Origin of the sequence: Bradyrhizobium sp. AZCC 1578 (assembly GCF_036924675.1) — a bacterium.
Lineage (GTDB): Bacteria > Pseudomonadota > Alphaproteobacteria > Rhizobiales > Xanthobacteraceae > Bradyrhizobium.
Map to the genome: position 1 here is coordinate 1,006,507 of NZ_JAZHRZ010000001.1, position 112,717 is coordinate 1,119,223.

The 112,717-nt window shown below is 62.1% G+C and carries 108 protein-coding genes, 4 tRNA genes and 2 pseudogenes (2 of these 114 running past the window's edge); 50 read left to right on the forward strand and 64 right to left on the reverse strand.

Features of this window, described 5'->3' with window-relative positions; genetic code table 11:
• From V1290_RS05290 to rplJ, 8 genes are all read right to left on the reverse strand, one after another.
• Positions 1–1,675: the 5' portion of an ABC transporter ATP-binding protein gene (locus tag V1290_RS05290; RefSeq protein WP_334363365.1), read on the reverse strand. The gene continues 350 nt to the left of window position 1, outside the view; the window shows 1,675 of its 2,025 coding nt (coding positions 1–1,675); its start codon is at positions 1,673–1,675; its stop codon lies beyond the left edge, outside the window.
• A gap of 156 nt (positions 1,676–1,831) precedes the next feature.
• Positions 1,832–3,886, reverse strand: coding sequence for an FAD-dependent oxidoreductase (locus V1290_RS05295; RefSeq protein WP_334363366.1), 2,055 nt, complete (start codon positions 3,884–3,886; stop codon positions 1,832–1,834).
• 236 nt (positions 3,887–4,122) lie between these two features.
• A complete protein-coding gene (locus V1290_RS05300) occupies positions 4,123–5,037 on the reverse strand; it encodes a helix-turn-helix transcriptional regulator (protein WP_334363367.1) in 915 nt (304 codons plus the stop codon).
• A 7-nt stretch (positions 5,038–5,044) separates the two neighbouring features.
• Positions 5,045–5,221, reverse strand: a complete 177-nt coding sequence (locus tag V1290_RS05305) for a hypothetical protein (RefSeq protein WP_334363368.1) — start codon at positions 5,219–5,221, stop codon at positions 5,045–5,047.
• A 147-nt stretch (positions 5,222–5,368) separates the two neighbouring features.
• Complete coding sequence (gene rpoC, locus V1290_RS05310; protein ID WP_334363369.1) at positions 5,369–9,568, reverse strand: DNA-directed RNA polymerase subunit beta'; 4,200 nt, start codon at positions 9,566–9,568, stop codon at positions 5,369–5,371.
• 152 nt (positions 9,569–9,720) lie between these two features.
• A complete protein-coding gene (gene rpoB / locus V1290_RS05315) occupies positions 9,721–13,839 on the reverse strand; it encodes a DNA-directed RNA polymerase subunit beta (RefSeq protein WP_334363371.1) in 4,119 nt (1,372 codons plus the stop codon).
• A 370-nt stretch (positions 13,840–14,209) separates the two neighbouring features.
• Entirely contained in the window at positions 14,210–14,587 is a 378-nt protein-coding gene (rplL, locus tag V1290_RS05320) for a 50S ribosomal protein L7/L12 (protein WP_065748157.1), read from the reverse strand.
• A gap of 50 nt (positions 14,588–14,637) precedes the next feature.
• On the reverse strand, positions 14,638–15,156 hold the full coding sequence (gene rplJ, locus V1290_RS05325) for a 50S ribosomal protein L10 (protein ID WP_057843567.1): 519 nt from the start codon (positions 15,154–15,156) through the stop codon (positions 14,638–14,640).
• A 612-nt stretch (positions 15,157–15,768) separates the two neighbouring features.
• Between rplJ and V1290_RS05330 the strand changes: the two genes are divergently transcribed.
• The 3 genes from V1290_RS05330 to sigJ are packed head-to-tail and all read left to right on the forward strand — an operon-like array spanning position 15,769 to position 17,543.
• Positions 15,769–16,146, forward strand: a complete 378-nt coding sequence (locus V1290_RS05330; protein WP_334363374.1) for a hypothetical protein — start codon at positions 15,769–15,771, stop codon at positions 16,144–16,146.
• On the forward strand, positions 16,139–16,684 hold the full coding sequence (locus V1290_RS05335; RefSeq protein ID WP_334363375.1) for a hypothetical protein: 546 nt from the start codon (positions 16,139–16,141) through the stop codon (positions 16,682–16,684). The genes V1290_RS05330 and V1290_RS05335 overlap by 8 nt, the downstream gene beginning before the upstream one ends.
• Positions 16,656–17,543 (forward strand): RNA polymerase sigma factor SigJ, encoded by an 888-nt coding sequence (gene sigJ, locus V1290_RS05340; RefSeq protein ID WP_334363376.1) that lies wholly within the window; start codon positions 16,656–16,658, stop codon positions 17,541–17,543. Before V1290_RS05335 ends, sigJ begins: the two co-directional genes overlap by 29 nt.
• An 11-nt stretch (positions 17,544–17,554) precedes the next feature.
• Here sigJ and V1290_RS05345 read toward each other — a convergent pair whose 3' ends face one another.
• Positions 17,555–18,226 (reverse strand): O-methyltransferase, encoded by a 672-nt coding sequence (locus V1290_RS05345; protein WP_334363377.1) that lies wholly within the window; start codon positions 18,224–18,226, stop codon positions 17,555–17,557.
• Between the two features lie 92 nt (positions 18,227–18,318).
• Between V1290_RS05345 and V1290_RS05350 the strand changes: the two genes are divergently transcribed.
• Positions 18,319–18,984, forward strand: coding sequence for a TetR family transcriptional regulator (locus V1290_RS05350; protein WP_334363378.1), 666 nt, complete (start codon positions 18,319–18,321; stop codon positions 18,982–18,984).
• On the opposite strand, the gene V1290_RS05355 is transcribed toward V1290_RS05350, so the two are convergent.
• From V1290_RS05355 to secE, 5 genes are all read right to left on the reverse strand, one after another.
• On the reverse strand, positions 18,957–19,916 hold the full coding sequence (locus tag V1290_RS05355) for a 2-hydroxyacid dehydrogenase (protein WP_334363380.1): 960 nt from the start codon (positions 19,914–19,916) through the stop codon (positions 18,957–18,959). The two genes, V1290_RS05350 and V1290_RS05355, sit on opposite strands and share 28 nt — an antisense overlap.
• A gap of 128 nt (positions 19,917–20,044) precedes the next feature.
• Complete coding sequence (gene rplA / locus V1290_RS05360) at positions 20,045–20,737, reverse strand: 50S ribosomal protein L1 (protein WP_057843562.1); 693 nt, start codon at positions 20,735–20,737, stop codon at positions 20,045–20,047.
• A 6-nt stretch (positions 20,738–20,743) separates the two neighbouring features.
• A complete protein-coding gene (gene rplK / locus V1290_RS05365; RefSeq protein WP_028349072.1) occupies positions 20,744–21,172 on the reverse strand; it encodes a 50S ribosomal protein L11 in 429 nt (142 codons plus the stop codon).
• A gap of 130 nt (positions 21,173–21,302) precedes the next feature.
• Positions 21,303–21,833, reverse strand: a complete 531-nt coding sequence (gene nusG, locus V1290_RS05370) for a transcription termination/antitermination protein NusG (RefSeq protein WP_028349073.1) — start codon at positions 21,831–21,833, stop codon at positions 21,303–21,305.
• A gap of 20 nt (positions 21,834–21,853) precedes the next feature.
• Positions 21,854–22,045 carry a preprotein translocase subunit SecE gene (gene secE, locus V1290_RS05375; protein ID WP_028349074.1) on the reverse strand — a complete coding sequence of 64 codons (192 nt, stop codon included), beginning with the start codon at positions 22,043–22,045 and terminating at the stop codon, positions 21,854–21,856.
• A 358-nt stretch (positions 22,046–22,403) separates the two neighbouring features.
• On the opposite strand from secE, the gene V1290_RS05380 reads away from it, so the two are divergent.
• Positions 22,404–22,589, forward strand: a complete 186-nt coding sequence (locus tag V1290_RS05380; RefSeq protein ID WP_213286265.1) for a hypothetical protein — start codon at positions 22,404–22,406, stop codon at positions 22,587–22,589.
• A 92-nt stretch (positions 22,590–22,681) separates the two neighbouring features.
• Here V1290_RS05380 and V1290_RS05385 read toward each other — a convergent pair.
• Positions 22,682–22,757: transfer RNA gene (locus V1290_RS05385), tRNA-Trp, on the reverse strand.
• A 148-nt stretch (positions 22,758–22,905) separates the two neighbouring features.
• On the opposite strand from V1290_RS05385, the gene V1290_RS05390 reads away from it, so the two are divergent.
• The gene (locus tag V1290_RS05390; RefSeq protein ID WP_334363383.1) at positions 22,906–24,129 is read left to right on the forward strand and encodes a serine hydrolase domain-containing protein; all 1,224 of its coding nucleotides are present in this window, start codon (positions 22,906–22,908) and stop codon (positions 24,127–24,129) included.
• Positions 24,130–24,248: 119 nt separating this feature from the next.
• On the opposite strand, the gene V1290_RS05395 is transcribed toward V1290_RS05390, so the two are convergent.
• Both V1290_RS05395 and V1290_RS05400 read right to left on the reverse strand, forming a co-directional pair.
• Positions 24,249–25,016, reverse strand: a complete 768-nt coding sequence (locus V1290_RS05395) for an SDR family NAD(P)-dependent oxidoreductase (RefSeq protein WP_334363384.1) — start codon at positions 25,014–25,016, stop codon at positions 24,249–24,251.
• 89 nt (positions 25,017–25,105) lie between these two features.
• A complete protein-coding gene (locus tag V1290_RS05400; RefSeq protein WP_334363385.1) occupies positions 25,106–25,816 on the reverse strand; it encodes a histidine phosphatase family protein in 711 nt (236 codons plus the stop codon).
• Between the two features lie 138 nt (positions 25,817–25,954).
• Here V1290_RS05400 and V1290_RS05405 point away from each other — a divergent pair, with 138 nt between their 5' ends.
• Positions 25,955–26,740: an SDR family NAD(P)-dependent oxidoreductase gene (locus tag V1290_RS05405; protein WP_334363386.1), complete on the forward strand. Its 786-nt coding sequence runs from the start codon at positions 25,955–25,957 to the stop codon at positions 26,738–26,740.
• A 17-nt stretch (positions 26,741–26,757) separates the two neighbouring features.
• Here V1290_RS05405 and V1290_RS05410 read toward each other — a convergent pair whose 3' ends face one another.
• The 3 genes from V1290_RS05410 to V1290_RS05420 are packed head-to-tail and all read right to left on the reverse strand — an operon-like array spanning position 26,758 to position 30,023.
• Complete coding sequence (locus V1290_RS05410; protein WP_334363387.1) at positions 26,758–27,669, reverse strand: DMT family transporter; 912 nt, start codon at positions 27,667–27,669, stop codon at positions 26,758–26,760.
• Positions 27,670–27,674: 5 nt separating this feature from the next.
• On the reverse strand, positions 27,675–28,733 hold the full coding sequence (locus V1290_RS05415) for a phosphotransferase family protein (protein WP_334363388.1): 1,059 nt from the start codon (positions 28,731–28,733) through the stop codon (positions 27,675–27,677).
• A gap of 57 nt (positions 28,734–28,790) precedes the next feature.
• On the reverse strand, positions 28,791–30,023 hold the full coding sequence (locus V1290_RS05420) for an acyl-CoA dehydrogenase family protein (protein WP_334363389.1): 1,233 nt from the start codon (positions 30,021–30,023) through the stop codon (positions 28,791–28,793).
• 207 nt (positions 30,024–30,230) lie between these two features.
• On the opposite strand from V1290_RS05420, the gene V1290_RS05425 reads away from it, so the two are divergent.
• The 3 genes and pseudogenes from V1290_RS05425 (at position 30,231) to V1290_RS05435 (ending at position 31,707) form a co-directional block, all read left to right on the forward strand.
• Positions 30,231–30,923 (forward strand): TetR/AcrR family transcriptional regulator, encoded by a 693-nt coding sequence (locus tag V1290_RS05425; protein ID WP_334363390.1) that lies wholly within the window; start codon positions 30,231–30,233, stop codon positions 30,921–30,923.
• A 7-nt stretch (positions 30,924–30,930) separates the two neighbouring features.
• Positions 30,931–31,140 (forward strand): annotated as a pseudogene (locus tag V1290_RS05430) (IS481 family transposase); the annotation flags it as partial.
• A 240-nt stretch (positions 31,141–31,380) separates the two neighbouring features.
• A complete protein-coding gene (locus V1290_RS05435) occupies positions 31,381–31,707 on the forward strand; it encodes a hypothetical protein (protein ID WP_334363391.1) in 327 nt (108 codons plus the stop codon).
• Positions 31,708–31,717: 10 nt separating this feature from the next.
• On the opposite strand, the gene V1290_RS05440 is transcribed toward V1290_RS05435, so the two are convergent.
• The gene (locus V1290_RS05440) at positions 31,718–32,110 is read right to left on the reverse strand and encodes a RidA family protein (RefSeq protein ID WP_334363392.1); all 393 of its coding nucleotides are present in this window, start codon (positions 32,108–32,110) and stop codon (positions 31,718–31,720) included.
• A gap of 94 nt (positions 32,111–32,204) precedes the next feature.
• Positions 32,205–33,431: a CaiB/BaiF CoA transferase family protein gene (locus V1290_RS05445; RefSeq protein ID WP_334363394.1), complete on the reverse strand. Its 1,227-nt coding sequence runs from the start codon at positions 33,429–33,431 to the stop codon at positions 32,205–32,207.
• A gap of 237 nt (positions 33,432–33,668) precedes the next feature.
• Between V1290_RS05445 and V1290_RS05450 the strand changes: the two genes are divergently transcribed.
• Both V1290_RS05450 and V1290_RS05455 read left to right on the forward strand, forming a co-directional pair.
• A complete protein-coding gene (locus V1290_RS05450) occupies positions 33,669–33,926 on the forward strand; it encodes a type II toxin-antitoxin system Phd/YefM family antitoxin (RefSeq protein WP_334363395.1) in 258 nt (85 codons plus the stop codon).
• Positions 33,923–34,306 carry a type II toxin-antitoxin system VapC family toxin gene (locus V1290_RS05455; protein ID WP_334363396.1) on the forward strand — a complete coding sequence of 128 codons (384 nt, stop codon included), beginning with the start codon at positions 33,923–33,925 and terminating at the stop codon, positions 34,304–34,306. Before V1290_RS05450 ends, V1290_RS05455 begins: the two co-directional genes overlap by 4 nt.
• A gap of 100 nt (positions 34,307–34,406) precedes the next feature.
• On the opposite strand, the gene V1290_RS05460 is transcribed toward V1290_RS05455, so the two are convergent.
• The 3 genes from V1290_RS05460 to V1290_RS05470 form a co-directional block, all read right to left on the reverse strand.
• Positions 34,407–36,779: an ABC transporter substrate-binding protein gene (locus tag V1290_RS05460; RefSeq protein WP_334363397.1), complete on the reverse strand. Its 2,373-nt coding sequence runs from the start codon at positions 36,777–36,779 to the stop codon at positions 34,407–34,409.
• A gap of 317 nt (positions 36,780–37,096) precedes the next feature.
• Complete coding sequence (locus V1290_RS05465) at positions 37,097–37,471, reverse strand: YbaN family protein (protein WP_334363399.1); 375 nt, start codon at positions 37,469–37,471, stop codon at positions 37,097–37,099.
• A gap of 149 nt (positions 37,472–37,620) precedes the next feature.
• Positions 37,621–37,694 (reverse strand) — tRNA-Gly (locus V1290_RS05470).
• 372 nt (positions 37,695–38,066) lie between these two features.
• Here V1290_RS05470 and V1290_RS05475 point away from each other — a divergent pair.
• Together V1290_RS05475 and V1290_RS05480 are read left to right on the forward strand one after the other, a co-directional pair.
• The gene (locus V1290_RS05475; protein ID WP_334363400.1) at positions 38,067–38,462 is read left to right on the forward strand and encodes a YciI family protein; all 396 of its coding nucleotides are present in this window, start codon (positions 38,067–38,069) and stop codon (positions 38,460–38,462) included.
• A gap of 217 nt (positions 38,463–38,679) precedes the next feature.
• Entirely contained in the window at positions 38,680–39,414 is a 735-nt protein-coding gene (locus V1290_RS05480) for a Crp/Fnr family transcriptional regulator (RefSeq protein ID WP_334363401.1), read from the forward strand.
• Positions 39,415–39,448: 34 nt separating this feature from the next.
• Here the strand turns inward: V1290_RS05480 and V1290_RS05485 are convergent, their stop codons facing one another.
• A complete protein-coding gene (locus V1290_RS05485; protein WP_334363402.1) occupies positions 39,449–39,691 on the reverse strand; it encodes a GIY-YIG nuclease family protein in 243 nt (80 codons plus the stop codon).
• A 95-nt stretch (positions 39,692–39,786) separates the two neighbouring features.
• Positions 39,787–39,872: transfer RNA gene (locus V1290_RS05490), tRNA-Tyr, on the reverse strand.
• A 206-nt stretch (positions 39,873–40,078) separates the two neighbouring features.
• Between V1290_RS05490 and rlmB the strand changes: the two genes are divergently transcribed.
• The gene (gene rlmB, locus V1290_RS05495; protein ID WP_334363403.1) at positions 40,079–40,906 is read left to right on the forward strand and encodes a 23S rRNA (guanosine(2251)-2'-O)-methyltransferase RlmB; all 828 of its coding nucleotides are present in this window, start codon (positions 40,079–40,081) and stop codon (positions 40,904–40,906) included.
• A gap of 56 nt (positions 40,907–40,962) precedes the next feature.
• Here the strand turns inward: rlmB and V1290_RS05500 are convergent, their stop codons facing one another.
• Positions 40,963–41,337 carry a hypothetical protein gene (locus V1290_RS05500; protein ID WP_334363404.1) on the reverse strand — a complete coding sequence of 125 codons (375 nt, stop codon included), beginning with the start codon at positions 41,335–41,337 and terminating at the stop codon, positions 40,963–40,965.
• A gap of 32 nt (positions 41,338–41,369) precedes the next feature.
• Positions 41,370–41,816, reverse strand: a complete 447-nt coding sequence (locus V1290_RS05505) for a hypothetical protein (RefSeq protein WP_334363405.1) — start codon at positions 41,814–41,816, stop codon at positions 41,370–41,372.
• Between the two features lie 258 nt (positions 41,817–42,074).
• Here V1290_RS05505 and V1290_RS05510 point away from each other — a divergent pair, with 258 nt between their 5' ends.
• The gene (locus V1290_RS05510) at positions 42,075–43,715 is read left to right on the forward strand and encodes an alkaline phosphatase family protein (protein ID WP_334363406.1); all 1,641 of its coding nucleotides are present in this window, start codon (positions 42,075–42,077) and stop codon (positions 43,713–43,715) included.
• Positions 43,716–43,837: 122 nt separating this feature from the next.
• Here the strand turns inward: V1290_RS05510 and V1290_RS05515 are convergent, their stop codons facing one another.
• Positions 43,838–45,031, reverse strand: coding sequence for an alpha/beta fold hydrolase (locus V1290_RS05515; protein WP_334363407.1), 1,194 nt, complete (start codon positions 45,029–45,031; stop codon positions 43,838–43,840).
• Between the two features lie 208 nt (positions 45,032–45,239).
• Here V1290_RS05515 and V1290_RS05520 point away from each other — a divergent pair, with 208 nt between their 5' ends.
• The 3 genes from V1290_RS05520 to V1290_RS05530 all read left to right on the forward strand — a co-directional run bounded on the left by V1290_RS05520 (position 45,240) and on the right by V1290_RS05530 (position 46,956).
• Positions 45,240–46,220, forward strand: a complete 981-nt coding sequence (locus V1290_RS05520) for a Bug family tripartite tricarboxylate transporter substrate binding protein (protein WP_334363409.1) — start codon at positions 45,240–45,242, stop codon at positions 46,218–46,220.
• Between the two features lie 92 nt (positions 46,221–46,312).
• Entirely contained in the window at positions 46,313–46,525 is a 213-nt protein-coding gene (locus V1290_RS05525) for a hypothetical protein (RefSeq protein ID WP_334363410.1), read from the forward strand.
• A gap of 155 nt (positions 46,526–46,680) precedes the next feature.
• Complete coding sequence (locus tag V1290_RS05530; protein WP_334363411.1) at positions 46,681–46,956, forward strand: hypothetical protein; 276 nt, start codon at positions 46,681–46,683, stop codon at positions 46,954–46,956.
• A 62-nt stretch (positions 46,957–47,018) separates the two neighbouring features.
• Here the strand turns inward: V1290_RS05530 and V1290_RS05535 are convergent, their stop codons facing one another.
• On the reverse strand, positions 47,019–47,243 hold the full coding sequence (locus V1290_RS05535; protein ID WP_334363412.1) for a hypothetical protein: 225 nt from the start codon (positions 47,241–47,243) through the stop codon (positions 47,019–47,021).
• A 365-nt stretch (positions 47,244–47,608) separates the two neighbouring features.
• On the opposite strand from V1290_RS05535, the gene V1290_RS05540 reads away from it, so the two are divergent.
• Positions 47,609–48,358 carry a hypothetical protein gene (locus tag V1290_RS05540; protein WP_334363413.1) on the forward strand — a complete coding sequence of 250 codons (750 nt, stop codon included), beginning with the start codon at positions 47,609–47,611 and terminating at the stop codon, positions 48,356–48,358.
• A gap of 174 nt (positions 48,359–48,532) precedes the next feature.
• Positions 48,533–49,462, forward strand: coding sequence for an alpha/beta fold hydrolase (locus V1290_RS05545; protein WP_334363414.1), 930 nt, complete (start codon positions 48,533–48,535; stop codon positions 49,460–49,462).
• Between the two features lie 13 nt (positions 49,463–49,475).
• Here V1290_RS05545 and V1290_RS05550 read toward each other — a convergent pair whose 3' ends face one another.
• From V1290_RS05550 to V1290_RS05565, 4 genes are all read right to left on the reverse strand, one after another.
• Positions 49,476–50,102 (reverse strand): methyltransferase family protein, encoded by a 627-nt coding sequence (locus V1290_RS05550; RefSeq protein ID WP_334363415.1) that lies wholly within the window; start codon positions 50,100–50,102, stop codon positions 49,476–49,478.
• 13 nt (positions 50,103–50,115) lie between these two features.
• Complete coding sequence (locus V1290_RS05555) at positions 50,116–51,168, reverse strand: NAD-dependent epimerase/dehydratase family protein (protein WP_334368939.1); 1,053 nt, start codon at positions 51,166–51,168, stop codon at positions 50,116–50,118.
• A 33-nt stretch (positions 51,169–51,201) separates the two neighbouring features.
• The gene (locus V1290_RS05560) at positions 51,202–51,714 is read right to left on the reverse strand and encodes an Mpo1 family 2-hydroxy fatty acid dioxygenase (protein WP_334363416.1); all 513 of its coding nucleotides are present in this window, start codon (positions 51,712–51,714) and stop codon (positions 51,202–51,204) included.
• A gap of 333 nt (positions 51,715–52,047) precedes the next feature.
• A complete protein-coding gene (locus V1290_RS05565; protein WP_334363417.1) occupies positions 52,048–53,025 on the reverse strand; it encodes an AraC family transcriptional regulator in 978 nt (325 codons plus the stop codon).
• A 151-nt stretch (positions 53,026–53,176) separates the two neighbouring features.
• On the opposite strand from V1290_RS05565, the gene V1290_RS05570 reads away from it, so the two are divergent.
• Positions 53,177–54,250 carry a class I SAM-dependent methyltransferase gene (locus V1290_RS05570; protein ID WP_334363419.1) on the forward strand — a complete coding sequence of 358 codons (1,074 nt, stop codon included), beginning with the start codon at positions 53,177–53,179 and terminating at the stop codon, positions 54,248–54,250.
• Between the two features lie 251 nt (positions 54,251–54,501).
• Here the strand turns inward: V1290_RS05570 and V1290_RS05575 are convergent, their stop codons facing one another.
• The 4 genes from V1290_RS05575 to V1290_RS05590 all read right to left on the reverse strand — a co-directional run bounded on the left by V1290_RS05575 (position 54,502) and on the right by V1290_RS05590 (position 58,548).
• Positions 54,502–55,650 carry a CapA family protein gene (locus V1290_RS05575; protein WP_334363420.1) on the reverse strand — a complete coding sequence of 383 codons (1,149 nt, stop codon included), beginning with the start codon at positions 55,648–55,650 and terminating at the stop codon, positions 54,502–54,504.
• A gap of 11 nt (positions 55,651–55,661) precedes the next feature.
• Positions 55,662–56,681: a ribonuclease Z gene (locus V1290_RS05580; RefSeq protein WP_334363421.1), complete on the reverse strand. Its 1,020-nt coding sequence runs from the start codon at positions 56,679–56,681 to the stop codon at positions 55,662–55,664.
• A gap of 135 nt (positions 56,682–56,816) precedes the next feature.
• A complete protein-coding gene (locus V1290_RS05585; protein WP_334363422.1) occupies positions 56,817–57,791 on the reverse strand; it encodes a Bug family tripartite tricarboxylate transporter substrate binding protein in 975 nt (324 codons plus the stop codon).
• Between the two features lie 61 nt (positions 57,792–57,852).
• On the reverse strand, positions 57,853–58,548 hold the full coding sequence (locus V1290_RS05590) for a HoxN/HupN/NixA family nickel/cobalt transporter (protein ID WP_334363424.1): 696 nt from the start codon (positions 58,546–58,548) through the stop codon (positions 57,853–57,855).
• A gap of 370 nt (positions 58,549–58,918) precedes the next feature.
• Between V1290_RS05590 and V1290_RS05595 the strand changes: the two genes are divergently transcribed.
• Positions 58,919–58,993, forward strand: a tRNA-Thr gene (locus tag V1290_RS05595).
• A 48-nt stretch (positions 58,994–59,041) separates the two neighbouring features.
• On the opposite strand, the gene V1290_RS05600 is transcribed toward V1290_RS05595, so the two are convergent.
• Both V1290_RS05600 and V1290_RS05605 read right to left on the reverse strand, forming a co-directional pair.
• Positions 59,042–59,746, reverse strand: coding sequence for an addiction module antidote protein (locus V1290_RS05600; RefSeq protein ID WP_334363425.1), 705 nt, complete (start codon positions 59,744–59,746; stop codon positions 59,042–59,044).
• A gap of 532 nt (positions 59,747–60,278) precedes the next feature.
• Entirely contained in the window at positions 60,279–61,895 is a 1,617-nt protein-coding gene (locus V1290_RS05605) for a porin (RefSeq protein WP_334363426.1), read from the reverse strand.
• 384 nt (positions 61,896–62,279) lie between these two features.
• On the opposite strand from V1290_RS05605, the gene V1290_RS05610 reads away from it, so the two are divergent.
• Positions 62,280–62,819, forward strand: a complete 540-nt coding sequence (locus V1290_RS05610; RefSeq protein WP_334363427.1) for a MarR family winged helix-turn-helix transcriptional regulator — start codon at positions 62,280–62,282, stop codon at positions 62,817–62,819.
• A 19-nt stretch (positions 62,820–62,838) separates the two neighbouring features.
• Here the strand turns inward: V1290_RS05610 and V1290_RS05615 are convergent, their stop codons facing one another.
• Complete coding sequence (locus V1290_RS05615) at positions 62,839–63,945, reverse strand: alpha/beta hydrolase family protein (protein ID WP_334363428.1); 1,107 nt, start codon at positions 63,943–63,945, stop codon at positions 62,839–62,841.
• 467 nt (positions 63,946–64,412) lie between these two features.
• Here V1290_RS05615 and V1290_RS05620 point away from each other — a divergent pair, with 467 nt between their 5' ends.
• From V1290_RS05620 to V1290_RS05635, 3 genes are all read left to right on the forward strand, one after another.
• Positions 64,413–64,634 (forward strand): hypothetical protein, encoded by a 222-nt coding sequence (locus tag V1290_RS05620; RefSeq protein ID WP_334363429.1) that lies wholly within the window; start codon positions 64,413–64,415, stop codon positions 64,632–64,634.
• A gap of 186 nt (positions 64,635–64,820) precedes the next feature.
• Entirely contained in the window at positions 64,821–65,243 is a 423-nt protein-coding gene (locus tag V1290_RS05625) for a hypothetical protein (protein ID WP_334363430.1), read from the forward strand.
• A 358-nt stretch (positions 65,244–65,601) separates the two neighbouring features.
• Positions 65,602–65,856 (forward strand): hypothetical protein, encoded by a 255-nt coding sequence (locus V1290_RS05635; protein WP_334363432.1) that lies wholly within the window; start codon positions 65,602–65,604, stop codon positions 65,854–65,856.
• A gap of 85 nt (positions 65,857–65,941) precedes the next feature.
• On the opposite strand, the gene V1290_RS36435 is transcribed toward V1290_RS05635, so the two are convergent.
• The 5 genes from V1290_RS36435 to V1290_RS05660 form a co-directional block, all read right to left on the reverse strand.
• Complete coding sequence (locus V1290_RS36435; RefSeq protein WP_442894968.1) at positions 65,942–66,394, reverse strand: hypothetical protein; 453 nt, start codon at positions 66,392–66,394, stop codon at positions 65,942–65,944.
• The gene (locus V1290_RS05645; protein ID WP_334363433.1) at positions 66,372–67,082 is read right to left on the reverse strand and encodes an outer membrane protein; all 711 of its coding nucleotides are present in this window, start codon (positions 67,080–67,082) and stop codon (positions 66,372–66,374) included. The genes V1290_RS36435 and V1290_RS05645 overlap by 23 nt, the downstream gene beginning before the upstream one ends.
• A gap of 314 nt (positions 67,083–67,396) precedes the next feature.
• The gene (locus V1290_RS05650; RefSeq protein WP_334363434.1) at positions 67,397–68,440 is read right to left on the reverse strand and encodes an alpha/beta fold hydrolase; all 1,044 of its coding nucleotides are present in this window, start codon (positions 68,438–68,440) and stop codon (positions 67,397–67,399) included.
• A 120-nt stretch (positions 68,441–68,560) separates the two neighbouring features.
• Positions 68,561–68,983, reverse strand: coding sequence for a hypothetical protein (locus V1290_RS05655; RefSeq protein WP_334363435.1), 423 nt, complete (start codon positions 68,981–68,983; stop codon positions 68,561–68,563).
• A 202-nt stretch (positions 68,984–69,185) separates the two neighbouring features.
• Positions 69,186–69,431: a His-rich protein BRANT gene (locus tag V1290_RS05660; protein ID WP_334363436.1), complete on the reverse strand. Its 246-nt coding sequence runs from the start codon at positions 69,429–69,431 to the stop codon at positions 69,186–69,188.
• A 295-nt stretch (positions 69,432–69,726) separates the two neighbouring features.
• Between V1290_RS05660 and V1290_RS05665 the strand changes: the two genes are divergently transcribed.
• Entirely contained in the window at positions 69,727–70,263 is a 537-nt protein-coding gene (locus V1290_RS05665; protein WP_334363437.1) for a tetratricopeptide repeat protein, read from the forward strand.
• 81 nt (positions 70,264–70,344) lie between these two features.
• Here the strand turns inward: V1290_RS05665 and V1290_RS05670 are convergent, their stop codons facing one another.
• The gene (locus V1290_RS05670; protein WP_334363438.1) at positions 70,345–71,919 is read right to left on the reverse strand and encodes a S10 family peptidase; all 1,575 of its coding nucleotides are present in this window, start codon (positions 71,917–71,919) and stop codon (positions 70,345–70,347) included.
• A gap of 254 nt (positions 71,920–72,173) precedes the next feature.
• On the opposite strand from V1290_RS05670, the gene V1290_RS05675 reads away from it, so the two are divergent.
• From V1290_RS05675 to V1290_RS05695, 5 genes are all read left to right on the forward strand, one after another.
• Positions 72,174–72,845, forward strand: coding sequence for a hypothetical protein (locus V1290_RS05675; RefSeq protein ID WP_334363439.1), 672 nt, complete (start codon positions 72,174–72,176; stop codon positions 72,843–72,845).
• A gap of 25 nt (positions 72,846–72,870) precedes the next feature.
• The gene (locus tag V1290_RS05680) at positions 72,871–75,024 is read left to right on the forward strand and encodes an adenylate/guanylate cyclase domain-containing protein (protein ID WP_334368941.1); all 2,154 of its coding nucleotides are present in this window, start codon (positions 72,871–72,873) and stop codon (positions 75,022–75,024) included.
• A gap of 124 nt (positions 75,025–75,148) precedes the next feature.
• Positions 75,149–75,928: an NAD kinase gene (locus V1290_RS05685; protein ID WP_334363440.1), complete on the forward strand. Its 780-nt coding sequence runs from the start codon at positions 75,149–75,151 to the stop codon at positions 75,926–75,928.
• A 216-nt stretch (positions 75,929–76,144) separates the two neighbouring features.
• Positions 76,145–76,690 (forward strand): response regulator, encoded by a 546-nt coding sequence (locus V1290_RS05690; protein WP_028349127.1) that lies wholly within the window; start codon positions 76,145–76,147, stop codon positions 76,688–76,690.
• Between the two features lie 21 nt (positions 76,691–76,711).
• Positions 76,712–77,290 carry an Hpt domain-containing protein gene (locus V1290_RS05695; protein ID WP_334363442.1) on the forward strand — a complete coding sequence of 193 codons (579 nt, stop codon included), beginning with the start codon at positions 76,712–76,714 and terminating at the stop codon, positions 77,288–77,290.
• A gap of 165 nt (positions 77,291–77,455) precedes the next feature.
• On the opposite strand, the gene V1290_RS05700 is transcribed toward V1290_RS05695, so the two are convergent.
• Positions 77,456–78,631, reverse strand: coding sequence for a DUF2336 domain-containing protein (locus V1290_RS05700; RefSeq protein WP_334363443.1), 1,176 nt, complete (start codon positions 78,629–78,631; stop codon positions 77,456–77,458).
• A gap of 266 nt (positions 78,632–78,897) precedes the next feature.
• Positions 78,898–79,917, reverse strand: a complete 1,020-nt coding sequence (locus tag V1290_RS05705; RefSeq protein WP_334368942.1) for a transglycosylase SLT domain-containing protein — start codon at positions 79,915–79,917, stop codon at positions 78,898–78,900.
• 272 nt (positions 79,918–80,189) lie between these two features.
• Between V1290_RS05705 and mddA the strand changes: the two genes are divergently transcribed.
• The 3 genes from mddA (at position 80,190) to V1290_RS05720 (ending at position 83,848) form a co-directional block, all read left to right on the forward strand.
• A complete protein-coding gene (gene mddA, locus V1290_RS05710; RefSeq protein WP_334363444.1) occupies positions 80,190–80,975 on the forward strand; it encodes a methanethiol S-methyltransferase in 786 nt (261 codons plus the stop codon).
• A gap of 148 nt (positions 80,976–81,123) precedes the next feature.
• Positions 81,124–81,726, forward strand: a complete 603-nt coding sequence (locus tag V1290_RS05715) for a TetR/AcrR family transcriptional regulator (protein WP_334363445.1) — start codon at positions 81,124–81,126, stop codon at positions 81,724–81,726.
• 4 nt (positions 81,727–81,730) lie between these two features.
• Positions 81,731–83,848: an alpha/beta hydrolase gene (locus V1290_RS05720; RefSeq protein ID WP_334363446.1), complete on the forward strand. Its 2,118-nt coding sequence runs from the start codon at positions 81,731–81,733 to the stop codon at positions 83,846–83,848.
• Positions 83,849–83,869: 21 nt separating this feature from the next.
• Here V1290_RS05720 and hisI read toward each other — a convergent pair whose 3' ends face one another.
• Both hisI and folE read right to left on the reverse strand, forming a co-directional pair.
• Positions 83,870–84,298 carry a phosphoribosyl-AMP cyclohydrolase gene (hisI, locus tag V1290_RS05725; RefSeq protein ID WP_334363447.1) on the reverse strand — a complete coding sequence of 143 codons (429 nt, stop codon included), beginning with the start codon at positions 84,296–84,298 and terminating at the stop codon, positions 83,870–83,872.
• A 31-nt stretch (positions 84,299–84,329) separates the two neighbouring features.
• Positions 84,330–85,052: a GTP cyclohydrolase I FolE gene (gene folE, locus V1290_RS05730; protein ID WP_334363448.1), complete on the reverse strand. Its 723-nt coding sequence runs from the start codon at positions 85,050–85,052 to the stop codon at positions 84,330–84,332.
• Between the two features lie 244 nt (positions 85,053–85,296).
• Here folE and V1290_RS05735 point away from each other — a divergent pair, with 244 nt between their 5' ends.
• Positions 85,297–85,746 (forward strand): iron-sulfur cluster assembly scaffold protein, encoded by a 450-nt coding sequence (locus V1290_RS05735; RefSeq protein ID WP_028349133.1) that lies wholly within the window; start codon positions 85,297–85,299, stop codon positions 85,744–85,746.
• 150 nt (positions 85,747–85,896) lie between these two features.
• Here the strand turns inward: V1290_RS05735 and V1290_RS05740 are convergent, their stop codons facing one another.
• A complete protein-coding gene (locus V1290_RS05740) occupies positions 85,897–86,754 on the reverse strand; it encodes a hypothetical protein (protein ID WP_442893838.1) in 858 nt (285 codons plus the stop codon).
• Positions 86,755–87,076: 322 nt separating this feature from the next.
• Here V1290_RS05740 and yidD point away from each other — a divergent pair, with 322 nt between their 5' ends.
• The gene (yidD, locus tag V1290_RS05745) at positions 87,077–87,430 is read left to right on the forward strand and encodes a membrane protein insertion efficiency factor YidD (RefSeq protein WP_334363450.1); all 354 of its coding nucleotides are present in this window, start codon (positions 87,077–87,079) and stop codon (positions 87,428–87,430) included.
• Positions 87,431–87,455: 25 nt separating this feature from the next.
• Here the strand turns inward: yidD and V1290_RS05750 are convergent, their stop codons facing one another.
• Together V1290_RS05750 and V1290_RS05755 are read right to left on the reverse strand one after the other, a co-directional pair.
• Entirely contained in the window at positions 87,456–88,691 is a 1,236-nt protein-coding gene (locus V1290_RS05750) for a hypothetical protein (protein ID WP_334368943.1), read from the reverse strand.
• A gap of 2 nt (positions 88,692–88,693) precedes the next feature.
• Positions 88,694–90,064 (reverse strand): APC family permease, encoded by a 1,371-nt coding sequence (locus tag V1290_RS05755; protein WP_334363451.1) that lies wholly within the window; start codon positions 90,062–90,064, stop codon positions 88,694–88,696.
• A gap of 293 nt (positions 90,065–90,357) precedes the next feature.
• Here V1290_RS05755 and V1290_RS05760 point away from each other — a divergent pair, with 293 nt between their 5' ends.
• Positions 90,358–91,668 (forward strand): alpha/beta hydrolase, encoded by a 1,311-nt coding sequence (locus V1290_RS05760; RefSeq protein ID WP_334363453.1) that lies wholly within the window; start codon positions 90,358–90,360, stop codon positions 91,666–91,668.
• 172 nt (positions 91,669–91,840) lie between these two features.
• On the opposite strand, the gene V1290_RS05765 is transcribed toward V1290_RS05760, so the two are convergent.
• Positions 91,841–94,126 (reverse strand): TonB-dependent receptor, encoded by a 2,286-nt coding sequence (locus V1290_RS05765; protein ID WP_334363454.1) that lies wholly within the window; start codon positions 94,124–94,126, stop codon positions 91,841–91,843.
• Positions 94,127–94,257: 131 nt separating this feature from the next.
• On the reverse strand, positions 94,258–95,391 hold the full coding sequence (locus V1290_RS05770) for an MFS transporter (protein WP_442895047.1): 1,134 nt from the start codon (positions 95,389–95,391) through the stop codon (positions 94,258–94,260).
• Between the two features lie 353 nt (positions 95,392–95,744).
• Between V1290_RS05770 and thrS the strand changes: the two genes are divergently transcribed.
• Together thrS and V1290_RS05780 are read left to right on the forward strand one after the other, a co-directional pair.
• Positions 95,745–97,790, forward strand: a complete 2,046-nt coding sequence (gene thrS / locus V1290_RS05775; RefSeq protein ID WP_334363456.1) for a threonine--tRNA ligase — start codon at positions 95,745–95,747, stop codon at positions 97,788–97,790.
• An 82-nt stretch (positions 97,791–97,872) separates the two neighbouring features.
• Complete coding sequence (locus V1290_RS05780; RefSeq protein WP_334363457.1) at positions 97,873–98,436, forward strand: nitroreductase family protein; 564 nt, start codon at positions 97,873–97,875, stop codon at positions 98,434–98,436.
• 2 nt (positions 98,437–98,438) lie between these two features.
• Here V1290_RS05780 and V1290_RS05785 read toward each other — a convergent pair.
• Positions 98,439–100,923, reverse strand: a pseudogene (locus V1290_RS05785) (putative bifunctional diguanylate cyclase/phosphodiesterase).
• 249 nt (positions 100,924–101,172) lie between these two features.
• The gene (locus V1290_RS05790) at positions 101,173–102,246 is read right to left on the reverse strand and encodes a hypothetical protein (protein WP_334368944.1); all 1,074 of its coding nucleotides are present in this window, start codon (positions 102,244–102,246) and stop codon (positions 101,173–101,175) included.
• 234 nt (positions 102,247–102,480) lie between these two features.
• Between V1290_RS05790 and V1290_RS05795 the strand changes: the two genes are divergently transcribed.
• The gene (locus V1290_RS05795; protein WP_334363458.1) at positions 102,481–103,536 is read left to right on the forward strand and encodes a patatin-like phospholipase family protein; all 1,056 of its coding nucleotides are present in this window, start codon (positions 102,481–102,483) and stop codon (positions 103,534–103,536) included.
• Between the two features lie 73 nt (positions 103,537–103,609).
• Here the strand turns inward: V1290_RS05795 and V1290_RS05800 are convergent, their stop codons facing one another.
• Together V1290_RS05800 and V1290_RS05805 are read right to left on the reverse strand one after the other, a co-directional pair.
• Positions 103,610–104,038, reverse strand: coding sequence for a CBS domain-containing protein (locus V1290_RS05800; protein WP_213289447.1), 429 nt, complete (start codon positions 104,036–104,038; stop codon positions 103,610–103,612).
• A gap of 188 nt (positions 104,039–104,226) precedes the next feature.
• Positions 104,227–105,030 (reverse strand): rhomboid family intramembrane serine protease, encoded by an 804-nt coding sequence (locus V1290_RS05805; protein WP_334363460.1) that lies wholly within the window; start codon positions 105,028–105,030, stop codon positions 104,227–104,229.
• Positions 105,031–105,624: 594 nt separating this feature from the next.
• On the opposite strand from V1290_RS05805, the gene V1290_RS05810 reads away from it, so the two are divergent.
• The 5 genes from V1290_RS05810 (at position 105,625) to V1290_RS05830 (ending at position 109,241) form a co-directional block, all read left to right on the forward strand.
• Complete coding sequence (locus tag V1290_RS05810; RefSeq protein ID WP_334363461.1) at positions 105,625–106,179, forward strand: PAS domain-containing protein; 555 nt, start codon at positions 105,625–105,627, stop codon at positions 106,177–106,179.
• Positions 106,180–106,410: 231 nt separating this feature from the next.
• A complete protein-coding gene (locus V1290_RS05815) occupies positions 106,411–107,187 on the forward strand; it encodes a transporter substrate-binding domain-containing protein (protein ID WP_334363464.1) in 777 nt (258 codons plus the stop codon).
• A 22-nt stretch (positions 107,188–107,209) separates the two neighbouring features.
• Entirely contained in the window at positions 107,210–107,872 is a 663-nt protein-coding gene (locus V1290_RS05820) for an amino acid ABC transporter permease (protein ID WP_334363465.1), read from the forward strand.
• A 3-nt stretch (positions 107,873–107,875) separates the two neighbouring features.
• Complete coding sequence (locus tag V1290_RS05825) at positions 107,876–108,526, forward strand: amino acid ABC transporter permease (protein WP_028349152.1); 651 nt, start codon at positions 107,876–107,878, stop codon at positions 108,524–108,526.
• Complete coding sequence (locus V1290_RS05830) at positions 108,513–109,241, forward strand: amino acid ABC transporter ATP-binding protein (protein ID WP_334363466.1); 729 nt, start codon at positions 108,513–108,515, stop codon at positions 109,239–109,241. Before V1290_RS05825 ends, V1290_RS05830 begins: the two co-directional genes overlap by 14 nt.
• Positions 109,242–109,250: 9 nt before the next feature.
• Here V1290_RS05830 and V1290_RS05835 read toward each other — a convergent pair whose 3' ends face one another.
• Complete coding sequence (locus V1290_RS05835; protein WP_334363467.1) at positions 109,251–110,024, reverse strand: enoyl-CoA hydratase-related protein; 774 nt, start codon at positions 110,022–110,024, stop codon at positions 109,251–109,253.
• Positions 110,025–110,241: 217 nt separating this feature from the next.
• Between V1290_RS05835 and V1290_RS05840 the strand changes: the two genes are divergently transcribed.
• Together V1290_RS05840 and V1290_RS05845 are read left to right on the forward strand one after the other, a co-directional pair.
• Positions 110,242–110,859, forward strand: coding sequence for a PilZ domain-containing protein (locus V1290_RS05840; protein ID WP_247513120.1), 618 nt, complete (start codon positions 110,242–110,244; stop codon positions 110,857–110,859).
• 330 nt (positions 110,860–111,189) lie between these two features.
• Entirely contained in the window at positions 111,190–111,819 is a 630-nt protein-coding gene (locus V1290_RS05845; protein ID WP_334363468.1) for a transglutaminase-like cysteine peptidase, read from the forward strand.
• A 142-nt stretch (positions 111,820–111,961) separates the two neighbouring features.
• On the opposite strand, the gene V1290_RS05850 is transcribed toward V1290_RS05845, so the two are convergent.
• Positions 111,962–112,231 (reverse strand): hypothetical protein, encoded by a 270-nt coding sequence (locus tag V1290_RS05850; RefSeq protein WP_334363469.1) that lies wholly within the window; start codon positions 112,229–112,231, stop codon positions 111,962–111,964.
• Positions 112,232–112,406: 175 nt separating this feature from the next.
• Between V1290_RS05850 and V1290_RS05855 the strand changes: the two genes are divergently transcribed.
• Positions 112,407–112,619, forward strand: a complete 213-nt coding sequence (locus tag V1290_RS05855) for a hypothetical protein (RefSeq protein WP_334363470.1) — start codon at positions 112,407–112,409, stop codon at positions 112,617–112,619.
• A 75-nt stretch (positions 112,620–112,694) separates the two neighbouring features.
• On the opposite strand, the gene V1290_RS05860 is transcribed toward V1290_RS05855, so the two are convergent.
• Positions 112,695–112,717, reverse strand: partial view of a hypothetical protein gene (locus V1290_RS05860; protein WP_334363471.1) — the end only. It continues 295 nt past the right edge of the window; the window shows 23 of its 318 coding nt (coding positions 296–318); its start codon lies off the right edge, out of view; it ends in the stop codon at positions 112,695–112,697.

The following is a 112,717-nucleotide window of genomic DNA, read 5'->3' on the forward strand; positions in this document are numbered from 1 at the left end:
TGCGCTGGCGCTGGCCGCCGGACAGCGTGTCGCCGCGCTCGCCGACCGGCGTGTCGTATTTCTGCGGCAGGCTCATGATGTAGCGGTGAATCTCGGCCTTGCGCGCGGCTTCCTCGACCTCCTTGTCGGTGGCGCCTTCCTTGCCAAGCCGGATGTTCTCGCGGATCGACATGTTGAACAGCATGTTGTCCTGGAACACGACGGCCATGCCTCCGCGCAGCGACTCGCGGGTCACGCGGCGGATATCGACGCCGTCGATCGCCACCCGCCCCTCGTCCGGCGTGTAAAGACGCAGGATCAGGTTGAGCAGCGTACTCTTGCCCGAGCCGCTCGGCCCCACGATCGCGATGCGCTTGCCGACATCGAGCTTGAGGCTGAAATTGTCGAGCACCGGCGTCTCGCTGCCTTCGTAGGCAAAGGTGACGCGCTCGAAGGTGATGTCGTTGGTGATCGGCGGCAAATCCGGCGCGCCCGGCCGGTCGGCGCCGCGGGTCGGCTCATCCAGCAGTTCCTGGATGTGCCGCACGGCCGCCGCCGACTGGATCGACACCGGGATGAAATGCATCAAATGGGCGATGTTGTAGGACACCTCCCAGAACGCGCTCTCGAAGGTGACGAAGGTGCCGATGGTGATCTGGCCCTTGGTGGCGAGATAGGCGCCGATCGCCAGCACCACGAGATGCAGCAGCAGCACCGAAATGGTGACGGTGCGCTCCACCATGGTTGACAGGAACACGGCGGACGCCGTCTTGATGCGCACATCCTGGTTGCGCATGGTGAACCAGCCGAGCGTGCGCCGCTGCAGGCTGAACGCCTTGATCACGGCCTGCGCAGCCACGTTTTCCTGCACCGTGCCGAGCAGTGCCGCTTCATTAAGCTTCTGCTCGTAATTCGCCTGCACCGCCTTCGGCGTCAGGATTCGCGGCCCGATCAGCGTGATCGGGAATACCAGGAGGGCGACCGCCGCGAGCTGCCAGTTCAAAAACAGCATCAGGATGATGCCGGCGACCAGTTCCAGGAACGGCAAAGCGGCGCTGTTGGCGAACGTCTTGACCGAGCCCTCAAAGGCCGCGAGGTCGATCGAGAAGCGCGAGAGGATTTCGCCGCGCTTGGTGCGGGCAAAATACGACGCCGGCAGGTTCTGAACGTGCTCGAACAGCCGCGTCCGCACATCGGCAATGACGCACGCTGCCAGCCGCGCATCCCAGCGCTCGTACCAGACCGCGATGATCGAGGTGATGATACCGGCGACCGCGAGCACGCCGAGAATCTTGTAGAGCGCCTGAAAATCCTCTTCGCCCAGCGCATCGTCGATCAGGAATTTCAGGCTCAACGGCATGATGACGTTGAACAGTGTCTCGACGAGAACGCCGAAGGTCACGAAGACGAGCAGCTTCCTGTAATTGCCCAGATACGGCTTGACGAAGCCGTAGAAGGTCGCCAGCGCGCCGGCGGCTTCCTTGGCGGTGAAAACGACGAGGTCCTCGTCATCATCATCGTCGTCGAGCTCGATCTCGTCCTCTTCATCGTCCTTGTCAGCGTCGGGGGGGATGCCGGCCGCCTTACCACCGGCAACGGGCGCAGCGGCAGCCCCGGCCGCGAGCTTCTTCGCCAGCTCGGGATCGTCCGCCGGCGCGGGATTCTGATCATCCGAGGACGGAGGCTTGGGCGCCATGAAACCAACCGATGCTGCACGGCCGGCATGACCGCAAATCGAACGCGGCAGCGGCGGGCGCTACCGCAAGGATTCTATGCGATCGGGATCAATTCGGCAAACATTGGCGTGACCGACCCTGCTTCAGCGGTCACGCTCAATACAACCAGTCGGTGCTCAATCGTCCGATTCGACCTTGTCAAAAAACGAATAGCGCAGGCTGTCGGCGTCGGCATACCACTGCCCCGGCCCCTTGTTGGCAGCCAGCGTCGCTGCCCATACCGCATCGGTGCAGTCGCGCCGGTGCATCGAGAGGTCGAATCCGTTGCCGAAGAATAATTCAGACCACTCCCACCAGGTGCCGAGCTTCTTCACGCCGCGCAACAGATCGTAACGGTCGATCAGTGCAGGGGCCATGTCCGACGTCACCGACCCGAACACCAGGCCGGTCTTCACGACGCGGTTCAGTTCGCGCACCGCCCGCGGGACCTGCTTTTCGGCGACATGACACAGACTGGTCTCGAACACGAAATCGAACTCGTCGTCCTTGAACGGCATGTCGACGATCGAGCCGAGCTTGTTGAACTTCTTCAGCGCCGTCGGCGTCTTGGCGTGAATCGCCCGGTTGTTCTCGATACCCCAGGCATCGATGCCGCGCTCGCGCAGCGCGCCGACCAATTCCCCGCTGGCGGAGCCGGCGACCAGGAGCTTGTAACCCTTGGTCCTGCTCCAGACGATCTTGATCAGTTCCGTCAGATAGGCCGGATCGGTAAACTGGCTCCAGACTTCGCTGTAGGGGCCCAGCCCGCGGTAATTCTCGAAATAGCTGCGATCGATCTTGTCGGGCGATACCTCGCCCTGTTGCGCACGCGCGCGGCGCAACCGCATCATCTCGGTCAAAATGATGTCGGTGGCGGCGTCGGAGGAATCGAGCAGCCCGTTCAGCGTCGAATCGAAAAGATAATCGCCGACCACCACGATTCCCGGATGCTGCTTCGGCTCGGGGCGATGGTTGGTCATGACGTCGCGCACCGGCAGGCCGCCGGGCAGCGCATTCACCGACGACAGCCAGCGGTGAATCTTGCCTTCCAGGAAATGATCGCGGGCGTTGCCGAACGAAGCCGGCAGCGACTTGATGGCGGCATCGATCAGTTCCTGATCGCTGAGATTGGCAAATGCCAGCGCGTCCGAGCCCGCGATCAGCCAGTTGAGCACGCCGTGCCTGCCGACGTCGTGGCGAGCACCCTCGTTGTAGACGCAGCAGCCGCCGAACGCTTCCGACATGAACCAGGCGCCCGGGATCTTCTCGCCCCAGAACGGTTCGTCGAACAGGATCGAGACCCGCAAGTAATGCGCCGGACGGTCGAAATAGGCGACGTGCTTGACCATCGACTTGCGCAATTCCTCGCCGTCCCAGCCCATGGTGGCGAGCCAGGAATGCGGCAGACACATCAAGACCAGATCGAAATCCCGTGTCTCGGGCCCCTTCCCGTTCATCATGTTGAGCTGATAGCGGCCGGCAGCGGTTTTTCCGACCTTCAGCACGCGGTGATTGAGCTGGATGTCAGCATCGACTTCCGAGCGCAGGCATTCGATCAACTGCTCATTGCCGTTCTGGATCGAGTACAGGCCGATGTAGCCGTCGATATCCATCACGAAGTTCTTCAGCGCATTCAGGCCGTTGGTGTTGTGGGCCTCGGTTGCGATATCCGAGCGCGCCATCACCTTGAAGAAGCGTTTGGCCGTGGGATCGTCGACTTCCTTGTCGAGCACTTCCTCGCAGGTCATGTAGGCCCAGGGATGCTCGTTATCGTGGGCGCCGACGCCCTCGTAATATTCGATCGGCGACACCAAATCGGCGCAGCGCTTGCGGAACGCCTCGATCGCAGCCGCGGTCTTCTCGCCATACTTGCGGCGCATGCCCGGCACGTCGTTGAGCAGCACGCCGTCGAGGTGCACCTGCTCGGCGTCCATCGGTATGGTCTGCAATCCGAAATGCTGGATCAGCTCCCGTAAGGGGTCCGGGCCGGTCATCGAATAATCGTAGATTTCGGCGACGCCCGCCTCATACATCGCCGGCGCGGAATCGAATTTGCGCGAGACGATCTTGCCCCCGACCCGGTCGGACGCCTCGTAAATCGTGACGCGGCAGAGATCGCCAAGCTTTTTCTTCAAGTACCAGGCGCTCATCAAGCCGCCTGGGCCGCCCCCAACGATTGCAAGATCCAACATGTAAGTTCCGTCGCCCCTCCGCCGCCCCCTCCCCAAAGGAGGCGCCGGTCTAAACTAAATTACCAAAAGCCCTTTTCACCCTGAAGGGAAGATGAACAAAGCAGGTCCTCGCACCGCAACAAAGAAAGAAAGCAGCAAAAAGGCCGCCTTGCGCCGGCCTTTTGTCTTCGCACCGTATTCTTGCGGGGTCTCATTCTGCCGGCCGTTTCGCCTCCGGAGCTGCACGGCGCGGTTGTCTAACTCCCACGAAACGCCTTGCCGGCGAGCAGGCTGACAAGTTCCTGCTGGCGTGACAGACCGGTCTTCGATAGCACGGCCTTGAGCTGGCTGCGCACCGTCTCCCGATTGACGCCCGTCGCATCCGCAAGCGCATCGATGGTGACAGCCTGGCCAATGCCCCGCGCCACGCGCGCCTCCGCCGGCGTCAGGTCGAACAAGCCTTGCAGGACTTCCGCCGTCGGCACCACGGCGCGATCGACCGGCGTCACCACCAATAGTGCGGTGGCCTGGGTGAAGATATCGCGCGCATCGCCGCGCACGGGGATCATATGTAGCACCATCGGCACGCGGTCTGCCGTCGCAGCGATCGGTATCGATTTGACGGTACGACCATCAGCAAGAGACCGCGGACCGAGCGCTTCCGCAAGCAGCGCGTCCGCCGCGACATCCGTCATCGTGACGCGCTCGATACGATCCTGAAACAGCGAAGGGACCAGCGCTTCGAACAGACCGTTTGCGGCGAACACCTGGCCGCGCCCGCGCAACACCGCGCCCGGCAGGCCAAGCACCTGCAACGCGTCAGCCTGCGCACGGGCGCGCTCGAAGCCGATGCGGTTTGCCGCAAGCGAAGCCCGGGCCAGATGCGGTCGCAGCCCATCCAGCAAGGCGACGACTTCGCGCGGCACCGGGCCATGATCTTGATGCCGCGGCATCACGATCGCGATTGAATCGCCGCTCGGCATCGGAATGATCGTCCCGGCGCGGTAGCCAAGGCCGTGTTTGCGGTAAAAGTTGCAATAGACGTCGTTGGTCGCAATCTCCTCCTCCGAGAGGAGATCATAGTCAGTGACGAAGCCTGCATGATTGAGGGCAATGGCGCGCGGCAGATTTGGATCGCGTTCGCTCCATCCCTCTCCCATGAACACCGGCATGAGCTGGTCATATTCGACAGAATTGACCGCGCTCGTGTAGCCATCGCGCAACGCCGAACAGAAAGCCGCCGTTGCCGCCGATCGCTGCGCTGAGTTCGCCGAGCACAGCCGGCCAAAGCGACGGAATAAGCCCCGCCTCGTAAATGCGGTCGATCAGGGGTTCAGAATGAGCCGAGTCGCTCATGGGGAATTGCAAACATTACCGTTATGGCAGGAGGCCATTTCCTGACTTGATAGCAGCGGTCACCCATCCGGGTGAAGCAATATCGTCGCTCGTAAAAAGAAAAAGCCGGCTTCGCAGCCGGCTTTCCTGTTGATTGGCGTGGAACCCTTACTCCGCCGGCGGCAGCGCCAGCGGTTCGGCTTCCGGAGCGGTCGGTACGATGGCCGCCTGCTTCTCGCGTTCGTCCAGGATCAGCTTGTCGCGCTTGACGGCGACTTCGCGGATCTTGGCCATCGAGGCGCCGGTGCCCGCCGGGATCAGCCGGCCGACAATGACGTTTTCCTTGAGGCCTTCCAGCGGGTCCACCTTGCCGTTGACGGCGGCTTCGGTGAGCACGCGGGTGGTCTCCTGGAACGAGGCCGCCGAGAAGAACGAGCGGGTCTGCAGGCTCGCCTTGGTGATGCCGAGCAGAACCGGCGTTCCCGTGGCGGGCTTCTTGCCCTCTTCTTTGGCCTTCAGGTTGAGCGCGTCGAACTCGATCTTGTCGACCTGCTCGCCCGAGATCATGTCGGTGTCGCCCTGGTCGGTGACCTCGACCTTCTGCAGCATCTGACGGACAATCACCTCGATGTGCTTGTCGTTGATGAGCACGCCCTGCAACCGGTAGACCTCCTGGATTTCGTTGACCAGATAGGCAGCGAGTTCCTCGATGCCCTTGATCGCCAGGATGTCGTGCGGCGCCGGATTGCCTTCGACGATGAAATCGCCCTTTTCGACGATGTCGCCGTCCTGCAGATGGATGTGCTTGCCCTTCGGGATCAGGTACTCGCGCGGCTCCTCGGTCTTGTCCATCGGCTCGATCGAGATGCGGCGCTTGTTCTTGTAGTCGCGGCCGAAACGGATCGTGCCGGCGATTTCCGCGATGATCGCCGCGTCCTTCGGCTTGCGGGCCTCGAACAGTTCGGCCACCCGCGGCAGACCGCCGGTGATGTCGCGGGTCTTGGCGCTTTCGGTCGAGATACGCGCCAGGATGTCGCCGGCCTTGACCTTCGCGCCGGTATCTACCGACAGGATGGCGTCGACCGACAGCATGTAGCGGGCATCGCCGCCGCGCGGCAGCTTGAGCACCTTGCCGTCCTTGCCCTTGACCACGATGGCCGGACGCAGGTCGGCACCACCGCGCGACGCACGCCAATCGATGACGACGCGCTTGGCGATACCGGTGGATTCGTCGAGCGTTTCCGAGATCGACTGACCCTCGACGAGGTCCTCGAACCCGATGGTGCCCTCGACTTCGGTGAGAACCGGACGGGTGTAGGGATCCCACTCCGCGATGCGCTGGCCGCGCTTGACCATGTCGCCTTCGTCGACGTGCATGCGCGCGCCGTACTGAATGCGGTGGGTCGCACGCTCGGTTCCGTCGGCATCGACGATCGCAACGACCATGTTGCGAACCATCGCGATCAAGTGACCTTCGCTGTTTCGGGCGATGGACTTGTTCTTGATGGTGACCTTGCCCTCGAAGTTCGATTCGACGAACGACTGCTCGTTGATCTGCGCCGCGCCGCCGATGTGGAACGTGCGCATCGTGAGCTGCGTGCCGGGCTCACCGATCGACTGGGCGGCGATGACGCCGACCGCCTCGCCGTGATTGACCGGCGTGCCGCGGGCCAGATCGCGGCCGTAGCACTTGCCGCAGATGCCGTTGACGAGTTCGCAGGTCAGCGCCGAGCGAATCTTCACTTCCTGGATGCCGGCCTGCTGGATGGCGTCGACATGCGTCTCCTCCATCAGCGTGCCGCGCTTGACCACGACCTTGTTGGTCGCGGGATCGCGCAGATCCTCGCCCGCGGTGCGGCCGAGAATACGCGAGGCCAGCGAAGCAACGACCGTGCCGGCATCCACGATGGCGCGCATCTTGATGCCGAGCTTGGTGCCGCAATCGTCCTGCGTGATGATGCAGTCCTGCGCGACGTCGACCAGGCGGCGGGTCAGGTAACCGGAGTTCGCGGTCTTCAACGCGGTGTCCGCGAGACCCTTGCGGGCGCCGTGGGTCGAGTTGAAGTATTCGAGCACCGACAGACCTTCCTTGAAGTTGGAAATGATCGGCGTCTCGATGATCTCACCCGACGGCTTCGCCATCAGGCCGCGCATGCCGGCGAGCTGACGCATCTGGGCCGGCGAACCGCGCGCGCCCGAATGCGCCATCATGTAGATCGAGTTGATGTCGGCGTCGGCGCCCTTCGGCGTCTTCTTGGTCGAGGAGATTTCCTTCATCATCTCCTTGGCGATTTCTTCGGTCGCCTTCGACCAGGCGTCGACCACCTTGTTGTACTTCTCGCCATGGGTGATCAGGCCGTCGTTGTACTGCTGCTCGAAATCCTTCGCCAGCGTACGGGTGGTGTCGACGATCTTCCACTTGCTGTGCGGCACGACCATGTCGTCCTTGCCGAAGGAGATGCCGGCCTTGAACGCATTGTAGAAGCCGAGCGCCATGATGCGGTCGCAGAAGATCACGGTCTCCTTCTGACCGCAGTGGCGGTAGACCTGGTCGATCACGCCGGAGATTTCGCGCTTGGTCATCAGCTTGTTGATGATCTCGTACGAAATCCGCGGGTTCTTCGGCAGCACGTTGCCGAGCATGACGCGGCCCGCAGTGGTCTCGATCCAGCGCTTGGTCGCCTTGCCGCTCTCGTCGGTGCCCTCCCACCGGTACTTGATCTTGGTGTGGAGGTGGATGACCTTCGAATGCAGGGCGTGCTCGAGCTCGGCCATGTCGCCGAAGATCTTGCCCTCGCCGGGCAGGCCTTCACGCATGATCGAGAGATAATAGAGGCCGAGCACGATGTCCTGCGACGGCACGATGATCGGCTGACCGTTCGCCGGATGCAGGATGTTGTTGGTCGACATCATCAGGACGCGCGCTTCCAACTGCGCTTCCAGCGACAGCGGAACGTGCACGGCCATCTGGTCGCCGTCGAAGTCGGCGTTGAACGCCGCGCAAACCAGCGGATGGAGCTGGATCGCCTTGCCTTCGATCAACACCGGCTCGAACGCCTGGATGCCGAGGCGGTGCAGCGTCGGCGCGCGGTTGAGCAGCACCGGATGCTCGCGGATCACCTCGTCGAGGATATCCCAGACCTCGGGACGCTCCTTTTCGACCAGCTTCTTTGCCTGCTTCACGGTGGTGGACAGACCCTTGGCGTCGAGCCGCGAGTAGATGAACGGCTTGAACAGTTCGAGCGCCATCTTCTTCGGCAGGCCGCACTGATGCAGCCGCAACTCGGGACCGACCACGATCACCGAACGGCCCGAATAGTCGACGCGCTTGCCGAGCAGGTTCTGCCGGAAACGGCCCTGCTTGCCCTTGAGCATGTCGGCCAGCGACTTCAGCGGGCGCTTGTTGGCGCCGGTGATGACTCGGCCGCGGCGGCCGTTGTCGAACAGCGCGTCGACAGCCTCCTGCAGCATGCGCTTTTCATTGCGGATGATGATGTCGGGCGCGCGCAGCTCCATCAGCCGCTTCAAGCGGTTGTTGCGGTTGATGACGCGGCGGTAGAGGTCGTTGAGATCCGAGGTCGCGAAGCGGCCGCCGTCGAGCGGCACCAGCGGACGCAGGTCCGGCGGAATCACCGGCACCACGGTCAGGATCATCCACTCCGGCTTGTTGCCGGAATAGCGGAACGCTTCGACGATCTTCAGGCGCTTGGCGAGCTTCTTGTGCTTGATGTCGGATTCAGTCTCCTGCATCTCCGCGCGCAGGGACTGCTCGAGCTTTTCGAGCTCAAGACCCTTCAACAGCTCGCGAATCGCTTCCGCCCCGATCATGGCGGTGAACGAATCCTGGCCGTATTCGTCCTGCGCCTTCAGGTACTCGTCTTCCGACAAGAGCTGACGGTCCTTGAGCGCGGTCAGCCCCGGCTCCAGCACGACGTAGTATTCGAAGTACAGGATCCGCTCGAGATCCTTCAGCGTCATGTCAAGCAGAAGGCCGATGCGCGACGGCAGCGACTTCAGGAACCAGATGTGGGCAACAGGTGCCGCCAGTTCGATATGACCCATGCGCTCGCGCCGGACGCGCGACAGCGTCACTTCGACCGAGCACTTTTCGCAGATGATGCCCTTGTACTTCATGCGCTTGTACTTGCCGCACAAGCACTCGTAATCCTTGATCGGCCCGAAGATGCGGGCGCAGAACAGGCCGTCGCGCTCCGGCTTGAAGGTCCGGTAGTTGATGGTCTCCGGCTTTTTGATCTCGCCGTAGGACCAGGACAGAATCTTCTCCGGGGACGCAATCGAGATCCGGATCTGGTCGAAGACCTGGGCCGGAGTCGTCGGATTGAAGAGATTCATAATTTCTTGGTTCATCGTCTTCTCCTCGCGTGCCGGTCGTCACCGGCAGCAAATTCGAAACTTTTATTTGGTGCGCGCCCCACTCAACGTCCGAGAGGAGCGCGAATGCCCGGACCTTTTGCGCGAAGCTTGCCTCGCGCTTTGGGCCGGACATGGAATCTCAAGCGTTACTCAGCCGCCTCGGACGTCGGCGCCGGTCCCATCTTGGAATTGTGCAGGTCGACGTTGAGGCCGAGCGAGCGCATTTCCTTGACCAGCACGTTGAACGATTCCGGAATACCCGCCTCGAACGTGTCGTCGCCACGCACGATCGCCTCGTACACCTTGGTACGGCCGGCAACGTCGTCCGACTTCACGGTCAGCATTTCCTGCAGCGTGTAGGCCGCGCCGTAGGCTTCCAGCGCCCACACCTCCATTTCGCCGAAACGCTGGCCGCCGAACTGCGCCTTGCCGCCCAGCGGCTGCTGGGTGACGAGCGAGTACGGACCGATCGAACGCGCGTGGATCTTGTCGTCGACCAGATGGTGCAGCTTGAGCATGTAGATGTAGCCCACCGTCACCTTGCGATCGAAGGCGTCGCCGGTGCGGCCGTCATAGACGGTCGACTGGCCGGAGGCGTCGAAGCCCGCGAGCTTCAGCATCTCCTCGATGTCCGCTTCCTTGGCGCCGTCGAACACCGGCGTCGCGATCGGCACGCCGTGGCTCAGATTGCGGCCCAGCTCCATCAGCTCGTTGTCGTTCAGCGTCTTGATGGTTTCATCGTCGCCATAGATCTTCTTCAAGGTCTCGCGCAGCGGCTTGAGATCCTGCTTCTGATAATAGCCGTCGATGGTCTGGCCGATGCGCTTGCCGAGGCCGGCGCAGGCCCAACCGAGATGCGTCTCCAGAATCTGGCCGACGTTCATGCGCGAGGGCACGCCGAGCGGATTGAGCACGATATCCGCGTGCGTACCGTCCTCGAGGAACGGCATGTCCTCGATCGGAACGATCTTGGACACCACGCCCTTGTTGCCGTGGCGGCCGGCCATCTTGTCGCCGGGCTGGATCTTGCGCTTCACCGCGACAAAGACCTTGACCATCTTCATCACGCCGGGCGGCAACTCGTCGCCACGCTGCAGCTTTTCGACCTTGTCGAGGAAGCGCTGTTCAAGGCCCTTCTTCGATTCGTCGTACTGCTTCCGCATCGCCTCGATTTCGGCCATCAGCTTGTCGTTCGGTGACGCGAACATCCACCACTGCGACTTCGGATACTCCTCGAGCACGGCGCGCGTGATCTTGGTGTCCTTCTTAAAGCCCTTCGGACCCGCGATGCCCTGGCGGTTTTCCAGCAGCTCGGCGAGGCGGCCGTAGACGTTACGGTCAAGGATCGCCTGCTCGTCGTCACGGTCCTTGGCCAGACGCTCGATCTCTTCCCGCTCGATCGCCAGCGCGCGCTCGTCCTTGTCGACGCCGTGGCGGTTGAACACGCGCACTTCCACGATCGTGCCCTGCACGCCCGGAGGCACGCGCAGCGAGGTGTCGCGGACGTCGGAAGCCTTTTCGCCGAAGATGGCGCGCAAAAGCTTTTCTTCCGGCGTCATCGGGCTTTCGCCCTTCGGCGTGATCTTGCCGACCAGGATGTCGCCGGCGCGGACTTCGGCGCCGATATAGACGATGCCGGCTTCATCTAGGTTTTTCAGCGCTTCTTCCGAAACGTTCGGAATGTCGCGGGTGATTTCCTCAGGTCCGAGCTTGGTGTCGCGGGCCATCACCTCGAACTCCTCGATGTGGATCGAGGTGAAGACGTCGTCCTTCACGATCCGCTCGGAGAGCAGGATCGAGTCTTCGAAGTTGTAGCCATTCCACGGCATGAACGCGACCAGCACGTTGCGGCCGAGCGCGAGCTCGCCGAGATCGGTCGAGGGACCGTCGGCGATGATGTCGCCCTTCTTGACGATGTCTCCGACCTTCACCAGCGGACGCTGGTTGATGCAGGTCGACTGGTTGGAGCGCTGGTACTTCATCAGCCGGTAGATATCGACGCCCGACTTGGTCGGATCGAGATCTTCGGTGGCGCGGATCACGACGCGGGTGGCGTCGATCTGGTCGATCACGCCGGAACGGCGGGCGGCGATCGCGGCACCGGAGTCACGGGCCACCACGCCTTCCATGCCGGTACCGACGAACGGCGCCTCGGCGCGAACCAGCGGCACCGCCTGGCGCTGCATGTTCGAGCCCATCAGCGCGCGGTTGGCGTCGTCGTTCTCGAGGAACGGGATCAGCGCCGCGGCAACAGAGACGAGCTGCTTCGGCGACACGTCCATATAGTCGACCTTGTCCGGCGTGATCGGCAGCACTTCGCCGGCGTGACGGCAGACGATCAGGTCTTCGGTGAAGCGGCCCTTGGCATCGAGCGGCACGTTGGCCTGCGCCACGCGATAACGGCCCTCCTCCATCGCCGAGAGGTACACGACCTCGTCGGTGACGCGACCGTCCTTCACCTTGCGGTAGGGCGTTTCGACGAAGCCGTACTTGTTGACGCGGGCGAACGTCGCCAGCGAGTTGATCAGGCCGATGTTCGGACCTTCCGGCGTCTCGATCGGGCAGATGCGGCCGTAATGCGTCGGATGCACGTCGCGCACCTCGAAGCCGGCGCGCTCGCGGGTCAGACCGCCCGGTCCAAGCGCCGACAGACGGCGCTTGTGGGTGATCTCCGACAGCGGGTTGGTCTGATCCATGAACTGCGAGAGCTGGGACGAGCCGAAGAACTCGCGCACCGCGGCAGCCGCCGGCTTGGCGTTGATCAGGTCCTGCGGCATCACGGTGTCGATATCGACGCTGGACATGCGCTCCTTGATCGCGCGCTCCATGCGCAGGAGACCGATGCGATACTGGTTCTCCATCAGCTCGCCGACCGAACGCACACGGCGGTTACCGAGATGGTCGATGTCGTCGATCTCGCCCTTGCCGTCGCGCAGGTCGACCAGCGTCTTGATGACCGCCAGGATGTCTTCCTTGCGCAGCGTGCGGTGGGTGTCGGGCGCATCGAGTTCGAGGCGCATGTTCATCTTGACGCGGCCGACCGCGGAGAGGTCATAACGCTCGGCGTCGAAGAACAGCGACTGGAACATGGTCTGGGCCGAATCGATCGTCGGCGGCTCGCCCGGACGCATCACGCGGTAGATGTCGAACAGCGCGTCTTCACGCGTCATGTTCTTGTCGGCATGCAGCGTGTTGCGGATGTAGGCACCGACATTGACGTGGTCGATGTCGAGCAGCGGCAGTTCCTTGTAGCCCTGCTCGTTCAATGCCTTCAGCGACTTCTCGGTGAGCTCCTCGCCGGCCTCGGCGTAGATTTCACCGGTCTTCGGGTTGACGAGATCCTCGGCGAGATAGTTGCCGATCAGCTCTTCATCCGACAGGCGCAGGGCTTTCAGGCCCTTTTCCTGCAACTGGCGCGCCGCGCGCACGGTCAGCTTCTTGCCGGCCTCGAGCACCACCTTGCCGGTGTCGGCGTCGATCAGGTCGTTGATGGTCGAGTAGCCGCGGAAACGGGCGGCGTCGAACGGCACGCGCCAGCCGTCCTTGGCGCGCTTGAAATTGATCTTCTTGTAGAAGGTGGACAGAATCGTCTCGCCGTCGAGACCGAGCGCGTACATCAGCGAGGTCACGGGGATCTTGCGGCGGCGGTCAATGCGCGCGAACACGATGTCCTTGGCGTCGAACTCGATGTCGAGCCAGGAACCGCGATACGGAATCACGCGCGCGGCAAACAACAGCTTGCCGGACGAATGAGTCTTGCCCTTGTCGTGGTCGAAGAACACGCCGGGCGAACGGTGCATCTGCGAGACGATGACGCGCTCAGTGCCGTTGACGACGAAGGTGCCGTTCATGGTCATGAGCGGGATGTCGCCCATGTAGACGTCCTGCTCCTTGATGTCCTTGACCGACTTGGCGCCGGTTTCCTCGTCGATATCGAACACGATCAGGCGCAGTGTCACCTTCAGCGGCGCAGCATAGGTCATGCCGCGCTGGCGGCACTCGTCGACGTCGTATTTCGGCGGCTCGAATTCGTAGCGGACGAATTCCAGCATCGAGGTGCCGGAGAAATCCGAGATCGGGAACACTGAGCGGAACACCGCCTGCAGGCCCTCGTCCAGCCGGCCGCCCGGAGGTTCATCGACCATCAGGAACTGGTCGTAAGACGCCTTCTGAACCTCGATCAGGTTCGGCATCTCGGCGACTTCCTTGATGTGTCCGAAGAACTTGCGGACCCGTTTGCGACCGGTGAATGTCTGCTGCGCCATCGTGGCCTCTCATTTTCGTCGCCTTAGTAGGCGAACCTTCCGAAGCGCGACTGCCATCGCCCCCGGGTTGAATTGTCGAATCGCTCAAAAGGAACAAAGCCCACTTTCAGGAATTAAATCCTGAACCCGCACTTTAGACCTTCAAAACGCAAAACGACGCGCGGGCGCATGACTGCACCCGCCCGTCATAACTGGTGGTTTCACGGACTGAAAAAGCCCGAAATCTGACTGTCTCCCAACGGGTTACGCCGGGAACCCTGCCGTCCCCGCCGCCTACCGTCTTTTCCTGCTGCCGCCACGATATGGGGCGGAATAGTGGAGATTCGAGGGGCTAACCCCAAGAATCCCCACACTTTTCTGTGTAGTACGCTTACTTCAGCTCAACCTTGGCGCCAGCCTTTTCGAGCTGGGCCTTGAGTTTGTCGGCCTCTTCCTTGTTCACGCCTTCCTTGACCGGCTTGGGCGCGCCTTCGACGAGGTCCTTAGCTTCCTTGAGGCCCAGGCCGGTAATGGCGCGGACTTCCTTGATGACTTCGATCTTCTTTTCGCCAGCGGAAGCGAGAACGACGGTGAAGTCGGTCTTTTCTTCAGCCGGAGCAGCAGCGGCGCCGCCACCCGCGGGACCGGCAACCGCCACGGCGGCAGCGGCGGAAACGCCCCACTTTTCTTCGAGGAGCTTCGCGAGCTCGGCAGCTTCGAGCACAGTGAGGCTCGAGAGGTCGTCGACGATTTTCTGTAGGTCAGCCATTGATCAGTTCCTTAAAGGTTTGGTTCGAACCAGATTTGATTTGCGAAGGGTCAGGCCGCTTCACTCTTTGAGGCATAGGCCTGGACGACGCGCGCGAGCTTGGCCGCGGGCGCAGTGGAGAGCTGAGCGATCTTGGTCGCCGGCGCCACCAGGAGGCCGACAAGCTTGCCGCGCAATTCGTCCAGCGACGGCAAGGAGGCAAGTGCCTTCACGCCGTTCACATCCAGGACGGTTTTACCCATCGAGCCGCCGAGAATGACGAACTGCTCGTTCGTCTTTGCGAACTCCATGGCAACCTTCGGCGCCGCTACCGGATCGTTTGAAGTCGCGATCACGGTCGGCCCCTTCAAAAGGGAGCCAATGGCAACGACGTCCGTGCCTTCAAGAGCAATTTTGGCGAGACGGTTCTTCGAGACCTTCACCGACGCGCCCGCCTGCTTCATCTGCGTACGCAGCTTCTGCATCTGGGCCACGGTGAGGCCGGAATAATGGGCGACGACTGCAACGCTCGTGGTCTTGAAGACCTCGTTCAGCGCCTCAACCGCGTCCTTTTTTGCCGCTCTTTCCACAGCAAGCTCTCTCCGGTTGGCGGCCTTCGCTTACGAGCGAGACCGCCGGGTTGCACCCATCGTCTCGCCCAAAACCTGACCTCTAGACACCAGTCTCAAGGACACGCCGGGCAGACGACATTTGAAAAGCCTGCCCTCCCGAACCAGATGGCGCGGGGTGTCGAGGTTCGAACCAAATCAGCCATGGCGCCGCGCAAGGCGACGCTAAAGCGAAATCCGGTCTTCACCCGTCTATGCAGGCTATAAGATTAAGCCGTTGAGGAACTTGCGTTTCTTCGCGGGCGCCTGCAGTCTCGGACAGGATCGGGGCCATCCGGCAAGCCGAAGGACCCCTGCCGCATTCCACGAAACGATGAGTTTTCGTTCCTTTCGAGCAATCCATGCGGATGTCCTGAAAGGAATGATCTCCTACCGTAACGGGTTTTCGGAATGCGCGCACAGACGTGCCAGCAGCTACGGCCAGCACGCCTGGAAGCCGTTGTTTAACGAGTCTTGCCCGGCTTGCCAAGAGCAAAATTCACACCAGTTCACGGACCGGCCGGACAACAATTTTTCTTTGATGGTTCCGTCACACCGGCGACGTTTGCCTCGTCTTGGCCGCAGGAGGTTCTCATGCGGCGTCAGTTGGCAGCCATTCTTGCAATACCCACGGTTCTGAACGGGCTGGTCATGCTCGTGGCCGGACCGCTCTGGTATCAAACCGTGCCCGGGGTGCCGGACACCGGCCCGTTCAACCCACATTTTGTTCAGGACATCGGTGCGGCGTTCCTCGTGGCCGGCCTGGCACTGGCCGCGCGGGCATGGCGCCCCCGCTATTGGCCCGCGGCCGCGGCAGGCGCCGGCTTCCTCGCCGCGCACGGTCTGATCCACCTGATGCTGATCGTTAGCGGGCACGCCCACAACGCCTCGTTCGATCTTCTTGCCGTGGTCCTGCCCTCCGCACTCGCCCTCTATTCCGCCTTTCCCAACCAAGGAGAACAATATGCGTAGTTGGATAGCCCGCCGCAGTTTGCGCGCATTCGCCAAACGCTACGGTTACGACGTCAGCTATCTCGAAATGATGCTGATCGAATCGCCTGGCGCCTTTTTCAAGTTCGCGCCCATCATGAAGGCGGCCGCGCACCGCGAGGCGGTCCCGACCGATGCGAGTTTCGCTGCCAAAATCGTCGGCGCGCTGGCGGAGGATTGCGGCCCCTGCACGCAACTGGTCGTCGACATGGCGCTGGAAGCGGGCATGGCCAAGGACCAGATTGAGGCGGTTCTTCGCCGCGATCCGCGCGCAATGAATGATGCGACCATGCTCGGGTTCCGGTTTGCCGACGCCGTGGTGCGCCGCTCCGCCAACGACGACGAGTTTCGCGACGCCGTCCGCGCCCAATGGGGCTCGAAAGGCGTGATAGACCTGACCATGGCGCTGCAGCTCGGCCGCATGTTCCCGATGGTGAAAGCCGGGCTCGGCTATGCCAAGGAGTGCCGCCGCGTCTCGGTGAATGGGCACGATGTCGATGTCGTCAAACAGGCTGCATGACGGCGACCCGCTGGCGCCCCATCGCGGGCGTCTGCTCGGGCTCGCCTATCGCATGCTCGGCAGCCGCAGCGACGCCGAAGACGTCGTGCAGGACGCCTATCTCCGCTTTGCCGGCGCCCAGGATGTCCGCAACGCGGAAGCGTTTCTCGTCACCATCGTGACACGGCTTTGTCTCGATCGCCTGAAGAGCGCGAAGGCGCAGCGGGAGATCTATATCGGGCCTTGGCTTCCGGAGCCGGTGTGCGACGCGGAAAGCCTGTCGGCCGAAGCCGCCACCGAACTGGCCGACGACCTATCGTTCGCCTTGTTGCTGGCGTTGGACCGGCTTTCTCCGATGGAGCGCGCGGCCTTCCTGCTGCACGATGTGTTCGACACGCCGTTTTCCGAAATCGCCGCGATGCTCGACCATAGCGAGGCCGCCTGTCGTCAACTTGCCTCGCGCGCCCGCCGAGCGGTGCGCGACAACCGCCCGCTACCCGCGGCCGCGCCGGACAATCACGCGCGCCTGTTGCGTGCTTTTAGCGAAGCGGTTGCCAGCGGCGACGTCAGCCGGCTGGCCGAATTGCTGCGCGAGGACGCGGTTGCGATCACCGATGGCGGCGGCCGCAAATTCGCGGCACGCAATCCGATTGTTGGGAAAGACAAGGTCGCCCGCTTCTTCGTCGGCATTGCCGGCAAAACCGCCGGCCAGGACGTCCGTATCGAGCCGGCTGTCATCAACGGCGCCATTGGCGCGCTACTCTATCTCGATGGCGAACTCGACCTCACCTTGAGCATGGCGATCGATGGCGAAAGAATCGCCGCGATCTATGTCGTCCGCAATCCCGACAAGCTGCGCCACGTGCCGCGCCCCAGTTGAATGCGGATCGGTCAGCAGGAACCGATCCGCATGGATAGCTCGACGTCCTCGCCGAATGGCGTGGACAGATAGCCGCCGGCCGACGCGCGCACGCGCGCCAGATAGTCGGGGCTGTCATCGGCATTGTCGGCGACGATTAAGGCGCCCGGCCGAAGTCGGCTCTCGATCAGGCTCAGGATTTCCGGATAGAGCGCTTTGGCCCCGTCGAGCAGCAGCAGGTCGAGCGTATCGGGGAGATCGACGCTGAGCGTCTGCAGGGCGTCCCCTTCCCGGATCTCCACGAGGTCGATGAGACCGCCGGAGCTCAAATTATCGCGGGCCCGCGCCACCTTGGATGGCTCGAACTCGCTGGTGATCAAGCGGCCGCCGCCATTGTCCCGCAGCGCCGCAGCGAGATGCAGGGTCGAGATGCCGAACGAGGTCCCGAACTCGACGATCGTCCGCGCGCGAGAGCTTCGCGCCAGCATATAGAGCAGCGCGCCGGTTTCTCGCGAGATGGCGAGCGGCGCATTCTTCAGGCGCCCGTAGAGGTCGCGGTAATCGGTCTTGCTCCGCATCATGCGCGCCCGGGCTTCGTGCGAGAGATCGGCCACGGCAGCCTCGGTCTCTGCTGAGGCCGCGTCGGCCTCTTCGAACAGGCGATCCAACAGCGGCGCAAGCGGGGTGGTGGTCAGGGTGGTCATGCAGGTCTCCGGTCTGGGTGAGCGCGTCGTTGCGCCGGACTAAAAATACGACTAATCATTCGCGTTATCTAATCGCATTCCCGGCGCTCCTGATGACCGACCGTCGAAGCCCTTCAGTTTCCTCGCGAAAACGGCCCCAGCAGGCCCGCTCGACCGAGCTCGTCGCGGCGATCCTGGGTGCTGCTGTTCAGGTTTTGGAGAAGGAAGGCGCACAACGCTTCACGACGGCGCGGGTGGCCGAGAAGGCCGGTGTCAGCGTCGGATCGCTGTATCAATACTTCCCGAACAAGGCGGCGATCCTCTTCCGCCTCCAAAGCGACGAATGGCGCGAGACGACCGAGCTGCTGCGCGGCATCCTTGAGGACGTCCGGAGACCGCCGCTCGAACGGCTGCGTACGCTGGTCCACGCCTTCATCCGCTCGGAATGCGATGAGGCCGCGGTGCGTATCGCACTCGATGACGCTGCCCCGCTCTACCGCGATGCGCCGGAGGCGCACGAAGCGAGGGCGGCGGGAAACCGCACTGCCCAGCTCTTCATGCAGGAAGCGCTGCCCGAAGCCTCGGAGGCGACGCGTGCACTGGCCGGTGAGCTGATCACAACGACGCTCAGCGCGGTGGGAAAGCAGTTTTCGGAAAGTCCTCGAACCCCTGCCGAGATCGAGACCTATGCCGACGCCATGGCGGATATGTTTTGCGCCTACCTCGAAGGGCTCGCGCACCGCGGAGACGATCAGGCGGAGCTTGACGTCACGGGGTGAGCGAGCGGCTTGCCGGCGAAGAACGCCTCAAGATTGGCCAACACGCAGTTCTGCATCGCCACATGCGACTCCAGCGTATGGCCGCCGATATGCGGTGACAGCACGACGTTGGGCAGCGCCGTCAGCGCGTCCGGAGCATGCGGCTCCTTGGCGTAGACGTCGAGGCCGGCGCCGGCGATGGTCTGGTCGGACAGCGCCGCGATCAGGGCCGGCTGGTCGATCACCGAGCCGCGCGAAATGTTGACGACATAACCCTCCCTGCCGAGCTTGCGCAGGATATTGGCGTCAACGGCGTGGTTGGTGTCCGCGCCCGCACGTACCGCGATCATCAGGACACTGCACCATTCGGCCAGCGCATCAAGCGTCGGAAAATATTGATATGGAACGTCGTGCTGGCGACGGCTGAAATAGCCGACCTCGGTCTCGAACGCGGCCACCCGCGCCGCGATCTTGCGGCCGATTTCGCCCATGCCGTAGACGCCGATTTTTCGGCCAAGCATGCCCGCCTGCGGTCGCATCATCGGCGAAGGCTTTGCGGCCGCCCAACTGCCGCCCCGTACGTAATCGTCAGCCACCAGTAACCGCCGCGTAGCCGCCAGCATCAGCGTGACCGCGATGTCCGCGACCGACGCCGCATTGGCGCCTGGGCTGTGACCGACGGCGATCTTCCGTTTCGCCGCCGCCACCAGATCGACGCCGTCATAACCGGTGCCGTAGCAGATGATCGCGCCCAGTTTCGGCATCATGTCCATCGCGTCGCCACGAAGCGGCGTGCCGCCCGCCGTGATCAGCGCTCTGATGTCCGCAAGTTGCTCGGCGGAGAACACCTCATTCGGCGCCTTGCCGGCGGCGTTCAGCAGTTCAAAGCGTTCGCCAAAGCGCTCCATCTGGGCTTTCGGGAAACGCGAATAGATCAGGACTTTCTCGGGCATTGTTCTTCCTTCTTGCCAAGTCCTTGCCAAGTCCGACGGGGCGACGATTACGCAAAAGCGACATCAAACGCAAAGGGCGGAATCGGTCGCCCGATTCCGCCCCTGCAATTCACTAAAACCGCCACGAACTAGCCGAGCAGCGTGCCCGGCTCGACCTTGACGCCCGGGCCCATGGTGGAGGAGACCGCTACGCGCTGGATGTAGGTACCCTTGGCGCCGGCCGGCTTTGCCTTCGCCACAGCATCCGCAAGCGCCTTGACGTTCTGCACCAGCTTTTCCTCGGAGAACGACGCCTTGCCGACACCGGCCTGCACGATGCCGGCCTTCTCGACGCGGAATTCGACCGAGCCGCCCTTGGCGCCCTTCACGGCTGACGTGACGTCCATCGTCACGGTGCCGATCTTCGGGTTCGGCATCATGCCGCGCGGGCCGAGCACCTTACCAAGGCGGCCAACCAGCGGCATCATGTCGGGGGTTGCGATACAACGGTCGAAGTCGATCGTGCCGCCCTGGACCTTCTCGACCAGGTCTTCGGCGCCGACGACGTCAGCACCGGCAGCCTTGGCTTCGTCCGCTTTGGCGCCACGGGCGAACACGCCGACGCGCAGCGTGCGGCCGGTGCCGTTCGGCAGGTTGACGACGCCGCGAACCATCTGGTCGGCGTGGCGCGGGTCGACGCCGAGATTGATCGCGATCTCGATCGTCTCGTCGAACTTCGACGTGGCGCGTTCCTTGACCATCTTGATGGCATCCGCGAGCGGATAGAGCTTCTCGCGGTCGATGCCCTCACGGACCTTCTTCAAACGTTTTCCGATTGCCATGGTCCGTTACCCCGCAACTTCCAGACCCATCGAACGGGCGGAGCCCTCGACCATCTTCATGGCCGACTCGACGGAATCGCAATTGAGATCCTTCATCTTCTTCTCGGCGATCTCGCGCACCTGCGCGCGTGTCACCTGGCCCGCCTTGTCGCGGCCCGGAGCTTTCGAGCCGGACTGGATCTTGGCAGCCTGCTTGAGGAAGTAGGACATCGGCGGCGTCTTCATCTCGAAAGTGAAGGAACGGTCCGCATAGATGGTGATGATCACCGGGATCGGGGTGTTCTTTTCTTCCTTCTGCGTCTGCGCGTTGAACGCCTTGCAGAATTCCATGATGTTGAGGCCGCGCTGACCAAGCGCGGGGCCGATCGGGGGAGACGGATTGGCCGCACCCGCCGGCACCTGAAGCTTCAGGTATCCGGTCACTTTCTTTGCCATGTATCACTCCTGTTGTGCCGGCCGGGGCCGGCGGTTTCAGGGTCCGTGGTTCGGTTGAAGCGCGGTTGGCGACCGCCCTCATCCTCCCACGGCCTTAGTTGACGCGAAGACAAGCTTCGCGCCGCTCCGATCAGACCTTCTCGACCTGACCGAATTCCAGTTCGACGGGCGTGGCGCGGCCGAAGATCGACACCGCGACCTTCACGCGCGAACGCGCTTCGTCAATTTCCTCGACCACGCCGGAGAACGACGCGAACGGACCATCGGCCACGCGGACGTTCTCGCCGATTTCAAACGACACCGTGGCCTTCGGCCGCTCAACACCTTCCTGCACCTGCTGCAGGATGTGCATCGCCTCGGATTCGGAGATTGGCATCGGCTTGTTTTCGGCGCCGAGGAAGCCCGTCACCTTTGGCGTGTTCTTGATGAGATGGAACGCCTCGTCGGTCAGTTTCATCTTCACCAGCACGTAGCCCGGGAAGAACTTGCGCTCCGCATCGATCTTGCGGCCGCGGCGCACCTCGGTGACCTTTTCGGTCGGCACCAGCACCTGGTCGAACAGTTCCTCGAGCCCGCGCTGCTTCGCCTGCTCGCGGATCGATTCCGCCACCTTCTTCTCGAAATTCGAGTAGGCGTGAACGATATACCAGCGCTTGTCCATCGTAAGGGTTCCGGTGCTCATCATTGGACGCCCAGCAGGAAGGTGACGACGTAGCGGATGATCAAATCCGACAGGAAGAAAAAGATCGAAGCCAATGCGACCATCACGAAGACCATGATCGTCGTGATCGTCGTCTCGCGGCGCGTCGGCCAGGTGACCTTGGCGGTCTCCGAGCGCACTTCCTGCAAGAATTTGAACGGGCTGAAAGCCATCGTTGGTTACCGCGTCCTTCGTGAGACGATTGCGATTTAAAGCGAATTCAAACAGCCCTCTAGTGCCCAGCCCTCTCTCGAAGGATGAGCCGCCAAGCGGGCTCGATTGTTCGGGGGAATTCAAAGCCGCGCCGGATATCCGCATCTCAACGGGCCGGCAGCAGGTGGCGGGTATCTACTGCCGCCCGGGCAAAAGGTCAAGGTACGGGGTGCCGCGGCCCCTGGCGGCCGGCTGAACGGGACGGAGCCATTTGGTTAACCCGCCGGTACCGGGTCGGCTCAAATGCACCCAAGGCCGCCACCCTGATTTTAAAAGCTCTTGAGTATCCTGTTTGCTGCACTGGGAAGTGAGACGACCATGGCACTATTGGGCCAAGACTACGAAAGACCTTCGGGCGAGACCGCGTGGACCATTCTCGACGCGGCACACGACCTCGGCGACACCGTTACCGTCGATGCCTGCCGGCGGGTGATCGATGCCGACCTGCGCGGCGACACGCCGGCCACCTCGGACATGGCGGTCCTTTCCGCGTTCTTCGGCTAATTGCCGGGCAGCGCCAGGGAAATCACCGCGGATTGATCGATCCGCGAAGGATCGCCGGCCTGTCGAAAATCAGCGCAAGTATTTGATTTAGCTGGCAGGAGTGGCAGGGCTCGAACCTGCGACCCCCGGTTTTGGAGACCGGTGCTCTACCAATTGAGCTACACTCCTGCAGGGAACCGGCGCTTGCGTCGGTTCGTGCCGTTTCAAGCATAGGGCATGCCCCGATTGCAAGGGCGAAGCAGCCTACCGCCCTATCCAAAGCACGCCTTCTGCGCCAGACTTGGTCACCACAACAACAAGCGCAACGGGAGAGACCATGAACGCGCAGACCGCCGCCCGGCAGACTTCCGCCCCCCAGACCCCTTCGCTCCCGCAGGCCAAGCCCGAAACCATCGGCCTCTCGAGCGTCCGCCTGCAGCGGATGTCGGACGCTTTCAAGCGCGAGGTGGACAAGGGAACCCTGCCCGGCGCCACGGTGATGGTGGCGCGGCGCGGCCAGATCGGCTGGTTCGATGCGATCGGCCGCCAGAGCCCGGTAGCCAGCGCGCCGATGGCGCAGGACAGCATCTTCCGTATCTTCTCGATGACCAAGCCGATCGTCTCGGTCGGCATCATGATGCTGGTCGAGGACGGCCACTTCATCCTTGGCGATCCCGTCGCCAAATTCATTCCGGAGTTTGCCGACCAGAAGGTCGGCGTCGAAAACAACGGCCAGCTCGAGCTGGTGCCGGCGAAGCGGCAGATGACGGTTCAGGACCTGCTGCGGCATACGTCCGGCCTGACCTACGACCACACCGGTAATGGCCTCGTCCAGCAGCTCTATCAGCAGTCGCGGCTGCGCAGTCGCAAGATCACCAACGCCGAGCACGCGACCATGATCGCCGGCATGCCGCTGATCTGCCAGCCCGGCGCCGAATGGAACTACAGCCGCTCGACCGACGTCTTGGGCCGCATCATCGAAGTCGTCTCCGGCAAATCGCTCGGCGCGTTCCTGACCGAACGCGTCCTGGCACCGCTGCAGATGGCCGAGACCGCTTTCCATACCTCAGAAGCCAACGCCGGCCGCCTCGCCGAACCGTTCGCGAATGATCCGTGGAATGGGGACAAGGTGCAGCTCTTCAACATGCTGGAGAAGCCCGCGATGGAATCCGGCGGCGGCGGGCTGGTCTCGACCACCATGGACTATGCGCGGTTCTGCCAGATGCTGCTTAACGGGGGCGCGCTCGATGGCAACAGGATCATCGGCCGCAAGACGCTGGAATTGATGGCATCGGATCATCTCGCCCCAGGCGTGAAGGTCTCTTCGCCACTGATGCCGCCCGGTCATGGTTTTGGCCTCGGCTTCGCGGTTCGCACTCACAGAGGCATCGCGCCGTTCCCGGGATCGCTCGGCCAGTTCTTCTGGAGCGGCATGGCCGGCACGTTCTTCTTCATCGATCCCGCGGAAGACCTGTTCACGGTCTTCATGATGCAGGGGCCCGGCCAGCGCGAATACATCCGCAACATGCTGCGGGATCTGGTGTACGCGGCGGTAGAGTGATTTCTCGTGCCCCGGACGCGATGCGTCGCTGAGCCGGGGCCTACCACCTTCGCCGCGGTTCGCATGGGTCCCGGCTCTGCGGAGCAGCGCTGGCGCTGCACCGCGTCCGGGACACGAGATCAACTGATCGTCGCGCCGCCGTCGATCACGATGGTCTGCCCCGTCATGAAGTCGCCGGCCTTCGACCCCATCAGCACCGCAGCGCCCGCGATTTCGTCCGGCACGCCGATGCGCAAGAGCGGCGAGCGCGCGGTGGAAGCTTTCAGCGTCTCCGGATTGTCCCACAGCGCTTTCGCAAAATCGGTCTTGATCAGGCCGGGCGCGATGCAGTTCACGCGGATATTGTGCTTGCCGTATTCGCAGGCCAGATTGCGCGCGAGTTGCATGTCGGCCGCCTTCGAGATCGCGTAGGCGCCGAGCACGGTCGACCCCTTCAACCCGCCGATCGAGGAGACGATGATGATCGAGCCGTCCTTGCGCTCGATCATCTGCGGCACCACCATGTTGATCAGCCAATTGTTGGCGACGATGTTGTTGTCCAGAATCTTGCGGAACTGTTCATCGGAGATGCCGCCGAGCGGGCCGTAATAGGGATTGGACGCGGCGTTGCAAACCAGCACGTCGATCTTGCCGAAGGCGCGGTTGGACTCGTCGACGAGATTTTGCAGGTTTTCCTTGCTGGAAATGTTCGCGGCGATCGCGACCGCCGTCCCCGTGCCGAACTTGTCGTTGATTTCCTTGGTGACTTGGTCGCAAACATCCTGCTTGCGCGAGGAGATCGCGACCTTCGCGCCGTGCTCGGCCATCCGCTCGGCGATGGCGCGGCCGATGCCGCGCGTCGAGCCGGTGATGACGGCGACTTTCCCGGTCATATCGAACAAGCTCATGTCTCTCTCCCCGATGTTGATCCAGCGCGATGCCGGTTTCGTCTTCAATTCGAACTAAGCAGCCTTTGCGGTCCTCAACAACTTGAGGCTTACGCCAGTTTCGTCGCTGGCGGCTCGACCTCCGGCCCGGCCGGCTGGTGCATCGCGTTGTGCGAGGCATCCGCGATCCACGGCTGCTGGTTCACCATTGGCAGCCGCCAGGCATTGTGGCCCGCGGTTGAAAGATGATCGAGCCGCGTCACCGAGCAATTGTCGATATCGAAGGCGAGACCTTTCTCCGGCTGACCGCCGAGCGCAAACCCGACCGCAGCCCTGATCGTGCCGCCATGCGCAACCACGATGATGTCCCTGCCCGCCTGTTCGGCATTGATGCGTTCGATCGCGTCGCATGTGCGATTGTACAGGTCCATGAAACTCTCGCCGCCGGGCGGGACCTCGTCGATGTCCGCAAACCAGTGACTGCCAACAGGGCGGCTGGCAAGGAACGCCACGCGATTCAGGCCCTGCCACTCACCGAGATGCTGCTCGGCAAAGCCGTTTATGTGCGGCATCTTCGAAGGCTTCGGAAAGCCGGCGGCCCAGATCGCATGCGCAGTCTGATGCGTGCGCTTCAGATTGCTTGCATACCAGACCGCGTTGCGCGGCAGGATTTTTCCGACCGCCTCGAACACGATGCGATCACTGCAGTCGCAGCCGAGATCCTTCTGCCCGTAAATGCAGCCGTTATCTTCGCGAACCGGCGCATGGCGGATCCACCACCATCGCGTCGTGACTGTCGTCGACTTGCCTGGATTGGACATCGCAACGTCCCTTCAATACTGTTCGTTGTCGCTGTACGTCAGAGCACGCATCGTCTCAAGTGACTTGGCGTTTGAAATCTTGTTTGAATTCCGCAACGCGGCACACGCCGACACGCATAACACTACAGGGAGAAGCTCATGGGCCGCCTCGAAGGCAAATCCGTCATCATCACAGGTGCCGGAAGCGGCATCGGACGCGCAGCATCGGTGCTGTTTTCCAAGGAAGGGGCGAAGCTCGTCATCGTCGACCGGACCGAGGGCGTAAAGGAAACCGCCAAGCTCGTCAGCGATGCCGGTGGCACCGTCGAGGCCGTGATGGCGGATGCCGGTTCGGAAGCCGATGTGAAGGCGTTCATCGACAAGGCGGTTTCGAAATACGGCCGGCTCGATGCGATCTGGGCCAATGCCGGTGTCAGCGGCGGGCTGGTGCCGCTGGCCGAGCAGACCGTCGAACACTGGCAGGAAGTTTTGCGCATCAATCTGATCGGGCCATTTCTCGCGATCAAGCATTCGATGCCGCACATGATCAGGCAGCAGTCCGGCTCGATCGTCTGCACCGCTTCCGTTGCAGGGCTTAAGGCCGGCGCCAGCGGTCATCCCTATGGCGCGAGCAAGGCCGGCGTCATCAGCCTGGTGCAGACCACGGCCTATTCGCTGTCCGGCACCGGCGTGCGCATCAACGCGGTCTGCCCCGGCCTGATCGAGACCGGCATGACCAAGCCGGTATTCGACCGCGCCAAGGAGCGCGGCACTTCCGACAAGATCGGCCAGCTCAATCCCCTGAAGCGCGCCGGCCAGCCGCACGAGCTCGCCGCGATGGGCCTGTTCCTCGCCAGCGACGAGGCTTCCTACGTCAACGGCCAGGCGATCCCAGTCGATGGCGGTCTCACCGCGTCGATGCCGTATACGGGGAAGCCAGTCTGATGTTTGTCGCATCATGATCACAACCCGTCGGGCGGCAGGCCCGATGACTCTGCTGCCAGCGCACGGTGACGGATGCGCTCGCGGTAGAAGGCGTAGAGGCCTGACAACACGATGATCGAGGCGCCCAGCACCATCATGGCATCGGGTACATCGCCGAACAGGAGATAGCCGAGCAGCATCGCCCACAGCAGCGCGGAGTAGCGGAACGGCGCCACCGCCGAGATGTCGCCCGAGCGCAGCGCCGAGATGATGCATTGATAGCCGATCAGCAGCAGCACCGCGGCCAGCGCCTGCAGGCCAAGGGCGCTCGCCGATGGCGGCGTCCAGCCGCCGAGCGGAACGAGGATGGCCCCGCCGGCCGCCGTCACCGTGACGGTCGTCAGCAAGGTGATGAACAGCGACGGAATCTTCGCCGGAATTTTCCGCGTTGCGAGGTCGCGCAGTGCGCAGAACGCCACCGACACCAGCGCGAACAGCGAGTACTCGCTGAAGCCTGCCAACCCCGGCCGCACGATGATGAGCACGCCGACGAAGCCTGCAACAATCGCCGACCAGCGCCGCCAGCCGACCGGCTCGCCAAATATCACTGCGGCGCCGAGCGTGATCGCCAGCGGCAGCGCCTGGAAGATCGCCGAGGTGTTGGCGAGCGGCAGATGCACGAGCGCTGCCATGAACGAGATCGTGCCGCCGATCTCGCCGATCACCCTGAGCGCCACCGGTTTTTGCACCAGCGTGCGCAGCGGACGCAACGCACCCTGATGCCAGGCGAACGCTGCGACCAGCACGATCGCGAACAGCCCGCGCACCAGCATCACCTGGCCGAAGTTCATCTCTGACGACACCGCCTTGGTGATGGAGTCGTTCATGGTGAACGCCGCCATGGACACCGCCATGAGCAGGCTGCCGCGGATATTCGGAGAGAGTGCCAATTCCGTTAGGTCGCGCCGGCTTTCTGAGCGTATTCCCAGGAAGACTTCGACAGCGGCACGGTGCGCGCCGCCGACTCCAGCGCCTTGGCGTTCGCAGCGGTGCCATCGCGAATACGTCCGGCGATACCCTGCGTAATGCCGGCGAGGCGGAACATGTTGTAGGCGAAATACCAGTTGAGATCGGGCACTTCCATGCCGGTGACGTTGCAGTAGATCTGCGCCGCCTCCTCCACGCTCGGAATGTTCAGCGCCTTGAGATCGGCTTTTTCCAAGCCCGGCATGGTCCACTGCATCAACAGATAAGTGAAGTCGGCCATGGGATCGCCGAGCGTCGACAGCTCCCAGTCCAGCACCGCCTGCACCCGCGGTTCCGTCGCGTGGAAAATCATGTTGTCGAGGCGGTAGTCGCCGTGAACGATCGAGACGCGCTTCTGTTCAGGTACAGTTCGCGGCAGCCATTCGGCTACTTTTTCGAATTCCGGAATGTGCTGGGTTTCCGAGGCGCGGTATTGCTTGGTCCAGCGGTCGATCTGGCGCGCGAAATAATTGCCCGGCTTGCCGAAATCGCCAAGCCCGATCGCTTCCGGATTGAAGACGTGGAGCTTCGCCAGCGTCTCGATCTTGCTGGTGAAGATCTTGCGCCGGTCGTCCGGCGTCTGGCTCGGCAGTGTCGGGTCCCAAAATACCCGGCCGTCTTCCATCGACATGATGTAGAAGGCGGCCCCGATCACGGCATCGTCGGTGCACAGCGCGTAGGCCTTCGCGACCGGAAAGCCCTGCTTGCCGAGCGCTGCAATGACGCGGAACTCGCGGTCGACCGCATGCGCTGACGGCAGCAATTTGCCGAACGGTTTTCGGCGCATCACGTAGGATCGGGCCGGCGTTTCGAGCTTGTAGGTCGGGTTAGACTGGCCGCCCTTGAACTGCAGGACCTTTAGCGGCCCCTGGTAGCCCTCGACATGCTCGCGCATCCAGCCGTCGAGGCTCGCCTCATTGATGCGATGGCGCTCTTCGACTTCCTTGGTGCCTGAGAACTCTTCGTCTTTCCTGACGCCGTCCGCCACGATGACGCTCCCTTGGATTCTTCTTGGACTTTGGGGAGCGCCATCGATGGCGTCCCGTTAGTGCGTAGCGTTTGCATACTTCCGAAGTTCAAGTCTGGCAATGGCGCGGTTATGCACCTCGTCCGGACCGTCCGCCAGCCGCAGCGTGCGCACATGCGCGTAGTCCACCGCCAGTCCGGCGTCATCGGAGACGCCGCCGCCGCCGAACGCCTGGATCGCGTTGTCAATGATCTTCAGCGCCATGTTCGGCGCCGCCACCTTGATCATGGCGATCTCGAGTTGCGCGGTCTTGTTGCCCACCTTGTCCATCATGTCGGCAGCCTTGAGGCACAGCAAGCGGTTCATCTCGATGTCGATGCGGGCTTCCGCGATGCGCTGCTCCCAGACCGAATGCTCGATGATCTTCTTGCCAAACGCGGTGCGCGACGACAGCCGGCGCACCATCTTCTCCAGCGCTTCCTCAGCCTTGCCGATGGTGCGCATGCAGTGATGGATACGGCCCGGACCGAGACGGCCCTGTGCGATCTCAAAGCCCTTGCCCTCGCCGAGCAGGATGTTCTCCTTGGGAACGCGGACGTTCTCCAGCAGCACCTGGGCGTGGCCGTGCGGCGCATCGTCGAAGCCGAACACCGGCAGCATTTTTTCCACCTTGATGCCGGGCGTGTCGAGCGGAACGATAATCTGCGACTGCTGCTGGTGACGCGCCGCGTTCGGGTCGGTCTTGCCCATCAGGATCGCGACCTTGCAGCGGGGATCGCCGACGCCGGACGACCACCATTTGCGGCCGTTGATGACGTAATGATCGCCATCCTTCTCGATGCGGGTTTCGATGTTGGTGGCGTCCGAGGATGCCACCGCAGGCTCGGTCATCAGGAAGGCGGAGCGGATCTCGCCGTCCATCAACGGACGCAGCCATTTGCGCTTCTGCTCCTTGGTGGCATAGCGCATGAACACTTCCATGTTGCCGGTATCGGGCGCGGAGCAATTGAAGACTTCGGACGCCCAACTGATGCGGCCCATCTCCTCGGAGAGCGGAGCGTATTCCAGATTGGTCAATCCTGCGCCACGGAATTCATCGTCCTCATGCGAGGACGGCGGCATGAACATGTTCCAGAGGCCTTCGGCGCGCGCCTTCTTTTTCAGATCTTCCAGGATCGGGATCACCTTCCAGCGCTCACCCTGCGCGTCCTGTTGCTTATAGATCGGCACCGCGGGGCGGACATGCGTGTTCATGAACGCGCGCACGCGGTTCAGCCATTCCTTTTGCTTGTCTGACATATCGAAATTCATGGGACGCTCCTCGGCTCTCGGCTTCTGAAAATCGCGTTTGGCCGCACTGTCTGCCCGCCACTCACGGCCGGCAAGCCGTTTTGCGAACCTGACAGTCCGGTCGGCTGGAGATGCGACACGTTCGCAAACGTTATTGACATTTCCAGCCCTTCAAACGATAGTTTCATACAACTGTTTGAATTGCAACTCCCCAAACGGGGGCCAGATATGTCGAGCGATCGGACCCGGTCTGCCATCCTTGCCGCCGCGGAAAAGCTTTACGCCGATCGCGGCTTCGGCGACGTAACGCTGCGCGACATCGTCGCGGAAGCCAACGTCAATCTCGCCGCGGTGAACTATCATTTCGGTTCCAAGGACGAACTGATCGCGGAACTGTTCGTCACCCGCAGCCTCGCCACCAACCGCGAGCGGCTCAACGAGTTGAAGCTTGCGGAGGAAAAAGGCGGTGGCCGCGCGCCGATCGACACCATCTTCCACGCGCTGGTCGGCCCTCCCCTGCGCGGCTGCCTCGGGCCCGACCGCGAAGGCTCGACCGCGGCGCGCTTCATGATCCGCGCCTCGATTGAATCGGTGCCGCCGATCCGCCGCATCAAGAACCGCGAGGTCGACCATCTGCGAAAATTCATCGCCGCGATGCGCCGCTCGCTCCCCGGCCGCGACGACGCCGAACTCTATTGGGGACTGCATTTCGCGCTGGCAATGTCGCATCATACCATCCGGGAAAAAGAACGGCTGTCCAGATTGTCGGAAGGACAATGCGACCTCAACGACGTCGATGCCATCATCGACCGCGTCGTTTCGGTCTCCGTGATGGCACTGACCGGCGGCGAGGCGCCGGCGAAAAAAGCGGCGGCGCGACCCGTGGTGCCGCACGGGAGACTGACCCGGCAAGACCTGTGAGTTGGACTCGTCAACGCGCAGCTATATCTCTTTCAAGGGGCAGTTCTGGAGAGTTCCGCAAGCCTTTGTCGGCGAGCGTCTCGCCATTCGACCGCTCGATCGCGACGGCAACTACGGTATCTTCTTTGCCAGCTGGCAAGTCGCATCGATCGACCTGACCAATGGCCAACCTGTCAGTGATGTGTCCGAACAGGTGTCAGCCATGTCTCCGGACTAAACACTTCGCGGACGATGACAACGGAATATGAGGCGACATGCTCGCGACGTACTTACGCGGGCGGCGAATCAGTTCGCCGTCGGTAGCTCCGGTCGTGCGGGATATCCAACCCACGCCAATGCGCGCGAGGTGAAGCTAGCGCACCTCGAATGGCTCGGAACGCTCGGGCTCGCTCGGCAGTTGTAGCGTTGAGGCAAGTGGACGCCTCACTACTGGCGAAGATCACCGAGAGGAATGCCGATGCCAACCCAGCCAACTATCGCCCGCATCTGGCGCGGCCGGACGCGGCCCGAAATTGCGGATAGCTACGAAGCCTATATCAAAGCCGAAGGAATTCCGCCGCTGGAGAAGACCGCGCTTGGCGTCCAGCTATTCCGGGAAGATCGCAAGCATGAGAGCTGGTTTACCACCATCTCGTATTGGCCCGATTTCGAGTCGATGACCGCCTTCACCAAGGGCAAGCCGACGAAGGTGCACCATCTCGACCGCGATCCTGAGTTCTTGATCGAACTCCCCGAGTTCATCCAGATTCACCGGATCCTGGTCGACCGGCAGGGCCTGCGTTGATTGGAACACCCTACATCACGGCGACACAATCAATCTCGATATCGAACGGTGCGAACCATTCGGGAACGCAAACGAAGATGCGCGCCGGGTGATCTTCCGGGAAGTAGCGCGCGTAGATCGCGTTGACCGTGGCGAAATGCGCTACCGAGGTGCAGTAGACGTTGCACTTCATGACATTTTGCAACGATGTGCCCGCGATCTCCAGGCACAGCTTCAATTGCTGAAGGACGAGTTCGGTCTGGCGTTCGATCGGGCCAGCGAAGAGCTCGCCGGTATCGGGATCGAACGGCGGCAGGCCGGAGACGAACACCATGCCGCCGCCGCGCGTGACCGGCGATACCGGCGCGCCCCGCTTTGCAAGCCAGGACGAGATCGGTTCGACGCGAATGACTTCCCGTTTCATCGTTGCACCTCTCGAGCAGACCTGATCGAGGGTGCAAGTTAGCTCAATCCGATGCCACCATGCTTCGATTGAGGTGGAAGTATCGATGTCGAGATCAGACGATCTTCTTCTCCTTCAGCGCTTCCACCTTTGCCTCGTCATAACCAATCGTCGCCAGCACGTCCTTGGTATCCGCGCCGAGCAGCGGCGGCGCGCGATATTCCTTCACCGGCGTCCCGGAGAAAGTGATGGCATTGCGGATCAGCGACAGGTCGGACTGCAGCGGATGGTTGACCTTGACCTGCATGCCGCGCGAGCGGACATGCGGATCGGAAAACACCTGCGAGAAATCGTTGATAGGACCCGAGGGCACGCCGGCCTTCTCCAGTTCTTCCAGCCAGTAGGCGACCGGCTTTTTCAGGAACAGCCCGGCGAAGATCGCCATGATCTCCTTGCCGTGGACGACGCGGTCGTTGTTCTTGACGAAGCGCGGATCGGTGGCGAGTTCGGGCGCGCCGAGCACGGCGCAGGTGCGCTGGAATTGGCCGTCATTGCCGACCACCAGCATCAATTCCCCATCGGTGCATCGGAACACGCCGGCCGGCATGCCGCCATTACCCCAGGTGCCGCGCCGCGGCGGGGTCTGGCCGTTGACGAGAAAGATCTGTGCGTAATGCGACAGCGCGGCGATCACGGTGTCGAACAGGCAGACGTCGACATGCTGCCCCTCCCCGCCATTGACCTTGCGGTGATAGAGCGCGGCCAGAATGCCGATCGATGAGTTCATGCCGGTCATGTAGTCGACGATCGAGGGGCCGACCTTCATCGGGCCGGCGCCGGGCTCGCCGTCGATATGGCCGGTGACGCTCATCAAGCCGCCCATTGCCTGCAGGATCGCGTCGTAACCGGCGCGCGGCGCGTAAGGGCCCGTCTGGCCGAAGCCGGTCACCGAGCAATAGATGATGCCGGGATTGATCGCCTTGATCGATTCGTAATCGAGCCCGTAGCGCTTGAGATCGCCGACCTTGTAATTCTCCATCATCACGTCGCAGCTCTTGGCGAGCTCGCGAATGATCTCCTGGCCCTCCGGGGCCGCGATATTGACGGTAAGGGATTTCTTGTTGCGGTTGGCGCAGAGGTAGAACGAGTTGTTATTGTTCTGCTTGCCCTCGGGATCCTTCAGGTAAGGCGGGCCGAAGGCGCGCGCGTCGTCGCCGCCGCCGGGACGTTCGATCTTGATCACCTCGGCGCCGAGATCGGCGAGCATCTGCGCCGACAAGGGACCAGCGAGCACCCGCGTCAGGTCGAGAATTTTGATGCCCGATAGTGGCAGAGCCGACATGAACGTCCTCCGAATTTTTGGCGTGGTGGCGCGGGAACAGAATCCGGCGCTGCGATGCTTGCCGATACACTATTTTGTGCGGCTGAGCCCTGCATTGTCGGCATGTAGGTATCCATCGCTGACTGGAGCTGCGACGAGGGCTCCGATCGATTGCGCTCCCTCTCGCACGCAACAATTGAATTGGACCACTAATTGGTCTATTCTTCCCAAGCCATCGATAATCGAACAAGACGCCTCATGCGCATCCCCGTCTCCGAAGCCAAAGGACAATTGACCGAGCTGGTGCGACGCGCCGAAGCCGGCGACGAAGTCATCCTGACCCGCCATGGCCTGCCGGCCGTGCGTCTGGTTCCGATCGCGGCAGCGCCGGACCGTAAGGCGCGTCGCGCCTTGCTTGAAGCCGCGCGCGCCAGCGGCGCGACAAAGGCCGCGGCCGGGCCCGACGCCGCCAGGAGTCAGGATTTCCTATACGGCGATGACGGCCTGCCCGGATGATCGCCGTCGATACGTCTGCTCTTATGGCTGTCGTGCTCGGTGAAGCCGAGGCCGACCCCTGCATCGCCACGCTGGAAACAGAAGACGAGCTATTGATCTCGGCGGTAACCATCGCCGAGGCATTGATCGTTGCGGACCACCGAAACGTCGGCGACGAGATGGGAAGCCTGATTGACGGGCTTGGCCTCAACACCATTGCCGTTTCGCTGGCCTCGGCACGAAGGGCCGCGCAGGCCTATGCACGATGGGGAAAAGGCATTCACGCCGCCGGACTCAACCTCGGCGACTGCTTCTCCTATGAGGTCGCGAAACAGCATCGCTGCCCCCTGCTCTTTGTCGGGAGCGATTTCGCGAAAACGGACATCAAAGGTGTTCTATGAACCGGACCATTCCAGTCACCCACCGCTAGCAGCGAAACGGGCGGCCCTGTGGAAGGAGCCGCCCGCTGCGATTGTCCAATCGTTATTGCCGATCGCCTGACTACCTGTTCGCGCCGGCCTTGGCGCGGCTGGCGCGCCATTCCAGGAATTCGCGGTACAGGGGATCGCGCTCCTGCGGGGAGAATGCGGCGGCGGCTGGCGCGGCAACCGGCGCCGGCACGGCACCCGATGCTGCCGATACGGCCGCGCCCGGAGGCATGTTGCGGTCGAGCCATTCCTGCGCCGCCTTGAAGCGGGTCCAGCCGGACACCGTCGCCCGCGGCGCCATTTCCCTCCACTTCGGATGGAACGGCGGACGCTGCAACTGCGCGACCTTGTCGAACATCGTGTCCACCAGCAGCGACAGGCGGCGGTAGCGATCGCTGTTCGGCGCCCAGTTATACGACGCCAGCACCGCTTCTGCCGCAACCGTCTCGACGTAGCCGCCATCCGGCACAAGGCCCGGGTAGTCCGCCGAAGAAAGCTTGGAAGGCAGATATTCCTCCTGCAGCGTCTTGGCGTAGTCGACCGGGACCAGATGCAGGTTGCGATCGTTGACCTGGTTCAGCCATTGCAACGGCTTGCCTTCGATCGCAACGATCGCGTCGACCTCACCCTTGCGCAGCATGTCCACCGCCAGTCGTGGCTCCTGGTAGATCAGATGCGGCCTGATCCCGAGCCGCTCGAACACGTTGATCGCGGTCACGAAGGTCGAACTGTCGGGCAAATCGACCACCACGGTCTTGCCGTCGAGTTCCCGCATGTTGGTGATCGTCCTCGGCGCGAGGACGTGCATTTCCTCGTTGAACATCTTGGCGACGTAGACGAACTGGTTGCGGATGTCCTTGGCGAAATCCTTGCGGTCGAGATAGGCCAGCGTGTCCTTGCGCACGATGCCGGCGTCGACGCCCCGCAGCAGCAAAATGTCCGCCACCGCCTGCACCGATCCGCGGCCCATGACCGGCAGGATCCGCAGCGCCGTGCCATTGTCGAGCACCGAGGCGAGATCGGCGCCCACCTGAGCATAGGTGGAGCCGAACGAGCCCGTCATCAGGCTCACGGTATTGGCGTTGAGCTGGTTGGCCAGATCGCGCTTGGTGGCGGTGCCGTACTTGAAGATCGTCTTGAACGAATCAGAGACGGCGCCCGGATCGATGCCGCTTCGCACCGGGCCGAAGTGCTGCCAATTGCCATTGGTAAAGCGCATCATCCGCATCTGCTCGATCGGCGCATGATCCGAGGGGCTGGTGTTGATCAGGATGCCCTGCACCATCATGGGAAGCTGGATACCCTTGATCGCGCGAGCCTGCTTCATGATGTTTTCGCGTGAGAGATCGTCGCCGCAGTTCTTCAGCACCTCGACCAGAGTCCTGCTGACCAGATAGCCAAGGACGGCCTGGCCGTTGGTCTTGCTCACGCTCGGAACATAGCGCTGCATGAAGGCGCTCCACTCGCGGAACGCCACGTCACCGGCCGCCGCCGCGTCTTCGCCCTCCAGCCTGTATGCTGCCGACAACAGGCCTTCCGCATTTTGCGGGCCCGCCGGCTGAATCACCGCCGAGTACGAATTGGCGATGGACGCCACGAAATGGTTCGGCCGCCAGCCGAGTTCGACGCTTCGCCGGATCGCCATGATGGCGAATTTCGGCGTGGTGAATTCAATGAAGACGTCGGCATTGGACGCCTTCAGCTTGGCCATCTGCGCATCGATATTGGTATCGGTGACCTTGTAGGGAGCCTCGGCAACGATTGCGACCTTGCCGCCCAGACCGTCCTTCAGGCCTTTCAAGTACTCCTTGCCCATGCCATCCTCCTGGTAGAGGACGGCGATCCGGCTGCGGGGATGGTTCTCCAGGATGTACTGCGCAAAAATTTGCGCTTCAGCCGTGTAGGTCGGCAGGAAGCCCATGGTCCAGGGAAATTCGCGCGGCTGGTCCCAGGCTGCTGCGCCCGACAAGGCATAAAGCTGCGGGACTTTTTTTGAGTTCAGATAGGGCTGGATCGCCGCGTTGGTGTTCGTACCGATGGTCCCCAAGGTGAAGAGAACCTGGTCCTCCTCGACGAGCTTGCGGGTCATCTCCATGGTTTTGTTGGGGTCATAGGCGTCGTCATAGGTGATCATATTGACCTTGCGGCCATTGATGCCACCCTCGGCGTTGACCTTGTCCAGATAGGCCGAGATGACCTTGGCGATGACGCCGTAGGCGGAAGCCGGACCGGTATAGGGAGCGGTGTTGCCGATCCGGATTTCATTGCTGCCCGGAGGAGCCGCGTACGCCTGATCGCTCATCATCGAGCCGGCCATCGCGGCCAACACCAGCGCCGCTGCCGCGTTGCGCCGAGGGATGATGTCGAACCGGCGCATGGCGTCGCGGGCCGAAGCCCAGGACAATTGTTCCATTCGCCAGCGAGTGATGCCGATCGTAGCTCCCATTACAGTCCCCCTGTGAGCCCATACTCTGCAAAATAATAAGCGCGTGATGCGAGCGGGCACCGTTTCAACCCTACTCGCCGACATTGTGTCTCAATCGGATTGATTTTGTGGCGAGTCCAGGCGTTCCGTAAGGCATGGTTACTGAGCGCGTATTTTCGCCCAAGAAATGCACGGAATTGCCGCCAACTCGCCACACGCGCAATCAGCGCGTGTCCGTGTAAGCCGCAGATGCCTGCGGCGCATCAACTTGCGGACACGCTGTCAGGGACAATTTTGATTAAATTTTGACCGACGGAGCGGTGAAGGAATCGAACCCGCTAGATGCCGTTCCCATCGGCCATCGCCGGCCGTGAAACGACATAGACGGCACAAGCAAGGAACATGACCGCCACAGCTACGGCAAGCGGCAATGACGGCTCGACGCTGTACCAGAACACGAGAAACCCGATCGTCATTCCCGCGCAAGCCATGGCCTTGGCCGACCGTGGGATGGCTCCGGCAGCGCGCCAATCCCGCAGCGGTTTGCCAAATGTCGGATGGTCCAGCAGCCATGCCTCGAACCGCGGCGACGAGCGCGCAAAACACGCCACTGCAACGATCAGGAAAACCGTGCCCGGCATCAGCGGCATCACCAGGCCGATCACGCCGAGCGCAACCATCACCCAACCGAGGCTGAAGTAGATGATGCGCATCAGACCTGCCGCCTGTCCTTCCCGTCAAACAAAGACCGCTCGCTTCCCGTTCATGCCACGGCTTGCCTAGCCGTAGCTCGCGGCCACGAGCCCGCCTTCGCCCGCTGGGCTTCGGCGCGGCAGCCTTCCCTCGCTTTGCGAGCGAAGGCTGGAGCGGGTGAAGGGAATCGAACCCTCGTATTCAGCTTGGAAGGCTGCTGCTCTACCATTGAGCTACACCCGCGCTGGCGTTGACCTAACACGACGCGCAGGCGGCCTCAACCGCCCCGCCGACCCTGTCCGCATGTCCTGTGCGGACCTTTCGACCAGGTCCGCACCCCTTAACAGGGGCAGATTCGCCGCTTATATTCGGATTTCCATCAACAACGAAAGGAGGTGATCCAGTGTCTTATACCAAGCGCTGTCACCTCGCTGGGATCGCCCGCTAGGCATGTCTTTTGGCCTGGCATCGGGGCGCTCTCAGCCCTGGACCAGCGAGCACAACAGTTGGGGCGCGACGGGAGTTGTCCCGCCGCGCCTTTTTATTTCTTAAACGTCCTATTTCTTAAACGTCCTCGAAAGGCAGCCAGTCCGGGCCGCCATAAAGGAGAAAACGATGCTCTACGCCATGCTGGCCTATCACGTCGAAGCCGAGGTCACATCCTGGACGGCGGAGGAGGACGCGGCCCTGATGAGCGAACTGCTGGCCGTGCATGAGCGGCTCAACGCCAAGAAGGTGCTCGGGCCGGCGGCGCGGCTGGGCGGCACGGCGAAAGCCCGCACCTTGCGCGGACCAGGCGCGGGAATGGTCATCGACGGACCGTTTGCCGAAACCAAGGAGCAGCTATTGGGTCTGTACGTGTTGAATTGCGCCAACGAGGAGGAAGCGATCGCGATTGCCCGCGACCTGCGGCGCGCCAATCCATCCGCCGTCTACGAAATCCGCCCGATCAGGCTCTATCTTCCCGGCGAATCCTTGCCGGAAACCTCGAGCGAACCCGGTCAGGGCTGACGTTCCTCGCTGGCGATGAGGCTGCGGATGCCTAGCGGCACTGCCATACCGCATCGCAACGGACCTTATCATCGCAACGGACCTTATAAACAAACATTATTGACTCGCTATCGGGGCGACCGACCCCCACATTGAATGCATCACCGACACAACCAGTGCTCGTAGGCGTTGGTGACTGAGAGTGTTGTGCTCCCGCCTGCAAAGGAAAGGAGATACGATGCCTCATTCAGCCAATCGTATTCTGTCCCGAGCAAGCCCTGTCGATCTCGAAGATCTCCGGCCGCATCTTCGCGTTATCGAAATGCAACGCGGCAAGGTCGTTGCGGAGAGCCGCGCGCGCGTCAATCAGGTGTACTTCCCGCACGGCGGCATCCTTTCCTGCGTTGTTGAACTGGAAGATGGTTGGACGATCGAAAGCGGCATGATCGGAAACGATGGGGTTTTCGGGGCTGCACAAGCGATCGATAGCAAGGCGTCGCTGCATAAAGTGGTGGTCCAGGTATCCGGCCTGGCGAGCGTCGTGGATGCGGAGCACCTCAAAGCGGTTGCCCTGTCTTCTCCTGACCTGCTCGCACTGCTCATCAAGTACGAACAATTCCTCCTCGGACAGGTGCAGCAGACGGCTGCCTGCAACGCGGTTCACAACGTTGAACAGCGGACCTGTAAGTGGCTGGTCAGGATGTGCGATCTGGTGGGCACCGAACTGCCGGTGACGCAGGAATTTTTGGCGCAGATGATGGGTGTGAGGCGAACCAGCGTCACCGGTGTTGCCAGCCAACTGCAAAAGGAGGGGCTGATCTCGTACAGCAGGGGCAAGCTAAGCATCCTGGACCAGGATCTCCTGCAGCGCCGCGCGTGCGAGTGTCACCAAACTGTTCGGGAGTTGTATGCTGCGGAGTTCGATGACACCGAACGAGCAGCGCTTCGGGCTCGACACAGCGCGTGTCCTTGAATTTCGGGGCTTGGCCTGCTGGCGGCGCGGCAGTCTACCAGAGCCGCTTTCTGGCAAACGCGTGCCCAGAGCCGGATTTCAGATAGCGCTCGAATGTGCGAGCCTTCTGTTCGTTCGAGAACGCAATGTATGTAACCAGCCTCCACGGGAGAAACTTGGAGGTATGTGGAGACTTGCCAGCATTATGGTCCGACAGTCGCCGCTGAACGTCAGACGCCATTCCGACGTAGCGCTGGTCGGAAAAACTTTCGCTTTGTAACAGGTAAACATAATGCATCTGGGGCGGCCCTCCTTCGCCAAGGCTTCGGAGGGCATCCTGCTTCGCGGTCAGCTAGGCTGCAATCCTGCGAAGCGCCTTGGCGCGAAGCAGGATGGTGGGGAAGGAAGGACTCGAACCTTCGAAGCCATACGGCGGCTGATTTACAGTCAGCTCCCTTTGCCACTCGGGACACTTCCCCGTCCGACAGCGTCACCGAACCGACCGCCCGAGTGGCGGAGGACCGGACCCAAGGATGACGCTGAGGCCGAAAGCCCGTTTCGAACCGGCTGCGACCGGCGCGTTTATGGGCGAAGCGGGATGGCAAAGTCAACCAACGCGGACTACCAAAAATAGGTTCGATCAGACCAAATTGCCATATTCGGGCCCCCGTGACACAAGCTCCCCATGAGCGATCGCGACCGAAAACCGCCGTTCCGCCGCGGCGGCGGCAAACCCTTCGAAAAAGGGCGGAAATTCGCCCGTCCGCCGGGCCGGCGCGACCGGGAAACAAGCTCCGACGGGCCGGCGATTCTCTATGGCTGGCACACGGTCTCGGCTGCGCTAGCCAACCCGGAACGGCGGATCCGAAAGCTGTTCCTGACCGAAAACGCCGCCCGGCGGCTGGCAGAGGAAAATATCGATACCCGCGTTGCCCCGGAAATCGTCCGGCCGAACGCGATCGACCAGCGGCTCGGGCCGGACGCCGTGCACCAGGGGCTGTTGGCCGAGGCCGATCCCCTGCCCTCGCCCGATATCGACACGCTGCCGCAGGACGGCATCGTGCTGGTGCTCGACCAGATCACCGATCCGCACAATGTCGGCGCCATCATGCGCTCGGCGGCGGCCTTTGCGGTGAAAGCGATCGTCACCACGGCCCGCCACAGCCCGGAAGCAACCGGCGTGCTGGCCAAATCCGCCTCCGGCGCGCTGGAGCTGGTGCCGCTGGTCACCGTGCAAAATCTCGCCCGCGCGCTCACCGAACTGAACGACCGCGGCTTCTTGACGGTCGGGCTGGACAGCGAGGGGACCGAGGACCTCGCCGCCGTGCCCTTGCAGCAACCGCTGGCGCTGGTGCTGGGCGCCGAGGGCAAGGGCCTGCGGCAACTGACCCGCGAAACCTGCCGCGCGGTGGCCCGGCTCGACATGCCCGGCGAGATCAAGAGCCTGAATGTTTCGAACGCCGCGGTGCTGGCGCTCTATATCGGCGCGAGCAGATTGGGCCTGATGAAATGAACAACGCCCGCTCGCGGAAAGCGAACGGGCGCTGAAGCTTTCAAACTACCGCTGGATCAGTAATAGCGGCGCAGTACGGGCCGACCGTGGTAGTAACGCCCCGTGTAACGGTAACCGTTCCGATGATAGCCGTACGAACGGTTGTAGCCATAGCCGTAACCGGAGATCGCGCCTTCGCGATAGACCGGATAAGGCGCGAAATTGCCCGGACCGGTATAGGTCGGGCCCTGGTTGACATAATAATACTGCTGCTCTGGATCGGGCAGACGCTCGCGGACCCAGCCGCCGCAGGGGCTGCAGCCGGCATAGCCGTAGGTCACGGCCGGGGCGACGTAGACCGGTGCTGCGCACGGGGCGTAACCGCAGGCCATCGCTGGTGCTGCAGCCATGACGGCCACTGCCGCCACTAATCCTTTAAGTATCTGACGCATTACTCTCTCCTGTTCGTATTTGCTTGGTCTTCTTAACGTGGAAGGTGATGCGGCCATCGCCTATCATCGCGCGGTGCGTAGATGATTTCGGGCGGATCGACGGGCACGTTGGACTGCGCCGGCAACGGCGCCGACTGCGCCGACCAGGACTGATGGTAGCTCTCGGCCGGTTGCGGCAACCTTCGATTCGCCGGCGGCTCGATTTCCAGGCGCCCGTAACCGGGCATGCGGCCGGCGCTCGGATAATAATGACCGACGCGCGGGACCGGATCGACATAGCGGCCGCCGTAGACAGTCGGCTCGACATGGGTGCCCTTGCCGAGGCCCCAGTCACCCTCGACCACCGCATAGGATGCATCGACGCCGTTAATGATGACGGGAACGCCGGGACGGCCCGGAATCACGATCTCGAAGCCGCCGCCGGCAAAGGCGGTCGAATTCGTCGCGATGAAAAGTGCCAGTGTGACGCCAATGCGCATCGCTTGAGATCCGGTTTTTCTAACGTCCCAATTTAATCCAACATGCCGGTTCAGGGGTTAAGGCCTTCGGCCAAATTGCCGGTAAGGCTAACGCGCAACCATGGATCGTCATTCAATTGCGAGAAATGCCGCTATCCAAACGTTAACGCCTCCAGGATCGGAAGGCCGACCCGGTGGTTTGGCCGCCCGCTCGATTGTCATTTGCGCTGACATATCGCACCATCCAGCCCCCTCCCAACGCCAGCCGAAATGCCTGAAATGACGACCAAAACGCCTGCAAAGAACGTGCTCTGGATCATGTGCGACCAGCTTCGCTACGATTATCTCGGCTGTACCGGGCACCCTGTGCTGAAGACGCCGAACATCGACGCGATGGCCAAACGCGGCGTATTGTTCTCCAACGCCTATGTGCAGTCGCCGATCTGCGGCCCGTCGCGGATGTCGTTCTATACCGGCCGCTACATGCGCTCGCACGGCTCGCACTGGAACGGCTGGCCGCTGCGCGTCGGCGAACCGACGCTCGGCGATCACTTAAAGAAGATCGGCGTCCGCAACGTGCTGGTCGGCAAGACGCACATGGCGCCCGATCTCGAAGGGCTGAAGAGCCTCGGCATCCCCGCCGACTCGATCATCGGCGTGCATGTGTCGGAATGCGGGTTCGAGCCCTATGAGCGCGACGACGGCCTGCATCCGACGGGACGGCCGCGGCCGGCCTACGACAATTATCTGCGCCAGCATGGCTACGACGCGCCCAATCCGTGGGAGCACTGGGCCAATTCCGGCGCGGCCGAGGACGGTAGCCTGCAGAACGGCTGGCTATTGGTTCACGCCGACAAGGCTGCCCGCGTGCCCGACGAGCACTCCGAGACACCCTACATGACGCGGCGCGCGATGGAGTTCATCGCGGAAGCCGAGGACGACGGCCGGCCCTGGTGCTTGCATTTGTCCTACATCAAGCCGCACTGGCCCTATATCGCGCCGGAGCCCTACGCCAGCATGTACGGGCCGCAGGACGTGCAGCCGGTGATCCGTTCGCAGGAGGAACGCGCCAACGCACATCCGGTGTTCGCCGCCTATATGGACATGCGCTATTCGCGCAACATGTCGCGCAACGAGGCGCGCGAAAAAGTCATTCCGACCTATATGGGCCTGATCAAGCAGATCGACGACCAGATGGGCGTGTTGATGCAGTTCCTCGAAACCCGCGGCCTGCTCGACACCACCATGATCGTATTCACGTCGGACCATGGCGACTATCTCGGCGATCACTGGATGGGCGAGAAGGACCTGTTCCACGAGCAATCGGCGAAAATCCCGCTGATCGTGATCGACCCCTCGCCTGCCGCCGATGCCACGCGTGGCACGGTCAGCGAAGCGCTGGTCGAGGCGATCGACCTGGCGCCGACCTTCATCGACTATTTCGGCGCCACGCCGCCGGATCATATCCTGGAAGGACGCTCGCTGGTGCCGCTGCTGCACGGCGCGCCGCCCGCCGACTGGCGCAAGGTGGTGTTCTCCGAATACGATTACGCCATGCAGGACGTCCGCGTCATGCTGAACCAGCCGATCGAGCGCTGCCGGCTGTTCATGGTGTTCGACGGCCGCTGGAAATACATTCACGCGTCCGGCTTCCGCCCGATGCTCTACGACCTCGAAACCGATCCGCAGGAATTTTGCGATCGCGGCGCCGACCCGGCCTGCGCCGACATCGTGGCGCGGCTGCAGTCAGAGCTATTCGATTGGGCGCTGCACCCGAAGATGCACATCACCACGCCGAGCACGAAGATCGCCGCCTATGCAGCCCAACAGTTGCAGGTCAGGAACGGCGTTTTGATCGGCATCTGGGACGAGGCCGAACTTGGCGCGATCAGAGAGAAGATCGGGATTATCCGCAGTTGAATTTCAAGAGCGATCATCGGCCGCAGAGTCCGAACGACGAGAAATTTGAAAATAAAACCGACACGGGCGAGACGCGGCTTTGACCCAAATGCGGACGCTCGGATCGCTCGAAACAGTGAGTGTCAGACGTCCAACAAAAACGTCTCAACCTCGCCGATGAACTTTGACCAGGCGGGCTCGCCCGGTATGGGGACGTGGTTCTCTGAGTCCAAGATCACGAATTTGGCATTCGGGATGGACGTGGCGATACGACGCCCCTCGTCAAACGGCGCTGCGTTGTCGTGACGGCAGTGAAGGACCACGGTTGGGGCAGATACCTTCGGCAACAGATCGAGAATGTCGATATCGTCAACGGCGTATCGGTTCATGATCGCGTTTTCGATTGATGTCGAGAGGCGCAGCAGGTTTGCGTACCACTTGATCTGCTCGACCGAAGCGCCGGGAAGAAAGACAGAGCTGAATATCCTTAGCAGAGCGGAGTTATCGTCGCCCCATCCCTGTCGCATGATGGCAATCCACGCTCTCGCGATTTCCGCCTCTCTCGCAGAGGAGCGTTTATTGCGGCCTAGCGCGAAGCCGCCGTGAAGGATCAGTTTTGACACACGTTCGGGATAGCGGGCAGCATGAGCGATGGCAGTTGCTGCTCCCTGCGATATGCCCAAGATGGCGTAACGATGCAGATGCAAAGCATCAACGACAGCGTCCAGGTCGCGCTCGAACGTTGTGAAGGAAATGTCGGTGATGTCTCGATCGGACAGCCCAAAACCTCGACCATCGTACCGAACGAGCCGGACTCGGTCGGCGAGGAAACGGCAAAGCGGTCCGCGGATAGGACTCTGCCAGTCGTACTCGACATGGGTGGCCCAGGTGGGAATACACACAAGCGGCATGCCCTGGCCCACACATGCAACGGCGATGTTGACGCCATCTTGTGTTCGGCAGAATGTGAGGTCCTGACTAGGCGAGCCGATGGCCGGAGGTCGCTTGTCCAGTTCCTGGTCGGATAACTCGGCCGCGAACAGGTAGCCCCGGCGCGGGACGGTCTTGACGATCTCATGGGCATCGTCGGACAGCGCTTCGCGGATGTCCCTGATGCACTGGACGAGACAGCCATCGGATACGAACACGTTGGGCCAGGTAGCTCTGATTAGCTCTTCCTTGGAAATGAGCCTGCCAGCGTGCACAGCGAGGTAGCGTAGTACATCGAAGGACTTCGGGCGAAGTTGAAGCTCCCGCCCGCCGCGCATGACCGCGCAGCGCTGCAGGTCGAGGGCATAGCCGCTGAAGCACAGCATCCTGGGAGAGTCGGAATGCATCCTGACCTCCACCGCGACCTTCAAAATACAATCTTACCACCTTCACCGATATTTCGGCGAAATTTCATCGCGCCTTCGCTACGCCAGGTGCTCGCCATGCCAGTGTCGGCGCGGTCGGGTGGGCGCGCCCCGTCGGGTTGCTTCAGACCCGTTGCAAAAGGGGAGCCAGTACGCGTCTCCGGATCACGATACTTGAAGGGAGGCCGCCATGAAACTTCTGCATTCATTGGCTTGGTTTCTTGCGACACTGGTCATATTCGTCACGACGGGGCCAAATGCACTGGCGCTCGATTATCCCGTCCACACGGTTCGAATTGTCGTCGGTTTCGGACCGGGCACGTCTCCAGATATCATTGCGCGCTTGCTCGGCGATAGGCTGTCCCAGGCATGGGGGAAGCCAGTCGTGATCGAGAACACAGTCGGCGCCAACGGCAATATTGCCGGAGAACGCGTCGCAAGGGCTGAGCCGGACGGCCATACGCTGCTGCTCGCGGCCAACCCGGCGATCGTCATCAACCCCAGCCTGTATGAGAAGATGCCGTTCGATCCGGTCCGGGACCTTGTGCCGATCTCTCAGGTGTGTGCTTACGCAAACATCCTCATCGTCAACAACGACGTGCCGGCGAAGAATGTGCAAGAGCTTGTGGCACTCGCACGCGCGCAGCCGGGCGCACTCACCTATGGGTCCGCAGGATTTGGCTCAACGCTGCACCTCGCCGGGGAACTGCTGAAATCGATGGCGAAAGTCGACATCCTGCACGTGCCGTATCGCGGTGCTGTCTTTTCGCAGGAGCTGGTCGCTGGACGGCTCAGCATGGCGTTTGTTCCTCCTACCGGCGCGTTGCCCCTCGCGCGCGAAGGGAAAGTCAGGGCGCTCGCCGTGACGTCGTTGGAGCGCCATGCCGGCGCACCCGATCTCCCGACCATGGCGGAATCAGGCTTCCCGAGCTTCGATTTAACAGTATGGTTTGGCTTGATGGCGCCTGCCAGAACTTCACCGGCGATTGTCGAAAAGCTGCACCGCGAAACCGTGAGGATTCTCGCGATGCCGGAGATGCGCAAGCGGTTCGATGACCTTGGAATCGAGCCGATTGGCAACTCACCCGCGGAATTCGCTGCTGTTATTGACGGCGAGATTCCGAAATGGGCGAAGCTGATTAGAGAAGCGGGTATAAAGCTGCTCGATTAGATTGCGGCCGATCACGGAACCTGTCGCCGGCACCGCCGCCGCCCTTCGAGGAGAGCAATGAAGCCATATCGCGGCGACACCAGATTTGACCGGTGGTCATCCTTTCCCGACCGGGCATCGTGGCGCGGCTGCAGTTAGAGCTATTCGATTGGACGCTGCATCAAAAGATGCACGTCACAACGCCAAACGCAAAGATCGCTGCCTATGCCAACCAGCAACTGCAGGTAAAGAACGGCGTGCTGATCGGCATCTGGGACGAGGCCGAGCTTGGTGCGATCAGGGAGAAGATCGGGATCAAGCCATAAGACCAGTGATGCGCATTGCACGACGGATTAGCCCAGGCAAAAGACGTCTGGCGTTCTGTCTCGGCATCAAGTCAGCGTGAGGCGTGAGGCAGCTCACATTCGAGAACCGCGAGTTGATCTAAGGCCGTCGCAAACCCGGCTTCGGGAGACGAGCCATGCCATTATTCAACAGCCAAATCGATTGGCGGGGAATGGGCACCATAGTGGTGGTCGGGCTTTTCACCCTGTTCGCCCTTACGTTCGCCGTTGTTAGTTACGTGGAATCGTCATCGAATGCCGACCTGGCCGAGTTTACGAGCACGACCGAGTCATCGGCATCTGATCCGAACCATTCCAACGAATCTACAACCGAGAGCCCGTCCGCCAAGGAACGAACGAGCTGCCCCCTCGGTAACAAATCGCCACCAACTCAACTACTGCCCTTGCAGTAGTCTACACTTCAGACCAATTCGGCCTCGAGCGCCTACGACGCATCGTGCGCCACGGGACGATTTCATCCACGGCCGACAAGGTCGACCGGAGTACGGTAGAGCTCGTTACAGTCTCCATCGGTGACACGCACAGCACATCCGGTGGAACGCAGCTCGGGGCGAACGATGCAAAGCTCGCTCGCGAGGCTTTCGGCCTTATCGATCGCGTTTTCTGTGTTTTCGAGATACATGCCGCCCTGGTTTTTGAACTCCGCGCCTATGACGAGATCAAAGTTGAAGTATGGCATCAGTGCCCCCTGCCAAATTCAAGCTGCACGGAATCTAACTGAGTCTGGTGGGTTCCCTCATTTCAATTTCTGCCTTTGACATCTGATTGTAGTCGTCTGTTGCGCTTCGGTACCGCGACCGCACCATCGCGTGCACACCACTCGACGCGGCACCTGCTGGTCCGAGACCTGAGTGGTCGGACCGTCGCAATCGTGATTCTGCTCCGGGCTGCTAGCGCAAACCATTGAGGGGTTGGAAACTAGTGTTGCGGCGGAGACACGTCGGGTTGGTAAATTGCGGCCGCTCACGCCACGTTTATTGCAGTTCCGAGCACGCGGGCGCTACGGTCGCCTGCAAAGCACTTCGCAGCCCTTCGAGGAGCGCAATGAAGCCATATCGCGGCGATATCGGAACTGTCGGCTGGTCATCCTTTCTCTGTCTGGCATCGTTGCGTCGACTGCACGCGATAGCTATCGCGGTCTTGCTGCTCCTGGCGATCGGCGCAAGCCCCACACAGGCACGGAGTTCCGCGTCGGCGGCCTCGACTGCTCATGTCTATCTGCTCCGCGGCGTGCTCAATATCTTTTCTCTGGGGCTCGATGACATTGCGGTAAAGCTGCGGGCGCAGGGCATCCCGGTCACTGTCGCGAACTTTGCCTCTTGGTCGTCGCTCGCCGACGAAGCCGCCGCCGGATACAAGAGTGGCAGGATCAAGACGATCATTCTGGTCGGGCATTCCTCGGGGGCGACCGCGCTTCCCGACATGGTCGCCAAGCTGGATCAGCTTGGCGCTCCCGTTAAGCTCGCCATCGGCCTGGATTCGGTGTTTCGCACCAGCCTCTCGGGACGCGTGGGACGCTATGTAAACTTCTACATCGCCAACGGCGCCGGCACGCCGGTTCAGAAAACCGGACAATTCCAGGGCAAGCTCGAGAATGTGAACGTGCAGAACGTGCCTGGCGTCGGGCACATGTCCATCGAAAAGAACCTGATCATGCAGCAAAAGGTGATAAGCGAGATCGACGCGGTCGTCTTCGGCCGATCTGTACCAGCTTCGGCGGCGCAGAGGCCGCGGCAGCCTGAAGCGGCAAGCACGGCGAGACCTGGCACGGCAAGCACCGCGGCGGTACGTTAGTAGTTCGAATGCCGTCGCCGAAGCGACGAGCGCCGCAAATTCTGCCAATTCCTCGACGATAGATCACCCGCTAGAAGCGCCGGGTGGCGTGGCCCGCCGGCATTCAAGGTTCGTCACTTCTACGCCTAAATCGCGAGCGGAATGTACATGAAAAGTCCGACGCTGGTTGCAGCCGTGGTGATCCGTGCAGCCCTTTCCGTCTGCATCTTGGCGGCCGTTTGTAATCTGGCGGTCGCCGATCCGGTCGCACGCACGACCAATGCTGTCGCAACCGTCGCTCCCGACACGCCGCCAGCCGCGGCCCAGCCGCAGGCGCGCGTCTACCTGTTCCGCGGCGCGCTCGGCCCGATCTTCTCGCGCGGGATGGACCGCCTGACCAATCGTCTCCAGCAAGCCGGTATCCGGGCTGACGTCTATGAATTCACGATTTGCCGGCTGATTGCGGATCAGGCGATCCGCGATTTCCGGGACGATCCTGCGCCGATCGTGCTGATCGGTCATTCGATGGGCGGACTGTGCGCCTTGACGTTCGCCGGGATACTGAAGTCTGAAAACATACAGGTAAGCCTGGTGGTCACCATTGATCCGGCTCAAGCAAGCCCGAAAGTGCCGCTGAACGTCGAGCGTTACATCAACATTTTCCTGTCCGACAGTATACTGGGCGGCGGCGATGTGGTGGCGGAGCAGGGTTACCAGGGTCACTACGCAAGCTTCGATTTGAAGCAGCACGGGGAAGTCACCCACATCAACATCGACAAGATGGATTCCATCCACGAGCAAGTGGTGACGGCAATTGCACAACTTGCGACGACGCCGGCCAAGGGAGAGGCGGTGCCGCTGCGCTACGTCGTTCCTCCTGATGCCCCGCTGGAGCTTTGGGACAGCGGCACGCAGCAACTCGCCCGCTCGGGCGATACCTTGCAGAGGCTAGCGGCACTGAACCATGTACCGCTGTGGTCACTTACCCAGGCCAATCAGCATTCCGACAGTGCACCGCTGTCAGTTGGCCAACGCGTCCTGGTTCCGCGCCGTCTTGCTCCACCTGTCGCGACATCAGCGGCGTCACCCGTCGCTACACCAGCGGCGACGCGACGGAAACGGTAATGGCAGAGCGACGTCAGGTGCGCGGCAGGAACGGAATCAGCATCGGAACGCGACGGCAATACGATCCATAGGCATCCGCACCGAGTTCCGCCGTGAGGAAGCCCTCCTCCATGCGGGCCTTCAACCCCATCCCGAGCGAGATCAGCGCCGCCCCCAGCATCGCGGAAACTGTTCCGACCGCTATACCCGTCACCAGCATCCCGGCGATAAGCCCCGTATAGATCGGGTGGCGCACCAGCCCGTAGGGGCCGGTGTCGATGACCTGATGGCCTTCCTTGTGCGTGATCGCGTTCGACCAGAATCGTCCGAGATGAATTCTCCCCCACCAAGTGAATGAGATCCCCGCAAGAACAAGGCACGCGAGCACATAGATGCCCAGGTTGCCAAACTGCCAGAGCGGCTTTTCCCCCAGGACCTTGCCCGTCAATGGCAAGAAAAGAATGGCCCCTACGAGAATGGGGGAGCGGTATTTGAGCGACTCCCAGGTCATCACGTGTTTCTTCGTTTGACCGGACCAGAACGACGCCAAAACCCAGCTCATGACCCACAAAATCCAGATGATGGCGAGCAACTGTGTGGGCCAGGTAGTGGTCCAGCCACTCAAGGCGAAAGCCAGCCATTGACCAGGATCGTTGAGCATGTCGCGGACCATCTTAAGCGATTGGATCAACCGCCGAACAGGCGCTCGACGTGTAACGAGTGCTCGGCATTGAGTCCCATTCAGGTTGATTGTTGCCGGCATCAAGCAGATGCGCAATGGCTTCACGCAAAACGGGTTCGACGGGACCCGGCGCATAGCCCAGCTCTCGTTGCGCTTTTTCGATCGACAATGCCCCCGCCCGCAATGCGATACGAACGCCTTCGGCCGTACCGGACGGAGGCCGGCGCGTCACGTGATCGGCGATGAACTCCAGCGTTGCAGTGACCATTTCGGCGACCTTGCCGTTGACTTGAATGCAGCGGATGCGACGGCCGCTGATATCAGACATGAGTTCGAGAACCCGTCTTAGCGGCATGCTTTCGCCACCGAGAACGTAGCGATGTCCAGCCTGTCCGCGCTCCATGGCGAAGATCAGCCCTTCGGCGGCGTCGCGCACATCGACGAGGTTCACGACAAAATCAAGGTGCAATTGAAGACGCCGGTTGAGAAAATACCGGAGCATCGCCGTCGGCGGGGTAACGTTGTGGTCATAAGGCCCGACGGGCATGGTGGGACAGCCGATAACCACCGGGTATCCGGATGCGGCCGCCTGCATAGCGAACCGGTCGGCGAGCATTTTCGAGCGCGTGTATGGACCCGGCATGTCGTCCGGCAGGAGCGCATCGTCAGCGACAGGAGCCGCCGATGGCGAGGCTCGGAACAGAATGGATTCCGTCGAGCAGTGCAGGAAGCGCTCTATGCCGCGCTTGCGCGCCGTCTCAATGACGATCTCGGTGCCGCCGAAGTTGACGGTGTGAAAATCGGCCTTCCGCGGCAGCCACATCCCCGGCAAGCCAGCCAGGTGGTAGACCTCGTCGACCCCGTCCATCGCGCGGTCAACCAGGTCCCGATCAAGCACCGATCCCCTGACATACTGAACCTGCGGCAACGCGCGAGGGGGCGGCTGAAGATCGAGCACCCTCACCTGCCGACCTCGCCCGATCAGCGCCGAGACCAGGTGCTTTCCGATGAATCCGCTGCCGCCTGTGACCAGTATGCGCGTCATGCTGCCCATGAACTCAAGCTAAACTATTTGAGATCAAGATGCAGCGCTTTGCGGATGCACTTGGATGATGATGGCGAGATCGCGCCGAAAGCCCAGCGAGATAAACAGTTTTGCCATGACAAACATTGGGCCCAGCAACAGGTGAGTCGGATTGTCGACCAGCGCCGGCTGCTGCCGCTCGAACACGCGGTGCCCAATAATCTGCGATGCGACGCCGACGACAATCAAGATGGCCGTAAGTGTCCACATGCCGGCAATCGTCGCATGACCAACGATCATGCCAGCAGCCGAGAGCAACACAACCGCGGCTCCAAGGATTCCGGCGCCAAGCGCGAAATCGAGCAGGAACCAATAGACGAGCACCGGTATGACAGCGATGGTCGCCGCGCTGGTTTGGAACCCGAACACGGTGATGGACCACAAGCTGAGCGGAAGGATGGCGGCCAGGAACAGGAACACGATGCCGAGCACATGCATTGCGCAGTTCCAGGGGTCGCGATGATACTCGACGTAATCAGCGAGCTGCCGCCGAAAATACGAATTCATGCGGTGCTTATCCCCCTGCTATCGGCAAACGCGGCCAGACGGGTCAACCAAAAACCCAGCCCACCTGCTTCGATGCCCCAACTTCCATCAGAGACAGTAGTTAAACTAGGAAATCATCATCAAGTCAAAACGCGGACGCGGCACGTTTGACACTCCCTCAAGCCCGCTGCCAATGTTGACAAATCATACAGTAGTTCAGACGATTAGCGTCGTACGGGGTCTCGGGAACCGCTGCGCGCAGCGATAATTTTCCGGCAAGTGTTGCAGTTCGGCCAACCAGTCACAATCGTTTCGTGAGCCCTTTACCCCAGGACGCTACGCGCCAGCGCGCGCCTACTCCGGCGACATCTGCGTCTGCCGCCAGGCGGCCGGTGGCGTACCTACCGTTCTGCGAAACGCACGATTGAAGGCGGCTTCGGAATCGTAGCCAACCGCCTCCGCCACGCGGGCGATCGGATCGCTTCCAGACGCCAGCAGACCGGCAGCGAGTTGCATGCGCCAGCGCGTCAGATACTGCATCGGCGGTTGTCCGATCAGGTGGGTGAACCGCTGCGCGAATGTCGATCGCGACAGCCCCACGGCCTTCGCGAGATCATCCAATGTCCAATCCGCCGCTGGCTTGCCATGCAAGAGATTCAGCGCTTGACCGACGTGTCGATCGGCCAAGCCGGCAAACCAGCCGGTCTGTTCGGGGCCAAGCGCTTCGATATGGCATCTGATCGCCTCGACAAAGAGCAGTTCGCCCAGCCGGGCCAGCACGCCCTCCCCGCCGGTACGACGCCCCTCCGATTCAACCCGTGCGGCATTGATCAGGTAACCAAGTCCCGAATTCTCCCGATATGAACTTCCGCGCAGATGAAGGACGGCAGGCAAGGACTCCAAGAGTGGATTGAAAGGACGCGCGTCGCAGCCGAGAAATCCGCACAGGATGCGCGCGTCGGCGGGTCCGCTGTCGCCGAGGCGGACCTTGTGGGGAAGCTGGTCGGCGGTCGGCCGATGATAGTAACTCAGGTCAGGGGCCGCCTGCATGCCGGGCGCACTGGAAAGCACATGCGCAGCGCCTTGCGGAAATGCGATGATATCGCCCGCGTCGAGCCGCACAGATGGCTCATCGATTAGCCCGCCCCAGCAGCAACCATCGACAACGACGTGATATTCGATGACATGCTGCGCCCCCGGCAACACGGCTGAAGCGCAGGTGGACGATGCCGGCGCCGCGGCCACCCATGGTGCGCGAACGTCAAGATGGAAGAACATCGCACTGCAAAGTCGTACGGCGCGCAACACATCGGACAGGGCATCCGCCCCCATAGTCGCAGCTCCAATCGGACGCTCGGGCACGCTTCTCGGACGAATGGCAAAAATAGGAAGGATTCAGACGCACAGTCAAGCCATCCGGCAGTCTGGTCATTTGCCGCACCCTCGCGAGGACCTATGTCCCATCGCGCCAAAGGAGGCAGCAATGAACATTTTGGTCAGAGAATTAAACGAGCAGAAGCTGGAAGCATTTGTTACGCGGATATTGGGCGATCTCGGCGCCGCCATGATTGCACCGCTGGTGCGCATTGGTGACGAGCTCGGACTGTACAGCACACTCGCCGCGTCGGGACCGGTGACGCCGGAAGAACTGGCGCGCCGAACCGGAACAGTCGAGCGCCTTGTGCGCGAATGGCTCAGCGCCCACGCCGCCGCCGGCTATCTGGACTATGACGCTGCGACCAAGCGCTTCTCCATGAATCCCGAGCAGGCCATGGTGTTCGGCAATCCTGACAGCCCGGTCTACATGCTGGGCTCGTTCGAGGTTTGCCAGGCGGTGATGGTTGACCAGCCCAAGGTGAGCAAGGCCTTCCGCAATGGTGGTGGCTCCGGCTACCACGAGCGATGCAATTGCCTGTTCAGCGGCATGTCACGCTTCTTCGGCGTGAGCTACAAGGCCCATCTGGTGCAGGAATGGCTTCCCGCATTGGACGGCGTGGTCGAAAAACTCGGCCGCGGTGCGCGGGTCGCGGATATCGGCTGCGGCCATGGCATCTCAACCATCCTGATGGCGAAAGCATTCGAACGGTCCAGATTTTTCGGGATCGACAACCACGAAGATTCAATCGCCTGCGCCCGCGACGCCGCGAAACGCGACGGCGTAGCAGCCAGGACGGAATTTGATGTCGCCACGGCCAAGAATTTTGTAGGCGGCAATTTCGACCTGATCTGTTGTTTCGACGCGCTGCACGACCTTGGTGATCCCGTCGGCGCGGCGAGCCGCATTCTGCAGGCTCTCGCTCCCGACGGCTCGTTCATGGCCGTGGAGCCGCTAGCAGGAGACCGGCTGGAGGACAATATCAATCCGGTCGGCCGCCTCTACTATGCCGGCTCCACCATGATCTGCACGCCGGTTTCCCTGGCGCAGGAGGTCGGGCTCGCCCTCGGTGGGCAGGCAGGACCAAAACGGTTGGAAGCGGTTCTGCGCGAAGCCGGATTTAGCCGTGTCCGGATCGCAGCCGAGACACCCTTCAACATCGTGCTCGAAGCGCGGCGATAAGACTGACCGCGCTGTCGTTTCTTACGCCACCGGGAGCACTGCTCTCCGGTGGCAAAGGTGCCTAATCATGACGCAGACCTTACAAGCAAAACAAGGCAATCGAGGATTTGGCCAGCAAGGACTTGGCCAGGCCGGCTGGATCCTCGATCATTGGATCGCCTGTTTCCTGGCAGCGGTAGAGCGCGCTGTCCGTCATCGACGCACGAAGCATCGGGACGGGACGCAGCCCGCGATATCTACTGCATCTAGCGTTAGGTCCCTGCCCGAGGCCCGATAACGACAAGCTGCTGTTCGGAATCAGGGATGACCCTTGTTCCGAACTTCTGACATCTCTCATCCAGTGTCTGCTGGATCCATTCGATGTCCTGCCGTGCTGGAATGGAGAGACGAAAGTTCTTGATCTGCAGGGGAACCAGTTTGAGCGCATGGAGGCTTCCGCTGGTCGGATCCAGGTCGGCGAAATACATCAAGGCAAGGTCGTCACGGTAGCGCTCGTAACCACTGATGCCTTCATAGTCGTTCAGGAAATCACCGCAGCCATAGAGAATGAGGCGGTCTCGATAAATTTCGATCGCTCGCGGATGATGCGAAGAATGTCCGTGAACGATCGACACGCCTGCCTTGTCGATGAGGGCCCGGGCCAGAATTCTCTGCTCGTGCGGAATGTGATATCCCCAATTGGATCCCCAATGGATTGAAACGACGACGAGATCGCCGGGCTTCCTGAGCGCCATGACCTGGTCGGCGACCTCTGACGCACTCGCCTCGGAGAGGTCCGGCAGCAAGTTGACGCCCGGAGTGTCTGACGTCGCAGCCCATTCGAGCGGGATGCCGCTCGATGTCGATCCAAACGAACAGATCAAGAGCCGCGCTTTGCCAAGGTTCAGCACCGCGGGTGCGCGCGCTTCATGATCGTTGCGCCCCGCGCCCGTTGTCTTGACGTTGAGTTTTTGCAGAGTAGTCAGCGTCTCCAGCAAGCCGGCGCGGCCCCAATCGAGCACATGATTGTTGGCCAATACGCAGCAGTTGATCTCGGCCGCCGCGAGGCATTCCGCATTCTCCGGGCTCATGCGGTAGTTGATGCCCTTGTTCATGCGGTCGTTGCTGCGAGTCACTGCCGTTTCAAGATTGATGATCCGCGCGTCCGGCCGCATGCGCGCCAACTGGTCCAGCGCAGCGCCCCAAACGTAGGACGGCCCGTTCTGCCGCGGAATGGGTCCGTTCGCCTGCTCGGCGAGCCGCACGTACCCCTCCGCCGATCGCACGTAATGTTCGTAAATCTCAGGGCTGCAAGGGTGCGCCAGCACCTGGTCGATGCCGCGGCCGCACATGACATCTCCGCAGAGAAAGAGCCGTACCAATTTCCGATGCCCAGCCGGCAAACGTCTTTCCTCGAGCATGAAAATACCGCTCAGGTTGTTGCGTCAAATGTGGGCCCCTTGAACGCCGTCATCACCTCGGCCAGCATCCGCTCCTCCTCTCCCGCATAGCGCGGAGAGAAGTGAAACGGCTCGACACGGCGGACATTAGCTTCCCGCGCAATTTCTCCGGCAGCCGTCGTTGTAAGATGGCCCCGCTCCCTCGCCAATGCGGCATCCGTCCCCGCGAATGCCGCCTCGATGAAGAGGATGTCCGCATGCTGAACGAGCGCCACGATGGCGGCGCGATTGGCCGGCGTATCGACAACATCGGTAACATAGGCAATTTTCTGGCCGGCAGTGACCGTCAGGAGGTCACGCAGGCTGCCGAGCGGCTCGAGGCGACCGTCTGAAGCCGCCGCCCCATCGATCCGTATCAAATGATCGTCCGGCCGGCCTTCCACAACCGCCTGCTTGAGCCACTGCAACCACGGACCGACCGGAAGCCCGCGCTCGGATAGTCGATTCTTCCAAATGTTGACATGGGCCGCTTCCTGCAGGGCAAAGCCGAGGCAGGGCGTGCCATGCTCAAGGATGGCGGCTGAAACCCGGCGGGTCCGCTCGTCAGACAGGACGCCGTCAAGAACTGTCTTCGACACCGGCGGTTCCGCGGCAAAGGCGTTCTTCAGCCGGAACTGCCTGGTCGCGATGGAGTTCGGCGTCTCAAATTCGCTGACAACGAAGATCAGATCGGCGCCGTAGCTCTCGACCAGATTCCATCGATAGGCCTGAAGCTTGTGAAAGACGCGCTCGGCAAAACCGGCCGGGCCGTAAAGATGTACAGTTTTCTCCAGTCCTACGTGCAAACGGAGCAGATGATCGAAGCCAACGAAATGATCGATATGCGCATGCGAGACAAAGATCTGATCGACGCGTCGTATCTTCCGCGGTGACAGTGAAGCGATTTCCCCGAGATCGAACAGTACGCTGCGCGTCTTGAACAGCGTCTCCACATAGACCGTCGGGTCGCCGTAGCGACCGTTGACCAGGTTCGGATGGAAGATCGGTCGCATGACAAACTATGCAGCAGGTTTTTCACACGGCGTGTGCGTCACTCTACTTTCACCGCCCAAGGAACCCTCCTTGTTTACCCGGTCAATGCTCCCTGAAACCTCCAGATTTAAGCAGACTTTTGGACTCCGCACCGGCTAGTTCGTGATCTTGTACCCGGTCTCTTTCACGATCGGCTGCCAGAAGGCGTTATTGGCAGCGAGCTCCTTCGTCAGACCTTCGGGCGTCGAACCGACAGGGATCAGGCCGATCGCTGCGAGCTTTTCCTTGACCTCCGGCTTGGCGAGCGCGGTGGCGACTGCCTCGCTCAGCTTTTTCGCAAGATCCGGCGAGGCGCCTGCCGGCAGCCACATGCCGTACCAGGCGTCCGCCACCAGATCGACGCCGCTCTCTCTGAGAGTCGGCGCATCGGGCAGGAACGGCGAGCGCTGCGCGCTGCCGACCGCGAGAATCCGGACGTTGCCCGCGCGATGCTGCGGGATGGCATCAGTCAAGGTGGAAATCGCGAACGGCATGTGGCCGCCGACGAGGTCGTTGATGATCGGCGCGCTGCCGCGATAGGCCACGCGGGTCAGCTTGACGCCCAGCGCCTGCTCGAGCCGCGAGCCGGTAAAATGCGGAATGGTACCGTTGCTCGGCACGCCGAACGTGGCCTGATCCGGATTGGCTTTCAGCCAGGCAACGAACTGCTTGAAGTCCTTGACCTCGGCCGGGACGGCCTTGCCGACAAAGACGCAGAATTCGAACCGCACGAGTTGGCTGACCGGAACGAAATCCTTTGCCGCGTCGAAGCTCGGCGTGGTCTCGACCATCGGCAGCAAATACATCGTCGGTCCCGTCGTCACCAGGATGGTCGTGCCGTCGGGATTGGCGCCCTTCACCGCCTTGATGCCGATCAGCCCGTCGCCACCGGTGCGGTTCTCGACGATGATGTTGCGATCAAGCAAGGGAGCGACGTGCTGCGCCAGCAGCCGGCAAAGTGCGTCCCCGCCACCGCCGGCTGCAAAGGGAAAGATGATTTTGGTCAGCGGCCCGGCCTGCGCGAATGCCTTGCCCGTTATCGCCGCCAGCGAACACGCGGCGCTTCCGGCCAGAAAATCTCGGCGCTTCATTCTGTCTCCTCCCAGCACTTTATAATTGTTCATCGGTCCGCAACGCTAAGGCCACCCGACGTCAGGTCAGCACCGTCTCGACCACCGTCATAATTCCGATCGCGACGGTGGCAAGGCCGACTGCCCCTTGCAGGCTGCGATTGGCCCAGGTGAGCCAGCGCGCGGAGACCGCAAGCGGCACCGCGATCGCCGTCGACAGCGCGCCCATGCCGATCATCGAGCCGACGCCGAACAATGCGACATAGCCGAGCCCGACGGTGGGGCTGGAGGCCTGCGTGACCGCGAGCACCAGAAGTGCGGCCGAGCCCGCCATGCCGTGCATCAGGCCGACGAGCAGGGTCCGCCAGCGGAAACCATGTTCGTGGATGTGAGCGGCGCGGGCGTGCGGCGTGATTTCGCCGGCATGGCTATGGGCGTGGAAATGCACCGTGCCGTCGCCATGACCGTGTTGATGAAAATGCACCCGGTCGCGCCACAGCCGCCACAGCACATGCGCTCCGAGACCGACCAGCATCAGGCCGACGGCGGTCTCGAGCGGCTGGGCAACGCCGTCCGGGATCGCGCGGCCGAGCAGAATGGCGACGCCGGCAAACACGAACAAGGTAAGCGTATGGCCGAGCCCCCAGGTCAGCCCGTGCTTGACAATATCGGCCACATGGCTGCGGCGCGCGGCGATACTGGAGACGGCGGCAATATGATCGGCTTCGAGCGCATGCTGCATGCCCAGCAGAAACCCCAGCCCCAGAATTCCGAACATACGCCCCCTGCTCGCTTGCCTGTTTGATAAAATACCACTTCGGAGCCGTTGTCAGGTCAAGACTTCATCGAACAGGCCCGTTGCCGCCGCCATGGCCCCGATCGGCGGCGACGAATGCGCCCGGCGCAATGGCTTTGTCTGCACCCCCGGGCCCCTGGTTCCGCGGCGATGACGGCCGCAGGCACATTTGCCAGTAGATCAGTGCAAATCGGGTCCAGGAAAGGCGGCTCGAGGCCCGCCTTTTTCATGCCTCGGGTGCGCTGGAGCAGTTCTTGAGGTTCTGGTCCTTTGCGACCAAGTCTGCTATTCGAGCCGCCGAAGAGCGGCCCATGCGGCGGGCATTTTCGTTGTCCACCGATCGCTTCAATTCGCCGGTTTAGCTCAGCGGTAGAGCAGCGGTTTTGTAAACCGAAGGTCGGGAGTTCAATCCTCTCAACCGGCACCACTTAAGAACGTCAGGCGGCCGAAACCGTGCGAACGGGCCAGGACCCGTTCAGGCCTCCGCCATTGCTGGGATTTCCACGGGAAGCTGTTGGGGGAACACCATCTCTGACGATGTCCCGAGCTCTGCCGATTTTCCAAGGCTCCGCGTTGAATAGGGATCGAGCGACGCTTTCCGATTGCTTACCCGCTCTACACGCAACTGCAATCCGAACGCCCCGAGAATCGTCAGGACAGTCGTAAATTCGGGAGAACGATCGCCCATGAACGAGCGGTAGAGACGTGTTCGGCCAATCTGTATTCGTCGCGCGAACTCAGTAACATTCTCCTGGGCTCGGATGATCTCACCAAAGGTAGAACAAATGGCGCGAAAATTGGATGTTGCAAAGGCAGGATTCAAGAGCTCGGCAACTCCCGCCGGAGTGCTGTAACGTAAATGGCCATGCACTGGCTGTTGAGAGCTATATCTTTCGACCGTGGATGCGGACGGTTGCACTGTAACCATCCTCAGGCGTAGTGCCGTAATCACCTTCGTCACCGTGGAAAGCCGCGGCCCCCTCTCCGATGCAAAAGCCCCGTAGAGGTGTGCCCGCTCTATTCCTGATTCGATAGCGATCGTCGTGACATTTTGGGTCCGGACTGCTTCACCGAGAGCCAGGCAAACCTGACGGCTATCGGTGGTTTGAAACGCCTGATTCAAGAATTTTTCAAGCTGAACTGTGCAGGCGTATTGGGAGCGACGCGCCGTCTTGGCCATCTGGTGCCATCCGAGTCTGCACTCACCGGCGCAATCAGAAATAGCCCCCAAGAGGCCGAAAAACCTCTGGCCGGGCATGGCCAGAGGTTTCGGAGGTATTTCTGAAGATGCTGGTGCGCTTCTCCATGAGAGGCCGCCAACCGATTTGACGGCTACGCCTTAAATAATACATGAGTTACTCAGGTTATTACAACATATATTTTAGTTACGCACATCGAGCACGCTCCGGCGGAGACGCTTTGCTCAGGCTTCGACGGTGTGCGGGCGACAGGGCTTCGCTGAAGGCTCGTCGCTCGATGCAGGGTTCAAACGGCGCGACGGAGATCCCGCGAACATTCTGATGACGGGACGCACTTCCGAGTCTTTGAGCGCTTGAGCAAGCTTGCGCGCCGCTTCTGCGCCAGCAGATTTATTCTCAAGAATGTTTCGAGTATTTGGCCGAAGTTTGAGAGAGGTGTCCTGGCCGAGCTTTCCAAAAAGAGACCCCCGGCAGTGAAACTGCCGGGGGTTATTGCGATAGTTCAGTTCGGGATCAGAAGTTACGCTGAGCGCGAATGTTCAGGAACACAGTGCTCTGGTCCCGGAACTCGTAGGTCGCACTCGGCTTCGGGCTGGTCGCGCCCGGAGCTTGTGCCGTGATCGCACCCGTCATCTTCTGGTCAAGGAAGAACGCGCCGACTTCAGCCGAGAACGTCAGGTTCTTGACAGGAGTCCAGCGGGTGACCGCACCCACCATCGCAACATCGAAGTCCGGGTTGCAGGTGAAGTCGCCACTGAAGCTGCGTGCGGATATTACAGGACCGCCCGCAGCGGGGCCCGCAAAGGCCGCACAATAGGCCGCGGTCGCTGTACCATTGTAGCGAACCTGGGCGTAGCTGCCCCAGAGGCTGGTCGACCAGTAGGGATCCCAGTTGTGGTTGAACGCACCACGGACGCCCCAGGCATCCGTAAGCTGGATATCGCCACCCGGGACATAAACGCCGTCACTGGTGTAGCCAACGCCGTAGCTCTGATAGGCTCCCGCACGGCTGGTATCACCGAACATCGCAAAGCTCGGCGACGTGCCGCTGGTGGAGATCACCGACTTGGTGGAGCCCTTGGCGTAGGTGGCGTCGATCTTGAAGTCATCGCCCGCACCGGTCGGCAGATTCTTGATCTGCAAGGCCGCCATCACCGCACCGCCCCACTTGCTTTCGGGGTGACCGGAGATTTCCGACAGAGCGGTCGGCACGCCCGTCGGGCCTAGCACGTTGTACGAAGCGTTCACGAGATGCGCCAGACCGCCGATCTGGAACAGACCCCAAGCCTGGTCGACCCGGATGTTGCCGACGATGTCGGGCGCATGCACGCCGCCATAGGCGTTCGGCGCAATTCCGAGCGTCGAGACCGAGCTGGCCGGATTGGTTGCGAGTGCCGTGGGAGTAGCAGCGGTTGCCGCGAAAGTTGCAAGATATCCGATGCCCGTGCGGCTGTACACGGTCGGTTCGTCCAGACCGATGGTGCCCGACACGCCGTTGCCGAACTGAGCGGTGTACTGGATGTTGTTGACGCCGGTCACGTAGTCCGGACCGCCGATCAGGTTCGAGTTGTTGTTGCCCGGATAGCCGTTCCACGGCGACGCAAAGGCCGAAACCGACTTACCGAAGGTGAAGCCCGCGAACTGCAGGAAGATCTGGTCAATTGACACGTAGCCGTTGCCGGCGGAGTCAAGCAGGTTCGTGTTGTTGCCCAGGCGCGTGTCGAGCGAGTTCGGATTGAAGGTGTTGTTGCCGAGTGTGCTGAACTGGAAGTTGGCCTGACCGAAGGTGCGGACAACGCCGTATTCAGTGGCGGTGCGGGTATCAACCGACAGCGACATACGGGAGCGGGCCGCGAAGTAATTGGCGTAGCGGTTGCCCTGACCGATGTCGCCGTTCCATGCCGGCGAGCCGTAGATGCCGCCGTTGAACGTGGTGTCGACGCGCAGGTAACCACCAATCTTCATGCAGGTGTCGGTGCCGGGGATGTAGTAGAAGCCAGCGCCGTACAGGGAGCAGATCTTCACGTATTCGACCGCTTTGGCCTTGACGGGAAGATCGGCGGCCTGTGCTCCACTCACGGCGATGAGACCCGCCGCTGAGCCGAGAACAAGGCTCTTGATCATAGTCATGTTAAACCTCCAAGTTGCTCTGCCAGGACGAGGACGGACCTGTGGCTGTTCCCCCAGGAAAGATCCGCCCTCGCCTTTGAAAAACCGCTCAGTCGTTTCGCGTCTTCGGACACACCCGCATGAACGCGAGGGACTTAAGCGAACCACCTGCAACGGAACGACCCAGGACCCCCCTCGGCCGTCTTCAGAACTATGCATGCGCAACTTACGTAATCAAAATAGTTTATGAACTCATCTATCTCTATCCTGTTCGACTGTGTCGCTGTGGCAACACCGGCTGCTCGCAAAATCGTGTTCGGGGAACCGCCAGAAAGGCGTCCACTTGGATGATATTGTTAGGTAAATCAGTTAAGTTAGTAAACGCTGGCTCGGATGAGAGAAACTATGGGACAAGAACTCCGCAAGGGATCGGACTCATCGAGCCGCGGCAACCGCGGAGGGCCGAATGAGGTCGGCGGAAAGAATCAGGACATCGCCCGGCAACTCGCCTGGGAGATCGCCGCCATCAACGTGCACCTCCAGGAGATTCGTTACTTCTGGGCAAAAGCCCTCGGCATCAGCGGCCCGCAATGGATGATCCTGATGGCCCTGGCCGATCTGGATAAAGGTGAGGGCGTCCCAGTGAAGGTCGTCTCAAAGATGCTTCACGTAGACCCGTCGTTCGTCACGACTCAGTCGAAAATGCTCGAGAAGAAGGGTTTCATGCGCCGGAGGACGTCGGCAGACGATGCAAGGGTTGTGCAGATGTCGTTGACGGACAAGACTTATAAGCACATTGCGAACCTGGCCTCCGAGCAGGAGGCCCTCAACAACTTCGTCTTCGCGGAATTCAGCGACCGTGAACTCAGCGAGCTCACCGGCAAACTCGCGACCCTGAAGGGCCGTCTCGAGAAGGCGAGCCTGAAGATAGCGATGGGTATATGACCTCTCTGACGGTAACGAGCTAGGCCGGTACCGACTCAAGGCGATCGGCCATCCAATCAAAAATGAACTCGTTGGCGAGCGTGGGATTATCGCAATGCCCATGCGCGGCAGCCGTTTCAGAGCTATCGAAAATTCTTAGTGAAATGTCGGGCTGGCTGGTCTTGAGTCGTTCGAACAGACCGGTCACATGGTTGCTTTCGAGCCAGCCCTGCTCACCCATGGTGATCAGGACCGGGCAGCGAAATTTTCGCTGCGGCCAGCCGCCTTCGCTTCCTTTGCACGCGGAATCCAGCGAGAGGCGGTCCATCAAGAAGGCGCGCTCGTGCATGTCCCAGATTCCGCCGTCACAAACCGCGGCGGCGAAACGATTGTCGAGAGCGACGCCACGCGCCACGAAGGACGATCCCGAACCGTCGCCGAGAATTGCCACCCTGTGTTCGTCGATGTCGCCCCTCGTCGTGAGGTAATCCATCACGTGGCTTACCGCCATTTCGAGATCGGGACGGCCCGCTACCTCATCGAATTTGGCGCCGGTGCCGGATCCAAGCAGATCCACGGCCAGCAGCGACAATCCCCTGTCGCGGGCGTAGCGCGCCACCTTGAAGAGATATTCTTCCTTCCGATGCCCGGGATCGCCCATGCACACCACGACAGGCGTTCGATGCGAAGCGGCCGGGGCAGGCAAAAAGTAGCCTTCCAGCGGATAATCTTCCTGCCAGGGAATCTCGACGACCTCGCCGGCGGGAGTGAGATGCGCAATGTAGCGGCGGGCGCAGGCCCGCATGGTTCTGAGCACACCCTGCTGTTTCTCGTCGGCAGCGTCGAAATCGAACGCTGATGCCTGATAGTAATTGATGGCACGGAGCCAGTTGCTTTGTGCGGTCAGCACGTGACCGCGCTGGAAGGCAGCGTTGGCGCGCTCGTTGCTGATATCAGCCATCCTCAGCCATTCCCGATACCAGGAATCGCCGCCATCCTTTGGGTCAATCCGACTTGCGACAAGGAAGCATTCCGAGATCAGCGAGCCCCCTTCCTGAGCCAGGCCGAGCAGCCTCATGAACTCGATTGAGAACTCTTCGCTGTCTGGCCATTGAACCCAACCCGCCGGACCAAAATGAATCTTCATGCCGGAAGCAAACCTGTGAACCTCAATTGATAAAATTAGTTATAGATTGTAATTTAAATCGTGAGGTCGACATCCTGCAAGCCCTCCAAACGTCCCATGCCGCAGATATGGTTAGCCCGACCGAACGGCTCCCAGCCTTCAATAGCCGGGCGGTTCGGGCCATCGCCTGAGAGGCATCTCGGAAAATGTATTGCACCGGGCGGAACTAGGGGGAAAGTGCTTGTTAGCCCCATCTATCGGGCAACGTGCTGTTTTTTCAGGCGATTCTCGTAGTTCTACGGTGCTGAATGCGCCACCTGGCCCATTATCAGCGCGGCTTCTGGCCTGGATGAGATAGTAGTTCAACGTCCTGGCCGATGCGCCACCCGCGGTTGTGGGATCGGACACTCACTCTCAGACTGATCGGGGAAACCAACCCCCACCTCTCGCGTTCTCCCGGCATGAGAATTCGCGAAGAAAATTGCAACATGGTGCTGCTCGCTATCGTCGCGTGTTTCAGCGTGGCGATTGCTGGTGGCGCTATGCTGCTTGGGTTCGACGACAAGCCGGTCCGGTTCGCCCACCGGACAACCGCTGGCGTCGAGCGTTCGCCGGCAGCCGACCAGCGGATCATCTATGTCGGCGACCAGCCGCCGGTGCGTATGATCGGCGCGCCCTTTGTTCCGAACACCAATCCCCGCGACCGCTAGTCACTCCGCTTCGCGCGATCAGGTACATCATCCTCATGCGCCCGCGCCATGTCCACGTTGGCAGTCACGAACTGTCACCGTTTTGTCACCTCGCGCGCAAAAGAGCGGCAGTTATCCCCAGTTACGTCCCCGCCCGCTTGATTCCACAAAAGCCGTTTGGTGGAATGACTTGGGCCGAGGTGTCTCATGAAATGGATGAGGGAACGCGATCTCCTGATCGCGCAGACGATGGCGTTTGTTCAATCGGTGACCGGCAAGCCGCCGGAGGCCGAGAAGACGGGCACGACGTCGGTCACCGTCCTCTCCGTCCAGGCATCCGAGCCCACCCGTCCAGCCGCGCCGCCTTCTGACATCCAGGCCCTGCTGGCGGAGACGATGCCCATTGCCCAGGCGCCAAAGGAAGCGTCGAGGGAAATTGCGAGGCTGGCCCCTCTCGCGCGTCCTGACCTGCGGGACGACATCCAGTCCGAGATCAAGGCGCGGGTCGCGAGTTTCCGTGCCCATCAAGAGCGGTTCAACCGCGAGCGCGAGGCCTATTGCACCGCGACCATGGCAAAGGTGCACGCGGCGCTCCGAGAAGGCGAGCCGCCGGCGCGGCCGACTAAGTAGATCCCAGACATCTTGCTGCGTTCTCCGCCCCCGCCCCCGATGTTCAGAGCCAGGCATAGACCAGCGCCATGTTGGCTGCGCATGCAGCCAGCAGGCACACGGTCAGCGTGAGTTGGACACGCTCGCAGGAGGTCTGGAGGCTCGTTCTCATGGCCGGAAACATCCGGCGATTCTGGCGACTGAGTCTCGGGGATTCTTTTTTCGGGAGTTTACGGCTCGTTAAAGACTCAGAGACTCCACGAAAATGGGCCGAAGCGAGCCAATTTGCTCCCGAAACAGCCTGTGGAATGGCCGCATGGCAGCCAAGCCTGAAACCCGGCCCCCGCTTCCGCGTTGACCGTTTTTACCGGAGCTAACAATGCCCTACGCGCTGTTCTCAAACGATGCCAAGCTGAGCAAGGCCTATCCAACCGCAGCCGATGTCTGGAAGATCGCCCAGAAGAGCGGTCTCGTCGTCGACGTCATCGCCGGGCGAGACAACACGGGTCCCCGTCCGGTGCTGGACCATGACTACGAGATCAAGCCCTGCCAGCTTGAGCCGCACGAAGACCCCGCCCGCAACAAGGCCGACGCCGAGCGCGACGCGCAGACGGAATTGCAGCTCGCGTCGTAAGGTCGGCCGCAAGCGGCCGACACGCGACAGGTCCCGGCGAATGAACCCATTCGTCGGGACGACATCCGAGACGGAAAATCGGATCCTACGGCGTCGCCGAGACCAGCGATACCTGTTCCGAAGCAAGGGTGACGCAGGCCTTGCGCCGCTGCAGTCCCCTGATCGCACCGGTTACCTTGCGCACCTTGCCGGCCCCGCACGAGGGATCCTGCACGAAGGCGACTTCATAGGGAGCAAGGATAAGCGGTTCGGATTTCAGGACAGTTTGAGCAAGGCACGGAGACGCCGCTGCGGAAAAGATCAGCCCTAACGCAAAAGCACGCATGTTACGATGTCCAACCAGCCGGCTGAGACCATAATAGCGCATCATGACGAAAAGTTGCGTGCAGCGCGAAAAATTTTTTGACGCGCTCTGAGGACGCGCGCGGCGCGGCAGGCCGCACGCGGCCGCTTGGCATTCGCTGACAAAAAGGCCGGCGTAGCGCCGGCCTTTTGTGTCGATACGGAGGGCCGCATCAATATTTGGCGGCCGGACCACCCCAGCCGAACCGGTAGTTCACGCCCACTTTGGCCGTATGCTCGTCGTTGCGGAAGGTGCGGCCGTTGATGTCGGCAGGACCGGACGTGAAGGTCGTGTCGCCGAAATTGTAATACTGGTACTCGGCCTTGGCCGACCAGTTCGGAGCGAACATGTATTCGAGGCCGCCGCCGACCGTGTAGCCGTCCTTGTGGTTGCCGTTGGTGGTGAAGCCTGCGGGCACCCCGGCCACCGATACGCCGAGATTGTTGCTGTCACGCCAGGCGTAACCGCCCTTGGCGTAAAGCAGCGCCGGACCCCAGGTGTAGCCGAGCCGGCCGGTCACCGAGCCGATCTGATCGGTGTTGGAGGTCACGAGCGTCCCGTTCGGAAACAGCACGCCGTTATTATTGTTGCTGGGCAGCCAGCTATACTGGGCTTCGGCGCCCAGCACCCAGTTCGGCGCGAACTGATAGTCGAAGCCACCCTGCACGCCGCCGAGGAAGCGGACGTCGCTGCCCTGCAGGGAGTTGTCACCCGCGAAGGCGCCACCGGCATGGCCGCCGATATAGAACCCGGTCCAGTTATAGACGACCTGAGGCGCCGTATAGGCAGGCGCCTTGGTGTACGGCCGGGGCGGCATGTCGGCCGCAAAGGCTGGAGCCGCCATGACGGCCAGCGCGGCAGCCCCGAGCAGTATCTTCTTCATCCTATTTCCCCGTTACGAACGTCGCGGATACCAATCCAAACAACGTGACTTCATTTAGGTTGCTTTGCGGCAAGCGCCCGCGACCGGATGGCGCGCCACTGTGATGGCACAGCAACAAAGCGGTTTAGTTCCCTCGCACGCCAGGCTTTTTCCCGGGTTAAGAGGTGATTCCCCCGCTTAGCTGGTGTCCGGGATGACTAAGGCAAGGTTCAACCATCGCCGAAAAGTGATCCGATTTCGTTCACGGTTCCTTCCGGGGAATAGTCCCCCGAGCCGGCAGTCGTCGGGACTGCCGGCTGCAAGACCGTCCGTCTTCAAGAGCGAGCCGCTTCGACGACGGCGTCGGCAAATGCCTGCGGCGCCTCCTGCGGCAGATTGTGCCCGATCCCGCCGGCGATGAGACGGTGGGCGTATCTGCCGGAGAACTTCTTGGCGTAAGCCTTCGGGTCCGGATGCGGTGCGCCGTTGGCGTCGCCTTCGAGGGTGATGGTGGGCACGGTAATGACCGGAAATTCGGCCAGCCGTTTTTCCAGCACGTCGTATTTGGTCTCGCCCGAGGCGAGACCAAGCCGCCAGCGATAATTGTGGATCACGATGGCGACATGATCCAGGTTGTCGAAGGACGCCGCGCTGCGTTCGAAGGTCGCGTCGTCGAAATTCCATTTCGGCGAGGCAAGCTGCCAGATCAGCTTGGAAAACTCGCGCCGGTATTTTTCGTAGCCCAGCCGGCCGCGGTCGGTCGCGAAATAATACTGGTACCACCACTGCAGCTCGGCCGATGGCGGCAGCGGTTTTGCGTTGGCTTCCTGGCTGCCGATCAGGTAGCCGCTGACCGAAACCAGCGCCTTGACGCGTTCCGGCCAGGCCGCGGCGACGATGCCGGCGGTTCGGGCGCCCCAGTCGAAGCCAGCCACCACCGCTTTTTCGATCTTCAGCGCATCCATCAGCGCGATGACGTCGGTGGCAAGTGCGCCCTGCTGGCCGTTTCGCGGCGTATCGCCTGAGAGGAAGCGCGTCGTGCCGTAGCCGCGCAGATACGGCACGATGACCCGGAAGCCTGCCGATGCCAGCACGGGAGCCACGTCGACGAAGGCATAGATGTCGTAGGGCCAGCCGTGCAGAAGAAGGGCGACGGGACCATTGGCGGGCCCGACTTCGGCGTAACCGATATTGAGAACGCCGGCTTCGATCTGTTTCAGCGCAGCAAACGAGGCGTGGGCGCCCGGCCTGCCCGCGCCTGCTCCTGCGTCGCCGGACTGTGCGAACAGAGCCCCGCTCGTGGCAAACGGTGTGGCCGCAAGGGTAGCTGCCACGATGCCGAGGAAGCGGCGGCGGTCAGGCGTGATGGAATGGGACATGGTCTTTCTCCGCTCTATATCTCATGCGATTAGATCGCGTGCGATATAAATGATCGGAGATGATATGTATAGGCGCGAAGCATCACACTCTCGTGCGAAGCTCACGGCACGCGCGCGAATCTAGCGCGTCAGTTTCTCCAGTTCCGCAAATGGCGCGTAGGCCAGCCCCGCACAGGGCTCCGCGGCGTTTTCGATGATGCGGTCGAGCCGGCCGTCGACAAAAAGGATGGCGCGTTCACGCGGCTCGCGGTAGCCGCCGTCGGATTCGCGCGGGCTGAACCGGAGACAGACGACATAGCGCAGCCGCCCGCCGACCACGCGCTCGGTCGGCTCGGCCATCACGGCGCCGCGTACGCCGACGGGATCATTGAGATAAGTCTTCAGGAACGCCAGCACTTCCGTGCGGTAATTTTTCGGAAAAGGCTGGCTGGAGACGCCGCGATCGTCGGTAAACGTGATCGGCCTGCTCTCGTCGCTGGCGGCGCAGGCCGACAGCGCGAGCGGCAACAGTATCACCGCCGCAATTTTGACTGAACTTCGCAAGCGAAATGCTTCCCCCGCCCCCGTTGGCCGTCTCTTAGACTGCCCGGCGGCGAAATGGAATTCGCATCTCGGTTACTGGTCCCGAACAGATCGAAGCAGCGCCAGCCCACGGCCATCGGGGAAGCAATGGCACGTGGGCTGGTCCGATATCCGCCGACGCGGGGGCGAAACGCGCCGGCGGATCAGATTCGATCGAGCTGGTTCAACTGCGCTTGGCGGCAGGCGCGGCGGGTTTGACCACGGCACGCTTCTTCGAGAGGCCGACCTGCTTCTTGTGGCTGCTCGCATTCGCGTTCAGCGCCTTCGATTTTCCCTGTTCGGCCTTGGTGGCCGGAGCCTGCGTACTCTTGTTCACCGGAGCTTGCGCGGTTTTGCCCGCAGTGCCGGCAAACACGGGCGCGGCGAGAACGGACACGGCAACGAGCGCTGCAGAAAAGGTCTTGAGCATAGCTGTCTCCTCTTCCATGGGGACCTGCGGGCTCTCCGGTCCGAATGGCCGGGCTCGCCGATCATGCGCGCGACGTTAAGCACGGCGCAGTGAACCCGTCCTGAATCGAACGTGCGGACTTCGTTCATCTCCATGGCAGGTTCGCCATCTTTTGAACGCGAACTGCGGCCGGCAAATCGGCCGAATCCACAATCGGCAGAAACGAAGGCGGATGGCGGGAATGTTCTCAACTGCCGGGTGTTCACATCAACGGCCTTCGGTGTAGGATTGTGGAACCGGTCATCAGGAGAGATGCATGAACAAACTAGCGATCAGGCTTTTGACGCTCGCAATGTTGTCGCTTACGCTCGCGGCAGCTCCTGTCGTCACCGCCGTCTACGCAAATCCCGACAGCGAGCCGCCTCCGCCGCCGAAGAAGAAAAAGAAATCCAGCGAAGCCCGCCCGGCCATTGAACAAACCGCATTCGTCGACGGCTATCGCGCTGCTTACGCCGCGATCTACGAGCGCCACGACTATGCGTCGGCGATCGAGCAGTTGAAGGCGCTCGGCCGTGAGGACTCGGCCGCCGTCGCCAATCTCATCGGCTATTCCTATCGCAAGCTCGGCGACTACAAGGTCTCGCAGATCTGGTACGAGCGCGCGCTGAAGGCCGATCCGAACCACGTCAAGACCTGGCAGTATTACGGCCTGTGGCAGGTCGAACAGGGCAACCGCGATCAGGCGCAATATCACCTGAACCGGATCGCGCAGCTCACCGGCACCTCAAGCGAAGAATATCGCTCGCTCGCCGCCGCGCTCGAAAAGCCGCCGGGCGCGGGATTGGTGTACTGAGGCACGACTTTCTCCGCGTCATTGCAATGACGAAGGAAACACCAGCGTAGTCATCAAGACTGCGCCGGTTTTGTTTGAGCGCTACTTCATCACCTTCTCAACCTCCGCGCGGAATGCCTGGCGCGCGCCGTCGCGCGAATAGAACATGTGGCCGCCGGGATAGACGACGAGTTTGACCCGGTCCGACCGCGCATAGGCCGGCAACTGGTCGAGAATTACCTTCGAGGCAAAATAGGGCGTGGCGAGATCGAAAAGCCCGTGACCGACCAGCAATTTCATTTTCGGGTCGAGCGCGAGAATCTGGCGAAGCTCCGAAACCGACTCGGCCGGACCGCGACCGAAATCCCAGGCCCTGTACACAGCTGAGTTAAGCAGGTGATACGAGCCATCGGGACGCCAGTTGAGTTTGCGCGTGGTGAGGTCGACGGCTGCGCTCGTCAGCGGCGCCGTCAGGGAATCGCCGGAAGGATCGCCGAAATGCGCGTTGTTCGAATCCGGATAGGGATCGAAACCTGAGACCGAGCCGTCATAACGTCCCGTCACACGGCCGTTGCGGCGGTCGAACTCTCTGCGGAACTCGCCGACCTCGAAACGCCCTCCGAGTCTGCGGCTCACCGCTTGATCGATGCCGGTCAGCGCGGCCACCTTGTCGGCAAGTCGCGTCGCGGCCTCGCGGTCCGCCTGCCCCTTGACGAGATCGGTCACAAACTCGCCTTGCGCGTAGCGCTCGACGTCAGCGAGATCGGCGCGCGTCACCGGTCCCTTGGCTTCGCGCGCCACCGCCGCCATGCTTGGCAGTGTGTTCATATACTGCAACAGGCTCGAGCCGGAAAAATCGCGATAGTCGAACAAGGGTGAGACCAGGATCAGCCCGCGCACGCCGACGCCCTGCTGGGTCTGCAGGTTGCGAACGATTTTGGGTCCACGGATGCCGCCATAACTTTCGCCGGTCACGAATTTCGGCGAGAGCAGACGATCATTCTTTTCCAGCCAGCGCCGGATCACGAGTGCGATGGCGCTGACGTCGCCGTCGATGGAGTAGAATCGCTTGCGCGTGTCCTCGCCGGTCGCGACGAAACGGCTGTATCCGGTGCCGACGGGATCGATGAATACGAGATCGGTAAAGTCGAGCCAGGTCTCGGCGTTGGGCAGCAAATCGGGCGTCGCCGACGACACTGCGCCCTCACCCGTGATCGATATGCGCCAGGGTCCGGCGTCGCCGAACTGCAGCCAGGCCGAGGACGCGCCCGGGCCGCCGTTGAACAGAAACGTCACCGGCCGGCTTGCGCGATCGGTGCCGTCGAGCTGGTAGGAGGTATAGGCGATATCGGCCTGCGGCTCGCGCTTGTCGTCGAACAGCCGGATCGAGCCGGCGGTGGCGGTGAAGTTGAGCGTGCGGCCGGGCAGCGTCAGCGTTTGCCGGGTGGTGGAATCCGGCGGCAGGCGATGTTGTTCGGCTGCCGGCGATGGCGTCGCGGCGGGGCCCCGCCCTGCTTCGCCCTTCTGGCCCGACGGAGACGGCGATGGCGTCGCTGCGGCGGGCTGCTGCGAAGTCGGCGAACTCGCCTCCTCGGCGCGTATGCCGGTCGCGCAACACAGGACCAGAATCGCGGCGGCCAGACGCATGGGACGCGTTGCCATAAAACGAGAAGCCATGCCGTTCACTCCCAATCTGCGCCCGACAGCGCTGTTGGTACACAAGGGCAGGAAACCCGCGGAAATCACAATCCCGACAGCATCGCGTGAGAGGGTTGGAATGCCCTGCACTGCGCCCGATGGCTGTCCTCGGCGGCCGTTAGGTGATATCGGTCGGTTCCGCTGGCCTACCGGCCAGATATTTTGATCTATCCATGAAACCATTCGAGCGCTGGCGCGACTAACGAACCTGCGCTTTTTTATGGGGTCTTAGAATGAAACGCTCGATTGCTGTTTGTCTCGGCCTGCTGGCGCTGGCTTCTCCGGCGGCCGCAGATTCGCCGGCCGCGGTGGTCGAAGACATCAAGGGCAAGGTCACCGGTGCGGAATTCATGGACTATGTGACGCCCAAAGCGGTCATCAAGATCGGCGACGGCGGCTCTGTCATTCTGAGCTACCTGAAGTCATGCCGGCGCGAGACGATCAGCGGCACCGGCACCGTTGTCGTCGGCACCGAGGAGAGCGCCGTTCACCTCGCCGAGGTCAAAGCCGAGAAAACCAATTGCGATGCCAACCAAGCCAACGTGACCACGCGCGAAACCAGCGGCGTTGCCGCCACCGTGCTGCGAAGCGTCGACAGCAACAAGGCGGCCTCCCTGCCGCAGCCGCAGCTCACGCTTTACGGCGCCTCCCCGCTGGTGGAAGCCAAGGGACGCGGCAAGCTAATCATCCGGCGTCTCGACGCGGCGGGCGAGCGACAGCAGATCGACCTCGGCGGCACCCAGCTCAAGGGACGCTTCGTCGATTTTGCCAGCGAGAATGTCGCGCTGGTTCCCGGCGGCCTCTACGCCGCTTCGTTCAAGTCATCGCAGATCGTGTTCCGGGTGGACGCAGATGCCAAGCCCGGCGCGACACCGATCGTCGGCCGGCTGCTGCGCCTGGAATAGGCGTGCCGGACCGTCCAGCTTGAGAATAAGACGCAGCACGCGCGACAGAGTGGCGATCGCCGCCATTGCGCTGGTTTGCGCGGCGGCCTCGGTTTCTCCTGCGGCCCGACCGATCCGCGGGCTCTCCATCGATATTCTCACGGCGCTGCGCTGGGAGGTGTTTGGCCGAAGGCAGGATCCCGCCGCTTCGGCGGCGGTCGTCGTCGCGATGGACGAGGAAAGCCTGCGCACCGCCCCTTTCAAAGACGCGCCGATGCTGACCTGGACCGGCGAGATCGGCCGCGTGCTTTCAGCGACGCTCGAAGGCGGCGCCAAGGTGGCGGGCTTCGACGTGGTGATCCCGAAATCGATCGAGCAGTCGGAGATACCTTTCGGCGAGGGCACGCTGGGAGAGAAAGTCCGCGGATTCGACCGCGATTTTCTTCGCGCGCTCGCCGGGGCGACGGCGAACCGCAAGGTGGTGCTGGGAGAAGTCCTGGGCGGCAACCAACCGGTGGGGCCGTCGCCGGGACAGCGCGTCGCGGTGCGCCAGCAGCAGAACATCCGCCCCCTCAACGATCACACCGACAGCGACGATATCCTGCGGCGCATGCCGCTGAGCTTCACCGTCAACGGGGCAAGGGTGCCTTCGATGGCCGTCGAGCTCGCCTCGCGGGCGCTCGGCACTGCACCCGAATTCGACGAGCGCGGCAGGCTGACGCTCGCCGGCTACCGGGTTCCTGGACGGGTGCCGAACACGATGACGCTGAATTTCGAAGGCGGCAGCGACGACATTCCGACCTTCTCCTTTGCCGACCTGCGGGCGTGCGCCGTCAAGAACGACAAGGACTATTTCCGGCGCTGGTTCGGCGGCAAGGTCGTGATCTTCGGCACCGTCCTCGATATCGAGGACCGCCGCTTCACGTCCAAGCGCTTTGCAACCGGCATCGAAGGCGCGCGCACCCCGCGCTGCACGACCGAGAGCACGCCGGTTACCGCAGGCTTCAAGAAGAGCACGATCGCGGGCGTCTATGTCCATGCCACCGCGGTCAATAATCTGATCGCGCGCAATGGCGTGGTCGAACCTGGGCCGCTCCTCCGCTTGCTTATCGCGGCACTGATTGCTGCGCTCGCCGCGGCCGCCGCCTGGCTGTTCCGGCCCGTCATCGCATTCGCTGCCTGGACGGGAATGATCGTGGTCGGCGTGGCCGGCGCGACCGTCGCCTTCAACCACGCGCTGGCGCTGCCGCTCGTCGAGCCGATCCTTGCCAGCCTGACCGCGCTGGCCGCAACCATTGGCTTCCGCTTCGTCATCGCCGACAAGGATCGCCGCCTGCTGCAGAAGAGCTTCGCGCTCTACCTCGCCCCGCACGTCATCAACCGCATGCTGTCGTCGAGCAAATTGCCGGAGCTCGGCGGCGAAACCCGCAACGTGACGGTGTTTTTCTCCGACATCGAAGGATTTTCGCTGATCGCGGAAAAGATGTCGCCCGACGGCCTGATGGAGCTGATGAACGAATATCTTTCGGCGATGACCGACGTCATCGAGCGCCATGGCGGATATGTCGACAAATATATCGGCGACTCCATCGTGGCGGTGTTCGGCGCCCCGGCCGACGATCCCGACCATGCCGCGAACGCAGCGCGCGCTGCGCTGGACTGCTGCACGCAACTGGCGGAACTCAACGCCTCCTCCGCCGTGTTTCGCGACTACAAGCTGGCGCAGCGGATCGGCATCAATTCCGGCGAGGCGCTGGTCGGCAATTTCGGATCGCGGCGGCGCTTCAACTACTCCGTGATGAGCGACGCGGTGAACCTGGCCTCGCGGCTGGAGGGCGCCAACAAATTCTACGGCACCACCGTGATCGCTTCCGAGACGACGGTTGCGCTTACCGGCCAAGCCTTCGCCTGGCGCGAACTGGACGCCATCAGGGTGAAGGGGCGAACCCAGGCGCTGAAAATCTACGAGCTGCTGGCGCTGTCGGCCGGGCTGACGCCCTCGCAGCAGACGGTGATCGCCAACTATGCCGACGGGCTGGCGCACTGGCGGGCCCGCGAGTTCGAGCGCGCCGCAGCATGTTTCGGCCGTTCGGCCGATATCGACCGGCCGGCATCGCTGTTTGCCGCGCGGGCCCGGGAATTGGCCCAAAACCCGCCGGGCGACGACTGGGACCCGATCCGGACGTTGCAGGAAAAATGACGGCCCGATGACCGCCGGTTTAGGTTACCGGCGCGAAAGTGCCTGACGGCCATCTCGACAAGCCTGTCCAAGGTGTATAGACGAGCGCGGCGCAATCCGGCGCCAGGTATGAGTTCGTCGTCCGATGGCCACCCCCAAGCGATACGACCGGATCGCCTTCGTCGCGAGCGCAGGCGCCGAGGCGCAGACCGCGCTGGCGCAGCTCGTCAAGCTCTACGGCAATCATGACGCCGACGACGCCGACGTCGTGGTGGCGCTTGGCGGCGACGGATTGATGCTGCAGACGCTGCACGCCCACATGCGCTCGGGCAAGCCGATCTACGGCATGCATCGCGGCACCGTCGGCTTCCTGATGAACGAATTCACCACGCATGATTTGCATACGCGGCTAGCGGCGGCGCGGGAATCCCTGATCAATCCGCTCTTGATGCGCGCAACCGACGTGCACGGCGTCGTGCATCTGCATCACGCCATCAACGAAGTCGCGCTGTTTCGCCAGACCAACCAGGCCGCGCACCTGCGCATCCTGATCGATGAGCACGAGCGGATGGCCGAATTGATCGCCGACGGCATCCTGGTGGCGACGCCGGCCGGCTCCACCGCCTATAATCTGTCGGCGCAGGGCCCGATTTTGCCGATCAACGCCGCGCTTCTGGCGCTGACCCCGATCAGCCCGTTCCGCCCGCGCCGCTGGCGCGGCGCCCTCCTGCCGAACTCCGCTTTTGTGGTGATCGAGGTGCTCGAGGGCGAGAAGCGTCCGGTCGCGGCCGCCGCCGACCACGACGACGTGCGCGACGTCCGCCGCGTCGAGGTGTTGTCCGATAAGACGATTTCGATGCGGATGCTGTTCGATCCCGGCCACAGCCTCGAGGAACGCATCCTGCGCGAGCAGTTCGGGTACTAGAGCCGTCGTCCCTGCGAACGCAGGGACCCATAACCACAGGCGTTAGTTGTCGCGAAAAGCCGTCAATTGTCACCTCCCTAGACCGAGAAGCCGCGGCGCATTGGTCCCTGCTTTCGCAGGGACGACGAGTTCAGGCGCCGGTTTTGCAACCATTCCTTAACCGGCGCCGCGATATGGTTAACGCCAGTATACCGTTTTGCTGGGCCGGGCCGGACCATGTATCGCATTGACTTCAACAAGTTGCGGTTTCTGATTTGCGACGACAATCCGCATATGCGCCGCATCCTGCGGACGCTGTTGCATTCGTTCGGCGCGCGCGAAGCCTATGAAGCCGAGGACGGCGCCACCGCGCTCGAAATGTACAGCCACTACGTACCCGACATCGTCATCACCGACTGGGCGATGCCGATCTTCGACGGCCTCGAACTGGCGCAGATGATCCGGCAGCCGGAATCGAAGGGTAACCCTTACGCGCCGATCATCATGCTGACCGGACATTCGGAGAAACGGCGCGTCACCGTCGCGCGCGACGCCGGCGTCACCGAGTTTCTGGCCAAGCCGATCTCGGCCAAGGGACTCTATCAGCGCATCCTCAACGTCGTCGCCAATCCGCGCCCCTTCATCAAGACCAAGACCTATTTCGGCCCCGACCGGCGGCGCAACACCAACAACGCCTATATCGGCCCCGAGCGCCGAGTCGGTGGCGAGATGGAAGTGATGCAGCAGCCGTCGTTGCTCGACAAGGCGCGGTCGAACGTTTAGCGCGAGCCTGGAGAGACCATCATGGCGAAAGAAAAGCCGGGGACGATACAGGTCAAATCGTTTGCCGATCATCACGTGATCACGCAGCCCAATCCGTTGCGCAAGGTATTGCTGCGCGTTCCCGAATCCGATCTCGACGATCCTGTCGGGCGCGCGGAGAAGGCGCTTGCAGGACTATCCGGTGAATTCAAGAACTGGATGACGATCGAGGCGGACCGGCTCTCGGCCGCGCACGCGGCCATTCTCCGCGACGGCTTCACCATCGACAACCGCGAAGAGCTGTTTCGCGCCGCCCATGACATCAAGGGCGACGCCGCCACGTTCGGCTTCCCTTCCGCCGGCGCTGCCGCCGAAAGCCTGTGCCGCATCATCGAACACGCACCTGATCTCGACCAGGTCCCATCCGAGCTGATCACCCATCACATCAATGCCATTCAGGCGATCGTGCGCGAACGCACCAAGCTCGACACTGCCATGATGGCGAGCGCGCTCAGCAAGCAGCTCCGCGGCGTCGCGGATGAATTCCTGCTCAAGGTCAACCGCGACCGCCCCGAACATCTCGAAGCGATCCTGGCGCCGAGCATCGTGCCGGCAGAGTAGCCCGCGATATCTCCACACCGTCGTCCCTGCGAACGCAGGGACCCATACGCCGCGGCTTATCGATTAAGAGCACGCTGGTCGATGACCTTCACCCAACCACAAACGACTGTGGTTATGGGTCCCTGCGTTCGCAGGGACGACACCGGTCGTGTTGCAGGAGTTCGCCTACGCCGCGATCAGATCGCGCACGGCTGGCACGAACGCTTCGTCAGCGACCAGCTCCTCGCAGAACAGGCGGGCTTCCTCGCGCGCGGACTCGGTTGCGAACCGCCGCAGCAGGATCAAGAGCGGCTCGGCGGCCTTGCGGTCGGTCTCGCAATGGGTCAGCACACGCTCGACCATGCGGCGGCGCAGCCTCGCGGCGCCGCCGATCGTGTCGACAAAGCCGGTCTCACGGCTGACTTCGAGCGCGATACGGAAGGCTCCGAATGTCGATTCGGGAAGGCCCGCGCGGATCAGGAGCGCCTGCAGGCTGGCGCCGCCGCGGTCGTGCAGCAGCGCGGTGACGCGGGCCAGCGGCAGGTCAGCCAGTTCGGCAAGCGCCGCATCGAACAGTTCGAGGTTGCCCGACAATAGCGCGCGCAGGATCAGGCCGGCGGTCAGTTGCCCGGTGGCGCGCAGGTGCCGCACCAGGCCCAGCATATCATCGCCGCGCGAACACGCCGCAATGTTCACGGCCGAGCGCTCGCGCGCTTCGCTCGCCAGCCGCCCTGCCCGGTCGGCGCTCAGCCAATTCCGCGCGACGACGAATTGCGCCAGCGTCTCGGAGAGTTTCGCGACCAGCGCTGCGCGGGTGGCAGCCGGCAAGCCTTCCAGCACCAGCATCGCTTCCCTGATCGCGGCGAGATGGCCGTGACGTTCGACGATACGGTCCCATGAAAACGGCGCCAATTCCGCGTAGGCATTTTCGATCAGTTCGAGCGCCGCGGCCGCCGAGCCAACTTCGGCAATCGCGGCGGAAACCGAGGGCGGCAGGTTGATGCGGCGGGCGATGGCGCATTGCGTGTCGCTGTTGCCGGTGGCGACGATGTCGACGAGGTCGGCGTCGATCAGAAGCGGCGAATGTTCGAGCACGGGAAGCGCGATCGAGGGTTGGTCGAGCGAGAGCGCCTGCACGATCGCGGCCGGCGCGTCCGAGCTGCGCGCGAAGACTTCCGACATCGCCTGGCGCACCAGCGGCGACGGATCATCGAGCAGCATCAGCAGCGCGCCTTCGGCGGCGATGCGATCGTCCTCGGAAAGATCTGAAATCAACCAGGCCCGCGCCAACGCCCGCGTCGCCTCTGCCCGCTCGCCTGCCGGAGCGGTACGAATCCAACTGATGAACTGCCGAACGATCATGGTCCTGGCTACGCAACCTGAAACGACACCGTGACGCGGTGCCACTATTAGAAAAAATAAACCATGACGCTTAACAAAGGGTTCACCATAAACGGCTGGTTTTATTGACGTTTTGTTAAGGGTGCGAGGACGGTTGCGATGTCTCGTTCCCCGGATGCTGCGCAACACGCAGTGCTGCGCTGCTGATCCGGGGTCCATCCGAGCTCGCCCACCGCGATGGGTCCGGTTCTGCGACGCATCGCTGCGCGCTGCATCGCGGGTCAGCGTCAGCTACTGAACGTGCCGTTGCGGTCGCTGAAGAGGTCGAGTCTTCCGGGTGCGCGGACTTCGGGCGCATGTCCCGACAATGCGGTGCTCGCGGAGGCAACTGACACCGAATTGCTGCCCCACAATTCCTGCACCGCCGGCGAAATCGGCTGCGTGCGTTCGCCGCCCTGGAACAGCGAGCGGAAGATCGGCTCCGTTGACGCCGACGCGGTCTGCGCCGTTGCGGAAACCGGCGTCACCGCGCGAGAATCCGGGAAGCTCGAGAGATAGGCGGCGTTGTCGATCGCCATCGCTGCCGGCGCGGCGCTTGCGACCGTGATGCGCCGTGGCAGATCGCCGCCGGCGGCCGCCATCGCCGTGCGCGTCACCGGCGAACTGGCGGCCGCCGCATAGCGCGTGCTCAGCACCGAATAGACCTGTGAGACGCTGCGCGGCTGCCCGGAGCGATCGTAGAAGATCGATTGATTGGCCGCCGCAGCGTTCGGAAACATCCGCACGGCCGACGCGTTCGGATTGTCCTCGGCGTTCTGGATCAGCTTGCCGGCGCCGCCGACGCCCATGAAATGCGCCATGTAGAGTTCGGCATCGGTCGGGCGGCGCCCGATCTTGCCGGTCAGCCTGAAACTGTTGGATTGCGTCAGCACCGCCGCCATCGAAGAGGCAGCTTCGGGATCGTCGCGCAGCCGCATGATCGCGGCGCGTGCCGCGGGATCCTCGACCGAATAGCTGCCCGACGGATTTTTGGCGATGGCGTCGGCATATTTGCCGTAGCCGAGATGGGCCCCCGCCTCCTTTACCGTGCCGAGCCAGGTCTGGTCGATGAACTGAAACAGGCCGCGTGCCGACGAGGTGGTTGCGGCGGCCTTCGGGTTGAAATTGGATTCCATCTTCGCGGTGGCAAGCAGATATTCGAAGCTGGCGCCGGTCGTGGATGCGGCCTGCTTGATCGAGCCCGCAATCCTCGCGCGCGCGGGATCGACACCTGCCGCAGCCGTGGCGCTTGATGTGTCGACCGCCATATCCGTGGTGCCCCGCTCCTCGCGAAACCTCGCGGGCTCGTGAACGCCGCCAATCCGGCGCCTCACCGACCCAGCCTGCGACATTTATGGTTAATGCCGGGTTAAAATGCCGCATTTCCAACATAAAACAGGAATGAACTTTTCGGTCGTTCGACCGACTGAATATTTGACGTTGGATCTGACCGGCTCGCAAAGAGGAGACGTTCCGGGCAATCACGACCGTCCGCACTGAAAGCAAGGCTTCCGCAGTCTTCCCTGAGAGGATCAAGATCATGACAGACCATGCACTCCACTCCCCTCCCGCAAAGACCATAACCGGCGGCTTGACGGCTATGCTGTACGGCACGCTTACGTACCTGCTGTTTCTCGGTACATTTCTTTATGCGATTGCCTTTGTAGGCAACTTGCCGGTACCGAAGACCATCGACAGCGGCCCCGCCGGGCCGCTCGTTCCTTCGCTGCTCATCAACGTCGTCCTGCTTGGCGTGTTTGCAATCCAGCACAGCGTGATGGCGCGTCCCGCCTTCAAGCGCTGGTGGACAAGAATCGTGCCGCAATCGGTCGAGCGTACGACCTACGTGCTGCTTGCCAGCCTCGCATTGCTCCTGCTCTACTGGCAATGGCGGCCGATGACTGATGTCATCTGGTCGGTGACCGATCCGGTTGCGGCACTTGTCCTTCAGACGATTTCCTGGATGGGCTGGACGGTGGTGCTCGCCAGCACCTTCATGATCAACCATTTCGAGCTGTTCGGCTTGCGCCAGGTGCTGGCGCGGCTTCTTGGGCGCGAGTTGCCCCCGGCCGAGTTCAAAACGCCGATGTTCTACAAGGTGGTCCGGCATCCGATCTATCTCGGCTTCCTGCTTGCGTTCTGGGCGACGCCGGTGATGACGTTCGGTCATCTGGTGTTCGCCATCGCCACCACCGGCTACATCCTGATCGGCATATGGCTGGAGGAGCGCGACCTGATAGCGCTGTTCGGCGACCAGTACCGCCGCTACCGGCAGCAGGTCTCGATGCTGATCCCGCTGCCGCGAAACAAGGCGAAGGTCGGGTGACGTTTGTTTCACGGTGTCCGGCATGGCTCCGGGCATCGGTTTTCCGGCCGGTAGAGGGTTGAAACGGCAAGGCTGGCCTTCTCAGCCGGAATGCATGTAGCGTCTTGACGCTTCCATCACATCATGAGGTACCATGGCGCGCGCGGCAGTGAAGAAGATCGAAACCAGCACGAGCTTGCTCGAAGCTGCCAAGAAGGTGTTGCGCCGCGCCGGCTATGCCGGACTTTCCACTCGCGAAGTCGCTGCAGAAGCGGCCGTGCCCTTAAGCCAGATCCACTACCATTTTGGCTCCAAGCAGAACATGGTTCTGGAGCTGTTCGAATATCTCAATGCTCAACTTCTCGACCGGCAGAACAGGCTGTTCGAAGATCCATCGCTAAAACTGTCCGAGCAGTGGTCCCGCGCCTGTGACTACCTCGATGAGGATATCGCTTCGGGCTACGTGCGGGTGCTGCAGGAGCTGATCGCGGTGAGCTGGCATGACGCGGAAGTAGCAAGGGTGATCCGAGCCGGCCTCATGGGCTGGATCGACCTGATCGTAGGCGTGGCGCGGAGGACCGAACAGACGATCGGCCCGCTCGGCCCGTTCTCGGCAGAAGAGGTCGGCGCGATCGCCGCCTCCAGTTTCATCGGCGGCGAAAGCCTGTTCCTGCTGGGACTGGAGAAAAAAGGCTCGCCGATACGGGCGTCGCTGCGGCGCGTCGGCGACCTCATTCGGATTGCGGAAGGATCTTCACCGGAAAAAGGATGACAGCATGCGAGCAAAGCTGGCGGACAGCGAAGGTTTCATCGCCCGCGACGGCGTGAAACTCGCCTACGAAAGCTACGGCGCGGGCGCGGAAACCATGCTGTTTATTCCGCCATGGAGCATCGTCCACTCCCGGATCTACAAGGCGCAGCTTCCCTACTTCAGCGAACATTTCCGCTGCATCGCCTATGATGGCCGCGGCAATGGCAAATCCGATCGACCAGAAGACGTCACTGCCTACACGCTCGACAACTACCTCGCCGACGCGCTTGCCGTGATGGACGGCCTCGAGGTGGAGCAAGCTATCCTGGTCGGACTTTCGTTTGGCGGGTTGCTCGCCTCCATTCTCGCCGCCTATCACCCGACGCGTGTGCGTGCAGCCATCCTCGCCGGCACGGTCTCGACCATCGGACCTGCGCACCAGGCAAGATTTGCGGCCTCGCATTTTCTCGCCGAGAGAGACAGTTACGACGGCTGGAACAAATTCAACCGTGACTATTGGCTGAAGAGTTACCCTGATTTCGCGGAGTTCTTCGTTCGCAACATCTGCAGCGAGCCGCATTCGACCAAACAGATCGAGGACGGGGTCGGCTGGGCTGCCGAGACGGATGGACCAACCCTGATCAAAACGGTCGAGGCGCGAAACATTCCTCCCCAATTCGATGTCAGCGCGGAAATGTATCGCAGCATCCGCTGCCCGGTTCTGTTCATCCACGGCGACAACGACCAAATTCAGCCCTGCGAACGCGCCCGGGCGGCCCACGCCGCGGTGAGCGGTTCGGAGTTCGTAACGATCAGAGGCGGCGGTCACAATCCTCTCGGCCGGTATCCGGCCAAGGCTAACGCGCTGATCAACGACTTCATCGATCGCCGGCTCGCCATCCGTCAGCCTGCACGTGAGACTTTGCCGCACGGCGCACGCCAGAAGCGCGCCCTCTATCTCTCCTCGCCGATCGGCCTCGGCCATGGCCGCCGCGACATCGCCATCGCGCGCGAGCTGCGCAAGCTTCATCCTGACCTCACGGTGGACTGGCTGGCGCAAGATCCGGTCACGCGTCTGCTGGAGGCCGGCAACGAACATGTCCATCCGCTAAGTGCAAGGTTGGCGAGCGAAACGCGGCATATCGAGCTCGAAAGCGGCGAACACGAATTGCACTGCTTTCAGGCGCTTCGCCGCATGGACGAGGTGCTGATCAAGAACTTCATGATCTTCCAGGACGCCGTCGAGCAAGACGCTTACGACATCGTGATTGCGGACGAGGCCTGGGATATCGATCACTACTGGCACGAGCATCCCGAGCTGAAAAAGGCAAAACTCGTCTGGTTGACCGACTTCGTCGGCTACGTGCCGATGCCGTCCGGCGGCAAACATGAGGCGCTGCTGACGGCGGACTACAATGCCGAGATGATCGAGCATGTCGAGCAGCATCCTGGCGTGCGCGATCGAGCGATCTTCGTGGGCCAACCTGAAGACGTGGTGCCGCTATCGTTCGGTGCGGATCTGCCCCTGATGCGCGATTGGGTACCGAGGCACTTCGATTTCGCCGGCTACGTCATCGGCGAGCATCCGCAAACCTTCGGCAACCGCCAATTTCTTCGTGAAGCGCTAGGCTACGGGAGCGCCGAGCAGATTTGCATCGTCACCGTCGGCGGATCGGGGATCGGGGCTCACCTGATCAAGCGCGTCCTGCAGGCCTATCCCATCGTGAAGGCCAAGCTGCCGGCGTTGCGCATGGTGGTGGTCGCCGGTCCCCGCATTGATCCAGCGTCGCTGCGTGCGCCGGAGGGCGTCGAGATAAGGTCGTTCGTTGCCAATCTCGACCGGCATCTCGCAGCGTGTGACCTGGCGCTGGTTCAGGGCGGGCTCACCACTTGCATGGAACTCGCGGCTGCCGGGACGCCGTTTGTCTATTTTCCGCTGCGAAACCATTTCGAGCAGAACTTTCACGTCGCTCACCGGCTCCGCCGCTATGGCGCAGGCATCCAAATGGACTTCGCTTCGTCGACCCCCGATATGATCGCCGACGCCATGATGTTGGCTATGTCGAGGCCGGACAGACCGAAACCGGTCGAAGCCGATGGCGCAAGACGCGCAGCCGCCATGATCGGTGAGCTGTTGGCATGACCAGCCCGGAACCGACGCCAGTTATTTCCGGTAAACATTGTTCGGATCGAACTGCCGGTCGGCATCGACGAACGTCAGCAGCGCACCGCCCCCGGCGGCGTCGATCTTGCGGTAGAAGCAGGAATGCCGCCCGGTGTGACACGCAGCGCCCTGCTGCTCGACGCGGATCCAGATGGCATCCTGATCGCAATCAATGCGCATCTCGACCACGCGCTGGGTCTGACCTGACGTCTCACCTTTTCGCCACAACGCATTGCGGGACCGGCTGAAGTACCAGGCGTCGCCGCTTTCGATCGTCTTGCGCAGCGCTTCCTCGTTCATGTGCGCGACCATCAGCACGTCGCCGGTCGCAGCATCCGTCGCCACGCAGGTCACGAGACCGGACGCGTCGAACTTGGGCTGGAAGGCCAGCCCCTCTTCACGTTCATTGGTCGTTGCGGAGGTGGACACGACGGGGCCTCGCGGAGAAATTTCGGCGAGGCTACCGGTTGGACCCTCGCACCAGGGACAGGAAACGCTGCTGCTCCGCCGGGTTGTCGCGGAACATGCCGGTGAAGCGGCTGGTGAACGTCATCGCGCCATGCTTGGCGACGCCGCGCACCGACATGCAGGTATGCTCCGCCTCGATCAGCACGGCAACGCCGCGGGGTTTCAGCACCTCGTCGATCGCGGCCGCGATCTGGGCCGTCAGGTGCTCCTGGGTCTGCAGGCGGCGGGCGAAGATATCGGTGAGCCGCGCCAGCTTCGACAATCCGACCACCCGCTCCACCGGCGTATAGGCGATATGCGCCTTGCCGTAGAACGGCATCATGTGATGCTCGCATTGCGAGGTGAACTCGATGTCGCGGACCAGGACAAAGTCGTCATAGCCGGCGGTTTCGCCAAAGGTGCGGTCCAGCACCTCGGCCGGGCACTGATGATAGCCCTGATAGAGCTCGTCGAAGGCTTCGACCACGCGGCGGGGCGTATCCAGCAAACCCTCGCGATCGGGGTTTTCGCCGATATAGCTGAGCAGCGTGTGCACGGCATGTTCGGCCTCGGCGCGCGACGGGCGCGGCAGGTCGGCGCGGACGGCAGCGGCCAGGAACTCGGCCGGATCGAGCTCGGCCGGGCGGGTTTCCGGGGCCACGTCGGGCGATTTCACTTCGGAAGGCTTCAAATCGGAAGGCTTGCCAGGGCGGAGGGATTTGATCAATGCGTCCATGTCTTCTCCGTTCGACCGGCCTGCAGAGACCGGAGTGTCACCGGGCAGACGGGGCGGTTTTGCCGCCGGGCGCCTGAGTCCCATCCACAACACGTTGACGGCCGAACTGGTTTCCATGTCTGGTCCATGTCCGTCCGCCTACGGCAAACGGCCGGGCTGTTTTTCCGCCGTTCCTGTCCATATATAGGACGATGAAACCCAGCCGCCAAGGGCGCTCGGATCGCCGCCCGGGACACCGATTCTCATGCTGAACGACATCTACAACAAGCGGATCATTGAATTGGCGGGCAATATTCCCCGCCTCGGTCGCCTCCCCGACCCCCACGCCAGCGCCACCGCCCACTCCAAGCTGTGCGGCTCGACCGTCAAAGTCGACCTCAAGATGGACGGGCCCGTGGTCAGCGACTTCGCCCATGACGTGAAGGCCTGCGCGCTCGGACAAGCCTCCTCCTCGATCATGGCAAGCCATGTGGTGGGCTCGACAGCCAGCGAGTTACGTGAATTGCGAGAAACCGTGCGCAAGATGCTGAAGGAAAACGGCGGTCCCCCGCAGGGCAAATGGGCCGACATCGCCCTGCTCGAGCCGGTGCGCGACTACAAGGCCCGCCACGCCTCGACCATGCTGACGTTCGACGCCGTGGTCGACGCCATTGGCCAGATCGAAGCCAAGGCCAAGCAGCCGGCGCAGGCGTAAGGGAAGTCCCCGCCTATACCCAATCCTGTCATGCCCGCGAAGGCGGGCATCCAGTACGCCGGGAATTCCCGTTTGATCACAAGCGCCGCGGCGTACTGATCATCCGCTTTCGTTTTCGCGGATGATGACACCGAGTGTTGGGGACGCAGCCTATTTCTGTTGCGGCTGATTCTGTTGCGGCTGAGCCGGCTGCACCGGCGCGGTCGCAGATCCGCCGGTCGGAACCGCGGCTTCGGCAGTCTTGGTCGACTTGCCCGCCTGCGACTGCGCGTCGCCCTCCGTCGAGGAACTGACGAAGCGATCCTGCGGCTTGGAAGGCTTCGCCTCGGCCATCGGCACCGACGCATTGTCCTGCGGGAACACGTCGGCGATCGCATCGGTCGTGACGAGATTGGCCAGGCGCAATTCATCGCGTGACAACTGGTGCAGATCTTCCCACGGCGGAACACTGAGCGCGAGCGACAGCAAATCGCCGGTGCCGCCCATGTCGAAGGTATATTTCGTGAGGCGACCGATGTCGCGTTGCACAATCATCAGGTCCTGCGCGCTGTAACTCGAGGCCTTGGCGTCATCGGCGCGATCACCCATCCAGATCTGGTGCACGCGGACGTGCGCGACCGGCGGCACGTAACGGGTCTTGCCCGCGAGAAGCAGGAACACGCACATCGACTCACAATAGGCTTCCGGCGCCACGCTGACGCGTTCACCACGCGGGGTCTTCGTGCGCACGGTGGCGCCGACCGTGGTCAGCGCGCCGAGACTGCGGAACCGCCGGCCAAGCGCGATGGAATCGTTGACCGAGCCGCCGCTGGAATCCAGCACGATGGTCGCGCCCGCGAGCTGGCGACCCTTGGCGAATTCGTCGAACTCCCGCGGACTATCCGCTGTGACGATGCCGACGGCCGAGACCCAGCCCCTGCAATCCGGCTGGCATGCATTCCACTTGAAATGCATTGGCTGTTTGCGTTCTTCGAGGGTGCCACCGGCATATGCCGAATTACCCAGCATCGTGATCGCGCCCGGCAATGCGAGACAAAAGGCGGTGGCACCGAGAAGGGCCCAACCGCGAAGTTTCAGCGACGTCTCAAACCTCAATTTGGTTCCTTCCCCCAAGTCCCGTTTACGACTAGTGGCAATGGCCCCGTTTTAGCGCGAGATGATTCTGTCATCGATCCGTATGAAAACGGTAACTGTGCTGACGTGTGTCGTCCATAATACCTTGGCTTGGTACGCCGCATTGCAGTGCGATAATTCCTAAGTGTGGCTAAATATCTGCAGGAATTGAGTTCCTTGCTTGGGAACCCCCGCAAGACTACGTACATAGTGCTGCATGGCATCGGCAGGTCCTTCATCGTCACAGCAAAAACAATGCACGGATTGTGCCAGCATCGCCCGTCGTCTGCCGCGCAATGCCGGACGCGCGCTGATATGGATCTATCGGCATTCGCTGTCGCTGCTGGTCGGCTACAACTGCCGGCATCTGCCGACATGCTCGGTGTATGGCGACGAAGCGATCGAACGTTTCGGTTTGTGGGGCGGCGGCTGGATGACGCTTGCGCGGCTGTTGCGCTGCCATCCCTGGGGCACGTCCGGGATCGACAACGTGCCGCTTACGGCGCCCGCGGGTGCGCGATGGTATCTGCCGTGGCGCTACGGACGTTGGCGCGGCGTCAACGCTTCCTGAGTACGACGCTTGCAGCGATTGCGGCTTAGCGCCAGACGAAGAACCCGCCGCCCCATGGCTGTGGTCCGCCCCATTGCTGCGGTCCGATATTCGCAGGCGGCCGCGGCCTGCGCGGGCGCAGTGGTGGCGGCGCCGCCTCCGCCGATGCCGTGGCGTCGATAGCGGGCGATCCATCGTCCGGCAATCTCACCGACAGCAGCACATTCGTTTCCGGCGTGCGCCAGCGATAGCCGATGCCGAAATCGACCGGCTGTGCGCGGCGGAACAGTGCAGCATACGACTCCTGGTAACGCCCCGCGAATTCGTCGATCGGTCCGAGATAGCGGCCGAAGGGGAACAAGCGCCATTTCCTAGTGCTGTAGTAAGCGAGCGGAATTCCGGAATCGTCCTGGATGATGGTGGCGCTGTTGTTGAGCAGGAAGTCGCGCACCGTGGTGAAGTTGCCGGAGTGCAGCAGATAGGACGCGCTCTTGACCAGGCTGTTGCCAGGCGCGAGCGTCGCACAGAATTTCAGGAAACCGCTCGCCTTGACGCCGGAGTTGGAAAGATCGGTCGAGAAATAATACAGCGTCTTTTCCTGACCGTCGGGGTCCACGAAGATGATGCGCACGCCGCGCACGGCATTCGGCCCGGGATTTTCGCCCGCGAAATACGCCGCGCCCTTGTCGTCCAGCGAGATCGGACTGACCTCCCTCACAGTCATGCCCGAGCGCGCCAGGAACACGTAGAGGATCGGCAGCGTGCCGCTGATCTGCCCTGCCTGCAGATCGGTCTTCATCTGCTTGGTGATGAAAAAGCTGAAGCTCAGGATTGAACTGAGCGAACGTTCGACGTTGTAGAGCGCCGACGCGATGCCGCCGCGCGGCAGCCTTGTCAGATCGGGCACCGAGCCGACCGGCTCCAGCGCACTCAGCACATAAGTCGATGCCTTCGAATAGAAGGCATTTGCGTAGAGAAAGTCCGGGCCTGAGAACATGTAGAACATGGTGGGCTTCGGCGCCGCCAGATTGGTATCGGCCCAGGTGCGGATCCGCGATATCTGGCGCTGCTCGAGTTGGCCGAACGCAGTGTCGAAGAATTTGGCGTGCCGTTGCCAGGCAGGATCTTTGGTGAGCGGCGCCAGCGGCGAGTCCGCCGAGGGCATCAGGCCTGCGAGAAATTTCGCGGTGTCGTCCACCGTTGCGGTTTGGGCGCGGACGGCAGCCACGGCCGCCAGCAGCATGACAGCAGCAAGCGTCGCCGTTCTCAGACAGTGCAGCATGCTCATTCGCGACCCGTTGCGGCCACGGCGACTTGATCTGCCCGCTTGCGGAAGACGGCGTAAATCAAGAGACCTGAAAACATGATCAAAAGACCCAGCAGCGACTGCAAGGGACGTTCGGTCAGAAGGTAGTACATCATGAACCCGGTCACGAGCAGGAAAACCACAGGAGTTACCGGGTATCCCCAGGCACGGTAGGGCCGCGGCAGGTCCGGCTGCGTGATGCGCAGCTTGATCACCCCTAGCACGGTAAAGAACGAGCAGAACAGCAGCGCGAACTGGATGAAGTCGAGCACCGCCTCGAAGCTTCGCGTAAGCAGCATCAGGCTCGCGACCGTGAGCTGAAACAGAATGGCGTAGGCCGGCGCACCGCTGGCCGAACGGCCGGCGAACGGCCGCAGCACCGGAATGTCCTCGCCCATCGTCATCATGACGCGCGGCCCGATCCACATCATCGCGCTGATCGAGGAGATCAGCCCGAAGCAGATCATCGCGCCGACGATGCGGCCGCCGAGCTCGCCGAAGATGTAGCTGCCGGAGATGCGGGCGACGTCGAGCTGGCCCGCAAGCTTGTCGATCGGCGCGGTGTGCAAGAACACGGCGTTGAGCGCGACATACAGCACGAGCACGATCAGTGTTCCGAGCAGCATCGCCCGCGGCACGTTGCGCTCCGGCAACCTCACCTCGCCGATAATGTAAGTTGCCGCGTTCCACCCTGAGAACGAATACATCACGAACACCAGGCTGATCGCGAACGGTGCGCTGACGATATGGGTGAAGTCGGACGCCGATGGCGCGAACGAAACCGGCTGTGCGGTGCCGATCACGAAGCCGCAGACCAGGAAGGCGATGATGAGTACCACCTTCAGGATGGTCGCGACCAGTTGAAAGGTCGAGGAGTGCCTGATGCCGGCGAGTTGCACCAGCGACACCAGCCAGACCACGCCGATCGCAAGTGCCAGCGGCGGCGTGTTGGGCAGCACCGACTTGCCGTACTCGCCAAACGCCATGGCGGCGAGCGCCACCGGCGCTGCAAAGCCGACCGTCGCCGACACCCAGCCCGCCACGAAACCGAAGGCCGAGTGATAGGCCCGGCCGAGGAAGTTGTACTCACCGCTCGAGCGCGGAAACATCGCGCCGAGCTCGCCGTAGGAAAACACCCCGCACAACGCGACGATACCGCCGACCGTCCACAGCAACAGGATGGAAAAGCCCGAGGGGATATCCTTGACCTGAAAGCCGAGGCTGGTGAAGACGCCGACACCGACCATATCGGCAACCACGATGGCAACCGCCACTAGGACCGAAACGGTCGAGCCGCTGCCGGAGCGCGAGCCAGGCCAGGACCGGCTTTCCGTTTCTGATGCCGCCATCTCGGACCGTACCTTCAGCGCCCAGCCAGGACCTCATCGTGCAGGCTGACGCCCCTCAATTCAAGCAATGTTAACAAGGGTTTAAATTGAGACATAAAATAGGTTGCATGGTACCTCCAGCTGCCCGTGCCACTACTGGATTGCGAAGACATCGTGGCGGTCCCACAATCGCGACACGATTGCATGGTCTCCTTTGGGCTTCCGGATGCGGGGAGTTTTTCCGGACGCTTAACGTCGCCTAAAGGCGTGCGAGCTTACGCCGGTTGACGGTGGATCTTGGGACATTGGGGTGGATGGTCGGAGCTAATCCGAATTTCCCGACAGTTGATCGCGCCAGCCGGGCGACGTCTCCGGCCATGCCGCGCCGTGCGCTGCCCCTTCGATGGCACTGGGCGGCGATAGCCGCGCTGATCGTGCCGCTATCCTTCGTCCTGGTTCAATGCGGCAAGGCGCCGACCCCGGAAATGCTGGCGGCGAACACGGATGGCGCCAAATCCCGGGCCGCCAAGCCGCAGGCTTCCGCCGACACGTTCGACGACCGTTTCCCCCAGCCGCAATTCGCCGACCGTTTCCCGACCGCGGGTGAAAGCTTGCCGCAAGTCCAGCGCCAGGTCGCACTGGCGCCGCAGCCGCACGCGGTGCGTACCGAGCCAATGCGGGTCGCCTCGCTGACGCCAACGCTGACGCTACCCCGCAATGAGCGTGAAGAACTGACCACGCTGGTCAGCATGAAATCCTCCGCCTTCCCTTATTTCGGCACCAATCCGCGCTCGGAAGAACCGTTCCTCAACATCGTCAAAGGCGACCGCAAGGGCCATCGCAGCTACAGCGGCAAGGTCTACTGGCAGGACGAGACCTACAACGACAGCCGCGTGCTGGTACATGTCCCCGAGACGTTCGATGTCAGGAAGCCGGGCGTGATTGTGGTGTTCTTCCACGGCAACGGCGCGACGCTGGAGCGCGACGTCCGCGACCGCCAATTGGTGCCGCAGCAGATCTCGGATTCGGGCGTCAACGCCGTGCTGCTCGCCCCGCAAATGGCTGTCAACGCCGCCGACTCCTCGGCCGGCAAGTTCTGGCAGCCGGGCGGCTTCAAGCGCTTCATCGAGGAGTCGGCAAGCCACCTCGCCCGCCTCCACGGCGATCCGAAGTCGGCGCAGGCGTTCGCCAACATGCCGATCGTGATCGTCGGCTATAGCGGCGGGTTCCTGCCGACGGCGTGGAGCCTCGAAGTCGGCGGTCTTCCCAACCGGGTCCGCGGTGTGTTCCTGCTCGACGCCGTCTATGGCGAACTCGACAAGTTCGCTTCATGGATCGAGAAGAACCGGACCGGCTTCTTCGTCAGCTCCTATACCCGCTACACCAAGCGGCACGATCTGGAGCTGATGCAGATGCTCCGCGACAGGGGCATCAGCGTCACCGAGAGCATGGACGGGCCGTTGAAGCCCGGCAGCGTCGTGTTCGTGCAGACGCCTGACGGCGTCACCCATCGCGATTACGTCACGCAGGCCTGGACAGAGCATCCGGTCAAGGACGTGCTGGTCAAGATGGCCGCAACGCCCGCTTTGACCCGCGTCGCCGGTGCGCCCGACGCCAATCGCTAACGGCCTCGGCGCGGTATCGCGGCGTGCCTGCCATCATCCCGGATCGAATGGTCATCTTGATTGCGCGTGTCCCATGTCCGAACACGAACGCTTTGCCGGCCTCGGAAACCATGCGCGTCGCAGCCGGCGGAGCACGACGACGCCTGCTGCGAACGAGCATTCCAGGATCTACCTACCACCGCGTACGGAGAGAAAGCTCGAAGGTCCGCGGCGCGCCGAGAATGACGTAGTTCGCATCCGTAGCCCAAGCTGCATAGACCGCGTCGGTGATATTACGAACGCGGAATGTCAGGTCGGCGTTTTGCGCAAAACGGTAGGTGGCAAAAACATCCGCGATGGTGGCCGACGGCAACGTCACGAGGTTGGCATCGTCAGCGTTGATGGAGGCCCTGTGATTGATCCACGCGCCGACCGCCCAGTTTGTAAACGGCTGCCACGTGGCACCAAAGTTCGCCACGACCTGCGGCACATTCGGCGGCGTATTGCCCGTGTAATTCGCGGTCGTACTTGTTCGATATTCGTCATACCGGGCATTCACGTAGGCAAAGTTCGCCTCAAGGCGCAAAGTCTCGATCGGGCGATAACTGCCGGAAATCTCAAAGCCGCGGGATGACTGCTTGCCCACCTGAACCGTAAATCCCGTCAGAGGATCGGTTGAGGGGATATCGGTCTTTTCGATCTGATAGACGGCAGCCAACAGCTCACCTCGTCCGTTCGCGAAGGCGTGTTTGATACCGCCCTCCACCTGGCGCGCATTGGTGAGGCTGAAGGGAGTGTCGGTGACGCCCAATGTGAACAGAGCGAAGCGCGGCTCAACCGCAGTTGCATATTGCGCGTAGAGCGTCGTGTCGGCGCGAATGTCCCACAGTGCACCCATGCGATAGGTGCTGGGTTCGAACGTTTTGCTGTAGAGCTGGTTCGCCGGCCGCCGATTGTAGTCCACCTCCATTTGATCGACTCGAAACCCGCCAACAATTTTGACCCCTTTGAGCACCTCCAGGCGCGCCTCGCCGAAAACCGCCTTCTGCGTCAGATCCGCGCGCACGTTTTGTGTCCGTGCAGTGCCTCGGGTGAAGAAGTCCGTCGGTGCGGGATTATAGGGATCGACGAGTTGAAGCGATGTCACCTCGTTGCGCGGACTGTCCCATCGCGTGCTTGCAACCTCAACGCCCATGACCGTCGACAGCGGCATCGCTCCCAAGCTGCCGTTCCAGTTCACGTCGAAACGATCGCCGATAAAGCGATGGTCGTAGCCGAGATTCTCCCATGTTTGCCGGCAGACTTGGTCTGTACCGGTGTTGTTGAGGAGGTTCTGCCCGCGGAAAGAGCAGGTGCCGCCTGCGGGAATATAGGCAAAGCGGTACGTGTTGATCCAATCGCGATCGGATTGATAGGACCAGAAGCGATTGCGGATCTTTAGCTCCTCGGTGTCATACGTCGTATTCCAGCGCAGCCACAGCACACTGTCGTCGTATTTGTTGTTCGGCAGGTTGTTGTAGTTGACCTCGCGGAGATCGGAGCGGATTTTCCCTCGCACCAGGGGCGTGCCCCAATACGCGTTCTCGATTTTCGATTTCATGTAGTCAAAGTCGACGGTCGATGACAATTGCGGCGTCACATCCCAGCGCAAGGCACCTGCGACATTGCCGTATCTGACCTGGTTGTCATCGACCGGGCCGTTGTATCCGTTGACGACGCCGTCGAGTCGATAAGAGAAGCCATTCCCCAGCGGACCTCCCTTTCCCACGGCCTGGCGGACGCCTTCGCGAGTAGTGAGCGAGGAGATTGTTTCCGACGGCTCGGTGACCCCGCTCGGTTGCTTGCGAACGAGATTGACGGCGCCGCCGATGGCGCCTTCACCGTAAAGGACCGACGCCGGTCCGCGCAGCACGTCTACCCTATCGAAAATGAAGCTGTCGTAGTTGCGCGTGCTGATCGTGGTGTTGGTGACACGGATTCCATCATAGAGCACTGCGATGCCGTTCTCGGTGAACCCCCGCGTCGATGCAACGCCGGCAGCTCCTGGCCGGACGGCGGACGTAAAGCCGGTCAAGCCTTGAAGGGCGTCCACCCAACTAGTCTTGCCTCGCTCCTGCATCGTCGCCTGATTGACGCTCTCCGCGCTGCCCGGGATGTCGCGAGCCGTGCCCGGCAGTCGCGATCCGGTCGTATTGGGCACGTTGAGATCGGTCGTCGAACGGATGTGGTCGCGCGGCAAGCCACCTGGCCATCCGTCGATTGGGCCTTGCGGCGCTCGATCCGCGCCGGTCTGCGCCTGGCGCGCGACGGACGCAGCCCGCATCTGCAAGCGCTTGCTCGTTCGCTGCTTTTGCTTGGTGGCTGGCCGTCCTTCCACCGTAATCGGAGGCAGGACAGCCTGAGGAACGGTTTGAGCAATGGCGGGCCGTGCACCGCCCGCGGCAAAGGATGCTGCGGCCAGAACTGCCAAAAACCGCATTCGGCGTCCGATCCGCCTCCCGACTTCACACCAATTGCCAAACTTTTCCATTACTTACAGCCCCATAGCGCAATGTTATAACATTACATCTATGGAACTCGCGTAAGGATGTCAAAAGTCTTCGGCCAGCATCAGCGCGGTGCGCTTCCCTGGCCCTTTTTCGGCTTGGTTAGAATCACCGTCACCAGCGCCAACGCGACAAAGGTCGCCCCGACATAGCCATTGGCGAAGAGCAAATCGCGCGCGTACAGAAAACCGCCGATGGCCGAACCAATGGCCTGTCCGACGTAGAGCACGGATGTGTTGAGCGACACCGATGCGGACGCCAGCGCAGGCGCGGCGCCGACCAACCTCACCTGCTGCATCGAATTGGTGGAAGCAAATCCAATACCCCAAATCGCGACGGAGACAGCCATCAGCGGATAGATGCCGGCGCTGAGCGCCCATCCGCCCACGCCAGCCAGCAACACCGACGTGAACAGCATCGAAGTCTTCCATGCGCCCCAGGAATCGACGATCCGGGTTCCGATCGCGGTGCCGATGACACCACAGATACCGTAGACGGCGAATACCACGGCGATCGGGTCCGGGCCCGCCGCCGTCAGCCGCGCTAGCAACGGGCCCATATAGGTGAACACCACGAATTGGCCGGACATCTGCGCGGTCGTGATCAGCAGCAACAGCAGGATCATCCGGTTGCGGCCGATGGCCGCCCAGGTCTTGAGGTCGACCGGCGCACCCATCAGCCCGCGGGGCAGACGCCACGCCAGCAGGAGGAAACTCAGGCAGCTCATTGCACCAATGGCGCCATAGACCGCCTGCCAGCCATAGCGGCTGGCGATGAAGGTGATCGCCGGCAGGCCGACGGCTGCAGCCAGCGACCAGCCGAGAAAGATATAGGCGATGGTACTGCCGCGTCTTGCTTCAGGCACGATCAGTGCGGCCGTTCCCGCCGCTTGCGGCGTGTAGAGCGCGCCGATTGCCAGCATGACCAGGCGAATGGCGAGCAGGCTCGCATAGTCAGGCGCAAAGGCGGAGGCAATGTTGGTAAGCGCCAGCACCGCAAGGGTGGCCGTCAGCAGGGTGCGGCGCTCAATCTTGGAAGTCAGCCACGCCGTGACCGGCGAACCGACACACAGCATGATCGCGCCGAAGGTGATCAGAAGACCAGCGGTGCGGATCGAGACGTCAAGACCGGCAGACAGTTCGACCAGCATGCCCGCCGGGGCCAGCACCGAGCAGCCGGTGACGACGTTGCCGAGCATCAGCGCAGTCGGTGCAAAGCGGCGCTCGGCGTGGACGGGCCCGGGCACATGTTTCATGCAGATGCATGTAGACTGTGGGCCGTGCCAAGAAAAGGACGCGATACCGGATTATTTGTCATCGCTCGTTATGAGTTTCATTGATTTGACGGCGCTGATGCCGAGCGGCTCTGCGTACGTCGCCGTGACGGAGAAGCATTCTTTCCCGGACGATGGGGCCAGATGTTTGCCCTGCGGCCCTGCCATCACGGCCTATTTCGCGAAATTGCCCGATTGCAGGGGCCGAATCCCCTGCTATACCGCTGCTTTCCCGCTTACCTGCGCTCGTTCGCAGGAGTGAGCTTTAGGAGACGCCAATGCCTGACAGCAATGCACCCGCATCGGGGTTCCAATTTGGCCTTGCGAATTTGAAACCGGCCGAACCCGTGCAAAAAATCACCCTCACCTTCCCCGACGGCGCGAAGCGCGATTTCGCCAAGGACACCACCGGGCTCGACGTCGCCAAGGGTATATCGCCCTCGCTCGCCAAGCGCACGGTCGCGATGGCGCTGGACGGCGTGGTCGCCGATCTCAACGATCCGATTTCGCACGATGCGAAGATCGAACTCATCAGCCGTGAAGACCCGCGCGCGCTCGAACTGATCCGGCACGACTGCGCGCATGTGCTGGCCGAAGCGGTGCAGTCGCTGTGGCCGGGCACGCAGGTCACGATCGGCCCGGTGATCGAGAGCGGTTTCTATTACGACTTCTTCCGCAACGAGCCGTTCACGCCGGAAGATTTCGCGGCGATCGAAAAGCGGATGCGCGAGATCATCGCGCGCGACAAGCCCTTCACGAAGGAAGTCTGGGATCGCGAAAAGACCAAGCAGGTGTTCCGCGACAAAGGCGAGGCCTTCAAGGTCGAGCTGGTCGACACCATTCCCGGCGACGAGCCCATAAAAATCTATTTCCAGGGCGACTGGTTCGACCTGTGCCGCGGCCCGCATATGAGTTCGACCGGCAAGATCGGCACCGCCTTCAAGCTGATGAAGGTGGCGGGCGCCTATTGGCGCGGCGATGCCAACAACCCGATGCTGACGCGCATCTACGGCACGGCATTCGCCAGGCAGGAAGAGCTCGATACTTACCTCAAGCAGATCGAGGAAGCCGAGAAGCGCGACCACCGCAAGCTCGGCCGCGAGCTCGATCTGTTCCACTTCCAGGAAGAAGGCCCCGGCGTGGTGTTCTGGCACCCGAAGGGCTGGACCATTTTCCAGGCGCTGATTGCCTATATGCGCCGCCGCCTGACCGGCGACTACGACGAGGTCAACGCGCCGCAGATCCTCGACAAGGTGCTGTGGGAAACCTCGGGTCACTGGGACTGGTACCGCGAGAACATGTTCGCGGCCCAATCGGCCGGCGACGAGGCGGAGGATAAGCGCTGGTTTGCGCTGAAGCCGATGAACTGTCCCGGCCATGTGCAGATCTTCAAGCACGGGCTGAAGAGCTATCGCGACCTGCCGCTACGCCTTGCGGAGTTTGGTGTGGTGCATCGCTATGAGCCCTCGGGCGCGATGCACGGCCTGATGCGCGTGCGCGGTTTTACGCAAGACGACGCACATGTCTTCTGCACCGAAGCCCAACTCGCCGAGGAGTGCCTCAAGATCAACGACCTGATCCTGTCGACCTACGCCGATTTCGGCTTCGAAGGCGAGCTCACGGTCAAGCTCTCGACCCGGCCGGAAAAGCGCGTCGGCACCGACGAGATGTGGGATCATGCCGAGCGCGTGATGGCCACCGTGCTGGCGGAAATTCAGGCCGGCGGCAGCAACCGCATCAAGACCGCGATCAACCCCGGCGAAGGCGCGTTCTACGGGCCGAAGTTCGAATATGTGCTGCGCGACGCCATCGGCCGCGACTGGCAATGCGGCACCACGCAGGTCGACTTCAACTTGCCCGAACGGTTCGGCGCGTTCTACATCGATGCCGACGGCTCGAAGAAGGCGCCGGTGATGGTGCATCGCGCGATCTGCGGCTCGATGGAGCGTTTCATCGGCATCCTGATCGAGCACTTTGCCGGCAATTTCCCGCTCTGGCTGGCACCCACCCAAGTTGTGGTGACGACCATCACCTCCGAAGGCGACGAATACGCCAAGGTAGTCGCGGCTGCCGCACGAAGGGCCGGCTTGCGCGTCGAGATCGACCTGCGCAACGAGAAGATCAATTACAAGGTCCGCGAGCATTCGCTGGCGAAGATCCCTGCCCTGCTCGTCGTCGGCAAGAAGGAAGCCGAGACCCATTCGGTCTCGATCCGCCGGCTCGGCAGCGACGGGCAGAAGGTGATGCCGACCGACGAGGCGCTGGCCGCCCTCGTCGAGGAAGCAACGCCGCCGGACGTGACGCGGATGCGGGCGGCCGCCTGATCATAATCGGTCTAAATCGGCTTCCGCTGAAGCGGCTGTGCCACTATCTCTGGCACAGCCATTTCCGACGAAAGAGACCCTTGTGCCCGACGCCCTTGAACTCCTGAAGATCCGCCGCTCGGTAAAGCCCCGCGAGATGAGCGGGCCCGGCCCGACGCCAAGCGAACTCGAGACTATTCTGACCATCGGCGCGCGGGTGCCGGACCACGGCAAGCTGACGCCCTGGCGCTTCATCGTGTTCGAGGGGGACGGGCGCCTTCGCGCAGGCGAGGTCATCGCCACGGTGTTTGAACGTAAAAATCCGTCGGCGCCGGCCGCCGATATCGAGATCGAGAAGCGCCGGCTGATGGACGCGCCGCTGGTGATCGGTGTGGTCAGTTTCACCAGGCCGCATCCAAAAGTACCGCCCCTGGAGCAGGAGCTGTCCGCCGGCGCCAGCGCGATGAACATTGTCAACGCCGCCACCGCGCTCGGTTACGGCGCCTGCTGGCTGACCGGCTGGTTCGCGTTCGACCGCGACGTGCTCGACGGGCTCGGATTGAAGGCGGACGAAAAACTCGCCGGCTTCATCCATATCGGCACACCGTCGAAACCGGTCGAAGATCGCCCTCGCCCGGCGCTGTCCGAAATCGTGACGCGGTTTTAGGCCTAGGCAGCCTTCGAGGCGCGGGCGCCAAAATCGGACAGCAATGCCTCGAGTTCGGATGCCGGCTTCGCCGCACTGAACAGAAAACCCTGCACCTCGTTGCAGCCTTCGGCGCGCAGCCAGTCGAGCTGGTCCATGGTCTCGACGCCTTCCCGCTGTCGTCGTGATGTTCAAGCTGCGCCCGAGGCCGGAGATAGCGCGTACGATCGCGACACAGTCGGTCCGCTGGGCGAGGTCTTTCACGAACGAGCGATCAATCTTGATCTTGTCGAATGGAAAACTCCGCAAGTAGCTCAGGCTCGAATAACCGGTGCCGAAATCGTCCATGGATATGCTGACGCCGAGCTCGCGAAGCTGATGCAGGATCGCAAGATTGGCTTCGGTCTCGGCCAAAAAGACCGACTCGGTGATTTCGAGTTCGAGCCGCCGCGGCGACAGACCTGAATGCGCCAGCGCCGAAATCACCGCCTGAACCAGGTTGCGGCTGCGGAACTGGACCGGCGACAGGTTGACGGCGACCTTGATGTCTTCCGGCCAGTTCGCAGCTTCGGAACAGGCCTCGCGCAGCACCCACTCGCCCAGCGCCACGATCAATCCGATATCTTCGGCGACCGGAATGAAATCGGCCGGCGAGATCATGCCCTTTTCCGGACTGCGCCAGCGCAACAGCGATTCGAAACCGCTGATACGGTTGGCGGCAATATCCACCAGCGGCTGATAGTGCAGTTCGAATTCGCCACTCGCGAAGGCGCGACGCAGGTCGCGCTCCATGTCGCGGCGCTTCTGTGCCTGGCGGTCCATCTCGCGCTCGAAGAAGCGATGAACGTTGCCGCCATCCGATTTCGCCCGATAGAGCGCCATGTCAGCGTTGCGCATCAATTCCTCGCAGCTTGCACCATCGCCGGGCGACAGCGCGATGCCGACGCTGGCACCGATGACGACCTCGATACCATCGAGGTCGTAGGGCGCGCTCAACACACCGATCAGTCGGTCGGCAAAGTCGCTCACCTCGTTCGGCGACACCTCCGAGACCATCACGATGGCGAACTCGTCGCCGCCGAGCCGGGCGACGAGATTGTCGCCACGAACCTCGGACTTCAGCCGCTCGGCTACCGCCTTCAACAGACGATCGCCCATTGGATGGCCGAATGAATCGTTGACGTTCTTGAACAGGTCGAGATCGACGCACAGCACCGCCACGCGCCTGTTGCCGGACGCCGCCCGTTCGAGCGCCCGGCGGAGGCGCTCCTGATAGAAGTCGCGGTTCGGCAGGTTGGTCAGGCCGTCGTGATGGGCCATGTGGGCGATCCGCGCCTCCGCCGCGCGGCGCTCTGTAATATCAACCGCGGCCACCAGATAGCCGTCGTGTCCGTCGAAGGCGACGCGCCGTCCGAACGTCAGCACGTGGATTTCGCTGCCGTCGGCCTTGAGATGCCGCCAGTCGCGGCTCGAATTGTAGATGTCGCCGAGCTGCCGCAGCGCCTGGCTGTGGCTGGCCCATTCGTCCTCCGGCCAGATCTGGCGAAGCTGCATCTGCAGGAACGTCTCGCGCGGGTAGCCGTAATGGCGCACGGCCGCGTCGTTGACATTCAAGAACCGGGTCGTTTCGGCGTCAAACACCCACATCGGCATCGGATTGTTGTCAAACAGCAGGCGGAACGAAACCTCGCGTCGCTTCAGCGCCGTGAAGTCGGAGACCGTCAACGAAAGCATGTCGCCGAACGCCGTCACGCCCAGTCGCAGGCAGCGGTCCCCACCATCGATTTCGATCTGATCGCCATTGCCGCTGACGACGATGTCGCGCAGACGCTCGGTCACCTCCGGCGCGCATAACAGGTTTCCGCCCACGGCAAGCCGTCGCCATAACAACTCCGTCGACGGCTGCCGCAGCAGTCGCGCGGCGCCCTGATTAAGATGGACGATCTGGAAATCGGACGGCTGCCCGTCCGCATCGCGAACAGCCGCCAGCGATAGCACGCCCTCATCGGTCGCTGAGAAGATCGTGTCCAGCAGATTGAATTGCGCATCGCGCTCGTTGACATAGGTCCCGATCAGGGTACCGCCCCAGCGCGACAACGTCGGCAGCGCCAGCACATCATAGGTCCGAACCAGACCGTCGCGCACGCAATGCGCCGTGGCGAGGTACGGGCGGCAGTTCTGCAGCGCGTTGGATGCCGCCTCGCCGAGCGCGGTCGCGCAATCCGGCGGCAATGCACTTAAGGAAATGTCCCAGCGATCATCATTCAGCCATTGCTGGACGTAGCGGCCGGTGTGCGAGACGGAGAGCGTGTCGTTGTCGTTCCGAAGCAGCACGACGTGATCCGCCAGCCGGCCGAGGCTGCCGAGCATGATGTCTTCATAGCGTGGAAGCTTCTCGCCCGGACGCAATGCAGCCTGCCATTTGCGCTTCAGGACCGGGACGTCGGCGAACATCTCGGTGTTGAATTTTTCTGACGACTTTTTCGATGATCTGTTGGCCGCAACCATAACCTGCCCCGCTACGCGCACTCAGTCCCAGGGCATCCAATGCAGCCGGGTTTAAGGCTATGTAAAAATGGCGGCGGCGGTACGCCGATATGGCGATTATGACAGTTCTAAGTTGTGCGATGGTTAGTGCGCATTAGAGACTATGACAGCCAAATGCGCAGGCCTGCTTAACTGCCGCGTTTCTTCACGCGAACCGGAAATACCTTCGGATCAAGTCCGAGGGTATGCTTCGCTCGAAAAGGCTATGGTCTAGCGCGCCACGACCTCGACCTCGCCGTCGACGCCGTTGACGACGTTGAAGGAGCGCTCGAACACCTTGCCCTCGTTCTTGGCAATCGCCCGATACTCGCCTTCGGACAGCACCACGCGCGGAAACGCGCCGATCGATTCCTTGATGACGTCGCCGCCTGGCGTGATCACCGACCATGCGGTGTTGGCGAGAGCCTCGCCGCCCCTGTCGCTGACCAGTTTCAGCGTAATCACCGCTGCGCGGTGGGAGACGGTCACGTCCGTCAGCTTGCTGGCCTGGACGCGGATGTCGGAACGCACCACCGAATTGGCATCGCCATAGTTGGAGATGATGTAGTAGGTGCCCTCCGGCAGCAGCGCGACGTCGCCCGCGGCGACGTTCGGAAGCAATGGGGTGCGTTCGGAGCCTTCGAATTGGCTGCCCTTGTAGATCGCGAACGAGATCTGGTTCGGGGGAATCTTGCTGGTGCCGACGCGGCCTTCGATGCGCAGTCCGCCGGCCGGAAGCACGAAAGCCACCCGGTCCGTCTCTGCTTTCAGGCTCACCGCCCGCACCGCGCTGACCAGGCCGAGAGCCACATGGACGACGTAATTGCCGGGCGGCAGCACGATGTTCGGAGTCGCGCCGCGCTCCTCGCGGATCAGCTTGAACGTGCCGGTATCGTCGGGCTTGTCGGCAAATACCCGCCACACCAGTCCGCCGTTGATGACAGGCAGATCCTTGCCGTAGCGCGCCGTCAGCGATAGCACCCCCTGACCTGCAGTGGCCGCACCCGGCGGCGGTACCACCGGCGGCACGGCGGTGACTTGTGGCTGAACGATGGTCGGCTGGTTCAGCGGAGCGGGAAGCGGTGGAATCGCCCCCGTCCCCGATGGCGGCGCCAGATTCATGGCAGGCCCGGTCTGAGTGTCCGGAACCACGGCGGGCGGCACCGGTGGCGGGCGGTCCGAGAACCACTGGGCCGAAACCGGGGCTGGAAGAAGCAAAGCAACCAGCGTGAAGGCGACGCCCAGCGCCGGAAAAGGCCATCTGCCCCGCCCGTATCCTGCGATACCGTTGCCGCCCGAAATCATCGCCATGCTTTTCACTGAAAACGCGGCAAATTCAAGCCTTCGTGGCCGAAGTTTGGCGAGGCGCTCGCTAGCGGAACCCGCACCGGCACCCGATGTTAATGCAGCGGTCGTGGTCCAGTCACATTCCCTGCCTAGGCCGGCATTCGCCGGGCATAAACCATGCATCCGGAATTGGAATGGACAATTCTGGCGCGGCAGCGCCGCGGCGGTTATCGTTGAAGCCGGAGGGCTTGCGTGTTGGATAGCTGGATGGGCCGCGGCCAAAAAGGCTCCGGTGCCGACGACAAGGTAGGGCTCGGCAGTATCCGCCGGCCGGTGATCGGACTGGCGCTGGGTGGCGGCGCCGCACGCGGCTTTGCCCATATCGGCATCGTCCGGACGCTGGTGGCTCACGGAATCATGCCCAACGTCGTGGTGGGAACGTCGATCGGGGCCGTAGTCGGCGGCGCTTTTGCTGCCGGACATCTAGACACGCTGGAAGAATGGGCACGCAGCCTGCAGCCGCGAACGGTCCTCTCCTATCTCGATATCCGCCTGAACGGTTCGGGCCTGATCGGCGGCGCCAAGCTTGCGGCCCAATTGGAGGCGGCGCTCGGCCAAAGCCTGATCGAGGATCTGCCGGTGAAATTTGCCACCGTCGCGACCGAAGTGCGCACCGGCCACGAAATCTGGCTGACCCATGGCCCAATGGTGGACGCGATGCGTGCCTCCTACGCGCTGCCGGGAATATTCTCGCCGATCCTGGTTGGCGACCGCTGGCTGGTTGACGGTGCCCTGGTCAATCCGGTGCCGGTGTCGGCGGCGCGCGCGCTCGGCGCGGAAATCGTGATCGCTGCCAATCTCTCCAGCGATGTCTTCGCGCACGCCACGACGATCTATTCCCACGGCCAGACGGCTGGCGTTTCGGTATCGGTGATGCCGGAAGCGCTGCCCGAACCCGGGCCGCGCAAACGCGGCATCGGAAAGTTCTTCTCCGCCGAGCGCACGATGAAGCGTGAATTCTTCGGTGGCGGCGGACGGCCGGGCATCTCCTCGGTCATGGTCGATGCTTTCAACATCATGCAGGACCGCATCACCCGCGCTCGGCTTGCCGGCGATCCGCCGGACCTCCTGATCTCGCCCCGCGTCGGCAAGATCGGCTGGTTCGATTTTCATCGCGCTGACGATCTGATCGCCCACGGCGTGAAAGCGGCCGAGCGGGCGATCGATTCGATCCAGGAGGCGATCCATATCCTCGCGCCGCCGCAGATCGAAGCCGAGAAGGCGCTCGAAAAGCCTGACAAGGAATAGCGTAGCGTTCTCAAGCGAAGCTTGCCCGCGGACGTGATCCGAGGGTCACGCCAAGAAAACGCGTCAAAAAAGCTCACGCCGTCTTGATGTAGTCGCGTAGCGCTTCCTGCTCGGCCTCATATTCCTGGACACGGCGCTTGACGATGTCGCCGATCGATATCAGGCCAACCACCTTGCCGTCCTCGATAACGGGCAGATGCCTGAACTTACCGAGCGTCATCATTTCCATGATCCCCGCGACGGTGTCGGACTGCCGGCAACTCACGACCTTGCTCGTCATGACCTCGCTGACCGGCTCCTCGAGCACCCTGGCGCCGCGCTCGCCCAACACGCGGACAATGTCGCGCTCCGAAAGGATCCCCTCCACGCGTCCCTGGTTCATCACCAGCACGGCGCCGATCTTGCGTTCGCCAAGGATCTTGATCGCGGCCGAAAGCTTGGCATCCGGCTCGATGCTCGTGATCTGATGGCCCTTGGTGTCGAGAATTGAACGTACCGTCATTGTCGCCTCCCTGAATCCGTTCGTGCCCAAGGGGCCGGACTTGTCGTGAGTCTTCAATCAACAGTTCCGCGCCGGTTTCGTTTCAGGGCGCAGTTTGCAAGCGCGGCTGTCATCCATGGCAGCGGCATTGGCTTGCGTTACAACCAGTGCGGATGATGAATGAAATCGGCCCTCGCCGCAAGCGGCGATCAGACGCGGCCAGACTCGTCCGGCCATGAAGCATCCGCGGCATGCGGCGTCGCACGCGGTACCGGATCGAACAGCGAAAACAGCATCAAGCCGGCGAGAAATCCGCCGATATGCGCCTGCCAGGCAACGCTGGCGCCTTCGGCGCCGATCGAAATCGACCCAAGGCCGAAGATGATGTTGACGCCGAACCACACCGCCAGGAATCCGAGCACGCGCGCGTTGCGCAACGCCCGGGAAAGCGACAACGCCGGAACCTTCGCGGCGGCGTCCGCATCGCCCCGGTGGAACGAAAGAAAACTTCCCCGCACGAAAGCAAAGCGGATGGCGGCGGCCATCGCGCCGGATACCGAGGCCGAGGCGCCGATCATTGGCGCGATCGTGTGTTCATGGGTGACGAGATGCGCCAGGGCGCCCGCCGCGGCCGTCACCGCCATGAAGACGAAGAACCTGACGGCACCGAACCGGCGCGCCAGCGCGCTGCCGAACGGCAACAGCCACAACAGGTTGAACCCGATATGGCTGAGATTGGCATGCAGCAGCGAATAGGTGACGAAGGTCCATATCTTGGCGCCGGCCCCGCCGGGAAAGGTGATGTTGATGTTGAGTAAGGTGGAATCGTAGCGCTTCGGAATGAAGCCGAAGACGTCGATGGTCCAGTTCTCCAGTTCAACCGGCAGCAGCACCCGCAAATGAATCGCAGCGATCAGCGCGATATAGGCCGTGAGCGCGCCTGGTAGCGTCAAGATCGGCTCGTGCGGGGCGTCCGGCGGCCCGACCGGGGATGAGTAAGACTGGGATTCCAAGGGGTCCAGGACCTTAGCTGGCGGCTTCGAGTCGTATGGGCCCAGATAGGCGGCTTTGCCCGCCCTGTGCAAGTGCACAATCGCAGCTATCCGTGTCCCGGACGCGGCGCGGCGCCCCTCGGAGGTGCGACGCAGAGCCGGGACCCACCATGCAGTCTGTTTGGGTCCTGGCCCTGAGGCGCACCGCTAAAGGGGCGCTGCGTTGCGTCCGGGACACGAGACTGCAAAAAGAAAAAAGGGAGAGCTCTGAGAAAGCTCTCCCTTGTCTTGCTGGCCTTTTCGCGCCTGGAGCCGGGATCACATCCCCCGCCCCTCCCCGCGCGATGACCAAACTGTTTGATGCCACCTGTGTACCAACCGCGCCGAACAGATAAGTCGGCGCCGCCTGATGCGTTCCACATTACGCGCGCCGCAGCGCCACCGCCAACCTCATAGTTAATTTAACGTTAACAACGCAAAGCCGCGCCCCACGCGGCCGAATCGCGTCCCCGGCATGGACGCTGCACAGCCTGTCCTGCACAACGAACAAGGGAAGGCGTGTTGCGCAAAAGCGGGACAGATGTGTCCCGCCAAGGCAAGCCGGGGAAGGTAAGCATGAAACACCCATCGAGCCGCGAGTTCTTCGCCTATTGGGACGCGAAACGCGGCGACGCGCGGGCACCGGACCGTAGCGAGATCGAACCCGGCGCGGTGCGCGAGCTGCTCGGCGATATCTTCGTGCTGTCCTATGACAACGAGGCCGGCTATCCGTTTCGTGTCGCCGGAACACGGGTCTGCGCCCTGCTCGGCCGCGACATGAAGGACACGAGTTTCTCGGCGCTGTTCACTCCGGACAGCCGCCGCGAGATCGAGGACATCATCAGCTACGTCGCCGAAGAAATGCTGGCGGCCATTGCCGGCATCACCGCGACTTCGCAAGATGGTACGACGGCGCATCTGGAGTTGCTGCTACTGCCATTCAACAACCGCGCGCATGCGCCGATCAGCCTGACCGGATTGCTGGCGCCGTTCGAAAGCGATCTCGGCACGATCAGGGATTTCAAGGTGACGTCGTGGCGCTATCTGCATCGGCCGCAAAAATTCGTCCCGCGCGCCTTGCGCAAGCTCGCGATCGCGCGCGGCTTCATGGTGTATGAGGGCCTGCGGTAGTCACGAACCGTTGGGTATGTCGAACGCCGCAGCCCAACGCATGGTCGCGTGATCATGCTCGAAATCGACCCACAAAGAGCCTCCAAAAAAAGCACGGCCAAGCATTGCCTAAATGCGAGGCGTCAGGCAGGGTCGAACCGCGACGTGGAGCCGGGCCACATCCGCTGAATGAGACGCACCGAGAGAAAATCTCGGAGGCGCGTCTTCGCCGTAACCTCGGAGATCCTAAGTATGCTGTTCAAGAGATTGATGCTTGCCGCTGCAATTGCCACTGCCGCGGTGGCGACGCAGGCCCATGCCGACGCTCTCGATTCGATCATGAAGTCCAAGGTGATCAAGATCGCTGTGCCGCAGGATTTTGCGCCGTTCGGCTCCGCCGGGCTCGATCTCAAGCCGCAGGGCTACGACATCGACATGGCCAATCTGATCGGCAAGGAACTCGGGGTGAAGACCGAAATCATTCCGGTGACCAGCGCCAACCGCATTCCATATTTGCAGACCAACAAGGCCGACCTGGTGATTTCCAGCCTCGGCAAGAACGAGGAGCGCGAAAAGGTCATCGACTTCTCGATCGCCTATGCTCCGTTCTTCTCCGGCGTGTTCGGCACCAAGGCGATCGCGGTGACGAGCGCAGCCGACCTCAAGGGCAAGACCATCGGCGCCACCCGCGGCGCGATCGAGGAGCAGGCGCTGACCGCCTCGGCGCCGGATGCGACCGTCAAGCGTTTCGAGGACAACAACGCGACCATCGCGGCCTTCGTGTCCGGCCAGGTCGACCTGATTGCCACCGGCAACACGGTCGCGGCTGCGATCGCCGAGAAGGTCCCTGCCCGCGCACCGACGCTGAAATTCGTGATCAAGGACAGCCCCTGCTACGTCGGGCTCAACAAGAACGAGCCGGCGCTGCTCGCCAAGGTCAACGAGATCATCACCAAGGCGAAAGCATCGGGCGAGATCGGAAAACTGTCGGAGAAGTGGCTGAAGGCACCGCTGCCCCCCGGCTTCTAGGTGTAACGCTGGGACGCCCGCAGTGTCTTACAAGCTGCAATTCGCCGAGCTGCTGCCTTACTGGAACGTGCTTCTGTACGGGCTGGCCTTCACGATCGTACTGACGATCGTGTCGACGGTCGTCGGCATCGCGGTCGGCACCGCGGGCGCCGCGGCGCGCACCTTCGGTCCCGGCTGGCTGGGCCGTATCGTCGCTGTGTACGTGGAATTGATCCGCAACACGCCGTTCATCGTGCAGTTGTTCTTCATCTTCTTCGGCCTGCCGGCGCTCGGGCTGAAACTCAGCGAGACCACCGCCGCCTTCCTCGCCATGGTGATCAATCTCGGCGCCTACTCGACCGAGATCATCCGCGCCGGCATCGAGGCGGTTCCGAAAGGCCATATCGAGGCCGGCCTGAGCCTTGCGATGAGCAAATGGGAGGTGCTGCGCCACATCGTGCTGAACCAGGCGTTCCGAAAAATCTATCCGGCGCTGTCGTCGCAGATCATCATCGTGATGCTTGGCTCGGCGGTGGTGTCGCAGATCTCGGCGGAAGACCTCACCTATGCCGCGAACTACATCGCCTCGCGAAACTTCCGCAACTTTGAAGTCTACCTGTTCGTCGCGCTGGCCTACCTCCTGCTGGCGATGCTGACGCGCTCGCTCTTGCGGGCGCTCGGCCGCGTCATCTTCAAGGCGAGATGAACCATGCTGCAGTTCAGCTTCTGGGACATCCTCTCCAACCTCTTGATCGCCACGCAATGGACCATCGTGCTGTCGCTGATCGCCTTTTTCTGCGGCGGCATCGTCGGACTGGTGCTGCTGTTCATGCGCACCTCGCGGATCGCGCCGCTGGAATGGTTCACCAAGATCTACATCGAGTTTTTCCAGGGCACGCCGCTATTGATGCAGTTGTTCCTGTTCTTCTTCGGCATCGCGCTGTTTGGCGTCGAGGTTTCGCCGTGGATGGCCGCGACGCTGGCGCTGACGTTCTGGACCAGCGCGTTCCTGACCGAGATCTGGCGCGGCTGCGTCGAAGCGATCCCGAAGGGCCAATGGGAGGCTTCCTCCAGCCTCGCCCTCAGCTACATCGAACAGATGCGCTACGTCATCCTGCCACAGGCCTCGCGCATCGCGGTGGCGCCGACGGTCGGGTTTTCGGTACAGGTGATCAAGGGCACCGCGCTCGCTTCGATCATCGGTTTCGTCGAACTGACCAAGGCCGGCACCATGCTCAACAACGCGACCTTCCGGCCGTTCCTGGTCTACTCGCTGGTCGCGCTGATCTATTTCTGTCTGTGTTTCCCGCTGTCCTGGTGGGCGAAGAAAATCGAAGGCCGCCTCAATGTCGCTCGTTAGCATCCGTGACGTCAGGAAGAGTTTTGGCCCGAATGAGGTGCTGAAAGGCGTCTCGCTCGACATCGCCAAGGGTGACGTGGTGGCGATCATCGGCCGCTCCGGTTCCGGCAAGAGCACCCTGCTCCGCTGCATCAACGGCCTGGAGACCTATCAATCCGGCAGCATCGTCGCTGATGGCATCGAGGTCGCCGGCGCCAACACCAACCTGCGCGAACTGCGCCGCCATGTCGGCATGGTGTTCCAGCAGTTCAATCTGTTTCCGCACCTGACGGCCGCCGAGAACGTGATGCTGGCGCCCACCGTCGTCAATAAGGTATCGAAGGCCGAAGCGCGCGCCACCGCCACCGAGGTGCTGGCGAAGGTGGGATTGTCGGAAAAGATGGACGCCTATCCGAGCGAGCTTTCCGGCGGCCAGCAGCAGCGCGTCGCGATCGCGCGATCGCTGGCGATGCGGCCGAAGGTGTTGCTGTGCGATGAGATCACGTCCGCCCTCGACCCCGAACTGGTCAACGAGGTGCTGCGCGTAGTCGAGCAATTGGCGCGCGAGGGTATGACGCTCATTCTGGTGACGCACGAGATGCGCTTCGCCCGCGACGTCGGCACCAAGCTCGTCTTCATGCATCACGGCAAGGTGCATGAGGAAGGCGTGCCGAAAGAGGTCTTCGCCGCCCCGCGAACCCCGGAACTGCAGCAGTTCGTCGGCCAGGTCGGTTGAGTTTCGGCCTCAGCGTCCGGTAAACACCGCCGCACGTTTCTCGAGGAAGGCCTTGCGCCCTTCCACCGCGTCCGCACTCAGGCGAATTTCCGCCTGCGTTTCGATCTCGCGGCGGAACTGGTCGGCATAGCTGGCGTGTTCGCTCTCGTCGATCAGGCGGCGCGTCGCGACCAGCGCCCGCGTCGGGCCATCAGCGAGCCGGCGCGCCAGCTCAAGCGCCCCGTCACGAAGCGCCGCGTCGTCGAACACTTCGCGGACCAATCCCCATTCCTTTGCCAGGTCGGCAGACAGCGGCTCGTTGGTCATCATCAATTCGAGCGCACGTTGCCGGCCGACGAGGCGCGGCAACAGCCAGGTCGAACCGAGATCGGGGACCAGCGCGATGCGGCTGAACACCTGAATGAAGCGAGCTGAACGTGCGGCAACAATCATGTCGCCCGCCATCGCAAGGCTGAATCCGCCGCCCGCCGCCACGCCGTTGACCGCGACCACGACCGGCACGCGGCATTCGCGTAGCGCCTTGAACGCCGGCCAGTAATATTTCATCACGCCGGCCGCGATGTCGTCGCCCAGGATTTCCGCCGCCTTGAGGTTCTGGCCCGAGCAGAAGCCGCGCCCGGCGCCCGTCAGCACCAACGCCCTCACCTGCGGATCATCGTTAGCTTCACCAATGGCAACGGCGAGGTCCCCCAGCAGAGCGGGCGTCATCGCGTTCAGGGTCTCAGGCTCGTCCAGTATCAGCACGTGGACGTTGCCGTCGTGCTCTCGCTTCACTCCGGGCATCTATTCCTCCGCTGCTGACGTTTTGGGCCGGCCCGGCCGGGCGCGACGCGTGCCACAATCCAAACATCACTTTCCGCGCGCGCCAAGCGCGCCGCAGCGCGCCAAATTGTCCGCCCCTAAATCTTGAGCGCTTCATGCAACCGGCGCTAACACATCGTTAACCCTGTCGGCCTTAGGGTCTTCCTGACGCCGAAGGACCGGCTGTCTGGTGGCGAAGATGTCGTTTGCGCAAAAGAAAACTACCACTGTGCCGTCCGCGGAGGAGCGGCGGCGCTTTCAGCGCGTCAAGGTTCACTTGCTCGGCCGCTACATGCTGCCGGATCGCCGCGAATTTCCTTGCCAGATTATTAACATGTCACCGGGGGGACTGGCGCTGCTCGCGCCGGGCATCGGCAATGTCGGCGACCGCGTGATCGCCTATCTCGACCATATCGGCCGGGTCGAGGGCAAGATCACCCGCATCATCGACAACGGCTTTGCCATGACGGTCGGCGCCACCGCGCGCAAGCGCGACAAGCTCGCCGCCCAGCTCACCTGGCTCGCCAACCGCGATATCCTCAATCTGCCCGAAGACCGCCGCCACGACCGCATCGTGCCGCGCAACCCGATCGCGCTACTGACCCTCGAGGACGGCAGCAAGATGACTTGCCGCATCATCGACCTGTCGCTATCGGGCGCGGCGATCGCCGCGGAGAACCGTCCGCCGCTGAAATCGCTGGTCATGCTTGGCAAGGTGCAGTCCCGCGTGGTGCGAAACCTCGAAGAAGGCTTTGCGCTCGAGTTCGTCCACGAGCAAGTCGCCGAGGCGCTCGAAGACGCGGTTACCGCGCGGTAAAGCGCCAGCCGCCAAAAATCCCTGATTTTTCAGCGTCCAAAGGCGGTATCCGGGTTGCCGGATGCCGCCTTTTCGCTGTCCGGCCCCCGCCAAAGTCGGTTAACGGGGGCGCTTTTGCCCGCGCATTCCCCTGCTACTGCAACGCCACAGACGTTAATCCGTACAATTTGAATCAATTGCAGTTGTTTCAAATTTTATTCGAAATCGATTCAAGTATAGATCGAATTCGCCGCTAGCTTTACCAGTATTCGCGTTAAATGTACTTGCCCGACTTAGCGCCGGCGCAAATCCTTCGTGCAAACGTGGTCCCAACAAGAAACGGGGGCCACGATGTTGTTCAGGGGACAGGGGAAGGGACTGGCGGTGATCGCCGTCCTGATAGGGATGAACGCTTCGATGAGCGTCTCGGCGAAAGCCGGCGACGCGCTCTATGCCAGCCTGGGCGATACCGCGCGTTCGCCGATCGGCTGGGTCGAATTCTGCGCTGAAAACGTGGGCGAGTGCCGCGGCGGCGCTTCACAGCCGCGCGACATCGTGATGTCGCAGACGGCGTGGCGGGATCTGCTGCGGGTCAACAAGTGGGTCAACGAGACCGTCAAGCCGATCACCGACATGGATCATTGGGGCGTGATCGAGAAATGGTCGTTGCCGACGGACGGTTACGGTGACTGCGAGGACTATGTGCTTCTGAAGCGCAAGATGTTGATCGACGCCGGATGGCCGCGCGAGGCGCTGCTGATCACGGTGGTGCGCGACAAGAAGGGCGAAGGCCACGCAGTGCTGACGGTGAAGACCGACAAGGGCGAGTTCGTTCTCGACAACCAGAACGAAAACGTCCTGGCCTGGACCGAGACCGGCTACCGCTTCGTCAAGCGTCAGTCGCAGAGCGACGCGAACGTATGGGTCTCGCTCGGTGACAGCCGCCCGGCGGTCGCCACTGCCTCGTCACGCGATCGATAACGAGAGAAGGAATTTACCAACCCGCGACCCGGTCACATCCCCACCCCTCCCCGTCCCAGACCGGTTCGCGCGCGGCCACCCTTCCCCCAAAGGGTGGCCGCAACTTTTTTGCGGCCTTTCACTCGCAGCTTTGCACCCGATTCTAGTACTGGTCGCCGAGCAGCGCGCGATCATGCGAGTTGACGGTGTCGTAGCATTCGCAGGCCGCCTCCCGCAGCGCTTCCAGATCGAGGATATGGATTTTGCCGCGGGTGTATTTGATGATGCCATCCCACCATGGCGGCCTCGACGATCTCTCCGGTGGGCAGCGCGACGACCAGCGAAATGACGGCGCCCGTCGGAAAGTACACGGTGCAGATCGGGTCGCCCGCTCATGCAGGGTTTGCATTTGCTGCAGGCTGACTGGTTTCAACCGAGGCTCAAGCGCGGCAGCGGCGCCGCATGGGTATTTCGATAAGGGATGACCTTAGGCCTGCGGCTGCAAGTTGCGAGCATTTAAATCCCTTATATGACCACTGGCAGACAGACAGGACCGACGGCTTGTCGCTCAAATTGGTCCTCTATTTTCGTCGGCTTGGAGGCCCAAGATGATCCATGTGGACGACCGTACCGCGGCAAATCTGGATGTGGTTCTGGAAGAAGCCTGCAGGGGATTGAAACACGGTGGCGACCACGAAACCCGAAAAAAGATTGCCATGAAACTCATTCAAGCTGCCAGGAAAGGAAATACCACTCTTGGCGGCCTGAAGGCTGTGGCTGATCGCGTGCTGGCGGAGGTGGTCCACCGCAAATCGGCCTGACGGCGATTTCGACGGGGCGCAAATGAACGGCGACGGCCTTTAGGCCGCCGCGCATTGTCGTGTTTGATCTGACGACTACGCCGCCAGCGCCACGCGCG

What these genes read in the sequence shown, in the direction of transcription:
- V1290_RS05600 (WP_334363425.1), bottom strand. Translation starts at nt 59,746, where the DNA reads ATGGCCAAGACGGCGCGTCGCTCCCAATACGCCTGCACAGTTCAGCTT.
- V1290_RS05455 (WP_334363396.1), top strand. Translation starts at nt 33,923, where the DNA reads ATGATCGCCGTCGATACGTCTGCTCTTATGGCTGTCGTGCTCGGTGAA.
- V1290_RS05685 (WP_334363440.1), top strand. Translation starts at nt 75,149, where the DNA reads ATGGCCACCCCCAAGCGATACGACCGGATCGCCTTCGTCGCGAGCGCA.
- V1290_RS05440 (WP_334363392.1), bottom strand. Translation starts at nt 32,110, where the DNA reads ATGAAACGGGAAGTCATTCGCGTCGAACCGATCTCGTCCTGGCTTGCA.
- V1290_RS05755 (WP_334363451.1), bottom strand. Translation starts at nt 90,064, where the DNA reads ATGGCGGCATCAGAAACGGAAAGCCGGTCCTGGCCTGGCTCGCGCTCC.
- V1290_RS05400 (WP_334363385.1), bottom strand. Translation starts at nt 25,816, where the DNA reads ATGTCCAATCCAGGCAAGTCGACGACAGTCACGACGCGATGGTGGTGG.
- V1290_RS05690 (WP_028349127.1), top strand. Translation starts at nt 76,145, where the DNA reads ATGTATCGCATTGACTTCAACAAGTTGCGGTTTCTGATTTGCGACGAC.
- V1290_RS05350 (WP_334363378.1), top strand. Translation starts at nt 18,319, where the DNA reads ATGACCGACCGTCGAAGCCCTTCAGTTTCCTCGCGAAAACGGCCCCAG.
- V1290_RS05675 (WP_334363439.1), top strand. Translation starts at nt 72,174, where the DNA reads ATGAAACGCTCGATTGCTGTTTGTCTCGGCCTGCTGGCGCTGGCTTCT.
- V1290_RS05700 (WP_334363443.1), bottom strand. Translation starts at nt 78,631, where the DNA reads ATGATCGTTCGGCAGTTCATCAGTTGGATTCGTACCGCTCCGGCAGGC.
- mddA (WP_334363444.1), top strand. Translation starts at nt 80,190, where the DNA reads ATGACAGACCATGCACTCCACTCCCCTCCCGCAAAGACCATAACCGGC.
- V1290_RS05615 (WP_334363428.1), bottom strand. Translation starts at nt 63,945, where the DNA reads ATGAAGATTCATTTTGGTCCGGCGGGTTGGGTTCAATGGCCAGACAGC.
- V1290_RS05695 (WP_334363442.1), top strand. Translation starts at nt 76,712, where the DNA reads ATGGCGAAAGAAAAGCCGGGGACGATACAGGTCAAATCGTTTGCCGAT.
- V1290_RS05610 (WP_334363427.1), top strand. Translation starts at nt 62,280, where the DNA reads ATGGGACAAGAACTCCGCAAGGGATCGGACTCATCGAGCCGCGGCAAC.
- V1290_RS05650 (WP_334363434.1), bottom strand. Translation starts at nt 68,440, where the DNA reads ATGTCCCATTCCATCACGCCTGACCGCCGCCGCTTCCTCGGCATCGTG.
- V1290_RS05625 (WP_334363430.1), top strand. Translation starts at nt 64,821, where the DNA reads ATGAAATGGATGAGGGAACGCGATCTCCTGATCGCGCAGACGATGGCG.
- V1290_RS05750 (WP_334368943.1), bottom strand. Translation starts at nt 88,691, where the DNA reads ATGCTGCACTGTCTGAGAACGGCGACGCTTGCTGCTGTCATGCTGCTG.
- V1290_RS05705 (WP_334368942.1), bottom strand. Translation starts at nt 79,917, where the DNA reads ATGGCGGTCGACACATCAAGCGCCACGGCTGCGGCAGGTGTCGATCCC.
- V1290_RS05305 (WP_334363368.1), bottom strand. Translation starts at nt 5,221, where the DNA reads ATGAGCGACTCGGCTCATTCTGAACCCCTGATCGACCGCATTTACGAG.
- V1290_RS05465 (WP_334363399.1), bottom strand. Translation starts at nt 37,471, where the DNA reads ATGCGCATCATCTACTTCAGCCTCGGTTGGGTGATGGTTGCGCTCGGC.
- V1290_RS05485 (WP_334363402.1), bottom strand. Translation starts at nt 39,691, where the DNA reads ATGCATTATGTTTACCTGTTACAAAGCGAAAGTTTTTCCGACCAGCGC.
- V1290_RS05380 (WP_213286265.1), top strand. Translation starts at nt 22,404, where the DNA reads ATGGCACTATTGGGCCAAGACTACGAAAGACCTTCGGGCGAGACCGCG.
- V1290_RS05720 (WP_334363446.1), top strand. Translation starts at nt 81,731, where the DNA reads ATGCGAGCAAAGCTGGCGGACAGCGAAGGTTTCATCGCCCGCGACGGC.
- V1290_RS05560 (WP_334363416.1), bottom strand. Translation starts at nt 51,714, where the DNA reads ATGAATTCGTATTTTCGGCGGCAGCTCGCTGATTACGTCGAGTATCAT.
- rplL (WP_065748157.1), bottom strand. Translation starts at nt 14,587, where the DNA reads ATGGCTGACCTACAGAAAATCGTCGACGACCTCTCGAGCCTCACTGTG.
- V1290_RS05530 (WP_334363411.1), top strand. Translation starts at nt 46,681, where the DNA reads ATGCCATTATTCAACAGCCAAATCGATTGGCGGGGAATGGGCACCATA.
- V1290_RS05565 (WP_334363417.1), bottom strand. Translation starts at nt 53,025, where the DNA reads ATGGGGGCGGATGCCCTGTCCGATGTGTTGCGCGCCGTACGACTTTGC.
- nusG (WP_028349073.1), bottom strand. Translation starts at nt 21,833, where the DNA reads ATGGACAAGCGCTGGTATATCGTTCACGCCTACTCGAATTTCGAGAAG.
- V1290_RS05550 (WP_334363415.1), bottom strand. Translation starts at nt 50,102, where the DNA reads ATGCTCAACGATCCTGGTCAATGGCTGGCTTTCGCCTTGAGTGGCTGG.
- rplK (WP_028349072.1), bottom strand. Translation starts at nt 21,172, where the DNA reads ATGGCAAAGAAAGTGACCGGATACCTGAAGCTTCAGGTGCCGGCGGGT.
- V1290_RS05395 (WP_334363384.1), bottom strand. Translation starts at nt 25,016, where the DNA reads ATGAGCTTGTTCGATATGACCGGGAAAGTCGCCGTCATCACCGGCTCG.
- V1290_RS05355 (WP_334363380.1), bottom strand. Translation starts at nt 19,916, where the DNA reads ATGCCCGAGAAAGTCCTGATCTATTCGCGTTTCCCGAAAGCCCAGATG.
- V1290_RS05590 (WP_334363424.1), bottom strand. Translation starts at nt 58,548, where the DNA reads ATGTTCGGAATTCTGGGGCTGGGGTTTCTGCTGGGCATGCAGCATGCG.
- V1290_RS05845 (WP_334363468.1), top strand. Translation starts at nt 111,190, where the DNA reads ATGTTGTTCAGGGGACAGGGGAAGGGACTGGCGGTGATCGCCGTCCTG.
- V1290_RS05575 (WP_334363420.1), bottom strand. Translation starts at nt 55,650, where the DNA reads ATGCTCGAGGAAAGACGTTTGCCGGCTGGGCATCGGAAATTGGTACGG.
- V1290_RS05765 (WP_334363454.1), bottom strand. Translation starts at nt 94,126, where the DNA reads ATGCGGTTTTTGGCAGTTCTGGCCGCAGCATCCTTTGCCGCGGGCGGT.
- V1290_RS05585 (WP_334363422.1), bottom strand. Translation starts at nt 57,791, where the DNA reads ATGAAGCGCCGAGATTTTCTGGCCGGAAGCGCCGCGTGTTCGCTGGCG.
- V1290_RS05660 (WP_334363436.1), bottom strand. Translation starts at nt 69,431, where the DNA reads ATGCTCAAGACCTTTTCTGCAGCGCTCGTTGCCGTGTCCGTTCTCGCC.
- V1290_RS05635 (WP_334363432.1), top strand. Translation starts at nt 65,602, where the DNA reads ATGCCCTACGCGCTGTTCTCAAACGATGCCAAGCTGAGCAAGGCCTAT.
- V1290_RS05405 (WP_334363386.1), top strand. Translation starts at nt 25,955, where the DNA reads ATGGGCCGCCTCGAAGGCAAATCCGTCATCATCACAGGTGCCGGAAGC.
- V1290_RS05330 (WP_334363374.1), top strand. Translation starts at nt 15,769, where the DNA reads ATGCGGCGTCAGTTGGCAGCCATTCTTGCAATACCCACGGTTCTGAAC.
- V1290_RS05300 (WP_334363367.1), bottom strand. Translation starts at nt 5,037, where the DNA reads ATGCCGGTGTTCATGGGAGAGGGATGGAGCGAACGCGATCCAAATCTG.
- V1290_RS05735 (WP_028349133.1), top strand. Translation starts at nt 85,297, where the DNA reads ATGCTGAACGACATCTACAACAAGCGGATCATTGAATTGGCGGGCAAT.
- V1290_RS05800 (WP_213289447.1), bottom strand. Translation starts at nt 104,038, where the DNA reads ATGACGGTACGTTCAATTCTCGACACCAAGGGCCATCAGATCACGAGC.
- secE (WP_028349074.1), bottom strand. Translation starts at nt 22,045, where the DNA reads ATGGCTTTCAGCCCGTTCAAATTCTTGCAGGAAGTGCGCTCGGAGACC.
- V1290_RS05580 (WP_334363421.1), bottom strand. Translation starts at nt 56,681, where the DNA reads ATGCGACCGATCTTCCATCCGAACCTGGTCAACGGTCGCTACGGCGAC.
- V1290_RS05540 (WP_334363413.1), top strand. Translation starts at nt 47,609, where the DNA reads ATGAAGCCATATCGCGGCGATATCGGAACTGTCGGCTGGTCATCCTTT.
- V1290_RS05420 (WP_334363389.1), bottom strand. Translation starts at nt 30,023, where the DNA reads ATGAATTTCGATATGTCAGACAAGCAAAAGGAATGGCTGAACCGCGTG.
- V1290_RS05670 (WP_334363438.1), bottom strand. Translation starts at nt 71,919, where the DNA reads ATGGCTTCTCGTTTTATGGCAACGCGTCCCATGCGTCTGGCCGCCGCG.
- V1290_RS05390 (WP_334363383.1), top strand. Translation starts at nt 22,906, where the DNA reads ATGAACGCGCAGACCGCCGCCCGGCAGACTTCCGCCCCCCAGACCCCT.
- rlmB (WP_334363403.1), top strand. Translation starts at nt 40,079, where the DNA reads ATGAGCGATCGCGACCGAAAACCGCCGTTCCGCCGCGGCGGCGGCAAA.
- V1290_RS05855 (WP_334363470.1), top strand. Translation starts at nt 112,407, where the DNA reads ATGATCCATGTGGACGACCGTACCGCGGCAAATCTGGATGTGGTTCTG.
- V1290_RS05515 (WP_334363407.1), bottom strand. Translation starts at nt 45,031, where the DNA reads ATGCATTCCGACTCTCCCAGGATGCTGTGCTTCAGCGGCTATGCCCTC.
- V1290_RS05450 (WP_334363395.1), top strand. Translation starts at nt 33,669, where the DNA reads ATGCGCATCCCCGTCTCCGAAGCCAAAGGACAATTGACCGAGCTGGTG.
- V1290_RS05825 (WP_028349152.1), top strand. Translation starts at nt 107,876, where the DNA reads ATGCTGCAGTTCAGCTTCTGGGACATCCTCTCCAACCTCTTGATCGCC.
- folE (WP_334363448.1), bottom strand. Translation starts at nt 85,052, where the DNA reads ATGGACGCATTGATCAAATCCCTCCGCCCTGGCAAGCCTTCCGATTTG.
- sigJ (WP_334363376.1), top strand. Translation starts at nt 16,656, where the DNA reads ATGTCGATGTCGTCAAACAGGCTGCATGACGGCGACCCGCTGGCGCCC.
- V1290_RS05665 (WP_334363437.1), top strand. Translation starts at nt 69,727, where the DNA reads ATGAACAAACTAGCGATCAGGCTTTTGACGCTCGCAATGTTGTCGCTT.
- V1290_RS05335 (WP_334363375.1), top strand. Translation starts at nt 16,139, where the DNA reads ATGCGTAGTTGGATAGCCCGCCGCAGTTTGCGCGCATTCGCCAAACGC.
- V1290_RS05740 (WP_442893838.1), bottom strand. Translation starts at nt 86,754, where the DNA reads ATGCTGGGTAATTCGGCATATGCCGGTGGCACCCTCGAAGAACGCAAA.
- V1290_RS05535 (WP_334363412.1), bottom strand. Translation starts at nt 47,243, where the DNA reads ATGCCATACTTCAACTTTGATCTCGTCATAGGCGCGGAGTTCAAAAAC.
- V1290_RS05815 (WP_334363464.1), top strand. Translation starts at nt 106,411, where the DNA reads ATGCTGTTCAAGAGATTGATGCTTGCCGCTGCAATTGCCACTGCCGCG.
- V1290_RS05520 (WP_334363409.1), top strand. Translation starts at nt 45,240, where the DNA reads ATGAAACTTCTGCATTCATTGGCTTGGTTTCTTGCGACACTGGTCATA.
- V1290_RS05510 (WP_334363406.1), top strand. Translation starts at nt 42,075, where the DNA reads ATGACGACCAAAACGCCTGCAAAGAACGTGCTCTGGATCATGTGCGAC.
- yidD (WP_334363450.1), top strand. Translation starts at nt 87,077, where the DNA reads ATGGCATCGGCAGGTCCTTCATCGTCACAGCAAAAACAATGCACGGAT.
- V1290_RS05505 (WP_334363405.1), bottom strand. Translation starts at nt 41,816, where the DNA reads ATGCGCATTGGCGTCACACTGGCACTTTTCATCGCGACGAATTCGACC.
- V1290_RS05460 (WP_334363397.1), bottom strand. Translation starts at nt 36,779, where the DNA reads ATGGGAGCTACGATCGGCATCACTCGCTGGCGAATGGAACAATTGTCC.
- rpoB (WP_334363371.1), bottom strand. Translation starts at nt 13,839, where the DNA reads ATGGCGCAGCAGACATTCACCGGTCGCAAACGGGTCCGCAAGTTCTTC.
- V1290_RS05475 (WP_334363400.1), top strand. Translation starts at nt 38,067, where the DNA reads ATGCTCTACGCCATGCTGGCCTATCACGTCGAAGCCGAGGTCACATCC.
- thrS (WP_334363456.1), top strand. Translation starts at nt 95,745, where the DNA reads ATGCCTGACAGCAATGCACCCGCATCGGGGTTCCAATTTGGCCTTGCG.
- V1290_RS05770 (WP_442895047.1), bottom strand. Translation starts at nt 95,391, where the DNA reads ATGCTCGGCAACGTCGTCACCGGCTGCTCGGTGCTGGCCCCGGCGGGC.
- V1290_RS05760 (WP_334363453.1), top strand. Translation starts at nt 90,358, where the DNA reads ATGGTCGGAGCTAATCCGAATTTCCCGACAGTTGATCGCGCCAGCCGG.
- V1290_RS05555 (WP_334368939.1), bottom strand. Translation starts at nt 51,168, where the DNA reads ATGACGCGCATACTGGTCACAGGCGGCAGCGGATTCATCGGAAAGCAC.
- V1290_RS05500 (WP_334363404.1), bottom strand. Translation starts at nt 41,337, where the DNA reads ATGCGTCAGATACTTAAAGGATTAGTGGCGGCAGTGGCCGTCATGGCT.
- V1290_RS05620 (WP_334363429.1), top strand. Translation starts at nt 64,413, where the DNA reads ATGGTGCTGCTCGCTATCGTCGCGTGTTTCAGCGTGGCGATTGCTGGT.
- rpoC (WP_334363369.1), bottom strand. Translation starts at nt 9,568, where the DNA reads ATGAACCAAGAAATTATGAATCTCTTCAATCCGACGACTCCGGCCCAG.
- V1290_RS05445 (WP_334363394.1), bottom strand. Translation starts at nt 33,431, where the DNA reads ATGTCGGCTCTGCCACTATCGGGCATCAAAATTCTCGACCTGACGCGG.
- V1290_RS05840 (WP_247513120.1), top strand. Translation starts at nt 110,242, where the DNA reads ATGTCGTTTGCGCAAAAGAAAACTACCACTGTGCCGTCCGCGGAGGAG.
- V1290_RS05425 (WP_334363390.1), top strand. Translation starts at nt 30,231, where the DNA reads ATGTCGAGCGATCGGACCCGGTCTGCCATCCTTGCCGCCGCGGAAAAG.
- V1290_RS05435 (WP_334363391.1), top strand. Translation starts at nt 31,381, where the DNA reads ATGCCAACCCAGCCAACTATCGCCCGCATCTGGCGCGGCCGGACGCGG.
- V1290_RS05835 (WP_334363467.1), bottom strand. Translation starts at nt 110,024, where the DNA reads ATGCCCGGAGTGAAGCGAGAGCACGACGGCAACGTCCACGTGCTGATA.
- V1290_RS05345 (WP_334363377.1), bottom strand. Translation starts at nt 18,226, where the DNA reads ATGACCACCCTGACCACCACCCCGCTTGCGCCGCTGTTGGATCGCCTG.
- V1290_RS05605 (WP_334363426.1), bottom strand. Translation starts at nt 61,895, where the DNA reads ATGACTATGATCAAGAGCCTTGTTCTCGGCTCAGCGGCGGGTCTCATC.
- V1290_RS05480 (WP_334363401.1), top strand. Translation starts at nt 38,680, where the DNA reads ATGCCTCATTCAGCCAATCGTATTCTGTCCCGAGCAAGCCCTGTCGAT.
- V1290_RS05570 (WP_334363419.1), top strand. Translation starts at nt 53,177, where the DNA reads ATGAACATTTTGGTCAGAGAATTAAACGAGCAGAAGCTGGAAGCATTT.
- V1290_RS05790 (WP_334368944.1), bottom strand. Translation starts at nt 102,246, where the DNA reads ATGATTTCGGGCGGCAACGGTATCGCAGGATACGGGCGGGGCAGATGG.
- V1290_RS05830 (WP_334363466.1), top strand. Translation starts at nt 108,513, where the DNA reads ATGTCGCTCGTTAGCATCCGTGACGTCAGGAAGAGTTTTGGCCCGAAT.
- V1290_RS05645 (WP_334363433.1), bottom strand. Translation starts at nt 67,082, where the DNA reads ATGAAGAAGATACTGCTCGGGGCTGCCGCGCTGGCCGTCATGGCGGCT.
- V1290_RS05295 (WP_334363366.1), bottom strand. Translation starts at nt 3,886, where the DNA reads ATGTTGGATCTTGCAATCGTTGGGGGCGGCCCAGGCGGCTTGATGAGC.
- V1290_RS05810 (WP_334363461.1), top strand. Translation starts at nt 105,625, where the DNA reads ATGAAACACCCATCGAGCCGCGAGTTCTTCGCCTATTGGGACGCGAAA.
- rplA (WP_057843562.1), bottom strand. Translation starts at nt 20,737, where the DNA reads ATGGCAATCGGAAAACGTTTGAAGAAGGTCCGTGAGGGCATCGACCGC.